Source organism: Streptosporangium sp. NPDC002524 (genome assembly GCF_040295985.1).
In the GTDB taxonomy this organism is placed as follows: domain Bacteria; phylum Actinomycetota; class Actinomycetes; order Streptosporangiales; family Streptosporangiaceae; genus Streptosporangium.
On record NZ_JBEOWK010000011.1, the window covers coordinates 230,687 to 323,021 of the forward strand.

Genomic DNA, 92,335 nt, shown 5'->3' on the forward strand with positions numbered 1-92,335 from the left:
CCAGGCCGCCGTGCCGAAGGGGGCGGTGGTCAGGCGCAGCAGGACACTCGCGGCGCGCGTGGCCTCCTCCAGCACCCGTTCGGGCACGGTGATCTGCCCGTCCAGCGCTACGTCAACGGCCAGCACAGGCCTGATACCAGGGGTGAGCCTGGTCATCTGCGCGGCGGCCGATGCCGGGATCCCCGCGCTCTGCGGGCTGGCGGTGGTGGGGTGGGCCAGATGTTCACTGAGCGCCTCCAGCTGGTCCAGCACCGCCGCGGTGTCGGGCAGGTCCTCGGCCCCGGCGGCGCGCAGCGCACCGATCACGTGAGCCAGGGGGTCGGCCGTCGTCGGCGGGCACAGACTCGTGATCAGAATGTGCTGGTCGACCAGGCTGTGCAGCAGGCCGCGAATCTGCTCCGGTGAAGCCGTCGAGAAAGAACCGGCCAGGGCCTCGGCCAGGGCGTCGAACCGTATCGGCGAGGCGGCCGCGCTCAGCGCGGCCTGCAGGGGCCGGGTGAGGGGTACGACGATCTCTCGCATCGGCCCAGGGGTTCGGGCGCCCACCCGCGCCCGCTCGGCCACGATGAAGCTGCCATCGCGCACGATTCCGCCGCTGTCGGCCACCACCGTCAGGTGCGGGCGCAACCCTGGATGCGATTCGAGCTGGTCGACCAGCATCTGCAGCCATTCGGCGTCGACACGGGCCAGCGCGCGGTGCCCGGCGCCGATCTTCGCCGCCGCGGGCCCGATGGCGGCGGCGGTGACGCCGGCGAACATCCCGAACGGTGTGGGCCGCCGCTGCCAGCGCAGCAGGTAGGAGGCTGTGCTCATGATGGCGCGGCGCAGATCCTTGATGGGGGCCGGTCTGGTGCCGGGGGTGAGGAACTGGTCGATGCGCGTGGCCAGGGTTGGGCTGGCCACCCGCAGTGCCTCGCGTACGTCGTCTCGGGACCAGATCATCGCCAGCCACGTGCGGCCTTCGGCTTGGACCGCGGCCGGGTCGCTGGCGTCCAGATGCGCCGGCACCACCAGGTCGCCGGGGTCTGTCGTGGCGCGCACCAGCACCAGGCCGGTGTGTCGGTAACGCGTGGGTACGGTCATCCCGCCTCCTTCGGCCGGTCATGAACCGCGCCACCGGCGCCCGAACCGCGGGCGCCGGTGGCAGAAGGGGTCAGGACGGGTCGTTGGAGCTGGTGGCGCACGCCGAGCCGCTGCAAGTGCTGCCGCACCCGTCGCCGGTGCTGCACGCCATGACCGCGAGCGGCGTGGTGGCTTCCACCACGCGCATGTCCAGCACGAACTCGTCATCGGACAGGGGCAGGGTCTCGTCGAGGGTCGGGGCCTCGGGGATCAGCAAGGACATCGGACACGTTCCTTAACTAGAGGGCTGGGTGTGGTGCATCCTGATCCGCGAGTCGCTCAACTCATCGCGGGCCAGGAGATCGTGACCAGACCGTGGGCCTTGGCGAGAACCGCCGCACGATCGGGTATCCGAGGGGCGGTGCCGGTCGGCCAGAAGGCGATCGTGGGAGCCGGGCCGCTCCGGGCGCTGTGGTCCCACGCCTGGATCTGCTCGACCATCGCGGTCGCGGCCTCCTGGCCGTGCGATCCGTAGGCGCGCGCCCCGAACTCGAACCCGGCACCCTCGGCGGCCGGGCGTATCGCCAGGTAGGCGAATGAGTCACCCCGTACGACTCCGAAGGGGAACCAGGTACCGCGCTCCCCGGCCAGGTCCGTTCCCTGCTCGGCGGCGACCCTGCAGAATCCGGGCAGAAAGGACACGAACCACAGGTGCAAGTCGGCGAACGACACTCCGTTCGCGATCGTGATGCCGGACCACGCCTCGGTGCGCCCGCTCGCCAGAACACCGTCGAGCAGACCCGGACTCTCTGGCGCCCCGTCGTCGAACTGGAGGTCGATGTGGTGGCCATGGGTGTCGGGGAGCCGGAATATCTGGTCGATGTGTTCCCCCTCGCCCTGCATCGCAACGAATCCGCACACTTCGGCGGAGTCGCTCACCAGGTGGCCGGCCTCGCGGTGGAACGCGATCGAGCGCGTGACGCCGTTCATCCGCAGCGGCACGACGAGCACGCCGTCCTCGGCCAGCTGCTCCAGCCAGGCCGGCGGGATGTCCCAAGCGCCGACCGTCACGATGATCGCGTCGAACACTCCCAGGTCGGGCACACCGCGCTCGGCGTCGGCCAGGATGACCCTGACCCGGTTGCCGTACCCGGTGGCCGCCAGGGCAGCAGAAGCCCGGTCGGTCACGTCCTGGTCGATGTCCACGCTGACCACACGCCCATCGGGGCCGACGATCTCGGCCAGGAGCGCGGCGTTGTAGCCGCCGCTCCCGTATTCGAGCACGTTCATGCCCGGCTGGATCCCAGCCTGTTCGATCATCCGCGCCTGGAGGAACGCTGCGCTGGTCGAGGAGACCAGCACTCCACGCCCGTCGGTCTTGATCGCCACTGACTCATCGGCGTTGTAGGCAACCTCCATCGGGGTGCCGTCCGGGACGAACGCGTGCCGGGGCACCGCGCGGAACGCGGCCTCAACCCGGGCTGATGTGATGTGCCCGGCGGAGACGAGCTCGTCGGCGAGCTTGTCGCGCAGCTCGGCGGCGCGGTCAGCAGTCGCATTTGTCAAGGTAATCCCTCTCTGGAGGTACGGAGCCGATCACTGAGGAAGCTCGATGGAGGCGCTGTCTTTCGCCACGGACGGCGATAGACAGACGGGGGTGGGGGCAGGCCGGCGCGACGCCGTCCGGGTGCGCGGGGCTGCCTGGCCACGAGACCACCTGCTCGGCGATCTCCTCCTGCCGGGCGGCCGCGGCCCTCAGGTCGTCGAAGGTGTCGGCGTCCAGGTCGGGTTTGGCTCCAGCGAGCAACCCCTCCTGGGGGAACGCCCTTTCGCGGAAGGCCCAGAAGCGGCCCCGGTCACTACGGATCAGTCGCCAGCCCGGAATCGTGTGGCTCGTGGACTCGGGCATCATGGCTCTACGCTTCTTCACGGGTCAGGACCTCGATTCCTGATCAAGGCCCCGGAACTCCCCTCGGTGTTCGTCGCGCCGGGGGCCGGGGCCGTTTTTTGTCGTGAGGGCGCTGGTAGAAGCAGCCCTTGGGGATAGCGTTGTCGGCACCACTACAGGGTCTAGGCGTGGACTGTCCGCAGGGTGTCCGCGAGTCTGCGGACACCACTGTGCGGACACGGCAAGGAGCACCACGTGGGCTTTGAAACGTTCGGTGAGGTGCTTCGACGTCTACGTGCCGGAATGTCACTCCGCGAGCTGGCTCGTATAGCCCACTGCAGCAAGAGCTACATCGCCGATCTCGAAAGCGGACGACGGTCACCGACCATGACGGTCGCCACGGCACTTGACAAGGCTCTCAGGGCGAACGGTCAACTCGTAACCCTGGCTGACCGCAGACAGTGCGCCGTTGTCTGGCCGGCGGCAAGCATGGAGGCACTACCACCTGCCGAGGAGGTCATGACGGATCCTCGTCGCTACGTGGGTGGGTCCGTGGTGAAGGAGCTACGCCTCCGGCTCGACGCAAGCAAGGCGGAGGATGGCACTCTCGGATCATCAGCGGCTCTGCCTGGAGTGCGGGCCGTGATCACGGTCGTGCAGCACTGCGTCCGCGAAGTTCGCCCTCAGATTCGGGGGCAACTGCTGACGGTGGGAGCGGAGGCCGCCGAATTCATCGGCTGGTTGTACCGCGATCTACGGGATTTGCCCACGGCAACGTACTGGTACGACCGGGCGGTCGAGTGGGCGCAGGAAGCCGACGACAGCCCCATGCAAGGCTATGTGTTGCTACGCAAATCTCAACTCGCCTATGACCGGCAGGACGCCTTGAAGGTGCTGACGCTGGCGGAAGCGGCGCAGCACAGCAGCACGCGGCTCCCGATCGGGGTGCGAGCAGAAGTGCTGCAGCAGCAGGCGTTGGGACTGGCCATGATGGGGGACCCGGTGCGCGAGGTCGAGATGAAGCTCGACGAAGCGCGCGGATTGCTGCCCGGCGTATCGGAGGAGCCGGGGACACTCGGCAGTTCCTTCACGGAGCACGTGCTGTTGCTGCGCAGCAGCGCGTGCTTCACCGAGGCGGGCAAGCCCGCCAGGGCGGCCGAGATCCTTGAGTCGATCATCGCCGGCGGCAGCCTGTCATATCGCGACGTCGGCTACTTCCAGGCCCGTCACGCGGCCGGTCTGGCCCTGATCGGCGAACCCGATCAGGCGGCCACCCTGGGGCTCGCAGCGGCGCGCGTTGCGCGGGCTACTCGTTCGTGGCGGACGATCACGGTCTTGGGCGATGTGGTGGAGTCGATGGACCGCTGGCGGCGTCGGCCGCAGGTGCGCGCCCTGCGAGACTTCTTAGCTGATCGTCCTGTCGCGTAGGCGTCCGTCCCGCAGCCACTCGGCGACCGTTCGGATCACCGCGGTCTGCCATGCCTGGCTTCGGGGGTTGTGATACTGCGGGTCATCGTGGACGGCGAAGGTGTGCTGTGAGCCTTCGACCTCGACCAGGTCGCACGGGGCGGTGAACCGGGGCACGGCCGCTCGAGAGGACTCGATCGGCACGAGAGTGTCCTTGGTGCCATGCACGATCAGGGTCGGGGCCCTGATGGAACCGAGGATGGTGTGCGGCTGCAGCCAGAAGACCTCGTTGAGGAGTGGTCGGCCGTGGCGCAGAGTGGGGGTGAAGGTGATGGATCCCTGCTCGGTGAGCTGGCGGGCGACGTCTTCATCTAGATAGTCGTCGTGCCAGTAGGGGCGGCTGTCGATGGTGCGCTTCTTGTAGTCGAGCTGGGGGTTGAGCAGTACCAGCCGGGACACTTCGTCGGGCCGGTGGGCGGCGTAATATCCGCAGATGCCGCCGCCGAAGCTCGTGCCGAGCAGGCTGAGTCTGGGGGCCTCGGTCGTCTCGCGGAGCTGTCGTAGCGCGGCGCGGATGTCGTTGAGGATGGTCGAGAGGGTCAGTTCTTCTTGTCTGCCTTCACTCTCGCCGTGGCCGCGCAGGTCGAAGCGGAGCGATGCCAAGCCGTGGTCGCTCAGTCCGCGGGCCATCCGGGTGAAGAAGCCGCTTTCGTGACGCGTCACCCCGCCGCCGTGAACCAGGACGACGGCGTGTTCTGGCGGTCCATCTGGTGTGACGAGCGTTCCAGCGAGCTGTTGGCCGTCGAGAGTCCGGAAGGTGATCTCATGCTCTGTGGACGTCACCTTCAGCAGCATAGGCACAGCCCTGGACCGGTGGAAGCATCCGCGGTGGTCCGGAGAAGGGGACGCAGTTCAGGGCGAGATGAGCGGCAGGCGTCGGTCTGCGACGTGGCCCACGTTGCAGCAGGGCATTGTCGCCCCGCCGAGCGAGATCAACACTCCCCAACAGAGCAGAACGGCCCGGCACCGATTTACGGTGCCGGGCCGTTCTGTTCCGGCCGACGTTGCTCAACAACGACAACTAACGACAAGCTTTTCCCAGCTCAGCGCCCATTTCCGGGAAGATCGCAGAGGCCGGAAAACCGGGCTGTCAGACGTCGTAGTAGAGCTCGAACTCGTGGGGGTGCGGGCGCAGGCGGATCGGGTCGATCTCGTTCTCGCGCTTGTAGGCGATCCAGGTCTCGATCAGGTCCGGCGTGAACACGCCGCCCTCCAGCAGGTACTCGTGGTCGGCCTCCAGGGCCGCGAGCACGGCGTCGAGCGAGCCCGGGACCTGCGGGATGTTGCGGGCCTCCTCCGGGGGAAGCTCATAGAGGTCCTTGTCGACCGGCTCGACCGGCTCGATCTTGTTGCGGATGCCGTCGATGCCCGCCATGAGCTGGGCGGCGAAGGCGAAGTACGGGTTGCAGGAGGGGTCGGGGACCCGGAACTCGATGCGCTTGGCCTTCGGGTTGGAGCCCGTGATCGGGATGCGGATGCACGCCGAGCGGTTGCGCTGGGAGTAGACCAGGTTCACCGGGGCCTCGTAGCCGGGCACCAGGCGGTGGTAGGAGTTGACCGTCGGGTTGGTGAACGCCAGCAGCGACGGGGCGTGCTTGAGCAGGCCGCCGATGTAGTAGCGGGCGGTGTCGGACAGGCCCGCGTAGCCGACCTCGTCGTAGAAGAGCGGCTCGCCGTCCTTCCAGAGCGACTGGTGGCAGTGCATGCCGGAGCCGTTGTCACCGAAGATCGGCTTGGGCATGAAGGTGACCGTGTGGCCGTGCTCCAGCGCCGTGCTCTTGACGATGTACTTGTACAGCATCAGGGTGTCGGCGGCCTTGAGCAGCGTGTTGAAGCGGAAGTCGATCTCCGCCTGCCCGGCCGTGCCCACCTCGTGGTGCTGCATCTCGACGTCGATCCCGGCGTCGATCAGCTTGCGGACCATCTCCGAGCGCAGGTCGGTGAAGTGGTCCATCGGCGGGACCGGGAAGTAGCCGCCCTTGAAGCGCGGCTTGTACCCGAGGTTGCCGCCGTCCTGGGCCTTGCCGCTGTTCCAGGCGCCCTCGATCGAGTCGATGTGGTAGTAGCTCGAGTGGGCGTTGGTCTCGAACCGCACGTCGTCGAAGATGTAGAACTCGGCCTCGGGGCCGAAGTAGACCGTGTCGGCGATGCCGGTGCCCTTGAGATACTCCTCCGCCTTGCGCGCGACGTTGCGCGGGTCACGGCTGTAGGCCTCGCCCGTCAGCGGGTCGTGCACGAAGAAGTTGATGTTGAGCGTCTTGTGCTGCCGGAACGGGTCGAGGACGGCCGTGGACGGGTCGGGCAGCAGCAGCATGTCCGACTCGTGGATGGCCTGGAACCCGCGGATCGACGAGCCGTCGAACATGAGGCCGTCGGTGAAGACGCCGGCCCCGAAGTTCTCCGAGGGGAACGTGAAATGGTGCGTCGTCCCCGGCAGGTCGGTGAACCTGACGTCAACGAACTGCACCCCTTCGTCCTTGATGAACTTCAGGACGTCGTCGGCGGAGTTGAACACGCGAACCTCCCATGGGACGGGCTAACAGCCCGAAAGTATGCCTGTGCCGTTACCGCCCCGTGTCTCGTTTGTTTCACCCGTGTTAAGCGAACGTCGCCTCCACGGTAGTCCTCAAGTCCGCTAAGGACGGGTATGGCGGGTCTTTCCTTTACCCGAGTTTCACGTCCCCGACGTCAGCTTCCGGCAGGCTCCCGGAGGCGTGTCGTCCTCGGCTCGGGAGTAGGGATCCACGGCGGGACCGGTCGTCTTCACGTCGTTCGACGAGTCCGGATAGAAGGGGTGGACGAAGCCGTCGTCTATGTCGCACCGCGAGGGGGCCACACCCCCGCCGTTCCACTCGTTCACCCAGAAGCGCAGCCGGTCACCGTCCCGCCACGCCTGCACGACGCCGACGTTGTGGGCGACGAGCCTCGTCACGGTGTCCGGACGGTCCGGCCGCCGGATCGCGTACACGAACAGGTAGTTGACCTTGACCCGGACGCCCCTGAGGCCGTTCTCCTCGAAGGCCGACAGCCGGGTCTCGCCGTCCACCTTGACGGTCCGGGTGACGAGCTCGGCGCTTCCCGGCGCCAGGCTCGTCGTCCACTGGCGGCTGTGATACCCCTTCTTCCTCTCCGGCTTCTTGAGCCCCTTGACGAACGGCGTGCGCTGCTCCGGGTCCAGCAGGCGGATCAGCTTCTCCGGCCTGCCGCCCATCAGCACCTTCTCGTCCAGGTGCGAGGCCGTGAGGAGGTTCCTCGCGTGCCGCAGAGCGGCGGACACCTCCGTGCGGCCCAGTCCGCCCACCGCCCTGGCGGGTGGCATGACCAGCCCCTCGGCGCCGTCGGCGTACCCCTGAGCGGGCGAGCCGTCGAAGGGTGAGGCCTTCCCCGATTCCGCTCGCGCCGTCTCGGCGGGCTCGTTCGTCCCGGCTGTCCCGGCTGTTTCGTCGGTCTCTCCTGCCGCAGGGCCCGGGGGCCGTCTGGAGACGGCGGTACGGATCTGGTCGACGACGTCCGGCCGGTAGGAGACGAGGATCCCGGCCGCCGCGACCAGGACCGCCACGGCGATCGCCGCGTTCCGCAGCCTCCGGCGCCGCCGGAGGCGGGGATGCCGCGCCCACTCCCGCCCGGCGGCCTTGTTGATCCGCCGCCGTTCCCGCTCGTCGATCTGGGCCGTGAGCGCTTTGAAACGCTCGTCGATGTCGTCGATGTCGGACACGGATTCTCCGGGGGTGATCGCGAGGGGGTCGGCACAACATGATCCATGGCTTTCACGTGACGCCGGTAGCCGATGACCGGTACGGGACGCGGGCGGATGCGAGGGCGGCGTCCCGGACGGCTACCGTTGGGGCATGAGCAGCAAGCAGCCGCGTTGGACCCAGACCTGGCTCGGCGGCGTCAGGTCCGCCGGAGTCGATCTCGGCTACCCGGGGGAGCGGCTCGGGCTGCCCCGGGAGGGCAGCGGCTCGGTGGCCGGGTTCGGCCGCAGGATCGGCGCCATCGTGATCGACTGGCTGATCTGCACCTGGGCCATCACCCAGGGGCTCCTGCGGATCGACCCCGCCAGGGCGCCCTGGGTGCCGGTCCTGATCCTCGCCGCCGAATACCTCCTGCTGGTGGGCACCATGGGGATGACCTTCGGGATGCGCCTGCTCGGCGTCCGGGTCGCCGCGCTCGGCGGTGGCGCCCCCGGGTTCGTCGCCGTGCTGGTGCGGACCTTCCTGCTCTGCCTGGCCGTGCCCGCCCTCGTCTGGGACCGCGACCAGCGCGGCCTGCACGACCGCGCGGCGAACACCGTGGTCGTACGCCTCTGAGCCGGCCTCGCGCCCCGCTTCCCGCTTCCCGTTCTCACCCGCCCGCCGGGGCCCGCTCCGCGCTCGCGATCGAGTCCGCTCTCGTCCGCCCGGTGCCCGTCCCGCGCTCGTGATCGCGCCCGCACTACCCTCGTCCCTGCCCGTTTCCGGAGTCCGGGGTCCGGGTGGGGAGAGGCGATGGCACCGATTCCTTTTCCGGCCGGTGGCCGTCATACCGGGGGCGGCCGCGCCGGGCGGGACGCCGTACGGGAGGTATCGGGAGGTATGAGGTCGTGACCAGGGACGAGACAGGCCGGGACGTGGCGGAGGACGGCGAGGTCCTGGCCGCGGCGCTGGCCGGTGACGAGCCGGCGTTCGGCGCGCTCGCGGAGCGGTACCGGCGGGAACTGCGGGTGCACTGCTACCGGATGCTCGGCTCGTTCGAGGAGTCGGAGGACATGGTGCAGGAGACGTTCCTGCGCGCCTGGCGCAAAAGGGGGAGTTTTCAGGGGCGCTCGACGTTCCGGGCCTGGCTGTACCGGATCGCGACCAACGCGTGCCTGGACTTCCTCGACCGCCACCCGCGTCGCCCGCGCCCGCGCGAGGCGCCGGTGCTGGCCACCGCAGGGGTGTCGTCGCCGTCGCCGACCGAGGTCTTCTGGCTGCGCCCCTACCCGGACCGGCTCCTGGAGCCCGCCGCGCCCGCGGGGGCCGAGCCGGACGCCGCCGTGGTCGCCAAGGAGACGATCGAGCTGGCGTTCATGGCCGCCATCCAGCACCTGCCTCCCCGGCAGCGGGTGGTGCTGATCCTGCGCGACGTGCTCGGCTGGTCGGCGCAGGAGGCCGCCGCGCTGCTGGAGGTGAGCGTCGTCTCGGTGAAGAGCACCCTGCAGCGGGCGCGGTCGACGATGCGGGAGAACCTGCCCGCGCGGCGGCTGGAGTGGGCGCCCTCCCAGGATCCGACCGGTGAGGAACGCGCGGTGCTGCAGCGCTACATCGACGCCGTCGAGCAGGCCGATCCCGCCGTCCTGGCCGGGGTGCTGCGCGCGGACGCGTGGCAGTCGATGCCTCCGGCGCCGATCTGGATCCTGGGAGGGCCGGCGATCGTCGACGCGTGGCGCCCGGCCATGGTCGGCCCCGAGGCGTGGGGGGACTGGCGCGTCCTGCCCACCCGCGCCAACCGGCAGCCCGCGGCGGCGGCGTACGTCAGGCGTGCCGGCGAGTCCGAGTACCAGGGCTCGTGGCTCGGTGTCCTGCGGGTCGAGGACGGGCTGGTCACCCAGATCACGACCTTCGGCGCCGAGATCTTCCCGGCCTTCGGCCTTCCCCAGACGTTGTGAGGGGCGCCGGTGAGGACCCGGGAGACGCTGTGAGGGGCGCCGGTGAGGACCCGGGAGACGCTGTGAGGGGCGCCGCTGAGAACCCGGGAGACGCTGTGAGGGGCGTCGCTGAGGATCCGGCGGACCTTGTGAGGGGTGCGGGTGAGGACCCGGCAGGCGCTGTTACAGGTGACGGTGAGGACCTGGCGGAGGCTGTGGTGGGCGCCGGGGAGGGCCCGGTCCCCTCACCTCCCGGGCGGGCAGGGCCGTCGTTCGACGTGCGCAGGATCGTCGTCGAGCCCGGCGGCTCGCGCGTCCACGACGAGGCCGAGTGGCGGGGGGCGATCGTCCTGCTGGAGCGCGGGCGGATCGAGCTGGTCCGCTCCGACGGCGATCACCGGGCCTTCCGGCGCGGCGACGTGCTGTGGCTGGACGGGCTGCCGGTGCGGGCCCTGCGCAATCCGGGGCGGGAGCCCGCCGTCCTGCTCGCGATCTCCCGGCGACCCTCGCGGCACTGATCTCCCGTCCCGGGAATCCGGGCCGATTCCCCGTCCCGGGCCGATTCCCCGTCCCGGGAATCCGGGCTGATTTCCCCTCTCCGGACCGATTCCTTTCCCGGCGCCTCACCGTCATACGGGCACACATCTCATCGCGGATCATTACGAAGGGGAAGATCGTGAACGACATGCAGAAGCGGGTCCAGGAGGCGGCCGACAAGCTCGTGGAGTCCGGTGCCGAGCGGGGCCTGCAGGTCGCCGCGTACCGGCACGGCGAGCTGGTGGTCGACGTCGTCGCGGGCGTCGCCGATCCGGCCACCGGGCGTCCCGTCACGCCGGACATGCCGTTCTGGAGCGCCTCGACCGGCAAGGGCGTCACCTCGACCGTGGCGCACGTGCTCGTGGAGCGGGGCCTGTTCGGCTACGACACGCCGATCGCCGAGCTGTGGCCGGAGTTCGGCGCGCACGGCAAGGAGCGCGCGACCGTGCGGCACGCCCTGACCCACTCGGCGGGCGTGCCGGGCGTACCGGTGGCCACCACCCCGGAGGACCTGTGCGACTGGGAGGGGATGTGCGCGGCGATCGCCGGAGCCACGCCCTGGTGGGAGCCGGGTACCAGGAGCGGCTACCACCCCCAGTCGTTCGGCTACATCGTCGGCGAGATCGTCCGCCGGGCCACCGGCACGCCGATCTCCCACGTCCTGCGGGAGGAGGTCGCCGGGCCGCTGGGGGTGGCGGAAGAGCTGTACTTCGCCGTCCCCGGGTCCGAGCTGGGCAGGCTGGCCCGCCTGGAGGACGCGCCGAACGACTTCGAGATGCCCGAGGGGATGTCCGCGGAGACGATGTTCGCGGACATCCCGTTCTTCAAGGTCGTGGACGGCTACACGGCGGCACCGATGGCCGCGATGCCCGACGCGGCCTTCGGCAACCGCGCCGACGTGCTGACCTCCGACATCCCGGCGGGCGGCACCATGTCCGCCCGCGCCGTGGCCCGCATGTACGCCGCCCTGCTGGGTGAGGTGGACGGCGTCCGGCTCGTCTCGCCGGAACGGCTCCGCGAGATCACCGCGGTGGAGTTCGCCGGCATGGACGAGGTCACCGCCTTCCCGGCCACCAGGTCCCTCGGGTACGCCCTCGGCGCCACCGAGCTCCTCGACAGCCCCACCCTGTTCGGCATGGCGGGCAGCGGCGGGTCGGCCGCGTACGCCGACACGGCCACCGGGATCGCGGTCGCCGTGACCAAGAACCTCGTCTCCGGCGGGGATTTCGGCACCTTCGAGACCCTCGGCGGGCTCGTCCTGAACGCCGGTGGCGACCGCTAGCCGGGTGCCGTTGGCCGGGTGCCGTCCGACGCGAGCGGTCCGCCCCGCCGGTCCACCCGGCGGGGCGGACCGCTCGTCCAACCGCACGCCTGCCCGTGCGCGGGGTGCCTGCTGTGCGTGGGACGTCTTGGCGTGCACGGGTCGTTCGCCGCGCGCCGGTCGTTCACCGTACGCGGAGTGCCCGCCGCGCGGGTCGTTCACCGTACGCGGAGTGCCCGCCGGGCGCCGGTCGTCTACCGCGCGCAGGTGAAGATCGCGGTGCCGGGCAGGTGGTGGCCGCGCAGCGGGCTCCAGCCGCCCCACTCGCGGTCGTGGCCCGGCGGCCACTCGGGCTCGGTCAGCCCCCGCAGCGTCAGCCCCGACGCCGTGATGAGCCCGACCCAGTCGGCCATCGTGCGGTGGTGCTCGACATAGGAAGGCCGCCCGTCCTCGCCGATCTCCACGTACGCGGAACGGTCGAAGTAGGAGCGGTCGGAGGTGAGCCCGGCGGGGCCCGGGTCGTCGGGGAAGGCCCAGCGGACCGGGTGGCTCACCGAGAAGACCAGCAGCCCCCCGGGGCGCAGCACCCGGTGGATCTCGGCCAGGACGGCCCCGGCGTCGGCCACGAACGGCAGCGCGCCGTAGGCCGAGCAGGCCAGGTCGAACGTCCCGTCGCCGAAGGGCAGCACCTCCGCGTCCGCCTGGACCACCGGCAGCGCGGACCCGGCCTCCAGGTCGATCCGGCCGGAGTGCTGGAGCTGCCGGAAGGACAGGTCGAAGGCGGCCACCCTGGCGCCCTGCCCGGCCAGCCAGCGCCCGCACTGCCCGGCGCCGCAGCCGATCTCCAGCACGTCCTTGCCCGCGACGTCGCCCAGCAGGCGGGCGTCGGCCTCGTCGAGGCCCTCGGGGCCCCAGACAAACCCGGCGTCGCGCAGGAACTCCCCGTGCTCCGATTGGTACTCGTCGGCGGCGCCGTCCCACCAGCCGCGGTTGGCCCGGGAGGTGGCCGCGGCGTCCACCCGGTGGCGGCCCACCCCGGCGAGGCTCATCAGCGCATCTTCGGGCGGGGCATCTTCGCGCCGCGCGGCAGCGGGCCCTTGGGCATCGGGAGCGTCTGGGGGAGCGCCTTCAGCCGGTTGTTGATCTCGTACAGGGCGGGCTTCTTGAGGTTGCGGGGCAGCTTCATCAGATGCCGCTGCAGCTTGGCGAGCGGGATCTGGCCGTCGCCGTCGCCGGACTGGACGTCGTAGACGGGGACGTCCAGCGCGACCCGCTGGACGCGCTTCTTCTCGGCGACGAGCATCTTCTGCACGCGGCTGCCCGGCCCCTCGGAGACCAGGATGATGCCGGGGTAGCCGACCACGCGGTGCACGATGTCCTGGTCGCGGGTGACGGCGACGGCGGGGGTGACCTCCCAGTTGCCGCGCATGCCCTGCAGGATCGCGGCGGCGGCGCCGACCTGCCCGTGCAACATGGAGTACTGGGCCCGCTGGGCGAGCTGGCCGAAAACCACCAGCCCGACGGTGAGGGCCAGCATGATCCCGATGAAGAGGAGATACCAGAACCAGCCCGTGACCAGGCCGATCACCACGCACAGCGCGAGCGTGCCCAGCGCCGAGGCGTAGACGATCGGCATCCCCTTGGGGTTTGCCTCCTTGATGATCTTCGCGATCATGCGGAGCTGCTTGATGCGCCCCGGGCGCTCTGAGTCTTCGGGCTTCTTGGCCATGTTCTGAAGGATACAAATCCAGGGCTCAAGAAGTGAAAACGTGACCTGCCGCGCTCCGGTCCCGGCACCGGGGGCGGGAGGGGGATCGTGACCGTACGTGTTCGCCGGGGCCGGGCGGCCCGTCGCGCGGGCCCGGCCACGGGGGCCGGGGGCGGAGAACCGGAAGGACCCCGCCCGGGAGCGGGGTCCTTCCGTTCGCCACGGATTTCCGGGAGGGGCTCAGATGTGCTTTTCCGGGAGGGTCTCAGGCGTGCTGGCGGGCCTCGACGGCCTGCTTGTACAGGCGGCCCGCCCGGTAGGAGGAGCGGACCAGCGGCCCGGAGAGGACCCCGGCGAACCCGATGGCCTCCGCCTCCTTCTGCAGCTCCACGAACTCCTCCGGCTTCACCCAGCGCTCGACGGGGTGGTGGCGCGGGGTGGGTCGCAGGTACTGGGTCACGGTGAGCAGGTCGCACCCGGCCTCGTGCAGGTCGCGCATGGCCTGGACGATCTCCTCGCGCTCCTCGCCCATGCCGAGGATGAGGTTGGACTTGGTCACCAGACCGGCCTGGCGGGCCTTGGTGATCACTCCCAGGGACCGGTCGTAGCGGAACGCGGGCCGGATGCGCTTGAAGATCCGCGGCACGGTCTCGATGTTGTGCGCGAACACCTCGGGCCTGGAGGAGAACACCTCCTCCAGCTGGGCCTGGTCGCCGTTGAAGTCGGGCACCAGCAGCTCGACGCCGCAGCCGGGCAGGAGCGCGTGGATCTGCCGGGCGGTCTCGGCGTACAGCCAGGCGCCGCCGTCGGGCAGGTCGTCGCGGGCGACACCGGTCACGGTCGCGTAGTTGAGCCCCATCTGCCGCACGGAGTCGGCCACGCGGCGCGGCTCGTCGGTGTCGTACTCCTTGGGCTTGCCGGTGTCGATCTGGCAGAAGTCGCACCGCCGCGTGCACTGGTCACCGCCGATGAGGAAGGTGGCCTCGCGGTCCTCCCAGCACTCGGAGATGTTGGGGCACCCGGCCTCCTGGCAGACCGTGTGCAGCCCCTCGCGTTTGACCAGCGCCCGGAGCTCTGTGTGGTTCGGACCCGCCCTGAACTTGGTCTTGATCCAGTCGGGCTTCTTCTCGATGGGGGTCTCGGCGTTGCGGACCTCGAGGCGGAGGAGCTTCCGCCCCTCGGGGGCGACGGTCATGCGAGCTCCTTCGTCGGTCGGGAGACCGAGGTGGTGCACGTCGAGGTGCGGTAGATGTCGTCACGCTCGCTCACCTCACCAGCTTATGTCCCGCCGCGGGTTGCGGCGGACCCGGGTCACGGCGGGGGTCACCGTGGGTGAGGAGACGCGGGAGAAGCAGGAGATACAGGGGACGCAGGAAACGCGGAGAACACGGAGAACACGGAGAACGCCGTCGCGACCGCTCCGGGCCCGGCTCCGAGCACGGCTCTGGGCCCGGCCCCCGCTCCGGGCACGACGCGCGCCGGAGCCGACGTCAGCGCCGGAACAGGTCCTCCTCGGGCAGCTCGAAGGCCTGCGCGCCGAGCGCCTCCGCCAGGTGCTTCTCGGCGTACGGCAGCACCTCGTCGACCACGATCCGGCGGCCGGTCTCGGCCGACAGCGAGGAGACCCCGGCGTCGCTGATGCCGCAGGGGACGATCCGGTTGTACCAGCTCGGGTCGTTGGAGCAGTTGAGCGCGAACCCGTGCATCGTGACGCCGCCGGAGACCCGGATGCCGATCGCCCCGACCTTCCTGTCCGGCAGGCCGTGCGAGGGGTCTCCGGCCACCCAGACGCCGCCGCGCCCCTCCACCCGGCCCGCCTGGACCCCGAAGTCGGCGCAGACGTGCACCAGGGTCTCCTCCAGGAGCCTCACGTAGGCGTTCACGTCCAGGGAGCCGCCGAGCCTCACGATCGGGTAGCCGACCAGCTGGCCGGGGCCGTGCCAGGTGATCCGCCCGCCCCGGTCGACCTCGACGACGGGGGTGCCGTCGGAGGGCCTCTCGTGCGGCGCGGTGCGTTTGCCCGCCGTGTAGACCGGCGCGTGTTCGAGCATCAGGCAGGTGTCGGGAATCTCCTCGGCCACCCGGCGCGCGTGGATGCGCCGCTGAAGATCCCATGCCTGCTCGTAGGGGAAGTCAACGCCAAGACGGACGATTGCCAGGTCACTCACGCCTCAAGAGTAGTTGACCCGTTCGTGGTTAAGACGTGAGAAGCCGAGGCTCGATGCGGAACTCCTTCGCTCCGCCCGCCCCGTCGTGCTCGACCTTGTAGGCGTAGGCGTCCGGATGCACGCTGACGGCCTGGATGAACTCGGTGCCCACGTAGTGCAGGGCGACGCCCTCGTCGGCGGCGTAGCCCTCCGGCAGCTCGCCCGAGGCCACCGCCTCGTGCAGCAGCCGGCGGCGCTGCGGCTCGGAGTTGTAGTGGACGCCGCAGGAGTAGGGGAGCATGCCCAGGCCGTCGGACCACACCCGCAGCGTCGGCCCGAAGGAGTCGGTGTTGCCGCCCACGTGCCAGCAGAGCGCCCCGGCGCTCTGGCCCGCCAGCACCACGCCCGCCCGCCACGCCTCCTCGAAGATCTCGTCGAGGCCGTGCAGCCGCCACAGGGCCGCCAGGTTGGCCACGCTGCCGCCGCTGACGTAGATGACGTCCTGGCTGAGCACCCACTCGCGCGGGTTCTCGACGTTGGTCATCGGGAACACGGTCAGGTGGCCGACCTCGACGTCCCACGCGCCGAAGGCGCCGTACATCTTCAGCAGCCACTCCGCGTCGTCGCCGGTGGCGGTGGCGAGCAGGCCCAGGCGGGGCCGGTCCTGGCCGGTGAGGTCGAGGGCGTATCTGAGCAGCGGGCTCGCCTCCATGGTCCCCTGGCGGCTGGAGGCGCGGAACGAGCCGCCCCCGATCGCGAGGATGTGCGACTGCCCGGGGCTGCCCATGTCTGTCTCCCAGTGGTTTCATCGGCCGGAACGCTGAAAACAGGGATCTTAGAGTACGGCGGCCAGTGCCTCGCCGAGGCGCGTATGCCGGAACGCGTGACCACTGTCGAGCAGGCGCCGCGGCAGCACCCGCTGGCCGGTCAGCACCCCCTCCTCGGCGAACTCCCCGATGGCCGTACGCAGCAGGAAGCCCGGCACGGCGAGCGGCATCGTGGGCCGGTGCAGGGCCGCCCCGAGCGCCTTGGTGAACTCGGCGTTGGTGACCGGCTCGGGCGCCGTCACGTTCACCGGCCCCGATATCTCAGGATTTTTCAGGATGTGCTGGACGGCGAGCACCCAGTCGTCGATGGAGATCCACGACCAGTACTGCCGCCCCGACCCCAGCGGGGCGCCCAGCCCCACCCTGAAGATCGGCAGGAGCTGCGACATCATGCCGCCCCCGCCGCTCAGCACCAGGCCGGTACGGAGCCTCACCACCCGGATGCCCGCCTCCTCCGCGGGCGCCGTCTCCGCCTCCCACGGCACCACGACCTCCTGGGCGAGGAACCCCTCGCCCGCGGGCGCCGTCTCGTCCACCGCCACGTTCCCGGTGTCGCCGTAGAAGCCGATCGCCGAGCCGGACAGCAGCACCGCGGGCTTCGCCGTCAGACCGGCGAGCGCGCCCGCCAGGGTCCTGGTCCCCTCGACCCGGCTGCGGACCACCTCGCGCTTGTAGTCCTCGCTCCAGCGCCGGTCGCCGATGCCCGCGCCCGCGAGGTGGACCACCGCCTGCGCGCCCTCCAGCGCCTCCCGCTCGACGACCCCCTTCGCCGGGTTCCAGAAGGCCTCGTCGCCGCCCTCCGGCAGCCGCCGGACCAAACGGACCACCCGGGCGCCGTCGTCCCGCAGAGCCTTGACCAGAGCCGATCCCAGCAGGCCCGAGGACCCGGTCACGATGATCGTCATGTCGTCCAATGTAATCGACCTCCCCCCGGATCTTCGGAAACCGGACGCCGGCCGGATTCGCGTCACCGCCGCGGGTTCACGAGGGCCGCCGCGGCACCGGTGAGAACGAGCCGGGCCGGCCCGCGACGTCGCGGACCGGCCCGGTGGGGGAGAACGGGTGACTAGCCGTGCAGGCCCAGCTGGTTCTCGAAACGGCCGTCCTCGAGACGACGCTTGATCGTCGTCAGGAAGCGGGCGGCGTCGGCGCCGTCCACCAGGCGGTGGTCGTAGCTGAGCGCCAGGTACATCATCGAGCGGACCGCGATGACCTCGCCGTCGGGGGTGTCAAGGACCACGGGACGCTTGACGACGGCACCGGTGCCCAGCATGCCGACCTGCGGCTGGTTGAGGATCGGCGTGTCGAACAGCGCGCCGCGGCTGCCGGTGTTGGTCAGCGTGAACGTGCCGCCGGTGATCTCGTCCGGGCTCACCTTGTTGGTGCGGGTGCGCTCGGCGAGGTCGGCGATCTTACGGGACAGCCCGGCGATGTTGAGGTCGCCCGCGTCCTTGATCACCGGGACGAGCAGGCCGCGCTCGGTGTCCGTCGCGAAACCGAGGTGCTCGGTGTCGAAGTACGTGACCTCGTTGGTCTCGCTGTTGATCGTGGCGTTCAGCTTCGGGTGCTGCTTGAGCGCCTCGATCGTGGCGAGGGCGAAGAACGGCGTGAACGTGAGCTTGACGCCCTCGCGCCGCTGGAACTCGGCCTTCGCCTGGTCGCGCAGCCGCGCGATCTTGGTGACGTCGACCTCGACCACGCTGGTGAGCTGGGCCGAGACCTGCAGCGACTCGACCATGCGCTTGGCGATGGTCTGGCGCAGCCGCGACATCTTCTCGGTGCGCCCGCGCAGCGTGGTGTCCACCACGACCGGCTCGGGAGCCTGCGGGGCGGACGCCTGGGCCGGGGCCTGGGCGGCGGCCTGCGGGGCCTGCGCCTGCGGCTGGGCCTGGGCCGCGCCGGCACGCTCGCGCTGGTCGCGGGCGGCCTCCAGCACGTCCTGCTTGCGGATGCGGCCGCCGACACCGGTGCCGGTCAGCGCGTCGAGGTCCACGCCGTGCTCACCGGCGAGCTTGCGCACCAGCGGGGTGACGTACGGGCTGTCGCCCGACGACGGCTGCGCGGCGGGCTCGGACGCCGCGATCGGCGACGGCGGCGCGGCCTGGGAGGGCTGGACGGTCTGCGGGGCCTGCGCCTGCGGCTGGGCCTGGGGGGCCTGCTGCTGCGGGGCGGGAGCCTGCTGCGCCTGCGCGGGGGCCTGCTGCTGAGGGGCGGGGGCCTGCTGCTGCGGGGCCTGCGCCTGCTGCGGGGCGGGCTGCGGGATCGAGGAGGCCGGCTGCGCCTGCTGCTGCGGGGCGGGCTCGGGCTCCGGCTCCGGCTCGGGGGCCTTCTCCTGCGCCGGGGCGGCGGCGCCCTCGGTGCCGTTCTCGTCGATGACGGCGAGCTCGGCGCCGACCTCGACGGTCTCGTCCTCGGCCACCACGATCTTCGTGAGGATGCCCGCCGCGGGGGAGGGGATCTCGGTGTCGACCTTGTCGGTGGAGACTTCGAGAAGCGGCTCGTCGGCCTCGACGCGCTCGCCCTCCTTCTTCAGCCAACGGGTGACGGTGCCCTCCGTGACGCTCTCACCGAGCTGGGGCATCTGTACGGACTTCGGCATGGGTTGTCTTCTCTCGCGTTCCGAGTGAGGGCTTGCGTTAGTTGTGGACGTGGAGCGGCTTGCCGGCCAGCGCCAGCATCGCCTCGCCGACGGCCTCGGACTGGGTGGGGTGCGCGTGGATGAGCTGCGCGACCTCGGAGGGCAGGGCCTCCCAGTTGTAGATCAGCTGACCCTCGGTCACCAGCTCGCCGATGCGGCGGCCGACCATGTGCACACCGAGCACCGGGCCGTCCTTCGCCGCGATGATCTTGACGGCGCCCTGCGTCTGCAGGATCTGGCTCTTGGGGTTGCCCGCGAGGTCGTAGGTGAGCTCGACGACCTCGTGGCCGCGCTCCCTGGCCTGGGCGGAGGTGATGCCCACCGAGGCGACCTCGGGGTCGGAGTAGGTGATCCTGGGCACGCCGTCGTAGTCGATCGGCACCGGGTTCAGGCCGGCGATGTGCTCGGCCACCAGGATGCCCTCGGCGAAGCCCGCGTGCGCGAGCTGCAGGGTCGGGATGAGGTCGCCGACCGCGTACACGCCCGGCACGCTGGTCTGGCAGAACTCGTTCACCGTGACGGTGCCGCGCTCGATCGCGATGCCCGCCTCCTCGAAGCCCATGCCCGCGGAGACCGCGCCGCGGCCGACCGCGACGAGCAGCAGCTCGGCGTCGAGGGTCTTGCCGTTGGCCAGGCTGACGACCACGCCGGTGTCGGTGGTCTTGACGCCCTCGAAGAAGACGCCCAGCTCCTGCTTGATGCCGCGGCGGCGGAAAGAGCGCTCCAGGAGCTTGGAGCTGGACTCCTCCTCCAGGGGCAGCAGGTGCGGCAGGCCCTCGACGATCGTCACCTCGGCGCCGAAGGAGCGCCAGACGCTGGCGAACTCCACGCCGATGACGCCGCCGCCCAGGACGACCACCGAGGTGGGCACCCGGTCGAGCCTGAGCGCGTGCTCGCTGGTGATGATCCGCTCGCCGTCGATCTCCAGGCCCGGGAGGGACCTGGGCGCGGAGCCGGTCGCCAGCACGATGTTGCGGCCCTCGTAGACCTCGGAGCCGACCGCCACCCGGTTCGGGCCCGCGAGATGGCCCTCACCCTCGATGATCGTGATGCCCTTGCTCTTGAGAAGGCCCTGCACGCCCTTCCAGGCGCGAGTGACGATCTTGTCCTTGAACGCGTGGACCGCGGGCACGTCGATGCCCTCGAAGCGGGCCTTGACGCCGTAGGTCGCGCTCTCCCGCGTCTCGTCGGCGACCTCCGCGGAGTGCAGAAGCGCCTTGGTGGGAATGCATCCCCGGTGCAGGCACGTACCGCCGATCTTGTCCTTCTCGATCAGCGCGACCGTCTTGCCCAGCTCGGCCGCCCGCAGAGCGCAGGCATACCCACCGCTACCGCCACCCAGGACGACGATGTCGTAGGGGCCGCTGCCATCAGCCACAGGAAAGCTCCTTGTCGGATCGGAATACCGTCTTCACGGTCGCGCCCCTCGTCGTGCCCTGGACGGCCGCGCGGATCCTCGATCGCATCCACGCCGCCGCCGGACCCGGCTCGGCGCCGTGCCGGTGCCCGCCCTCGGCCTGACCCCGGCAACCGCATCTTTTCATTTGTCTAGGTTGCTTGTGACCCGCTTGCGCGGCGTTACCGCGCGGGCTCGCCCGCGTGGCGCTCGGCCAGGCCGACGAGTGTCCGGGTGATCGCCCCGGTGCCGCCCTTCGGCGTGTAACCGTGGGGCTCACCCTTGTTGAAGGCGGGACCGGCCATGTCAATGTGTGCCCAACGGACCCCGTCCGGTACGAATTCCCGCAGGAAGATGGCGGCCGTCAGCATCCCGCCGAAACGCTCGGGGTGCAGGTTGGCGATGTCGGCCACCGGGGAGTCGAGACCCTTGCGGAGCTCGTCGGGCAGGGGCATCGGCCACGCGGCCTCGCCCTGCTCGCCCGCCGTCGCGACGATCTCCGCGCGGAGGTCGTCGTCGTTGCCCATGACGCCCGCCGTCCGCCAGCCCAGCGCGACGATCTGCGCGCCGGTGAGCGTGGCGACGTCGACGATCACGTCGGGGTCGTCCTGCCCGGCGCGGGCGATGCCGTCGATCAGGACCAGGCGGCCCTCGGCGTCGGTGTCGAGCACCTCGACGGTCTTGCCCGCGAAGCTGGTGAACACGTCGGAGGGGCGCTGCGCGGTGCCGCTCGGCATGTTCTCGGCCAGGCAGAGGTAGCCGACCGCGTTGACCTTCAGGCCCAGCCTGGCGATCGCCAGGAGCGCGCCGAAGACCGCCCCGGCGCCGCCCATGTCCGACTTCATCCAGTCCATCGAGGCCGTCGGCTTGAGCGACAGGCCTCCGGAGTCGAAGGTGATGCCCTTGCCGACGTACGCGAGCCTCTTGGTGGCCTCGGGGTGGCTGTAGGAGAGGCGGACCAGCCGGGGCGGGTTGGCCGACCCCTGGCCGACGGCGACGATGCCGCCGTAGCCGCCCTCCTTGAGCTCCTTCTCGTCCAGGACCTCCACCGACAGGCCGGCCTCGGTGCCCACCCGCTCGGCGATCTCGGCGAAGCGGGCCGGCCACAGGTCCGACGGCGGGGTGTTGACCAGGTCGCGGACGAGCGAGACCGACTCGGCCAGCGTGGTGGCGCGCTCGATCGCCGCCTGGGCGCCCTCGGCGTCGGTCAGCACGGTCAGCTCGGACACCGGGGAGCTCTGCTCTCCCACGGTGCGGTACCTGGTGAACGAGTAGGCGCCGAGAAGGCCGCCCAGCGCGGCGGCGCCGGCGTGCTCGGCGCTCGCGGAAGGCAGGGCGATCGCCACCCGGCCGGTGCCGGCCAGGGCGCGGACCGCGGTGCCCGCGGCGCGGCGCAGGACCTCGGCGTCGTAGCCGTCGGCGGGAGTGTCACCGAGGCCGACGACGACCAGCAGGGGCGCGGTCAGCGCGCCGAAGGTGGGGATCTTGGAGATCTCGCCCGGCTTACCCTTGGCGCCCACGCTCTCGAGCGTGGCGGCGAGCCTGCCGCCGAGCGCCTGGTCGAGGCCCTCGGCCCCGGGAGCGGGAAGCAGACCGTCCGGTCCGGTGTGGACGCCGACGACCAGCGCGTCGGTATCGAACGAGACAGCGTTGTCAGTTGGGGTAAGCCGCACAGTGGTCACGTAGGCCGATGCTAGTCGGGCTGGCGCAGTACGCATAAACGAGGGTTCGTCCTACGAATCGTGCTGCCCGATGGTGCTATTCGGGGTGGCACCATCCGGCGACTTGGTGCTAATGTCGCTAGCACTATGTTGCTTACCTTGGATCTGAACGATCCCCGGCCGCTGCACGAGCAGGTCGCCGAGGCGATCAGACGCGCCGTCGCCGAGGGTTCGTACGCTCCGGGAGACCGGCTCCCGCCGGCCCGCGACCTGGCCGCCGCGCTCGGCATCAACGCCAACACGGTGCTGCGCGCCCTGCGGGACCTGCGCGACGAGGGGGTGCTGGAGTTCCGCAGGGGCCGCGGCGTGAGCGTGCTCAGCCGTCCCAACCCGCGCAGCGTCATCGAGGAGAAACTGCGAGCCCTGCTCGACGAGGCGGTCCAGTACGGCTACCGCCACGACGACGTCATCGAGCTCATCAGGGAACTGTCGTGACCGGGCCGGGAGCCCGGTCCTTGGAAGGGGTGACCGACGTGGGGCTGCGAGCCCGATTCCTGTCCATCGCCGCCGGTTGGAGCGCGCTGGTGACCGCCGCGCTGATCGCCGCGCCGCTGGCGCTGCGAGACCGGCTGCCCGATCCGATCGCCACGCACTGGGGCGCGTCCGGCGCCCCAGACAACTCGATGCCGTTCGTCGCGTCGCTGCTGTTCCAGGCGGGCCTGTGGGCACTGCTCGCGGGCGTGGCCTGGGGGGTCGCGTTCGCCGGCACCGCGACGCTCAGGCGCAGGGCGAGCCGTATGGGGCTCGGCGCCCTGCTGGGCGGCGCCGGCCTGTTCTTCCTGGGGCTGCAGGCGGTCACGCTGACGGCCAACCTCGACGCCTCCGACTGGAGTCAGGCCGCCGACCTGGGGTGGGGCGCGCTGCTCGCGGTCGCGGGGCTGGTGCTGGGCGGCTGGCTCGGCGCCCTCGCCGCCCGCCCGGGGCCCGACGAGCGCCCCGAGCCGTCCGCCGTCCCCACCCGGCGGATCCCGCTCCGTCCCGGCCAGCGCGCGGTGTGGGTGTCCTCGGTGAGCAGTGGCCCGCTCGTCGCGCTCGGCGGCTCACTCCTGGCCGCGGGCCTGGGGCTCGCCGTGCTCGCCCTGATCGGCGGCGAGGGCGCGCTGTGGATCCCGGCGGTGATCCTGTCCCTCGTGGGCCTGCTGGGGGCGGTCTTCAGCTCGGTGCGGGTCCAGATCACCGAGGAGGGCGTCGTGCTCTTCTTCGGGCCGTTCCGCCTGCCCCGCAGGCACATCCCGATCGAGCGGGTGGAGCGGGCGTGGACGGAGGAGCGGTCCCCGACCGGCGTCGGGGGCTGGGGCGTCAGGGGGCTGCCGGGGGCGATGACGATCATGATCCGCGGCGGGGAGTGCCTCGTGGTGGGCTACGTCTCCGGTGGCCGCCTCGCCGTCTCGATCGACGACGCGGAGAGGGGCGCCGCCCTGCTGAACACCCTCGTGGACCGGGCGTCCACCGGCCCGTCCGCCCGCTGACCCCACCTCGCCGGCCTCCGTCCCCTGCCTCCCCTTCCTGCCCTTGCCCTTGTCCACGCTCCTGCCTCTGATTCGTCTGCAGCCCCTGTCCTCTCGGCCCTGTTCTCTCAGCGTTCTCTCGGCCTCCGTCCGCCGGGGTTCGATTGCCGGTTTTCGTTCCCTGATCCCTGTCCGTCGGCTTCCGCCCGCCGGCCCCGTTATGGCTTGCCCGTCCATCCCCGTTCTTCCTTCGGGCGTCCCCTTCCCTCGCTCTCAGCGGTGTTCCGGTTCTTCCTTGACCGTCTCCGCTGCCTTCCATTCCTTCCGCGTCCAAGCACCCGAAGGCGGTGTCATGCTTCGCCGATCCCCTGACCTGTGGTTGTTCCTGCTCGTCGCGTTCGGCCTGTCCTGGTTGTTCGCCCTTCCCCTCTGGCTGTCGGACGAGCCGACCGGCACGCTCATGTTCACGGTGATCGGGGTGGCGATGATGTTCACCCCGACGCTCGGGGTCCTCGCCGTCCGGCTGTACGACAGGCGGTTCGGGGATCCCGCCACCGGGCGCGAGTGGGCCGCGCGGACGGGCCTGTCGTCGGGCGGGAGCCGGGGCCGCGTGTTCGCGCTGGTCGCGCTGGCCTGGTTCGGCATCCCCGCGCTCGTCGTCGCCGCGATCGCGCTCAGTGCCGCTTTCGGCCTGCTCTCCGTCGACCTGCGGGAGTTCAGCCTGTTCCGCGCGAGTCTGGCGGCCGCGCCGGGCGGGCCGCCCCCGGTGGAGGCCGGAATCCTGGTGGTGACGCAGGCCATGTCGATGGTCCTGGTCGTCCCGCTGGTCAACTCGGTCGCGGCCTTCGGCGAGGAGTGGGGGTGGCGAGGCTGGCTGCTGCCGCGCCTGATGCCGCTCGGCACCTGGCGGGCGCTCCTGGCGTCCGGGGTGATCTGGGGGCTCTGGCACTTCCCGCTCACCCTGCGTGGATACAACTACCCCGAGCTCGGGGCGTGGGCGGCGCCGATGTTCGTCGTCTTCTGCGTAGCCTTCGGAGCCCTGCTCGGCTGGCTCCGCCTGTACTCGGGAAGCGTCTGGCCCGCGGTCGTCGGGCACGGATCACTGAACTCCTCGGCGGGCCTGGTGCTGCTCGTCGGTGACGCGGCCGACCCGCCGGTGTTCTTCGTCGCGGGGATCACGGGCCTGGTCGGCTCGGTGCTGCTGGCCGTGGTCTCCGCGCTGCTCTTCAAATACCGGCCGGTCGAGCGGCCGGTCCTGGTCGGGGCCGCGTGAGATCCCGAGTGGGGGCGGGTGAGGGGCGGCGCATGGGGGCCGAGCGATGTCCCGGGTGAGGCCGTGTGGGGGCGGAGTGAGGTCCCGGGTGGGAAGGCTCCTCGGGTCTCCCGAATCTCCTGAACCCGAATCTCCTGAATCTTCCGGGTCTCCCGAGCCTCTTGAGGCCGGGATCGGGGTCGGGATCGGGCTGAGGGGGAGGGGTCAGTTCACGAGGATCGTGCAGGCCAGCAGGGTCGTCGCGGTGGTGATCTCGACGAGGGCGCCGAGGACGTCGCCGGTGACGCCGCCGAGCCGTCGCACGGCCCTGCGCCGCACGGCCCAGGCCGCCAGCAACCCCACGAGCATGGCCAGGGGGAGACCGAAGGGGGCGAGGAAAGGCCCCAGGCCCGACATGAGACCCACACCGGGGGTGCCCGCCCCGAGGAAGTCTCCGGCTTCGGAACGGGTCGTGTCCACGTAGGCCATGTAGCCCCACCCGCCGGAGGACTCGGAGGACCACAGGTCGAAGACGCCGATGCCGTGGAGATAGGCCAGGGCCGCCGTTCCCGCGAGCACCGGCACGGTCACGGCCACCGCGACGCTCCGCCGTACGGTGCCCGCGACCATCGCGCCGAGCCCGTCGGGGCGTGCCGGGGGGATGCCAGCGCGGCAGGCCCAGGTGAGGGCGAGCCGTCCGGCCGCGCAGGCCGCGACCAGGGTGATCGCGCCCGCTCCCGCACCGGCATGGGTGACGGCCTCCTGCAGGGCCGCCACCTGGACCAGCAGGACGAGGACCAGTGTCACCACGCCGAAGGGGCCGATGTCCGACCGCTTCATGATCTCCAGCGCCCGCTCGGCGGGTTTCCCGCTGCCCAGCCCGTCGGCGAGGTCGGCCAGCCCGTCCAGGTGCAGCCCCCGGGTGAGCAGCGCCACGATCGCCACGGCCAGCACCGACGCCGGAAGCGGGGTCGTCCCCAGCCACAGCGAGATCGCCAGCACCAGCCCGCCGACGGCTCCGATCACCGCTCCCACCAGCGGGGCCACCGCCATCGCGATCCCTCCCGCGCGGCGGTCGACCACTCCGGGACGGACCGGGAACACGCTCAGCGTGCCGATCGCGAGACGCACCCCGTCGGCGAACGTGGACGGGCCGCCCTCGGCCGGGGGGGAGGGTTCGGACATGACCGATGATCGTAGCCGTCGGTCTCCCGGTGTTGTGACCGCGTACGCCATCGGATTCGGTGGCGTGCCATCTTGGGGACGATCTCGGCAGGGGCCTGTGCTGGGAGCCCGGTGAGGGCGTGCCGGTCACAGCATCAGAAAGGTTCGAGGAGGCGGCCGGCGACGACGAGGGTGACGTCCTCCGACTCCAGGGCGAGACGCTGGTTCAGCCGTCCGAGGGTGTCCCGGAACATCCGGCCACTGGCGGTGCCGGGCACCACGCCGAGGCCGACCTCGTCGGAGACCGCCACGACCCGGGTCCGGGTCTGCCGCCAGGCCGCCACCAGGTCGTCACACCGGGTCGCGACCGCGTCCCTGCCGTCCCTGCCGTCCCTGCTGTTTTCGCCGTCCTCGCGGGTGGAGCCGTCACCGCCCGGCCAGGCGTCGCACTCGTCGAAGACGGCGGCCACCCAGGTGCCGAGCCCGTCGATCAGCAGCGGGGTGTCGGCGGACCGCAGCAACGCGGCCAGGCCGGTGGTCTCGACGGTCTTCCAGTGGGCGGGCCTGCGGTCGCGGTGCGCCCGGACCCGGCGCAGCCACTCCGGGTCACCGTCGCCGGACGGGCCTGTCGCGACGTAGAGGACCTCGGGCTCCGCCGCCAGTCGCAGTTCGGCCTCCGCCGACTTGCCCGACCGGCTCCCTCCGAGCAGCAGGGTTCTCCTGGGCGGGGGGACCGGAGCGGGCGGGGGCTCGCCGAGGTCGACGATCGTGCCGTCCGGTACGACGCGCACCCCCCACAGCGCGGCACGCCGGACCAGTTCCGCCTCCGTGGGCACCCGGTGGTCGACGCCGACGGCCACCACGTGTGTCCGTTCGCCGACCAGACCTCGTCGGCGAAGGTCCCCCAGCCGTTCCGGCCGATCCAGCACGTCCAGCAGCACCAGGTCGAACGCCTTTCCCGCCCCACCGTCGGTGTCCTCCTCCCGTACGCCTCGCTCGTCACGCGAAGACCTGTCACGAGAGGATTCGTCACGCGGGGACTCGCCGCGTGGAGGCTCTTCGTACGGGGGAGGGGTGGCGTGCAGCACGCGCAGGCCGCCGGGGGTGGTGATGGTGAGGCCGTCCGGACCGGACGAGGCGTGGTAGCCGGGAGGAAGCGGACCGGACAACGGTAGCCGCGCCGGGCCGCCGGGCTCCACCGGACCGCCGAGGGCCTTCGAGCCGTCGAGTGCTCCCGAGCCACCGGCCGCCGTCGGACCGTTGGGCGTCACTGACTCGCTGAACGCCGTCGAGCCGTCGAGGGGTGACGAGCCGTCGAGTGCCACTGAGTCGCCGGAGTCGCCGGGGCCGCCGGGGCCGCCGGGCGGCGCTGAGGCGTCAGGTGTCAGGGAGCCGCCGGGTGTCACCTGGACGTCGAACATCACGGAGATGGGGCGGCGGCCCGGCGTGGCACGGGCGCAGGAGGCGCACCCGCAGTCCGGGGACGGCCATCCGCCCGCGCTCGCCGTACCGGAGATCAAGATCTTCACGCTCGCTCTCCTGCCTGGTCGAGAAGCCGGCCGGGAGGCCGGGCGCCTCCCTCTCCGGGCAGAGGCCGACGACCCCCGCGGCGTGCCGAGGGTGCCGGGAACGTCCCGGCGGCGGAGCACGAGGTCATGATCTCGCCTTCATGCCCGGGAGTGCCCGGGGGAGGTAGTGTTCGCTGAGCCGCCGAGGGGCACCGGCAGGATCCGCGAGAAGGGGCTATGGCATGACGTGGCGCTGGCGTTACGAAAACGCGAATGGTGGCGAGGTGGTCGAGGGTGTTTCGCCGTCCGACACGTTCCCGAGCCAGGCGGACGCCGAGTCGTGGCTCGGTGAAAGCTGGCGTGAGCTGCTGGATTCCGGAGTCGAGAAGGTCACCCTGCTCGAGGGCGAGCGTGTCGAGTACGAGGGCATGTCACTGCGCCCGGAGTGAAACTGGGTGAACGGTGAACCCGGGTGAACGGTGGACCCGGGTGAACAATGGACCCGGACGAACGGAGAACCCCTCGGACCCTCGCCGAAGACGAGGAACCGAGGGGTTCTTTCCCGTTCCGCGCACGAACGCGTGAGGCGTACGAACGCACGAACCGCTCGAACGCACGAACGCGAGAAGCCAGGTCAACGCCACCGGCGTTTACCACGACCGTTCACGGTGACCGTTCACCCAACCGGCACCTGACCGGCCACCGTCCTACGGACGTCGCTCGGGGCTCACGGTCTTGGCGGGGTCGCGCTCGACGATCGGGCCGAGGATGTCGTCGATCTTCCGCAGCACCTCGGACTCCAGCTTCACCCCGGAGGCCTTGACGTTGTCGCGGACCTGCTCGGGCCTGCTGGCCCCGACGATGGCGGAGGCCACGTTGGGGTTCTGCAGCACCCAGGCCACCGCGAGCTGGGCCATGGACAGGCCGAGGTCGGCGGCGACCGGCTCCAGCTGCTGGACGCGGGTGAGAACGTCGTCGATGAGCATCCGGGAGATGACGTTCTTCCCCCCGGTCTCGTCGGTGGCCCGGGAACCGGCGGGAGGCGGCTGCCCCGGCCGGTACTTGCCGCTGAGCACGCCCTGGGCGATGGGGGAGAAGACGACCTGGCCGACGCCCTCCTTCTCGCTCAGCGGCACGACCTCGGCCTCGATGACCCGCCACAGCATGGAGTACTGGGGCTGGTTGGAGACCAGGCGGTCGAAGCCCATCTCGTCGGCGATCTTCAGTGCCCGGCCGATCTGCTCGGCGGTCCACTCGCTGACGCCGACGTAGAGGACCTTGCCCTGGCGTACGAGATCGTCGAAGGTCTTGAGGGTCTCCTCAAGGGGCGTCTCGTTGTCGAAGCGGTGCGCCTGGTACAGGTCGACGTAGTCGGTCTGCAGGCGGCGCAGCGAGCCGTGCAGCGCCTCGGTGATGTGCTTGCGCGACAGCCCTCGGTCGTTGGGGCCCGATCCGGTCGGCCAGTAGACCTTGGTGAAGATCTCCAGGGACTCGCGGCGTACCCCCGCGAGAGCGCGGCCGAGGACCTCCTCCGCCTTGGTACCCGCGTACACGTCGGCGGTGTCGAAGGTGGTGATCCCCTCGTCGAGCGCCGCTTGCACGCATTGCCTGGCGGCGTCCTCCTCTACCTGGGAACCGTGTGTGATCCAGTTGCCGTAGCTGATCTCGCTGACCATGAGACCGCTGCGGCCAAGGTGGCGGAATTCCATGGTCCGAGGTTAGTAGGCGCCATATTTCATGGCGATTCGGGATAGCCTGCCGGGCGTGTTGCGGTTGATCACTTCTCGACGGGTACGGCTCGCGCTCGCCGCGGCGGCGCTGGTGGCGGGCGTCGTGGCGGTCGCCCGCCTGTGGCGCCGTGCGGATGAGCGCCGTGCGCATGAACGCCGTGCGGATGCGCACCGTGTGTATGAGCGCCGGGCGGGGAGGCGCCGGGCCGCCTTCCCGATCGAGACGATCGAGACGGTCGAGACGGTCGAGACGGTCGAGAGATCCGGGGTCGCCTCCCCGGCCGGCGGACCGGACTCCGGAGCCGGGCGCGCGCCGCGATGGCCCCCCGCGCCCGTCCTCGGCACCCCCACGGACGAGGATCTCAGGCGGTACGCCGCCGGACCCCCCTCCTCCGCCAGGACCGCCGTGGAGCGGATGTTCGAGCGGGAGCCGCGGACGCCGGCGGAGCCGCTGGACGAGGCCACCCGGGGCCGCCTGGTCCGCTGGGGCGCCATCGGGATCGGCCTGTGCCTGCTCGTCTTCGGCACGCAGGTCCTGGAGAGCGCGGTCTTCTCGAACGGAGGGGAGACCGTCGAGGCGACCGATTCCCGGAACGCGGACGAGCAGTGTGAAACAGACCCGGATGTCCAGTTGACGCCGGGATCGCACTACGTCTCCGACAGGGAAAGGCGGGTCTGGGGCTTCACATGTGTGGGCACGGATGAGTTCCGGCACGCCGAGCAGTTCTCCTCCGGCACGGAGCGATATCTCCATCCGGTGGGCCCCGTCCAGCCGCGGGAGATCCCGGTCCCTGAGGTGACCGCCAGGGCTCCCGTGGCTCCCGTGACGATTTCCGACACCGACTGCCGTCCGCGGGCGCGGACCCCGCGGGTACGGGCGATCGACCCGAGGGTGACCCGGGCGGTGAACCACCAGTGGCGCCGCGTCGAGAGGTGGCTGGAGGCCAACGCCCCCGCGACCCTCCGCACCCTGGGCAAGCCCGCCAGAGCCCGTACGATCGCCGTCGCCGAGGCGCAGATGGGCCTGCGCTTCCCCGCCGACCTGCGCGCCTCCCTGCTACGCCACGACGGGGCCTTCGTCGTGGACGACATCTGGCCGTTCGGGTTCCTCGGCAACCGGAACCACGGGGTCCGCGAGATCCGCGACACCTGGCGGCGGCTGTGCGGGATGGACGGAGAGGTCGAGGGTACGGACGACGACGCGCGGACGGAGTGGTGGGACGGGCGGATGATCCCGTTCGGCTCGGACGGGAGCGGCGACCACCTGGTGATCGACTCCGTGGTACGCGACGTCGGCGGCACCGATCACGAGGGCATGATGAGTTTCCTGCCCGGCGGCGTTTCGGTCGGTTCGTACTACCGCCTGCTGCGGGCGACGGCGGACGTCCTGGAGACCGGCGGCTCCATCGGTCACTGGAAACCGGTGGTCACCGGCGGTGAGCTGAACTGGAAGATCATCGGGGAGTGACCGTCGGCCGGGACGCCGCGAACTCAGGCCGTTCGGAAGTCAGGCCGTTCGGAAGTGAGGCCGGTTCGTAAGGGCCTCACCCGTGAGGGGCTCACAGATGAGGGGCTCACCGGTGAGAGGCGAAGCCGGTGGAAAACGGAGAACCCCGTCCGAGGCACGAAGAACCCCGCCCCCTCGTGGAGGGGACGGGGTCCGGGAAGTGTTCGGCCGCGACGTCTCGCGGGCGCCGCGGGCGCCGCGGGCTCTGCCGCCGCAGGTCAGTTCTTCGGCGGGACCGGCCTGCCGCCGGGCAGCACGGCCGGCGGCGGGAAGCGCAGCTTGCGGATCTGCAGCGCGCGCATGGCGGCGTAGAAGCCCACTCCCTTGAGGTTCTCGTTGGGGAACTTCTCGGCGGTCAGCTTCTTCACCTTCCAGGACACCCAGATCGAGGTGAGCAGCACGCCGACCATCATGAGCGGCCAGCCGACCGTGATCACCGCGACGTAGACGTAACCCCGGACGTCCGCCGGGAAGGGGATCCAGGTGAGCAGCAGGATGAGGAGGGAGAACGGCAGGAAGTACTGGCTGGCGAGACGGCGGGAGTCGACCCAGTCGCGCGCGAACTTCCTGGCGGGCCCCTTGTCACGTGCGGGGAAGTAACGCTCGTCGCCACGCAGCATGCCCTCGCGCGCCTTGACGCGCTCGCTGGCCTGGCGTTCGCGGAGGTTCTTGTAGGCCTCTTTGCGGTTCTGGGGGGCGTTCACCGGCTGCCGGCGACGGCCTTCGGCGTCCCGTCGCTTGGGTGTGGGACGCCCCTTGCCCGCAGGCTTAGGATCGTTAGCGGAGGCGGGGGAGTCGTCCGCGGTGGTCTGGGTACGTCGGAACACAACGCCAGCCTACCGGGACTGCAACTTAGTGACGCCCCCGCGCGTTATGCGTAGGGTGAACCCTATGGTGGCTCCGGTGCTTTTCGGGGGCTGGACTCACTTGGGGTGACCCGAAGCGCATTGAAGAAGGGGACGGCCGACGCGCATGAGCGTGATGAAGAGACTTTCGCTGATCTTCAGGTCCAAGGCGAACAACGCGTTGGACAAGATGGAAGATCCTCGCGAGACCCTGGACTACTCATATCAGCGCCAGCTGGAGTTGTTGCAGAAGGTGCGCCGGGGTGTGGCGGACGTCGCCACCTCGCGCAAGCGCGTGGAGCTTCAGATCAACCAGATCGAGGCGCAGTCGCGCAAGCTCGAGGAGCAGGGCCGCAAGGCGCTCGGAGTCGGCCGCGAGGATCTCGCTCGCGAGGCGCTGACCCGCCGTGGCAGCCTGCAGACCCAGATCGCCGACCTCCGCGTGCAGCACGACAACCTGCAGGCCGAGGAGGAGAAGCTCACCACGGCCTCCCACCGGCTGCAGGCCAAGGTCGACTCCTTCCGTACGAGGAAGGAGACGATCAAGGCGACCTACACCGCGGCCGAGGCGCAGACGCGGATCAACGAGGCCTTCTCCGGCATCTCCGAGGAGATGGGCGACGTCGGCCTGGCGATCCAGCGTGCCGAGGACAAGACGGCCTCCATGCAGGCCCGCGCGGGTGCCATCGACGAGCTGCTGGCCAGCGGCGCGCTCGACGACTTCAGCGGGCAGCGCGGCGACGACATCCAGGCCGAGCTCGACCGCATGGGCGGCGGGCACGACGTGGAGCTGGAGATCGCGCGGATGAAGGCCGAGCTCGGCCAGGGCCCCGCGCCGCAGGGCGCGATCACGCCCGGCCCCGCCCAGCCCCACCAGCAGCCCCAGCCCCAGCCGCCGCACCACGAGCAGCCGCCGTCCAACCAGACGCAGCAGCTCCGCCAGCCGGGGGAGGGCCTGTGATCGTCCGCATCATGGGGGAGGGGCAGATCGACATCGCCCCCGCAGACCTCGACGTGCTGAACACGCTGGACGCCGAGCTGGAGGCCGCCATCGAGGCCGGCGAGGAGGAGGCCTTCCGGGTGCGGCTGCACGCCCTGCTCGACAAGGTCCGCCACGTCGGCAAGGCGCTGCCCGACGACAGCCTGGAGTCCTCGGAGCTGATTTTGCCTCCGGCCGACGCATCCATGGACGAAGTGCGGGAGATGCTCGGCAACGAGGGGCTGATTCCCGGCTAGCTTGGGCATATGGCACAAACCCGGTTCGCCCCGGACCGGGGCCTGACCAGGCGCATGGTGCTCACCATGTTCCTGCTCGGACTGCTCTACGTGGTCTTCGTGGCCGTGTTGATCACGCTGGGCGTCCGGGCCGTCGTGGTGCTGCTCATCGCCGGTGGCATCCTGCTCGTGCAGTACTTCATGTCCGATCGCATCGCGCTGTTCGCGATGCACGGGCGTGTCGTCTCCCCGCAGGAGGCCCCGGAGCTGCACGGCATGATCGACAGATTGTGCGCGCTGGCCGACATGCCCAAGCCGCGGGTGGCGATCGCCGACTCGGACGTCCCGAACGCGTTCGCCACCGGCCGTAACCAGAAGAACTCCGTGGTCTGCGTGACCACGGGGTTGCTGCGCCGCGTCGACGGCGGCGAGCTGGAGGGCGTGCTGGCCCACGAGATGTCCCACGTGGCCCACCGCGACGTCGCGGTCATGACGATCGCGTCCTTCCTCGGCATCGTCGCCGGGCTGATGACCAGGGTCGCGCTCTACAGCGGCCTCGGCGGGCGCGGGCGCGACGACAGGGGCGGCCTGCCGATCGGCCTGATCATCCTGCTCGTCTCGGCCCTGGTGTACGCGGTCAGCTTCCTGCTCACCCGGGCCCTGTCGCGCTACCGCGAGCTCGCCGCGGACCGCGCGGGGGCACTGCTCACCCAGCGTCCCTCCGCCCTGGCCAGCGCCCTCGTCAAGATCAGCGGTGAGATGGCCCGCATCCCGACGAAGGACCTGCGCGAGGCCGAGCCGTTCAACGCCTTCTTCTTCGCGCCGGCCCTGTCCGGCAAGGCGGGCCTGTCCGCGCTCTTCGCGACCCACCCGCCGCTGGAGCGGCGCCTGGACCAGCTCGGCAGGATCTCCGCCCAGCTCGGCCAGGGCGGGTGACGGACCCGCGAACGGGGGCGCCGGGCCGCGAGGGGGCCTGAGGGGCCGAACGGGGAGCGGGCGAAGGGGATCGAGGGGGGAGTGATCCGATGCGCTGGTGGGACGCGCTGATGGGGCGCGGCGAACCGGCCAAGGCCGACCTGGACGCGCTGTTCGCGCTGCCCTCGGCCGCGGTGACCCTGCAGGCCGCCACCGACCTGGCGCCGACGGGGGTGGGGGCGGTCTGCTTCCGCTCGGCCGAGGGCGGGGCGTTCGCCGAGCTGGAACGCGACGTCACCCAGCTGCTGGACGCCGGAGGCGGTCCCCCGGTGGAGGTGTCGAAGGACTCCTTCGGCTACACGTGGCTGCTGGTGCGCCGTACCCCCGACCTGCTCGGTGACCTCGTGACGGACCTGCACGCGGTCAACTCCTCCCTGGAGGCGGCGGGTTTCGGCCCCTCCCTGCTCTGCTCGCTGGTCTCCTTCGCCGCCCCCGACGGTCGCGGGCTCGCCCTGGTCTACCTCTACAAACAGGGCACCTTCTACCCGTTCGCCCCGCTGCCCGCCGGACGCGGGGGAGGGCAGGCGCAGCGCAGGGACAACGCGCTGGAGTTGCAGGTGCGCGGCGCGATCGGCGGCGAGCTGGAGATCGAGCCGGACCTCGGCCGCTGGTTCCCCCTCTGGGGCGCGCCCGGCCTCTGAGGGATCTCCCGCGAAGCCCTTCCCACACGGCCTTTCCGCGCGATTCGCGGGTCCTCTGGAACGCGCCATCGTGGCCGTCCGGCTTGAGGTTTGATGTACGTCCTGTGACCCTTTGCCCCCACAATGGGACCGGAAAATCATCACAGGAGAAGGGTGTGACCATGGCGGACCTCGCGTCCCTGCGGCCCGGGGATCCCGAGCACGTGCGGGAGTACCGGCTCACCGCCAGGCTCGGCGAGGGAGGCCAGGGAACGGTCTACCTGGGCGTTTCCCCGACGGGGGCACGCGTCGCGGTCAAGTTGCTCCGCGCGGACCTCACGCAGGACGAGGAGGCGATGGAACGCTTCGTCCGCGAGGTCAGCACGACCCAGCGCGTCGCGCCCTTCTGCACCGCCGCGGTGATCGACACCGGGGTCGACCAGCATCGCCCGTACATCGTCAGCGAGTACATCGACGGCCCGACGCTCGACGCGGTCGTGACCGGCGAGGGCCCGCGCGAGGGGGCGGCCCTGCACCGCCTGGCGATCGGCACGGTCACCGCGCTCGTCGCGATCCACCAGGCGGGGATCGTGCACCGCGACTTCAAGCCTTCCAACGTGCTGCTGGCCTCCGACGGCCCCCGGGTGATCGACTTCGGCATCGCCAAGGCGCTCGACCGGACCTCCACGCTGACCGCGATGGCGATCGGCACCCCCTCGTACATGACCCCCGAGCAGCTGGCCGGGGAGAACGCGGGGTCGCCCGCCGACATGTTCGCGTGGGGCTGCACGATGGTCTTCGCGGCGACCGGGCAGCCGCCGTTCGGCACGGACAGCCTTCCGGCGATCTTCAACCGGATCATGAACATGGAGCCGGACCTGGGGGCGATCGCCGATCCGGCGCTGCGCGACCTGGTCGGGCAGTGCCTGTCCAAGGACGCCGCCCAGCGGCCCGCGGCGGGCGAGGCGCTGCTGCGGCTGCTCGGCCACGCCGGTGGCCCGGGTGGCACGGGCGGACCGGGGGGCGCGACCGGTGCCGCGTCGCCCACCGCGCCGCGCGGCATCCTCGCCGAGGGCTCGGCCGCCGCGGCGCAGCAGACCGGCCCCGGCGGGAACGACCCCGGGCACACCGTGTACGGGCAGCGGCGTCCGGGCGGCGACGACCACGGCCGGCAGGGCCAGTGGGACCAGCGGCAGCATTCCGGGCCGCAGCCGTTCGCCCAGCAGGGCGGGCCCGGCGGGGGATACCCGGCGCAGGGCGGTCCTTCCGGCTACGCCCAGCATCCGCAGCAGTCGAACCCCCGTGGTCACGCCCCGCACCTTCAGCAGTCGGATCCGCGCGGCCACGCCCAGAACCCCGAGCACGCCCAGTGGCAGGACCCGCGCGGTCACGCCCAGCAGGCCGGGCCCCACGGCTCCCCGCAGCAGGGATCGCCCACGCGGCCCCTCTCCGGCGGATACCCCGGCCCCGACGGCTACGCGGGCGGCTACCCCCAGCAGGGCCCCGGGCAGCAGGGCCCCGGGCACCCGCAGCCGGGATATCCGGGGCAGCCCGGGACCCAGCCCTACGGCGGCCCCGCGACCTACCCCTCCTCCGAGGGCGCCCAGTACCGGAACCCGGCGCCACCGGCGTATCCGGGACAGGCGCCACCCGCCCGGAGCGAGCGCCGGGCGTGGCCGGCGATCGTGGGAGGGGTGCTGGTCACCGTCCTCGTGGTCGGTGGCGTCGTGTGGGCGCTGAGTAGCGCCGGCACCGACACGCCGGAGACCACCCGGGCGGACACCACGAGGGCCGCGAGCACCCCCACCCCCACCGCGCCGACGGTGCCGGAGGCCGACAACACGATCAAGCTGCCCGGCAGCTCGCTCACGCTCCACGAGAGCGACCGGGACCCGATCAAACTGAGCTCCTACAGTCTCGACTGGGACAAGACCCTCTACGTCCGCGAGCAGGGCGGCGGGCGGTTCGTCAAGAACGGCAAGTACTTCCAGTACACGGTCAACGCCGACGGCACCAAGGCGCTGGGCACCGACCGGATGTACGACGCGCAGAGCTACGCGATTGTGTCGATCATCGATCATCGATCCGGCGCGGCGAGTAGGATCAGGATCACCAAGGCGCCGATCTACCCGACGCTGCCGCAGTGGTCCCCGGACGGCACGCGCGGCCTGGTCACCCTCTACGAGGCGGTCGGCGACATCAGCAAGGAGTACGGTTTCGCGATCATCGACGTCGCCACGAAGAAGGCGAAGGTCGTCCGCGTGAAGGAGAAGGACGCGGGCAAGTGGAGCTATTTCTGGCGGGGCGACGGCAGGGCCGTCGGCACCTGGGCGCTCACCGGCAAGACCCAGCGCATCCGCTTCTACGACACGCAGGGCACCGTGCTGCAGACCCTGCTGGACGTGGGCACCCCGATCACGGTCGAGGGCGACGACATCTCCCCGTCCGGCTCGTCCCTGCTGACGTACTGCAAGGAGAGCAAGAAGGAGATCTGCGTCTGGTCCACCGGCTCCGACGCCCCGGCGAAGGTCCGGATCCCGTTCGAGACGGAGCGGCTCATCGGCTGGTACGACGACGAGCACATCGCGGGCTGGCGGCGCAGGGGCTCCGGCTACGAGGCGGTGGTGTTCGACTTCAAGGGGAAGGTGCAGCGGTTGCTGGCCACCAGCACCGACGCCAAGGAGTACGAGAAGCAGTTCATGCGCTTCACGCGAGAGGGCTGACATGAGGGAGTGGACCCACGCCGAGCACACCGCGGCCGCCGCCACGGAGATCGCCCGGATGGCCGACGTCCTAAAGGGACGTGACATGTCCGTTTCCGTACGGACCTGTCCCGGCTGGGATCTGGCGAAGCTCGTCACCCACACCGGGGGCGTGCACCGATGGGTGGCCGCCATGGTGCGCGACCTGGCCGAGCGGCGTCACGACCGCGACGGCATGGCCATGGGCCTGCCCGCCGACCCGGACGGCTACGCCGCCTGGCTCGGCGAGGGCGCGACCTTCCTGCCCGAGGCGCTGCTGTCGCAGAATCCGGAGGCGCAGATGTGGGCCTGGGCCGGGGACAAGCGGGTGCGGTTCTGGTCGAGGCGGATGCTCCACGAGACCCTGGTGCACCGGGTGGACGCCGAGCTCGCGCTGGGCGTCCCCGTCGTGATCGACGAGCACGTGGCCGCCGACGGGGTCGAGGAGTTCCTCGACGTCCTGCCGTACGTGAGGTGGAACCCGGACGTGGCCGACATCAGGGGCGGGGGCGAGACGATCTCCCTGCAGGCCGACACCGGGGCCGGGTGGGTGATCACCCTCGACCCCGACCGCTTCCACCACCGGCGGTCCCTGCAACCGGGCACCGTCACCGTGCTCGCCGCCACGTCGGCCGACCTGCTCCAGGTCGTGTGGGGGCGGCGCAGCCCCGACGACTACGCCGTCGAGGGCGACGGCGGGCTGCTGGGCTGGTGGCGGGGTCTCACCCGCATCTGAACCACGCCCGCCCGGCCCGGACACGCCCGCCCGGCCTGAACCACGTCCGCCCACCTGGATCTGAACCACACTCGCCCGGCCCGGACACGTCCGCCCATCCAGATCTGAACCATGCCCACCCGGCCAGGACGCGCCCGCCCGCCCAGACCTGAACCACGTCCGCCCACCCGCATCCGGATCACGTCCGGATGCCGGGATCCGGACCGCTGCCGGAATCCGGAGCATTGCCAGGAATTGCCAGGAATTGCCAGGATCCCGGAGCGTTGCCGGGATTTCGGGCCGTCCCCGCTCGCTCAGGGCCGTGTCCGCCCGCTCCGGGCCGGCTCGTGCCGACCTGTCGTGACCCGGCCGGAATCCAACCCGGCGGGCGGCAAAATACCCGTCCGGGATTCGGCCAAGACACGACAGGGCCCGCGCGGAGCTCGCCGCCGCGACCGGCGTCCCGTGGTGCCATGACTTTATGATCAAGATGTCTCAGGCGGTCGCCTCGGCCGTGCTCGTCTCCACGGGACTGTTCTTCGCCGGTCTGTCCGGCGGCACCGCGCTCGCGGACTCCGAGCCCTCCGTGGTGACAGCGGAGGGGAGCCGCCCGCAGATCACGATCGTGGGCGAGGGCACGGTGTCCACCACCCCCGACATCATGCGGCTGGACACCGGCGTCGAGGTGCGCCGGCCCACCGCGGGGGCGGCGTTCACCGCCGCCCGTACCGCCGCCGCCGCCCTGACGCGGGCGCTGCTCGCGGCCGGGATCGCGGCGAGGGATCTGCGGACCGACGAGTTGACCCTCGGCCCCGAGTACAAGGAATACCCCACGATCTCCGGCTACCGGGCCACGCAGGGCGTCGAGGCCATCGTGCGCGACATCGACGACGCGGACGACGTGGTGGAGGCCGCGGCCGCCGTCGGCGAGGCGGTCAGGCTGAACGGCATCTCCTTCGAGGTGTCCGACAACCGCGCGCCGCTCAGGCTGGCGCGCGACATCGCCTTCAGGGACGCCCAGAGCCGCGCCACGCAGTACGCCAGGCTCGCGGGCCGCGGGCTCGGCCGCGTCATGGAGATAAACGAGCAGAACGTCACCCCGCCGACGCCGGTCCTCGGCTTCGCCGCGGCCGTCGACAGGGCCTCGATCAGCCCCGGCCGCCGGAACGTGTCGGTCAGCGTCAGGGTGGTCTACGAGCTCGAATAGGCCCCGCGCACGCGGTGCTCCCCCGACCCCGGGTACGCGACAGGTCCCCGGCACGCGACGGGCCCCGGCGGGTCACCACCCGCCGGGGCCCGTCCACGCTGAGGCCAGGGAGACCAGAGAGAACAAAAGAACATCAGGGGAGCCGTGGGACGCCGGGCCCGGCCGGGAGGCGGGCCGGGGGACCGCTGGACCTCGCCCGGGTCGCGGCCCCGCCCCGGGACCGGGCCGGGACCCCGCTCCGAGGCCATGAAGGCCGGGAAGGCCGGAAAAGCCGGGAAGGCCCGGAAGGCCTGGGAAGACCCGGGAAGGTCAGGGCAGGGCCAGCATCCGGTCCAGGGCGACCCCGGCCCAGTGGGCGGTGTCGTCGTCCACGGTGATCTGGTTGACGAGCTGACCGGCGGCGAGCGACTCCAGCGCCCACACCAGGTGCGGCAGGTCGATCCGGTTCATCGTCGAGCAGTAGCAGACCGTCCGGTCCAGGAACGTCACGTTCTTGTCGGGGAACATGGCGCCGAGCCGCTTGACCAGGTTCAGTTCGGTGCCCACCGCCCACGAGGACCCGGCAGGAGCCTCCTCCAGCTTCTTGATGATGTACTCGGTCGAACCGACGTGGTCGGCCTTGGTGACGACCTCGTGCCTGCACTCGGGGTGGACCAGCACGTTGACGCCGGGGATGCGGGCGCGGACGTCGTCCACGCACTCGGGGCTGAAACGGCCGTGCACCGAGCAGTGGCCCTTCCAGAGGATCACCTTGGCGTTCTCGAGCTGCTCGACGGTGAGGCCGCCGTTCGGCCGGTGCGGGTTGTAGACGACGCAGTCGTCCAGCGACAGGCCCATCTCCAGCACCGCGGTGTTGCGGCCCAGGTGCTGGTCGGGCAGGAAGAGCACCTTCTCGCCGCGCGAGAAGGCCCACTCCAGGGCGCGCCTGGCGTTGGAGGAGGTGCACACGGCACCGCCGTTGCGCCCGCAGAACGCCTTGATGTCGGCGCTGGAGTTCATGTAGGTGACGGGCACGGTGACCCCGGCGATCCCCGCGTCCTCCAGGGCCTCCCAGCACTCCTCGACCTGGTCGAAGGTGGCCATGTCGGCCATCGAGCACCCGGCCGCGAGGTCGGGCAGCACGACCTTCTGGGAGCTCGACGTGAGGATGTCGGCGGACTCGGCCATGAAGTGCACGCCGCAGAAGACGATGTACTCGGCGCCGGGGCGGGCCGCGGCCTCCTTCGCCAGCTTGAACGAGTCGCCGGTCACGTCGGCGAACTGGATGACCTCGTCGCGCTGGTAGTGGTGGCCCAGCACGAAGACCCGGTCGCCGAGCGCCGCCTTGGCCCTCCGGGCGCGCTCCACGAGCGCCGGGTCCGAAGCGGACGGCAGCTCGCCGGGACAGTCGACGCCGCGCTCGCTGTGCGGGTCGACACCTCTGCCGAGGACGAAGAGCGGAAGCCCGGTCTCGGTGGTCGTCATGGCCACACCCCCTTATCGTCGAAGTGACGACTAATGATGACACACAGGATTGGGGCTTTATTCCGGGGGAGGGGGTTTTGTCCGAGGACGGAGGTGTCTGTCGTCTCAGGAATGTGTACAGGGAGGCGGGTGTTGGTAGCGTCTGAGAAGGACGTCATAAACAGACGGCCGTTCCCGGGGAGCGGCTGACGAAGACGCGGGAGTCACCAACATGTCGGTTGAGAGCAGCGAGACCACGGCGCAGGGCCTGATCCTCAGTTCCGCGGCCGCGGCGAAGGTCAAGAGCCTGCTGGAGCAGCAGGGCGAGGAAGGTCTCCAGCTGCGCGTGGCCGTGCAGCCCGGCGGCTGTTCCGGTCTGCGTTACCAGCTCTTCTTCGACGACCGTTCGATGGACGGCGACGTCGTCTCCGACTTCGACGGCGTGAGCGTGGTCACCGACCGGATGAGCGCCCCCTACCTCGTGGGCGCCACCGTCGACTTCGTCGACACGATCGAGAAGCAGGGCTTCACGATCGACAACCCCAACGCCACCGGCTCGTGCGCCTGCGGCGACTCGTTCAACTAGGCGAGTTCCAGGCGGGTCTCGCCGGGCGGATCCCGCCCGGCGAGACGAACCGGCGATGAGCGCCCGGCCCCGCGGGGTGACATCGGTCACCCCGCGGGGCTTTCGCGTGCCCGATCGGGGTAGCCATTGGTGCACGAGCGGGACGCGAGGAAGGTCGCGTATTCTTGCGTGGCTCAGCTTCCCGTGCGGCTCAACCGCCCACGTTCCGAAGATGCAGACAACGAGGAGAAGAACCCCGTGCGCATCGCCGTCACCGGCTCAATCGCGACCGATCAACTGATGACCTTCCCCGGCCGCTTCAGCGACCAGCTCATCGCCGGTCAGCTCGACCGGGTTTCCCTGTCGTTCCTCGTGGACGACCTGCAGGTCCGCCGCGGCGGCTGCGCGGCCAACATCGCGTTCGGAATGGGCTGCCTGGGGCTTCGGCCCCTGCTGGTCGGCGCGGTCGGCGCCGACTTCGCCGACTACCGCTCCTGGCTGGAGCGCCACGGTGTCGACTGCGACTCCATCCACGTCTCCGAGACGCACCACACCGCCCGCTTCCTGTGTACGACCGACGACGACCACAACCAGATCGCGTCGTTCTACACCGGCGCGATGGCCGAGGCCCGCCTCATCGAGCTCGACCCGGTCGCCCGGCGGGTCGGCGGCCTCGACCTGGTGCTGATCAGCCCCAACGACCCCGAGGCGATGCTCAGGCACACCGCCGAGGCGCGCCAGCGCGCCATCCCGTTCGCGGCCGACCCCTCCCAGCAGCTCGCCCGCATGCCCGGGGAGCAGATCCGCGAGCTGGTCGACGGCGCCGCCTACCTGTTCGGCAACGACTACGAGAAGGGCATGATCGAGCAGAAGACCGGCTGGACCGACGAGGAGATCCTCGACCGGGTCGGCGTCCGCGTCACCACGCTCGGTCCCAAGGGCGTCGTCATCGACCGCAAGGGCGAGCCGTCCCTGCACGTCCCCCCGGCGCCCGAGCTCGGCAAGGCCGACCCCACCGGCGTGGGCGACGCCTTCCGCTCCGGCTTCCTGTCCGCCCTGGCCTGGGGCCTGTCCCTGGAGCGCTGCGGCCAGGTCGGCAACCTCACCGCCACCCACGTCCTGGAGCGTGTCGGCGGCCAGGAGTACGAGCTCGGCCAGAAGGTCTTCCTGGAGCGCCTCGCCGACGCCTACGGCGCCGACGCCGCCGCCGAGGTGGCCCCCTTCGTGAAGTGCCACCACGCCTGAGCCGTCACGCCTGAGCGACCATGCCTGGGCCGTCACGCCTCAGCCGTCACGCCTGAGCGACCATGCTCGGGCCGCCACGCCTCAGCCGTCACATTTGAGCGGCCATGCCTGGGCCGTCACTTCTGAACCGTGACGGCCGAGGCGACCCTCCTGGGCCGTCACTCACGGCTTGGAGGCATCTCTTCCGGGTCGCCGGGTCCTGGCGGCTCTCCGGGAGACCGTGCCCCAACCGGGGACCGCGACCACCGCCGTACCACTGCCGAGCCGATACCTGACCGGTGCAGGACCACCGCCGGGCCGTCGCCCGGCGGTGGTCCGGCCGGTGCCCCCGGTGCCCCCACCGCGCGGGTGCTCGCGCGGGCCGGGTGTCAGCCGCTCGCGTAGACGCGCTGCACGAACTCGGCCAGCTTGTCGTCGGGCAGCTTCCTGGCCAGGTCGGCCTCGCTGATCATGCCGACGATGCGGCCGTCCTCGATCACCGGCAGCCGCCGGATCTGGTTCTGCTCCATCTTGGCCAGCGCGTCCTCGACGCTCGCGTCCGAGGCCACCCAGACCAGGCCGGTCGCGAGGTCTCCCGCGGTCATCTTGGAGGGGTCCAGGCCGTGTGCCACGCACTTGACCACGATGTCGCGGTCGGTGATGATCCCCTTCAGCCGGTCGTCGCTGCCGCAGATGGGCAGCGCGCCCACGTTCATGTCCCGCATCATCTGCGACGCCCGGTCGAGTGTCTCGTGTGCCTCGACGCACCGGACCCCGGCGTTCATCAGATCTCTGGCCGTCTCACCGCTCATGACGTCCCCCCGAACCGTTTGGCGTGTTTTCGGGGGAGGTCATACCCAATTTCGGGACATGTCAGTAATTGCGGCGTACGTGGATGGCCCAGCCCCGCTCGGGGAGCTCGTGGCTGCCCACGTGGTGGTGCGACTTCAACCGGCACCAGGCGGGGATGTCGGTGACGGCGGCCGGGTCGTCGGCGAGGACCGCGACGATCCCGTTGCGCGGCACGTCGTTGATCTGCGCCGCCAGCATGATGATCGGGATCGGGCACTTCTTGCCCAGCGCGTCGATGGTCAGGGCGGGAGGCTGTGCCGCTCCCGCCGGAGTCGCCTGGCCGGACGTCATCGCGTCTTCACTCCCCGAGTGTTGATCAAAGTTTGACCCCCGCCTCCTCGCGGATTCTTCGTACCGCGTCCGGCAGGAAGGTGAGGAAACGGTCCACATCCGTCGCAGAGGTGCCCCGGGGGAGCGAAACGCGGACGTTCCCGTGGGTGAGGACGCCCATCGCCTCCAGAACATGCGACGGACGAAGCGTACTCGCCGTACAGGAGCTGCCGGACGATACCGAGAACCCGGCCTTGTCGAGTTCCGTCAGCAGCGCCTCGCCTTCCACGTAAAGACACGAAAAGGTGACAATGTGCGGCGCCCGTACGATCGGGTCGCCGATCACCTCGACGTCCGGGACGAGCCGGGGCACCTCGGTCCTGACACGGTCCACGAGCGCGGAGAGCCTGGCCGACTCCATGACCGACTCGGCCACCGTGGCGCGCAGCGCGGCGGCCGCCGCGACGATCTCCGGCACGTTCTCGAACCCGGGGACCCTGCGGCGCTCGCGGTCGTCCTCGGGCAGCGGGGTGCGCCACCGGGTGCCCTTGCGGACCACCAGCACGCCGACCCCCGCAGGCCCGCCCCACTTGTGCGCGCTGGCGGCCAGCACCGACCAGCCGGGGGGCAGCGGCATCCTGCCCGCCGTCTGGGCCGCGTCCACCAGCAGCGGCACCCCCGCCTCGGCGCACGCCGCCGCCACCTCGGCGACCGGCTGGAGCGTGCCGACCTCGTGGTTGGCGCTCTGCAGGCAGGCCAGGGCGGTGCCCTCGGCGCGGACCGCCTCGCCGAAGACCGCCGGATCGACCGCGCCGGTGATCCCGACGCCGACCGTCTCGACCGAGCCACCGTCGCGCTCGTGGATGCCCGCCGCGTGCAGCACGCAGGAGTGCTCCACGGCCGAGGTGACCAGGCGGCGGCCGGCCCGGTGGCGGCCGCGCAGGGTGCCGAGCACGCCCAGGTGCACCGCCTGGGTGCCGGAGGAGGTGAACGAGACCTCGTCGGCCCGTACGCCCAGGGCCTCGGCCACCTCGGTTCTCGCCTGTTCCAGTAACATCCTTGCCCGGCGGGCGGAGCCGTACAGTCTCGCGGGGTCGGCCCAGCCGACGTCGAGGGCCGCGATCAGAGCCTCGCGCGCCTGGGGGTGCAGCGGCTCCGTGGAGGCCGCGTCGAAGTACGCCACGCTCCCAATCGTCGCACCACGCGCGGTGCGGGCGGGGGCTGCGGGGGAGGGCGAGGGGGGTCCGCGCTAATGTGTCCCCCAGCGTGAAGCTGTTGACTACGAAATCTTGAACGTGAACAAACGACCGCCCAGGAGAGACTCCTGGGCTTCATCTGTGGGGTAGGCGATCCGTGAGTCCGACCCGCCGTTCTGCACGGCGTCCGTTGGCCCGCCGCCGGGTGCCACGCGCTGCCGCTCTGGCGCTGCTGCTGGTTTCCCTGACGGCGTGCAGTGCCGAAGACTGGTCCCGAGGGGGCCTGCCCGAGGGCGTCACCAAGCAGTCCGACGCCGTTCAGAATCTGTGGAACGGCTCCTGGATCGCCGCCCTCGCCACCGGTGTGGTCGTGTGGGGTCTGATCCTCTGGTCCGTCGCCTTCCACCGTAAGAAGAAGAACTCCAAGGAGGAGCTGCCGCCCCAGGTGCGGTACAACCTCCCGATCGAGATCCTCTACACGGTGGTGCCGATCATCATGGTCGGCGTGTTCTTCTTCTTCACCGCGCGGGACCAGAACTACATCAACGCGATGTCCGGCACGCCCGACGTGAAGGTCAAGGTCGAGGGCTTCCAGTGGAGCTGGCGCTTCACCTCGGAGACCGGCGGCAAGTCCGTCCAGGTCGTGGGCCGGCCCGCCGCCGACTACACCAAGGGCCCGCAGCTGGTGCTGCCGGTCGGCAAGAAGATCGAGTTCGATCTCCACTCGCCGGACGTCATCCACTCCTTCTGGGTCCCGGCGTTCCACTTCAAGCGCGACGTGATCCCGGGCGTGAACAACAAGTTCGAGGTCCAGACGCTGGACAAGCCCGGCGTCTACGCCGGCCGCTGCGCGGAACTCTGCGGCGTCGACCACAGCAGGATGCTCTTCTCGGTGAAACTCGTGCCTCAGAACGAGTTCGACCAGTACATCGCTAGCCAGGCGGGTGCCCAGTGACCGCACTTAACGAACCCCTCGTCCTCTCCCCGGTGCCGACCCGCAAGGGCTCGATCATCACGAAGTGGGCGTCGTCCACCGATCACAAGATCATCGGACATCTCTACCTGATCACCTCGTTCGTCTTCTTCCTGATCGGCGGCGTCATGGCGCTGATCATGAGGGCGGAGCTGGCGCAGCCGGCCCTGCAGTTCGTCAGCAACGAGCAGTTCAACCAGCTGTTCACCATGCACGGCACGATCATGCTGCTGATGTTCGCGACCCCGCTGTTCGCGGGCTTCGCCAACGAGCTCATGCCGCTGCAGATCGGCGCCCCCGACGTCGCCTTCCCGCGGCTGAACATGGTCAGCTACTGGCTCTTCACCTTCGGCAGCCTCATCGCCCTGTCGGGCTTCATCACCCCGGGCGGCGCGGCCAGCTTCGGCTGGTTCGCCTACACCCCGCTGTCGAACGCGATCAGCTCCCCGGGGATCGGCGGCGACCTGTGGATCGTCGGCCTGACCATCAGCGGTCTGGGCACGATCCTCGGCTCGGTGAACTTCATCACCACGATCGTCTGCATGCGCGCGCCCGGCATGACCATGTTCCGCCTGCCGATGTTCACCTGGAACGTCCTGCTCACCTCGATCCTGGTGCTGATGGCGTTCCCGGTGCTGGCCGCCGCGCTGCTGGCGCTGGAGGCCGACCGCAAGCTCGGCACGCACATCTTCGACTCCCAGACCGGGGGCGCGCTGCTCTGGCAGCACCTGTTCTGGTTCTTCGGCCATCCGGAGGTCTACATCATCGCGCTGCCGTTCTTCGGCATCGTGACCGAGGTGCTGCCGGTCTTCAGCCGCAAGCCGCTGTTCGGCTACATCGGCCTGGTCGGCGCGACGATCGCCATCGCGGGTCTGTCGATCACCGTGTGGGCGCACCACATGTTCCCCACGGGACAGGTGCTGCTGCCGTTCTTCTCCTTCATGACGTTCCTCATCGCGGTGCCCACCGGGGTGAAGTTCTTCAACTGGATCGGCACGATGTGGCGCGGCCACCTGTCGTTCGAGTCGCCGATGCTGTTCTCGATCGGCTTCCTGGTGACGTTCCTGTTCGGCGGCCTGACCGGCGTCATCCTGGCCTCCCCGCCGCTCGACTTCCAGGTCTCCGACTCCTACTTCGTGGTCGCGCACTTCCACTACGTGGTCTTCGGCACCGTGGTCTTCGCGATGTTCGCGGGCTTCTACTTCTGGTGGCCCAAGTTCACCGGCAAGATGCTGAACGACACGATGGGCAAGATCCACTTCTGGACGCTGTTCGTCGGTTTCCACACCACGTTCCTCGTCCAGCACTGGCTCGGCGCGCAGGGCTTCCCGCGCCGCTACGCCGACTACAGCCCGATCGACGGCTTCACCGACCTCAACATGGTCTCCTCGGTCGGCGCGTTCCTGCTGGGCGCCTCCACGCTGCCGTTCCTCTACAACGTGTGGAAGACCCACAAGACCGCGCCGAAGGTCACCGTGGACGACCCGTGGGGCTACGGCAACTCGCTCGAATGGGCGACGTCCTGCCCGCCGCCGAGGCACAACTTCACCTCGCTGCCCCGCATCCGGTCCGAGCGCCCGGCGTTCGACCTCAAGCACCCGCACATCCCGGCCCGTGAGCTGGAGGAGAACCGATGAAGGTCCAGGGCTGGTTGTTCATCCTCTGCGGCGTCTTCTTCGCCGCCGTGGACGTCGTCTACTGGTACTGGTCCAAGGAGCCGGTCGGCACGACGGCGATGGCCATCTCGGTGGGCTTCGCGTTCATGATCGGTTACTACCTCATGTACACGGCCCGCCGCATCGGCGAGCAGCCGGAGGACGACAAGCAGGGCGAGATCAGCCAGGGCGCCGGGGAGCTCGGCTTCTTCAGCCCGCACAGCTGGTGGCCGCTCTTCGTCTGCCTCGCCGTCGCGCTCAGCGCGGTCGGCCTGGTCATCGGCTGGTGGCTCTTCCTGATCGGCGTGTTCGCGATCGTGATGAGCATGATCGGCTTCGTTTTCGAGTACTACCGGGGCAACTTCTCGCACTGACCGCCGCGTCTCACCGCCCCCTGGGCGGGCCGACCTCGCGTCTCATCGCCGCCCGAGCGGGCTGATCTCGCGTTTTATGACCATCTGAGCGGGTCACGGGAAAACTTCCGTGGCCCGCTTTTTGGCGTTTATTTGGGGCTCAGGGTGGATGTCTTATGTGGTGAACCGCTTACTCCGGGTAATAACTAAATCAGTGGTTCAGTCCGGGACAGGGGAGTTCATGTGGGGCACGCGATCCGTGGTTCGAGCCAGGGAGCGGGGCTGCTGACTCTCGCGCTGGTGACGGCCTCCTGCTCGGGAAACACCGCCGTACAGGGCGGGCAGACGCCGCAGGCGTCACAGAACTCGCCGGCCGCCGCCGCGGCGGTCGTCACCGTGGCCCCTCTCGACAAAGCCAGGGGTGTGCCCACGGACACCCCCATCCTGGTCGCGGCGCAGGGCGGCACCCTGCGGCAGGTCGTCGTCAGGGCCGTGAAGGGCGCCAAGGGCTCCCTGCCGGGCGTTCTCAGCGCCGACGGTACCCAGTGGCGCAGCCGGGGCATGGCCGCCCCAGGGGCCTCCTACGAGGTCTCCGCGACGGCCGTCAACCCCTCGGGCGCCGTCACGACCACGACCTCCTCCTTCTCCACGGTGAAGGGGCGCGAGACCTTCGCGATCGAGAACTTCATGCCGGGCAGGGACTCGACCGGCCTGACCGTCGGCGTCGGCATGCCGGTGATGATCACCTTCGACCGCGACGTCACCGACCGGGTCTCCATCGAGCGCAACCTGTTCGTCCGCACCTCCAGGCCGGTCCTGGGGGCGTGGCACTGGTTCGACGCCCGGAACGTGCATTTCCGCCCGAAGAAATTCTGGCCCGCCGGTACGAAGGTCCGGGTCGAGGCCCGCCTGGCGGGGGTGCGCGGCGGCGAGGGCCTGTACGGAGCGGCGAGCAAGAGCGTCAACTTCAAGATCGGCCGTTCGCAGATCACCCGGGGCAGCGTCCAGTCGCACCACCTCACGGTGAAGCGCAACGGCAAGGTCGTCCGCGAGATGCCCATGAGCGCCGGGCAGGGCGGCAACTGGAAGTACCACACGACCAGCGGGGTGCACCTGGCCATGTCGCGGGAGGACGTCACCGTCATGACCTCCCCGGGCATCGGTCCCGGCTCGGCCGGCTACTACCAGCTGACCGTCTACGACACCGTCCGCATCTCCAACAGCGGCGAGTACATCCACAGCGCGCCGTGGTCGGTCGGCTCCCAGGGCAACTCCAACGTCAGCCACGGCTGCGTCAACGTCAGCCCGAGCAACGCCAAGTGGTTCCTCGACAACACCCTGATCGGGGACCCGATCATCATCACCGGCTCGCCCCGCCCCCTGGAGCCCATGAACGGGTGGGGCCACTGGCAGGAGAGCTGGCGGCAGTGGCTCAAGTGGAGCAGCCTCAAGCACTTCAACACCGACGACGTCTGACCGGGGCCGGCCGGGGGCGCCTGACGGCCCCTGGAGGCGCCTGGGGTGCGGGGTGAGCCCTCGGTGGCTCCGGCGCACGAAAGGCCCGCAGAGGCCTTTTGAAGGCTTCCTGGAGGCATCACGGCAGTTCAGGCGCGCCGTCGGTTATGAGTCGGTGATGTGCGCAGTCACCGTCCGGTGACGCGCAAAGCGGAGGGCCCGGACACCTTGCGGTGTCCGGGCCCTCCGGTGGCGTCAGCCGTGGCGGGTCAGCGGGTCAGGGACTTGTCGTCTCCGGCCTTGCCGACCGCCGCGTGCTCCTCGTGCTCGTCGTGACCCGTGCCGATGGCGGCGTGGTCGTCGCCGTGGGCGTGACCGTGGCCGTCGTCGAGCGGGATCTTCTCGCCGCCGTACGCCGCGCTCATCCTGGCGCGGAGCTTGCCGAGCGGGCCGCGCATCCCCTTGGAGGGGATGTCGTCGCGGCTCTTCGGGCCCGCGCCGCCGCCGGAGACGATCGGGATCGCCTCCTTGCCCCGCATGTGGGCCTCGATGGCCTCGTGCGGCGGGACGTGGACCTCGATGTACTCGCCGTGCGGCAGCCGCTTGATCACGCCGGACTCCACGCCGTGGCTGATGATCGCCGCGTCGCTGCGCTGCAGGCCCAGGCAGGTCCGGTAGGTGATGATGTACGCCAGCACGGGACCGGCGATGATCAGGAACCGGCCCGCGTAGGTCGTCCAGTTCAGCGAGATGTGGAAGAACGCGGAGATCTCGTCGTTGGCGCCCAGCAGCCACAGGACACCGTAGAACGTGACCGCCGCCATGCCGATCGAGGTGCGGTGCGGGTTGTTGCGGGGACGCTCGGCGACGTGGTGCTCGCGGCGGTCCCCGGTGACCCACTGCTCGATGAACGGATACAGCGCCAGGCCCGTCATGACGATGCCCATCGGCACCAGGGCCGGGATCAGCACGCTCATCGCGAGCGTGCCCCCCGCGCCGCCGAAGAGGTTGAGCTCCCAGGCGGGCATCAGGCGCAGCGAGCCTTCGAGGAAGCCCATGTAGAAGTCGGGCTGCGAGCCCGCCGAGATGTCGGCCGGGGTGTAGGGACCGAACAGCCAGATCGGGTTGATCTGGGCGAAGGTGCCCAGCAGCGCGATCACGCCGAACGTGAACATGAAGTAGGCGCCGGCCTTGATCATGAAGGCCGGGTAGAACGGCGCGCCCACCACGTTCTCGTTGGTGCGGCCCTTGCCCGGCATCTGCGTGTGCTTCTGGACCCACATCAGGATCATGTGAGCCGAGATGAGCGCGAGCAGGATGCCCGGGATGAGCAGGATGTGCAGCGAGTAGAAGCGCGAGATGACGTCCTCGCCCGGATACTCGCCGCCGAAGAGGAAGAAAGTGATCCAGGTGCCCACCAGCGGCAGCGAGATCGCCACGCCCTCGGTGATCCGCAGACCGGCGCCGGAGAGCAGGTCGTCGGGGAGGGAGTAACCGGTCAGGCCCTCGGCCAGCGCCAGCGTGAGCAGCAGGACGCCGATCAGCCAGTTGAGCTCGCGCGGCTTGCGGTAGGCGCCGGTGAAGAACACCCGCAGCGCGTGCACCATCATGCCGCCGATGAACAGCAGGGCCGCCCAGTGGTGCATCTGCCGCATCAGCAGGCCGCCGCGCACGTCGAAGCTGATGCTCAGCGACGAGGCGTACGCCTCGGACATCATGACGCCCTGCAGCGGGCCGTACGAGCCGGTGTACTCGACGTGGCCCATGCTGGGCTTGAAGAAGAACGTCAGGAACGTGCCGGTCAGCAGCAGGATGATGAACGAGTAGAGGGCGATCTCACCCAGCAGGAACGACCAGTGGTCGGGGAAGATCTTCCGCAGGTTGCGCCGGAGGAAGTTTCCCGCGCCGATGCGGTCGTCGACGAAGGCGCTCGCACCCTCGACGGGCTTGGGAACGGTCTCGATGCTCATTACTGTTGGGCTCCGTTCTCACGGACCTCGGCCTCGGCGTCGCCGCGCTCCCAGAAGCTGGGACCGACAGGGACCGCGAAATCCGCCGTTGCGACGAGATATCCCTCATTGTCGACGGCGATCGGCAGCTGAGGCAGGGGCCTGGCCGCCGGGCCGAAGATGACCTTGGCGCCGTCGGCGGCGTCGAAGGTCGACTGGTGACACGGGCACAGGATGTGGTGGGTGGTCTGCTCGTACAGGGCCGCAGGGCAGCCGACGTGCGTGCAGATCTTGGAGTACGCCACGATCCCGTCGTGCGTCCAGTTCAGGTTAGTCCCGGATTTGAGCTCCTCGGGACGGAACTTGATCAGGATCAGCGTGGCCTTGGCCAGCGCGTTCAGGTCGTGCTCGTAGCCCTCGGGCACCACGGAGAGGATGCCGCCGGGGGAGTTGAAGTCGGCGGCCCTGATCGGCGAGCCGCTTCCCTCGACGATGAGCTTGAGGGGCTTGCCGTCCTTGGTCTTCTCTCCCCAGACGGTGTGCCGGAGCTTGGCCGGGAAGTTCGTGTGGCTCGGGCCGAGGTCGCGCAGCAGGACCAGCGGGGCCAGGCCGAGCGGGGCGGCGGCGGCCAGCAGGGTGCGGCGCAGCAGCGGGCGCTTGGCGATGCCGCTCTCGTTCGCCCCCTGCAGGAAGGTCTCGGCCACGTAGGACCTGGTCTCCGGGTCGGAGGCCATCGGGTGGCGCTCCTGGACCAGGTTGTACTTCGGCATGACCAGGCGGACCCAGGTCGTCAGGCCCGCGGCCAGCCCGAGCAGGGCCAGCGTGAGCGTGCCGCCCAGCGCGAGGTTGGAGATCTGCGTCTTCTCGATGTCGCCGACCTGGAAGACGACGTAGGACACCACGAAGCCGATGCCGCCCAGGAAGGCGACGAGGAAGCAGAGGGCGGCGTACCGCTCGCCCTTCCTCGCGGTCGCCTCGTCCTGCGGGACCACTCCGGGGACCTGGACGACGTCCGTCTTCCTCGGCTCCTCGCGGCCCAGGAGCGAGGTGCTCGCCGCCGGGGAGGGGGTGCCGATCACGCGCTTCGGCGCGCGCTCCTCCGGCTGTTCGATGTCGTGATTGTTGTCAGTCATTTGGCCTGTCGCCTCTTCGCGGTGATCCAGATGGCGGCCAGGGAGAGGAGGCTGAGCCCGACGACCCAGGCCACCAGACCCTCCGTGACCGGGCCGATGCGGCCGAGACCGGCGCCGCCCGGGTTGGGCTCCTCGCGCACGCCCACGATGTAGGCGATCATGTCCCGCTTCTGCTCGGGGGTGATCATGCTGTCGTTGAACACCGGCATCGCCTGCGGGCCGGTGATCATCGCCTCGTAGATCTGCCTGTCGGTGGCCTCGTGGAGCGGCGGTGCGTACTTGCCCTGGGTGAGGGCGCCGCCGGAGCCGACGAAGTTGTGGCACTGGATGCAGTTGGCGCGGAAGAGCTCCCCGCCCTTGGACTTGTCGCCCTTGGAGGCGTCGACCTGCTCGGCGGACGGGACGGTCGGGCCGCCGCCGAGCGACTGGATGTAGGCGCCGAGCTGCCGGACGGTGTCCTCGTTGACCCAGGGCGCCGGAGGCTTGCGCGGTGCCTGCGCGCTGGGGTTGGCCAGGGGCATGCGGCCGCTGCCGACCTGGAAGTCCACGGAGGCCGCGCCGACGCCGATCAGGGTCGGGCCCTGGGCGGTGCCCTCGGCGTTGAGGCCGTGGCAGCTGGAGCAGCTCTGCTCGAAGAGTTTCTTGCCCTCCGCCACGTCGTCGGCCCTGCCGGACGCGATGGCGGCGTCGGCCTGCCGGCTGGGGGAGACCGCGAGCGCGACGGTGTAGACCCCGCCGATCAGGCCCAGGGCCAGGAGCAGGACGGCGTATCTCGCGAGGGGATGCCGCCGCCCAGCGGTGATCCTATTCACAGAGATCCCCGATTCCTTAGTGAATGCCATAGATGGTTACGAAAAGGCCAATCCAGACCACGTCCACGAAGTGCCAGTAGTAGGACACGACGATCGCGCTGGTCGCCTGCTCACGGGTGAAGCGCTTCGCGGCGTACGTGCGTCCCAGCATGAACAGGAACGCGATCAGTCCACCGGTCACGTGCAGGCCGTGAAAGCCCGTGGTCAGGTAGAACACGGAGTCGTACGCGGAGTGCGACAGCGTGTGCCCCTCGTGGACCAGCTCGCTGTACTCGAACAGCTGGCCGCCCACGAACACGGAGCCCATCAGGAAGCTGACGACGTACCAGAAGCGCAGCTTGGCGACCTGGCCCTTCTCAGCCGCCCACACGCCCAGCTGGCAGGTCACACTCGACAGGACCAGGATGATCGTGTTGGCCAGCGCGAACGGGATGTTCAGATGGGCCTCGGGCCAGGGCAGGCCCTGGCCGATGCTCACCGACCGGATGGTGAAGTACATCGCGAACAGCGCCGCGAAGAACATGAGCTCGGAGGACAGCCAGACAATCGTCCCCACGCTGACCAGGTCGGGTCTGCGGGACGAGTGCGCTGTCGTCGTCGTTGAAATTGCGGATGCTGTCGCCACGGGCAGCATTATTGCGGCTCTCCTGCTCGGGTCGCCGCACGACCCCCCGATAGCGGGTGCGCACGTCCCCTCAAAGTGGACGTATAGGGCAATTCGCTCGGGGCTGGCTCCGGCCTGGGTCTCCGGACCGGCTGACCGGTAGCATCCCAGGTGACCATACATCGACGAGGGATAGTGAGCGCGACCGTGAGCACCGACGACAAGATGAGGGTCCTCGTCTACAGCGACGACGCGAGCACCCGCGAGAAGGTGCGGCAGGCGATCGGCCGCCGCCCCGCCGGCGACGTGCCCCTCGTGGAGATCGTGGAGTGCGCCACCCACGCCAAGGTCGTCCAGCACTTCGACTCCGGCGAGATCGACGTCGCCGTGCTCGACGCCGAGGCCCAGCCGGCCGGTGGCATGGGCGTGGCCCGCCAGGCCAAGGACGAGGTCCACGACTGCCCGCCGATCTGCCTGCTGATCGCCCGCCGCGACGACCGCTGGCTGGCCGAGTGGTCGCGCGCCGAGGCCGTCGTGCCGCAGCCGATCGACCCGATCGTGCTCGCCGAGACCGTCGCCGACCTGATGCGCCGCCGCCTGTCCACCCGCCTGTCCGCCCGGTAGATCCCCCCGGAACCCCCCTGGAGACCTTCATGGACGCGCGCACCACCTGGCCCGCGCTGTTGTCCGCCCTGATCGCGGGCGAGCACCTGACGGCCGACGAGGCCGCCTGGGCGATGAACCAGATCATGTCCGGCTCCGCGACGTCCGCCCAGATCGCGGGCTTCGCGGTGGCGATGAGGGCGAAGGGCGAGACGGTCGCGGAGGTGACCGGCCTGGCGCGCACGATGCTGGAGCGGGCCACCCCGCTGTCGGTCGAGGGCCCCGTCGTCGACGTGGTCGGCACCGGCGGCGACCGGGCCCACACCGTCAACGTCTCCACCATGGCCGCGATCGTGGCGGCGGCGGCGGGGGCGAGGGTCGTCAAGCACGGCAACCGGGCCGCCTCCTCCTCCTGCGGCGCCGCCGACGTCCTGGAGCACCTCGGGATCACGCTCGACCTCGCCCCGGCCGACACCGCCAGGGTCGCCGCCGAGGCCGGGATCGCCTTCTGCTTCGCGCCGGTCTACCACCCGGCGCTGCGCTTCGTGGGCCCCACGCGCAAGGAGCTCGGCGTCCCCACGATCTTCAACTTCCTGGGCCCGCTGACCAACCCGGCCAGGCCCGCCGCCCAGGCGATCGGCATCTTCGACACGGGGATGCTCCCCACCGTCGCGGGCGTCTTCGCCGAGCGCGGGGTCTCCGCCCTGGTCTTCAGGGGCGACGACGGGCTGGACGAGCTCACCATCGCCACGACCTCCACGGTCTGGGTGGTGCGCCGGGGCGCCCTGGAGAAGGTCGTCTTCGACCCGGCCGCCCTCGGCATCCCCAGGGCGGCGCCCGACGCGCTGCGCGGCGGGGACGTGGAGTTCAACGCCCAGGCCGTCCGCGACCTGGTCGGCGGCAGGACGGGCCCGGTCCGCGACGCGGTGTTGCTGAACGCCGCCGCCGCGCTGGTCGCCCTCGACGGCGCGGGCGAGGGTGAGCGCGACGGTGCCGGTGCCGGTGACGATCTGAACGCCGCGATGGCCGCGGGCTACGAGCGCGCGACCAAGGCCGTCGACTCCGGCGCCGCCGCCGAGACCCTCGACCGCTGGATCGAGGTCAGCCGGGCCCTGAAGCCGTCCTGACCCGCGTCCGGGAGCCTCTCGGACCGCTGATCGAGGTCGGCGGGGCTCTCTGGACGCGCTGACCCTTGTCCGGGAGCCTCTCGGACCGCTGATCGAGGTCGGCGGGGCTCTCAGGACGCGCTGACCCTTGTCTGGGAGTCTCTCGGACCGCTGATCGAGGTCGGCGGGGCTCTCAGGACGTCCTGACCCTTGTCCGGGAGCCTCGGCCGCCGGGATCGAGGTCGGCCGGGCTCCCAGGGCGCCCTGTCCCTCGTCGGGGACCCCCCGGCCGCCGGGCTTCCGGCCGGGTGGCCGGGGTCGCCCCGGCGTGCCGGGCTGTTTCCCGGCTTCCCGGCTTCCCGGCTTCCCGGCTTCCCGGCGGCGGGAGCCCTCCGCTCGTGGGCGGATGCAAGATCAGCCCACGAGCGGATGTGTCACCCTCGGTAGCCGTTCTAGATTGCGGCCATGTGGCGTGCTGACCTCCTGACCGAGCAGATGTTCCCCATCCCGCTGTCGTGCGCGGCGCTCCTCCTGTGCGCGGCCGTGGCGAGCCTGGTGTGGGAGCGCAGGCTCCTGCTGCTGAGGCTCAGGTCCTGGGAGGCCAGGTTCGCCGACCAGGGCGAGGCGCTGGCCGGTGCCCAGCTCGCCGAGAGGCGGGCGCGCATCGCCCGCGAGCTGCACGACGTCGTCGCCCACGGGATCAGCATGATGACGCTCGGGGTGGGCGCCGGACGGATGATCATGGACAAGGACCCCGAGCGGGCCAGGGAGACCCTGAGGGTGGCCGAGGAGTCGGGGCGCCAGGCGCTCGTCGAGCTCCAGCGCACCCTGGCGCTGCTCGACCTCGACGGCCTCTCGGCGGGCAGGACGCCCCAGCCCAGGCTGTCCGACCTCCGCGACCTGCTCGCCGAGGTCAGGGGACGGGGCCTGCGGGTGGACGTGGTCGAGGACGGCAGGCCCGCCGAGGTGGGGCTCGCCCTCGAACTGGTGGCCTACCGCATCGTCCAGGAGGCGCTCGACAACACCGTGCGGCACGCCGGTGCCCGCTCGGCCCGCGTCACGCTGCGCTGGCGGCCGGGCTTCCTCGACGTTCTCGTACGGGACGACGGCAGGACCGTCCCCGCGGCGGTCGCCGGGCACGGCCTGCTCGGCATGCGCGAGCGGGCCACCCTCTTCGGCGGGACGCTGGCGGCCGGGACCCTGCCCGGAGGGGGTTTCGAGGTGCGGGCACGGCTGCCCACCACGGGCGAGACCGGCGGCCGTGGCGGCGAGGGCGACGTCACCGTCACCGCGTCTCTCGTGCCGCGTCCGGGTTCCGCCGACGTGGGTGGGGTGGGCTCTGCCCCTGCCGGAGCTACCGGGCCGCGTCCGGGGGCCGGTGCGGGTGAGGTCACCGTCGCCGCGTCCTTCGTGCCGCGTCCGGGTTCCGCCGACGTGGGTGGGGTGGGCTCTGCCCCTGCCGGAGCCGCCGGGCCGCGTCCGGGGGCCGGTGCGGGTGACGTCACCGTCTCCGCGTCCCTCGTGCCGCGCCCAGGCTCCGGGAGCGCGGGTGAGGGCGAGGCCGGCCCTCGCCGGACCCGCCGGGTCGCGCTCGGGCTCCGCCGGCGCTGGTGAGGCGGTTCCCTTCCGGCCCGCCGGGCCTCGCGCGGGCGGGTGAGAGGGGTGGGAACGGGCGGGAGATCAGTCGGACCCGCCGAGGCCGATCGAGAAGGCGGCCTCCAGGTCGTGCCGCGAGTAGGCCCGGAAGGCGACGTGGGTCTCGGTGTGCAGCACCCCGTCCACCTTGTTGATCCGGCCGGGGACGACCTCGGCGATCTCCTCGTAGGCGGGGACGCGGACCATGGCCATCAGGTCGTACTCCCCGGTTATGGAGTAGACCTCGCTCACGCCGTCGATCTCGGCGACCGTCTGGGCGACCTCGGGGATCCGGTCCACCTCGGCGTTGATGTGAACGATCGCGGTGACCACGAGTTTCCTCCTCGTTGAGTGCGGCATTCCGCCTCAGAAGCTATCAGCGCGGGCGTCAGCGCAGCGGGCGACCCTCGCGCGCGCGGCGCGGCTCGGCCGTCTGGTAGGCGCGGTCGATGCGGGCCTTGAGCCGCCCAGCGCCCGAGACGGGCAGGCTCCAGGTGCCCTCGACCTGCACCAGCCGCACCCCCGGGGACTCCAGCCAGCGCAGGACGCACTCGGTCTCCTCGGCGCTGGCCGCGTGGACCGGCCCCGGGCCCGGCGGCACCGTCTCCGCGGTGGCGGTCAGCGCCTCGACGAACGGGGTGGGGTGGGCGCCCTTCGGCATCACCCCGGCCGAGGCGAGCCGTCCGTATCGGATGACGTGGATCTCCCAGGCGCCGCCCGGCAGCGGGGCGGCGGCGACCATCTGGGAGATCGCGGTCAGCGACCGCAGCCGCTGCATGCGGGCCGAGGTGCGGACGTAGGAGGCGAGCCGGTCGCGGTCGGCCGCGGCCTCCTCGTAACGCTGGTCGAGGGCGAGCCGCTCCATCCTGGCCTCGATCGCGGAGAAGACCGGGGCCGCGTCCAGCTCCATCGCCCGGCGGGCCGCCACGACGTGCACGGCGTACTCGCCGGGGCTCTGGCGGCCCTCGCACGGGGCCCCGCACTTCCCGATCTCGGCGAGGGCGCAGGCGGAACGCCTGGTGCGCGGGGTGATCCGCTCGGTGCACTGCCGCAGCGGGACCGTCTCGTGCAGGGCCGTGCGGGCGTCCTCGGCGGCGCGGGTGCTGTTGAAAGGGCCCAGGTAGGAGGCGTCGTCGTCCTTGACCTCGCGGACGACCGACAGGCGGGGGAACGGCTCGTCGGTCAGCTTGAGCCAGAACATCTTCTCCGGGAAGCGCGACCTGCGGTTGTAGCGGGGCTTGGCCGAGCCGATCAGCCGCAGCTCCCGCACCTCGGCCTCCAGCGAGGTCGCGCAGGCGATCGACCTCACCCGCGCGGCGATGCCGATCATCTCGCGGACGCGCGGCCTGGTCTCGCTCGCGGTGAAGTAACTGCGCACGCGGTTGCGCAGGTTGGTGCTCTTGCCGACGTAGAGGGGGTCGCCGCCCTCGTCCTCGAACACGTAGACGCCGGGACCCGCGGGCACCGAGTCGGCCAGGTGGCGCTTGCGGCGCTGCTCGGGGGTGGGCGCGCGGACGAAGCCCTTGAGCTCCTCCAGCGTGTGCACCCCGAAGGAGCCCGCCCGCTCCAGCAGGGCGTGCAGCACGTCGACGGTGGCCCGCGCGTCGGCGAGCGCCCGGTGGCAGGGCTCGGTGTGGCTGAAGATCCTGGCGAGCGTGGACAGTTTGCAGTTGGGCGCCTCGTCGCGGGTCAGCAGCTTGCGGGCCAGGTCGACGGTGTCGACCACCTGGTGGGCCGGCGGGGGATACCCGTGCGCGGCGCAGGCCGCCCTGACGAACCCCAGGTCGAACCCCGCGTTGTGCGCCACCAGGGTGGACCCCGCCGCGAACTCCAAAAAGGACGGCAGCACCGCCTCGATCCTCGGCGCCGCCACCACCATGCTGTCGGTGATGCCGGTCAGCACCGAGATGAACGGCGGGATCGGCGAGCCGGGGTCGACCAGGGTGGCGAACTCGCCGAGCACCTCGCCGCCCCTGACCTTGACCGCCCCGATCTCGGTGATCGCGTGCTCGCCCGCCGAGACGCCGGTGGTCTCCAGGTCGAACACGACGAAGGTGATCCGGCTGAGCGGGGTGCCCAGCTCGTCGAGTGTTCCCTGCACGGCGTAGTCCACGATTCACGACCATAGAAGCCCCGACCGACATTTACCGCACCGGGCCGCCCCCGGGCCGGTGCGCGCCGTGCCGGGGGACCCGCGCCCTCCACGGGCCCGCGAGGGGCTCTGGATGGCCCCGTTTCCAGGGGGTTCGCGGGTTTCCACGCCTCGGTTCCGGAGGATTCGCGAGGGTCTCCGAGGCTTCGGGTTCGGTGGACCCGCGAGGGTCTCCGGGGGTTCGGGTTCGGTGGGCTCGCGAGGGTCTCCGGGGCTTCGGTTTTTGACGGGCTCGCGGAGGTCTCCGGGGACTCAGCTCCAGTGGCTTCCGTCCAGCATCCGTTCGAGGAGGGCCCGGTGCATCACCAGGTCGTCGGGGTCGTCGGGCATGGTCTTCTCGCCGAAGTGGATCTGGCGGTGCTCGACGCGGGCCATGATGATGCCGTGCCTGAGGGCGGCGTACGTCTCGTAGAACTCCATGTCCCGAGGCTTGTATCCCGTTATTTCGTGGTACGTCTGGCAGACGTCCTCGCGCCGCAGGAAGTCGGGCATCCCCGGGAACCCCATGAACTCGGTGATGTCCTGGAAGAAGGTGTGCAGGAAGATCATCCAGGAGATGTCCAGCTCGCGGGGGGCGATCGCGGCCATCTCCCAGTCGAGCACCGCCACCGGGGTGAAGTCGCGGTACATCACGTTCCCGATGCGGGCGTCGCCCCAGTTCAGCACGTCGGGCCCCGGGTCGGCCGGCCAGTGCTCCTCCAGCCAGCCGAACGCCCGTTCCAGCAGCGGGACGGGCGTCGCCGAGCCGTGCGCCCACTCGTAGTAGGCCCGCTGGTCCTCCACGTGCCTGCGCAGCGCCGTCCCGCCCGTCCCGGGAAGCTCCAGGGGGCGCAGCTCCTCGGCGGTGAACGGGGCGTCGTGCAGTCTGGCCAGGATCTCGACGCTGTTCCGCTGCAGCCGCCCGCGGTCGGCGGGGGAGGCGTCCAGCAGCCAGCTCCCGAAGGTGTAGGGCATCACGTCCGGCGGCACGTCGCCGGTGAGCCGCTCCATGACGAAGAACGGGGCGCCCAGGGGCCCGGGGTCGGGCTCGTACCACAGGGCCCGGGGCGCGAGCACGCCCGCGCGTTCCCTGACCATCCGCATGACCTCGTACTGCCTGCCGAGGTCGTAGCCGGGGAAGACCGGCACCGCCTCGCTCGCCGGGGCCATCCTGGCGACGCACGGGACCTCGTGCCCGCCGTCGGGGGAGGTCCAGGAGGCGTCGAAGAGCAGGGTCTCGCTGGACAGGCCGTTGCCCGAGGGGCGCGACAGCGGGGAGACCTCGACGGGGGACCCCACCCTCCCGGCGAGCCACGAGCGCATCCGCTCCCGTAACTCCCCGAGGTCGCGGGTCGAGGTCCGCATGGTCCTCCCGGCCTGCCGGCCGGGCTCGTTCGTCGGCTCGTCCATCGCGCTCTCCCGGGTGGCGTGCGTCACAAGGCGATCCGCACAGTCGTAACCCAGCAGCAAGCGCTTGTCCATAAAGCGTTCACGTCCCCCTCGGCCGCCGGTCGATCCTCGGTCAGGTCGGGGTCAGGGTGCGGTAGCCGTACCCTTGACGTGAAGACCGATCCGAGTAGGGGCCGTGATGAGTTCAGCCGGAGAGGGCCTGTCTCGTCCGTTACCCGAGCAGGTCCGCTTACATGTCGTGGAGCTGGCCTCCCAGATTCTCGGTTCGATGCCCGCGGCCTCGGTTCCGCTGCCCCTGAAGGGGATCGCCAGGTTCGACCCCCGCAAGCGGGCCAGGCTGGGCGGCGCGCCGATCGCCGCGCAGCTGGAGACCGACAAGAAGTTCCGCGAGCTCGTCGCGGAGACGCTGACCGAGGGCTGGCCCGAGCTGATCGCGAGCCTCGCCGAGGGCACGGTCCCGCCCGCGGCCGAGCCCGTGATGGTGGCCGCGGCCGCCTACCTGACCCGGCCGCCCGGCTGGGCGGAGATGGTCGAGACGGCCCGCGCCGACCTGGAGCGGTCGGCCGCCGCGGCCGAGGGCTCCGCGCAGGAGCAGACGGTCTCCCGGCTGCGCGAGCAGCTGGCCACCCAGAAGACCGCGGCCAAGGAGGAGTCCGAGCGGCTGCGCGAGCAGCTCAAGACCTCGCGCTCCGAGGTCTCCGACCTGCGCCGCAGGCTGCACGACGCCCGCGAGCGGACCAAGGCGGCCGAGGCGCGCGCCGCCGCCGCCCAGGAGGTGGCCGACGAGGCGCGCGCCGCCGCGCTCTCGGCCGGGAGCACGGTGGAGAGCGAGCTGCGCCGCCTGCGCGAGCGGCTGGCCGACGCCGAGCGGCAGCTGGAGTCGACGCGCAGGGCCGCCCGCGAGGGCCGCAGTGTGGAGGACACCAAGGTACGCATGCTGCTCGACGCCCTGCAGGACGCCGCCGCCGGGCTGCGCAGGGAGCTCGCCCTGCCCTCGGGCATCCACCGCCCCGCCGACTCGGTGGCCTCGGTGGCGCCCGGCAGGCAGGGGGTCCAGGCGGTCCCCGCGCGGGCGCTCGCCGACGACGACCCCGCCCTGCTCGACCAGTTGCTCGCGCTGCCGCAGATCCACCTGATCGTCGACGGTTACAACGTGACCAAGACCGGTTACGGCACGTTCACCCTGGCCGACCAGCGCAACCGTCTCCTCACCGGTCTCGGCGCGCTCTACGCGCAGACCCGCACCGAGCTGACCTGCGTCTTCGACGGCGCCGAGCTGAACGGCCCGGTCCCGGTGTCGGCGCCCAGGGGGGTGCGCGTGATGTTCAGCGCCCCTAACCAGATCGCCGACGACCTGATCCGCCAGCTGGTCCGCGCCGAGCCCGCGGGGCGTGCGGTCGCGGTGGTCTCCTCGGACCGCGAGGTCGCCGAGTCGGTCCGCAGGATGGGCGCGAGGCCGGTCCCGTCGGTGCTTCTTCTCAGACGTCTCGGGCGCGCGTAAACCTTTCGTGGTCGCCGGGCATCGGATCACCCAGGAGGATTGATTCGATGAAGAAGATCATAACGCTCGCCCTCACCCTCGCCGTCCTGGCCGCGGGGGCGACCGTCACCACCCCCGCGGCGGCCACGACGGCCGCCATCCCCAAGGGTTTCCTGCTGTACGAGAAGGACGCCGCCAAGAAGGACGACGACCCCGAGACCAACTGGAAGGTCGTCAACTCGGCGAAGGCCAGGCTGGCCGTGAACCCGTGCGACAGGAGCACGCTGGCCGCGACCGGCCGGACGGCCGCGCGGACGGTGACCTTCACCGGCGTGCCGGACTTCATGAAGGTCGAGCAGGTGATCCTGTACGGCTCGCGCGCCTCGGCCGTCTCGGCCGTCGCCCAGGTGCGCGCCGCCCTGGCCAGGTGCGGGGCGAGGACCGACTCGGGCTCCTCCTACCGCTACGCCTCCTCGCGCCTGACCGGCGTCGGCGACGAGGCGCTGCGGATCTCCGGCCAGGTCTACTACGGGAGGAAGGCCGGGGTGGGCGGCGACCGGAGCGTGCTGGTCAGGAAGGGCAACGCGGTCGTGGTCTACCTCTGGGCGGGCGAGTACGCCAAGCCCGCGAAGGGCGACTGGACCGTCCAGTTGCGCGACGCCAGGAAGATGACCGCCAAGGTCTGCGGCATCGCCGTCTGCGGGTAGCGCGACGAGGGCTTGATCCGGTTCGACCTGGTTCGGCCCGGTTCCGTCTGGTCCGGTCTGGTCCGGTCTGCTCCGCTTCCCGCGATCGGGGCTGGGGCTCGATCCGTTTCGGCCTGGTCCGCTTCCAGCGACCGCGACCGGAGCCGGGGCGCTGTGCGCGGCCGGGGGCCGGATTGGGCCGTTCCCTCACGAGCGGCGTTCGGGCCGGGCAGGGTCGGGCAGGGTCGGGCCGGTTTCCGCGACCGAGGTCCGGGGCCGGGTTCGGGCCGCTCGCGGCCGGGGCGTCGCCGCCCGTCAAGTGGCACCCCGGCGGCGGGTAAAGGGTTTCCACCTGCGATTAAGGAGCAAACCCGGCAAAAAGGTGAGTCAATCATTACTTCTTCTGTACTATTCGCCGCAGGTCTGGTGCAGTCGGGAGGCGTTGACGTGGCCGTGGCGGGTTTGCCGGTTGGACTGATTCGGATGCCGGTGGCGGCCGGGCTCGCGCTCGCGTTGCTGATGTTGCCGGTGAGCGGAGCGTTCGCCGAGCCGAAGCCGACACTCGCCCAGGCCAAGAAGAAGCTGGAGAAGCTCAACGAGCAGGCCGACCAGGTCGTCGAGAAGTACAACCAGGCCTCGGAGAAGTGGAAGCGGGCCAGGAAGAAGTACCGCACGCTCAACGAGGACCTGACCCGCCAGAACGACCAGGTCGCCGGGCTGCGCAAGGAGCTCGTCACGATGGCCGTCAGCACCTACCAGGTCGGCGTGGTCAACGGCTGGGAAGGCATGATCTACCAGACCGACCCCGGCGCCCTGCTGAGCGGCCTGGCCGCCGCCGACCAGATGTCCACCTCCCGGGCCCAGTCCCTGAGCGCCTTCGACGAGGCCACCAAGGCGCTGCGGACCAGCCGGGACGAGGCCAAGACGGCGCTCGCCGAGGCCGACGAGACGCGCGACGACCTGGCCAAGGAGAAGGCCAAGGCCGACAAGATGGTCAAGGCCCAGACGAAGATCCTGCGCGAGCTCAACGCCTTCAGGACGGGCAACCCCGAGAGCCCCGGGATCCAGTACAGCGGCTCCGCCTCGGGCAACGCCCGCGCCGCCCTGCAGTTCGCCTTCGCCCAGATCGGCAAGCCCTACCAGTACGGCGGCACGGGCCCCGGCGGCTGGGACTGCTCCGGCCTGGTCCAGGGCGCCTGGCGCAGCGGGGGAGTCAGCCTTCCCCGTACGACCTGGGAGCAGTGGAGCTGGGGCGCGAGCCGCAAGGTGTCGCTGAGCGAGCTCCAGCCGGGCGACCTCATCTTCAGCGAGGGCCTCGGTCACGTCAGCATGTACGCGGGCGACGGCCGGATCGTGCACGCCCCGCAGACCGGCGACGTCGTCAAGGTCGTCCCGCTGTCCTCCTACGGCCGCCGCATCGTCGGAGCCGTCCGCCCCTGAGCGGGGTCCCCTAGCGCTTCCCAGGGCCGTCCCGGGCCTGTCCCCTTGCATTGGATGATGCCCCGCCTCGCGTCGTAGGGAGCGCCGGGGGAAACCGGATGTGCCGGGCGCGGCGGTGATCTCAGCGTCGGGACATGATCAAACCATGGACGCCCGACGAGCTCGCGTACGCCGACGCCGTGTTCGGTCGCCTGCTCGGTCGTCGGCTCGGCGGTGCGGCGGACGACCCGGCGCTGGGCTACCCGCGCGACGACTACGCCGAGCATCTGCGCACCGAGTACAGCACCTTCGGGTGGCTGCCCGAACCGATGCCCGGACCGATGCTTGACGCCGCCGGATTCGGGATCGTCGAGGCGGAGTTCCGGCAGTCGATCTACGGCGCCCGCACGTGCGTCAGGCGATGAGAGTGCCTGGCCGGATCGGCCGGGAACGGTCCATCCGCGAGGCTCAAACCTCAATCAGCGAGATGTGATGAATATTACAGAAATGGCTATTTGACGGAGTGATGTCCGAATGTGTGACGAGAGTCATATCTCGATAGCATAAATAGCCATTAAGCAGGGGTAACAGGAAGATCAAGAGGACTATCCGGTCACCCGATTTGGCGAATGCTTTGCCGAAAGTTGGAGAACGGGGTAACTTCTGGCGTCGCGACGTGCAAGCCACGCCGTCGCGGCGAATGTCGGTCTTCGGGCCGGTGTCCCTTATAGAAATCCAACCGGCCGCCGTGCCCCCACCCGGGGGCAGGGCTCGTCACGGCGGCCCGCCGAATCCATGCAGCCAGGAGGCATGGAACCGGGGACCCAAAAGGCCCAGCACAGCGTGGCCAGGGGTGAATCGGCGCATTTGTGCCGTAGGGCATCTTCCAAGCCCGAACCCGTCAGCTAACCCGGTAGGCATCAGTGGAAGTCCCAAGGAGAAATCCTGTCTACCACCCCGTACAACCCCCGTCTGTCGCGCCTTTTCCGCCTTTCCCTCGGCGGTATCGCCCTCACCCTGACCGCCTCAGCCGGAGCGGTCACCCTGGGGCCCATGGCGGCGCAGGCGACGGTGGACGGCCCCTCGGAGATCCTGGTCAACAGCGCGGCCGGAGTCTCCGAGAAGGCCGAGAGCACCACGAAGACCGCCCCCCAGACCGCGTCCAAAGCCAAGGCCAAGGGCAAGGCCGGGAAGAGCAGGGCGGCGCTGCAGAAGATCCGGGCCGGAAAGGCGGTCTCGGCGGCCAAGAAGCAGATCGGCGATCCGTACCGGTGGGGAGCCTCCGGTCCCGGAGCGTTCGACTGCTCGGGGCTCGTCCGATACGCCTGGAAGAAGGCGGGCGTGTCCCTCCCCAGGATCACGCACAGCCAGTACAGATCGATCAGGAAGAAGGTCTCGTGGAGCAAGTTGCACCCCGGTGACCTGCTGTTCTTCAGCGGGAAGGGCCACGTCGGCATGTATGTCGGCAAGGGCAGGATGGTCCACTCGCCGAGCAGCGGCAAGACGGTCCGTATCGTGAGGCTGGCGGGCCACTACAGGTCCTCCTTCGCCGGAGCGGTACGGCCGGGGGCCTAGACCCCACCCGGATCCCGGGAGGCCAGGGGCCTGACCCCGCCCGGATCCCGGGACCCGCGCGTGAGCCGGAGCACCGGCCCGAGCACGGGAAAGCGGCCCCGGCCCTCCACCAGGAGGGCCGGGGCCGCTCCATGCCGGTCGAGTACCATCGGCTCGTATGTCCGTCCCGAAAGGGCGCCGCGCCGTGCTCGCCGGGATGCTGGCGCTGATGAGCGCCGGTCCGTTCGCCGGGACGGGACCCCTCCTGGCCGGAGCCGCACCCCTCCCGCCCAGGACGCCGTACGACGCCAGGACACCTCCGCGCGACCCCCGCCACCTCCGTGACCCCCGCGACCCCCGCGACCTCCGCGACCTGTGGCCGGGCGCCGCGGTCACCGTCAGGGGCGAGCACTCCCTCGTGGTCGGCCACCGCGTCCCCGCCGCCGTCCTGCGGGATCTGGCGGCGCGGGCCGACCGGGCCCGCGCGACGATCGCGGCGATCTGGGGGCCGGTCCCCGCGGTGATCCTCTTCCCCGCCACCGACGCCGAGGCCGCGGCGCTCGCCGGGGCCGGGAGCACCCGCGGCCTGGCCGCGATGGCGACCGCGGACCGGGTGATCGTCCTGCCGTCGGGATACGCCAGGCTCACCGGGACCGGCAGGGACGTGGTGATCACCCACGAGCTCGCCCACGTGGCCACCGGCGCGACCCGCGGCGGCCGGGTGCCGATGTGGCTGTCGGAGGGCTTCGCCGACTACGCGGGCTACCGCGACGCCGGGATCGCGGTGCGCACGGCCGCCGCCGAACTGGCCGCCGAGGTGCGCGCGGGCGTCCTGCCCGCCCGGCTCCCCGGCCCGGCCGACTTCGCCCCCGGCGCGCCGAGGCTCGCGCAGGCGTACGAGGAGGCGTGGCTCGCCTGCCGGTTCGTCGCGGAGCGCTTCGGGGAGAAGGCCCTGGTGAGGCTCTACGGTAGCGATGTCGGGAGCACGCTCGGGCTGCCGGCGGCCGAGTTCACCGGAGCCTGGCGCGACTACCTCAGGAAGGAACTCACGTGACGCTGAGCACGACGGACACGCCCTCGGGCGTGCGGTCGGCGGGGTGGGCGCTGGCCGTGCTGGGGGTGGTCACGCTGGCGGTCGTGGCGTTCACCACGCCCTGGAGGGCGCTGCCCGAGGGGGCTCCGGCCGTCGTTCCCGATCCGGCCCGCGACTTCACCGCCGAGCAGATCGCCAGGTCCGAGAGGTTCGACGCGCTGGTCAGCCTTCCCGGCTACCTGTCGCTCGGACTGACGCTGCTCGTGGCGGGGGTGCTGGTCGCCACCCCGCTGGGCGCGCGGCTCGCCGACCGGCTGCCGGGGCCGTGGTGGCTGCGGGCGCTCCTCGGCGTGCTGGCGCTGTCGGTGGCCGTGGCGATCCTGCGCTGGCCCCTGGGGATGTGGTCGGAGAGCTACCTGCGCGAGTTCGGGCTGTCCACCCAGGCCTGGCCCGCCTGGGCGGCCGACCGGGCCAAGAGCACCGGCATCGGCACCGCGCTGACCGCGATCATGGTGCTGGCGGTGATCGCCCTGGCGCGGCGCTACCGGCGCTGGTGGATCCCCGCGGCGGGCGGGGCGTTCGTCCTGACCGTGGCCGCCTCCTTCGCCTACCCGGTGCTCATCGAGCCGGTCTTCAACGACTTCAGGCCGCTGGAGGCCGGGCGGCTCCGCGACGACCTGCTCGCCATGGCCACCAGGGACGGCGTGCCGGTCGAGAACGTGCTCGTCGCCGACGCCTCCCGGCGGACCACCGCGCTCAACGCGTACGTCTCCGGATTCGGCGCGACCCGCAGGATCGTGGTCTACGACACGCTGCTCCGCGCGCCCGCGGACGAGGTGGAGCTGGTGGTCGCGCACGAGCTGGGCCACGCCAAGGCGGGCGACGTGCTCTCGGGCACGCTCGTCGGCGGCCTGGGCGCGGCGTTCGGGGCGTGCCTGCTCTACGCGGTGACCTCGGCGGGGGTCGTACGGCGTAGGACGGGGGTCGCCTCGCTCGGCGACCCGAGGGCGGTGGGCCTGGTCATGGGGCTGCTCAGCCTGGCCACGGTCCTGTCGGGACCCGCCCAGAATTTGGTGAGCAGGCAGATCGAGGCCCGCGCGGACGTGCACGCGCTGGACCTGACCAGGGACCCGGCGACGTTCGTCGCCATGCAGAAACGGCTGGCGGCTACCAACATTTCTGATTTGTCGCCAGATCTGGTCGAATATGTACTTTATGCATCGCATCCCACGACCCCGCAGCGCATCGCCCTGGCGCGCTCCTGGGCCGGGCTGAACGGCCTCCCCGAACCGTGAGCCGCACGCTGGTCGTCACGAACGACTTCCCGCCCCGCGCCGGGGGGATCCAGTCGTTCGTGTACGGCCTCATCGCCCGCCGTCCGCCCGGCTCGGTCGTCGTCTACGCCCCCCGATGGGCCGGGAGCGCGGCCTTCGACCTGCGCCAGCCGTACCCCGTCGTGCGGCACCCGACCTCGCTGATGCTGCCCACGCCCGCCGTCGCGCGCCGGGCCGCCGGGCTGGTCGCCGAGTTCGGGTGCGACACCGTGGTCTTCGGGGCTGCGGCGCCGCTCGGGCTGCTCGCGCCCCGGATGCGCGAGGCCGGGGCCCGTCGCGTCGTCATGGTCACCCACGGCCACGAGGCGGGCTGGGCCGGGATCCCGGCCGGCCGCCGGGTGCTCGCCAGGATCGGGGCGGACGCCGACGTGGTCACCTATCTGGGGGAGTACACCCGGCGGCGGCTGGCCCGGGTGATAGCCGCGGACAAGCTGGTGCGGCTCGCGCCCGGCGTCGACACCGAGGTGTTCCGCCCGGGGGCCGGAGGGGGACGGGTGCGCACGGAACTCGGCCTGGGGGAGCGGCCGGTGGTGGTCTGCCTGTCCAGGCTGGTCCCGCGCAAGGGCCAGGACACGCTCCTGCGGGCCTGGCCCGGTGTGACCGGGGACGTGCCCGGCGCGGTGCTCCTGATCGTCGGCGGGGGCCCGTACCGCAGGACCCTGGAGCGGCTGGCCCGGCCGATGGGCGGTTCGGTGAGGATCACCGGCCCGGTGCCGGAGGCGGAGCTGCCCGGCTACCTCGCCGCGGGCGACGTGTTCGCCATGCCGTGCCGCACCCGCCTGGGCGGTGTCGACGTGGAGGGGCTCGGCATCGTCTACCTGGAGGCCTCCGCCAGCGGCCTGCCCGTGGTGGCCGGGTCCTCGGGCGGCGCCCCCGACGCCGTGCTGAACGGGGAGACCGGCCTGGTCGTCGACGGCACCCGCCCCGACGAGGTCGCGGCGGCCCTGGTCGGCCTGCTCAAGGACCCGGCCGGGGCGCGCGCGATGGGGGAGCGCGGACGCGAGTGGGCGGCACGCGAGTGGAGCTGGGACCTCGTCTCCTCCCGCTTCGCCCGCCTCCTGGAGCCCGCGGAGACCCCTTGACCGGTGGGAACGCGCGGGAGGGTCGTACGGGCTCCAGGGTGGCGTGGTGGGGCCCGCGGAGATCCTTGACCGGGGGATGCGTGGACGTCCGTGCGGGCGTCGAGGTGCTGTGGAGCCCGCGGAGACCCCTTGACCGGTGGGGACGCGCGGAGGGTCGCACGGGCTCCAGGGTGCCTGGAGCCCGCGGATAACTCTCCGGCCGTGACTAGCTGTAGAGGTCCTCGACCTGCTTGGCGAAGTCGCGCATCACGATGTTGCGCTTGATCTTCAGGGTCGGGGTGAGGTGCCCGCTCTCCTCGCTGATGTCGATGTCGAGGACGGTGAACTTCTTGATCTGCTCGGCCTTGGAGACGAACCTGTTGGCGCCGTCCACCGCCTTCTGCACCTCGGCGACGATCGCCGGGTCGGAGCTGAGCTCGGTGAGGTTCGCCCCCGCCCTGCCGTTGGCGGCCTTCCACTGCTCCAGGGCCTCGACGTCGAGCGTGACGAGCGCCGCGACGAACGGCCTGTCGTCGCCGACCACCATCGCCTGGCTGATCAGCGGGTGGGCGCGGATGTGGTCCTCCATCGGGGCCGGGGCGACGTTCTTGCCCGCGGCGGTGACGATGATCTCCTTCTTGCGCCCGGTGATGCGGAGGTAGCCGTCGTTGTCGAGCTCGCCGATGTCGCCGGTGTGGAACCAGCCGTTCGCGTCGATCGCCTCGGCGGTGGCCTCGTCGTTGTTCCAGTAGCCCTTGAAGACGTGGCGGCCCTTGACGAGCACCTCGCCGTCCTCGCCGATGCCGATGGTGACGCCGGGGAACGGCTTGCCGACGGTGCCGACCTTGTTGGCCCCCGGCATGTTGACCGAGGACGGCGCGGAGGTCTCGGTGAGGCCCCAGCCCTCCAGGGTCTCGATGCCCACGCCGCGGAAGAAGTGGCCGAGCCGCTCGCCGAGGGCGGAGCCGCCGGACACCGCCGTCGTCAGCCTGCCCCCGGTCGCGGCGCGGATCTTGCCGTAGACGAGCTTGTCGAACAGGGCGTGCTTGAGCTTGAGGCCCAGCCCCGCGCCGCCCGCCGCCTGCGCCCTGCTCCAGGCGACGGCGGTGTCGGCCGCGGCGTGGAAGATCTTCCCCTTGCCCTCGGCGGTCGCCTTCTGCTCGGCGCCGTTGTAGACCTTCTCGAACACGCGGGGCACGCCCAGCAGGAACGTGGGCTTGAAAGCCTGCAGGTCGGGGGCGACGTTCTTCATGTTGGGGGTGTGCGCGAGGACCGTGCCGGTCTCGATCAGCACGATCTCGACGATGCGGGCGAAGACGTGCGCGAGCGGCAGGAAGAGCAGCGCCGCCCTCTCGTCCGAGACGAACATGCGCTCCAGCGGCCCGTGAGCGACGTTCTTCGCGGTGAACAGCAGGTTGTCGTGGGTCAGGCTGCAACCCTTGGGCCTGCCGGTGGTGCCCGAGGTGTAGACGATGGTCGCCAGGTCGGCGATGCCGCGCCCGGCCCTGCGCTCGGTGAGCGTGTCGTCGGAGACCCCGGCGCCGAGCGCGGTGAGCTCGTCCAGGGCGCCGCCCTCGATGCGCCAGACGTTCTTGAGGCCCGGCAGGCCGGACGCGTCCTCGCGGATGGTCTCCTCGTGCGAGTCCAGCTCGGCGAACACGGCCTTCGCGCCGCTGTCGGAGATGATCCAGGCGGCCTGGTCGGCGGAGGAGGACTCGTAGATCGGCACGCCGACCGCCCCGGCGGCCCAGATCGCGTAGTCGATCACGGTCCACTCGTAGCGGGTGCGCGACATCAGGGCCACCCGGTCGCCGGGCTCCACCCCCGCCGCGATCAGGCCCTTGGCCACCCCGGCGACCTGGTCGCGGAACTCCCCGGCGGTGACCGCCGTCCAGTCGTCGCCGACCTTGCGCCGCAGGGCGACGACGTCTGGCTCCTCCACGGCACGCCGGAACACCGTGTCGGTGAGGTTGGCGGAGGCGGGGACATCCACCAGCACGGGGACGCTGTACTCGCGCACGGGTCACTCCTGGAGACGCACGATCGATGGGCTGCCTGGAAGTTATCGCGATAAGTTACGCATGGGTAAATTCGTCACCCAGGCGTTATGAAGAGGGATTTCACCGTAGCAACTACCGTCGCGTCGAACCGTCGGCCGCGCCGTGCGCCCGCCTTGTCAGGTTCATCACGTATGGCCGTATTTATTGGTAGTTAGGATGTCTGGCATGCGGGTTCATGTCGTCAGCGATGTGCACGGAAGAGCCGACGCGCTGGCCCGCGCGGGAGACGGCGCCGACGCGCTGATCTGCCTGGGCGACCTGATCCTGTTCGTCGACTACGCGGACCACTCCCAGGGCATCTTCGCCGAGCTCTTCGGGGCCGAGCGGGCGGGGGAGTTCATCGCGCTGCGGACGGCCAAGCGGTTCGAGGAGGCGCGGGCGATGTCCTCCGCGCTGTGGGCCTCGCTGGAGGGCGACCCCCGCGACCACATCGAGCGCTCCGTCCGGCGGCAGTACGGCGAGATCTTCGGCGCGATGCCGACCCCCGCGTACATCACCTACGGCAACGTGGACCTGCCGCGCTACTGGCCCGAGTACGTCCGGGAGGGCCATCACGTGCTCGACGGCGAGACCGTGGAGATCGGCGGCCTGCGCTTCGGCTTCGTCGGGGGCGGGCTGCGCACCCAGTACCGGACGCCGTACGAGATCGACGACGAGGAGTTCGCCCGCAAGGTCGAGGCCGTCGGCGAGGTCGACGTGCTCTGCTGCCACATCCCTCCCGCGATCCCCGAGCTGCTCTACGACGTGGTCGCCCGGCGCTTCGAACGGGGCAGCGAGGCCACCCTGGAGGCGATCAGGCGGACCCAGCCGCGCTACGCCCTGTTCGGCCACGTGCACCAGCCCCTCGCCGCCCGCACCCGGGTCGGCAGGACCGAATGCCTCAACGTGGGGCACTTCCGCAACAGAGGCGTCCCCTACGTCCTGGAGTGGTAGCCGCCACGCTCCGAAGCGGGCGCGCGGGGTGTCCGCTTCGTGGTGCCGCTTCCTGCCACCGTCGCTGCCACTGCCCCTGTCAGCGCCCCTGTCAGCGCCCCTGCCACCGCTCCTGTCGCCGCGCCGGCCGTGCCCGGCCCCGCCGGGCGTACGCGGACGATCGTGAAGCAGTACGGTTGCCCCATGGCTGATCGCACCACCTCCAGCATCAAGATCGGCGCGGACCGGTCGACCATCATGACGGTCATCGCCGACTTCCCCTCCTACCCGGAGTGGGCCGGGCAGGTGAAGGCCGCTCGCGTCCTCTCCACGGGGGAGGACGGCCGGCCGGCCACGGTCCGGTTCGTTCTCGACGCGGGCGTGATCAGCGACGAATACACCCTCCGCTACACCTGGCACGGTGACGAGTCCGTCGACTGGAGCATCGCCGAGGCGGGAAAGATGGTCTCCGGGCTCACGGGGAGTTATCGTCTTGCCGATGCGGGCAACGGCACCGAGGTGACGTACGAGCTCGCCGTCGATCTCAAGGTGCCGATGATCGGCATGATCAAGCGGAAGGCGGAGAAGGTCATCATCGACACCGCCCTGAAGGGGCTGAAGAAGCGCGTCGAGACCCCATGAGGGAGCGGGGCGCGCGGCACGGCGCGGTCGCGGAGCGGAGCCCCGCGTCCTCCCGCCGGGAGACGGCGTGAGCAGGGTCCTGCTCTTCACCGGCAAGGGCGGCGTCGGCAAGACGACCGTCGCCGCCGCCACGGCCACCCTCGCCGCCCGGTCCGGGCTGAAGACCCTGGTGGTCTCCACCGACACCGCCCACTCGCTGGCCGACGCCCTCGGCGTGCGGGCCGGCGGGGAGCCCACGGAGATCGCACCCGGTCTCTCCCTCCACCAGGTCGACACCCAGAGGGCGCTGGAACGCCAGTGGGGCGAGCTGCGCGACTACGCCAGGGGCGTCTTCGCCGAGCTCGGCCTCGACGAGGTGACCGCCGAGGAGATCACGGTGCTGCCCGGCGCCGAGGAGGTCATCGCGCTGCTGGAGCTGCGCGAGCAGGCGCGCTCCGGGCTGTGGGACGTCATCGTCATCGACTGCGCCCCGACCGCCGAGACGCTCCGGCTGCTCGCCCTGCCCGAGGCCCTCGACTGGCACGTGAACCGGCTGCTGCCCATCGGCAGGCGGCTGCTGAGCACCCTCTCCCCGCTGGTACGCCGCCTGGCGCAGGTCAGCATGCCCGAAGACCACGTGATCGGCGCGGGCGAGCGGCTCCACCGGGGGCTGATGGAGGTGCGCGAGCTGCTCACCGGCCCCGGCGCGAGCGTCCGGCTGGTGCTCACCCCCGAGGCCGTCGTGCTCGCCGAGGCCCGGCGCACGCTCACCTCCCTCAGCCTGTACGGCTACCGGGTGGACGCGGTGATCGCCAACCGTGTCTTCCCCTCCGAGGGCGCCGACCCGTGGCGGCAGAGATGGGTGCGGGCCCAGGCCCGGCACCTGGCCGAGGTCGAGGAGTCCTTCGCGCCGCTGCCCGTGCACATCGTGCCGTACCTGGAGGCCGAGCCCGTCGGCCTCGACGCCCTCGCCGCCGTCGCCGAGGCCATGTACGGCGAGGGCGACCCCTTCGCCCCGCCCTCCGTCGACCCGCCGCTGCGGATCACCGCCGAGGGCGAGCTGATCCTGGCCCTGCCGCTCGCGGACAAGGACGAGGTGGACCTGGCGCGCAAGGGCGACGAGCTGATCGTCAACGCCGGTTCCTACCGCCGGGTCCTCGCCCTGCCCGCGGCACTGGCCCGCAGGTCGGTGCGTGAGGCCGCGCTCCGAGACGGGTTTCTCCGGGTACGGTTCGAATCGGGAGGGCCTGATGACCGATAACACGAACGACGCAGAGAAGACCCCGAAGCCGCGCGCGCCGAGGAAGCCACGGAAGGCCGCCGGCGCCGCGACGCCGCCGTCCGAGGCCGGGACCGGGACCGGGACTGGAGGCGTCGAGAGCGCCGAGAACACCAGGGTCGCCGGAAGCACCGGGGGCACCGGGGGCACCGGGGGCACCGAGGGCACCGAAGGCGCGGCCAAGGCTCCGAAGGGCCGCCGCACCGGGAAGACGCCCCCGAAGGGGCGGAGCACGGATCCGGCCGGGAAGTCCCCGAAGGGCGGGCGCACCGGATCGTCCCAGTCCGTCGAGTCCGTCGAGTCCGTTGTGCGGGTTGAGCGGGTCGAAGCCGTCGAAGCCGTCGGGGGTGTCGAGCGACCGGAGGACACCGGGGAGCCCGCGCGGGCCGAGCGTGTCGAGAAGGTCGCGCGCCTGGAGGTGGTCGAGGTGGAGGCCGTGGCCGAGCCCGCGCCCTCCAAGCGGGCCCCGAGGGCCAGGAAGGCCCCGGGTTCCGGGCAGGCCGCGCGTACCGGACAGGCCGCGCGTACCGGACAGGCCGCGAGCCCCGAACAGGGCGCAGACTCCGGGCAGGTCCCGGATGCCGGGCAGGCCGCGAGTATCGGGCAGACCTCGGATTCCGCACAGGCCGCTCGTGACGCGCAGGCTGCTCGTGACGCGCGGGCCGAGTGGTTCGAGCGCGCCAGCCGGGCCAGGCAGGAGGAGCGGACCGGATGGACCCCGTGGGCCAGGCCGGGCGACCGCGCCGAGTCCGCGGAGCGCGAGAAGGAAACCGCGGCCGGGAAGCAGGAACGGGCACGGGAAGAGCGGGCGCGTGACGAGCGGTCCCAGAGCGGCACCCAAAGTGGCTCCCAGAGCGGCACCCGGGGCGGATCCCAGGGCGGCAAGGACCCGCTGGGCACCGCGGCCGAGGAGGCGTTCAAGCTCTTCGACACGCTGCAGCAGAAGGCGACCAGGGAACTGCGCAAGAACCTGATCAAGGGCACGATGACCGGGGTCGGCAGCGCGTTCTCCGGTGGTGGCCGGGGAAGAAGAGAGCGGGACGTGTGGGAGGAGGCGGTCTCGGAGCATGAGGAGTACATCTGCCGGGCCTGCCCCGTCTGCCGTGCGATAGCCGCGCAGCGCGAGTCGGGCGGTGGCGGTGCCGTCACCGACCATCTCATGCAGGCGGGCACCGAGCTGTTCGCCGCCTTCAAGTCGGCCGTCGACGGACTCGGCAAGCCCGCTCCCGCGCAGCGGGAACGCGAGCGCGAGCGAGGAGACACCCCCGTGGAGCACATCGACCTGGGGTGAGCCCAGGGGGAGAGGAAGAATGGACAATGGCGCTGACCATCGGTGTGGACATTGGCGGTACGAAGGTCGCGGCGGGAGTCGTGGACGAGGACGGCCAGATCGTCGAGCATCTCTTGCGGCCCACCCCGGCGGAGAATCCGGACCAGGTCGCCCACACGATCGGTGACGCGATCCTGGAGCTCTCCAAGGGCCGGGAGATCGAGGCCGTCGGCCTGGGCGCGGCCGGGTTCGTCGACGAGACCAGGTCCATTGTCCGGTTCGCCCCCAACCTCGCCTGGCGTGAGGAGCCCCTGCAGAGGAAGGTCTCCGACATGGTCGGCCTTCCCGTCGTGGTGGAGAACGACGCCAACGCGATGGCGTGGGGCGAGGCCAGGTTCGGTGCCGGTCGCGGTGAGACCCACCTGGTGTGCGTGACCGTCGGTACGGGCATCGGCGGCGGCATCGTGCTCGACGGCTCCCTCTACCGGGGCCGCTGGGGCATGGGCGCCGAGCTCGGCCACATGCAGGCGGTCCCCGACGGGCGTCTGTGCGGGTGCGGCAACCTCGGCTGCTGGGAGCAGTACGCCAGCGGGAACGCCCTGGTCAGCGAGGCCAGGAGGATCGCCGAGGCCGAGCCGGACAAGGCTGTCAAGCTCCTGGAGATCGCCGGCGGGACGCCCGACCAGATCGAGGGCCAGGAGGTCACCGAGGCCGCCAGGCAGGGGGACCCGGCCGCGCTGGCCGCGTTCTCCTCGATGGCCCGCTGGATCGGCCAGGGCCTGGCCGACCTCGCCGCCGTCCTCGACCCGGGTTGCTTCGTCCTCGGCGGCGGCGTCTCGCGTGCCGCCGACCTGTGGATCGACGAGACCCGGGAGTTCTACACCACCCACCTGAGCGGCCGGGGCCACCGTCCGCTGGCCGACATCCGCTGCGCCGAACTCGGCGCCTCGGCGGGCCTGGTGGGCGCCGCGGACCTCGCCCGCAGGCGCTGACCGCCACTCCCGGCGCGTACGGCCGCCCGCCCGCCGATTCGGCACGGGCGGCCGGTACGCCCGGCGGTGAGCATGCCGGTCAACGCGGATGATCGGAACGTCTGGCGGTGAGCATGCGGATCGGTGCGGGCGGCTGGTATCTCCAACGGTGAACATGCCGATCAGGGTGGGCGGCCGGTGCGTCTGGCGGTGAGCGTGTCGATCGGTTCGGGCGGCTGGTGTGCCCGGCGGTGAATATGCCGATCAGGGCGGGTGGCCGGTACGTCCGGCGGTGAGCATGTCGATCGCTTCGGGCGGCTGGTATCCCCGGCGGTGAACATGCCGATCAGGGCAGGCGGCTGGTATGTCCGGTGGTGCGCGGCTATCCTCGCGGCACGCGTCGCGAAGTGAGGTGGCCGTGGTGCTCAGGATCGCCAGCTACAACGTGCGCTCCATGAAGGACGACGTCCCGGCGCTGGGGCGGGTGGTCGCCGCGCTCCGCGCCGACGTGCTCTGTGTGCAGGAGGCGCCCCGCTTCCTGTGCTGGCGCCGCAGGCGAAGGCGGCTGGCCGCCTTCGGCGGGCTGGCCGTGGCCGCGGGCCGCCGAAGGGGCGGGGTCGCCGTGCTGACCGGTCCCGGGGTGCGGCTGCTGCACGGGGAGGGCCGTCTCCTGGAGTCCTTCTTCCCCCTGGAGCGGCGCGCCATCGCGATCGCCGTGGTGGAGGCGGACGGGCGGCGGGTCGCCGTCGGTTCCATCCACCTGGACCTCGACGAGACCGCCCGGCGCCGCCACGCGGACGAGGCGGTGAGGCTCCTGCGGGAGGTGGCCGACCGGTTCGGCGCGCTGCCGGTGCTCGCCGGAGACATCAACGAGCAGTCGGGCCAGCCGAGCTGGCAACACCTCGCCGAGCGGCTGACCGACTGCTATCCGGTCTCGCCGCGCGGCGACGGCTTCACCTTCCCCGCGAGGGGCCCGCACAAGCGGATCGACGCGATCTTCGCGGTCGAGGGTTTCGCCGTGGTCTCCTGCGGCGGGATCGACGCCGACCCCGCCGACCTGGTGGCCGCCACCGACCACCTGCCGGTGATCGCCGAACTGGACCACCCGCGCCCCGAGGCCGAGGCTCCCTCGGGCCCCGCCGTGGACGCCGCCCCCGCCGTGGACGCCGATCCCGCCGTGGACACCCGTCCCGCCACCGATGCCGGTCCCGCCAAGGACATCGGTCCCGTCGCCGATGCTGCTCCCGCCAGCGATCTCGGTCCCGCCAAGGGCATCGGCTCCGCCGTGGACGCCGGTCCCGCCACCGATGCCGGTCCCGCCCAGGGCGCCGGGTCGGCCGTGGACGCCGGTCCTGGTACGGACGCCGGTCTCGGTACGGCCCCGGCGGGAGCCTCCGGCACCGGCGATCACGCGGGCCCCGCGCGGGGGGAGCCCGGTCCGGGCCTTCCGGGGGAGGCGGGGGAGGCGGATAAGCCGGGAGGACCGGTGTTTCCGTGACGGAGACAGGCGTTTCCGTCACGGAGACGAGAAGATCTTCCCCGCCCGTGACAGGGCGTCTTTCCAGATCGCGCCGGTCAAGTGGGGAGACCGGCACACGGGGAGCGCATGAGCCCCGTACCATTTGAAACATGACCCGTCGCCTTCCGCGGCGTGCGCTGGTTCTCTGCGCGGGAGGCCTGCTCCTGCTGTCTCCGCAAACGTTCCCAGCCCACGCCGATCCCGTCAGCCCGCCCGCGGCCGAGGCATGGCAGGCTCCGGTCAGCGCGGGCCTGAGCAGTGACGGATCGCTGTCCGACGTGGCGGGGGTCTCGGCCACGAGCGTGTGGGCGGTCGGCCAGCAGAGCGTCTGGGACGTCTGGCAGAGCCGCGGCGCGATCACCCACTGGGACGGCACCTCCTGGAACGAGGTCGGCATCCGCAACGACCCGACCGGCGCCGGGCCCCTGCGTTCCGTCGCGGCCGCCTCGGCGACCGAGCTGTGGGCCGTCGGCGAGGGGCACGACGGCCTCCCCTACCTGGCGAGGGGAGACGGGGCGTCCTTCGACAGGGTCATCGTCGACAAGCTGCACTCGGGCGACTGGCTGGGCGGGGTGGCGGCCGTTCCCGGCCGGGTGGTCGCGGTCGGCCGCCGCGACAAGCTGCCCATGCTCGTCACCGGCACGGGCTCGAAGTGGAAGCTCACCCACCTGCCCGACCGGGGCACGCTGTACGGGGTGGCGCTGTCGGGCAAGAGCGACGGCTGGGCGGTGGGCGACACCGGCGGCAAACCGTTGATCATGAGGCAGTCCGGCGGGCGCTGGAAGACCTTCAAGGCCCCCGAGATCGCCGGCGGCTACCTGCGTGACGTTCACCTCGACGGCCCCAAGCGGGCCCTCGCCGTCGGCGGCGTCTACCGGGAGTCCGGCGGGATCGTCCCGCTGGCCCTGTCGTGGAACGGCAAGAAGTGGTCCCGGGTGTCCCTCCCCGCCGGTGACGTCCGCCTGTACGGGGTGACGGGTGACCGCAAGGGCCACTTCTGGATCTCCGGGGTCGACCTGGAGCGGCCCGGCGAGGCGTTCCTGCTCCGGTACGACGGGCACGCGGTCAAGGCGCTGCGCGGTCCGGAGACCGCCGCCCCCCGGACGGTACGTCTCCAGTCGGCGGCCTACCTGCCGGGCACCGGCACCGTGTGGACCGTCGGCCACGTGGTCGACGCCTCCGGCAAGTACACCGACGTGATCGAGCGCTTCGGCACCTCGGAGCGCGCCAAGCCGTAGTCCGGGCGGGGGCGGTCGTGCCCGGCCGATCATGGACGACCCGCTCTGGCGAGCGTGGCCGAGGGTCGAGCGTGGCCGATGGCGCGTTCGACCGGCCGCGACGGGATGACCCGCACGGAGAAGGGACGACCCGCACGGAGACCGGACGCTCCGCACGGATGAGGCGGCCGTGGCCGGACACCCGACCAGATCGGGCTACCCGTTCAGGTTGGACACCCGTTCAGGCTGGACACCCGCGCAGAGCGGACGACCCGCTCAGGTTGGGTGAGCCGTTCAGATGACGGCGCCGTCGTCCCAGCCGGAGTCGTTGGGCGGGCCGTCGCCCATGCGGACCACCAGTGCCACGAAACCGCCGATGAACGCGGCGACCGCGGTGAAGAGCATCCACCCCTGCAGGTTCCAGTTGAGCGCGGCGCTCAGCAGCAGGTAGGCGGGGCCGCCGAACAGCGCCAGCCATGCGATCTTGGTGGTGGCGTCGGTCTTGGGGAGCGGGGGTGGGGGCGGGGGCACGTAGTGCCCCTCTTCGTCCTCGGTCTCGGACTGTTCCGTGGCGGATTCGGTGTCGTCCGCGGGATCGTCCTCCCGCAGGAGGTCCTCCTCGTCCGACTGTTTGATCACCCGTCGCGGAGGCTCGGCCGGAAGGTTCTCGCTGTCCGGCCACGGCTGATTCGCCGAGTCGCGCTCGGCGGTGTCGTTGAAGGACGCGACGATCTGACGCCAGACCTCGTCCTCATCGCTTTGAGGTGTCACCTAGCTGGGCCCGTTGTTCATCGGCCGATCACTTTCTCCCGGAGACCGCGCATCCCCCGCTCGCGATCAGTCTCTCTGCAAGGGTACAGACGCGTTCGAGGTGATGAACTCCAGGCTCCCCGCAAAGATCCGATCAGCATCGTTGTCAAGCGTCGCGACGTGATAGCTGTCGGCGAGCTCCACCACATTCAGATTCCCCCCGGTCAGCCTCTCACGCAGAATACGCACACTCCCAGGTTTCACAACATGATCCTGCGGACTATGGAAAACCAGGACGGGCTGGGTGATCTTATATAGCTCCGACCGCGTCAACGTCCACAGCCGCAGAAGGGTCGCCGCGGCCTTGACCGGCGTACGCGTGTAGCCGAGTTCGGTCGCCCCCTCCTTCTTGATGTCCCCGGCGACGCCGGGCACCGACGCGACCACGTACTTGAGCAGGGGAGCCAGCCTGAGCAGCGGCACGTCGTTGACGATCGACGGGTTGACGACCACCAGCCCCTTGATGCCGTCGCCGTGCACCTCGGCCAGCCGCAGCGCCATGCACCCGCCGAGCGACAGTCCCATGACGAAGACCTCGGCGCAGCTGCCGCGCAGGTCCGCCAGGGCCTTGTCGAGCTCGGCGTACCAGTCCTCCCAGCCGGTGCGGGCCATCTCCCGCCAGGTGGTGCCGTGGCCGGGGAGCCTCGGCAGCGCCACCGTCATGCCCGCCGCCGCCAGGTATTCGCCCCAGGGGCGCAACGACTGCGGCGACCCGGTGAATCCGTGGCAGAGCAGGACGCCGATCCGTCCCCCCGCATGGTGGTACGCCTCCGCACCGGGCATGACTGGCATCGCGGCTCCTAGTAAGAGTTCGCCCGATCGTCGCACGAGTGGGACGTGTTTTGCGAGAGGTCGATTTGGGTGGTTCGGTAGGGTAGGTGACCGGGATCGGAAGTGGGAGGATAACTCCAGGTCCACGCCTGCAACCGAAGGAGCATCGAGTGTTCTACTGGGTGGTGAAGGCCATCCTCTCGCCCTTCCTCCATCTGATTTTCCGTCCCTGGGTGGAGGGCGTGGGGAACGTGCCGAAGCAAGGACCGGTGATCCTGGCCGGAAACCACCTGTCGTTCGCCGACCACTTCTTCGGCGCGCTGTTCCTGCGGCGCAAGGTGATCTCCCTCGGCAAGTCCGACTACTTCACCGGCCGCGGTCTCAAGGGGATGATGAGCAAGGCCTTCTTCAGCGGGGTCGGCACCGTCCCCATCGACCGCTCCGGAGGCAAGGCGAGCGAGGCGGCGCTGCGCACCGGCAGGCGCATCCTCGACGAGGGCCATGTGCTCGCCATCTACCCGGAGGGGACCCGCTCCCACGACGGCCGCCTCTACAAGGGCAAGACCGGTGTGGCCCGCCTGGCGCTGGAGTCGCGCGTGCCGGTCATCCCGTGGGCGATGGTCAACACGTTCGAGATGATGCCCCCGGGCAGCGTCCTTCCCAAGCTGGGCATCCGGCCGGGGGTGAAGTTCGGCAAGCCGCTCGACTTCACCCGCTACTACGGGATGGAGGAGGACCGCCTCGTCCTGCGCGCCGTCACCGACGAGATCATGTACGCGCTGATGGAGCTCTCCGGCCAGGAGTACGTCGACAAGTACGCCGCGAGCGCCAAGGTCGAGGCCGCCCGCGCCGCCAAGGAGGCGAAGGAGGCGGCGAGGCAGGCCGCCAAGGAGGCGCGCAAGCGTCCCCGTTCGGGCGAAGCGGGATCGGACGAGTAAGACCGCCGGGCCGGGCGGGTGAACGCGGTCGGAGGACGAGCGGGACCGCCGGGTGGAGCGGGACCGGAGGACGAGCGAGGTCAGAGAGTCGACTCGCGCAAGCGACCGGGTGGAGCGGGACCGGAGGATGCGCAGGGTCAGAGGGTCGACTCGCGGATGACCAGCTCGGGCTGGAACATGATCTGCTGATGGGCGTGTGAGTCGGGGTTGTCGCACTCGTCCAGCAGCAGCTCCGTGGCGACCCGGCCGAGCCGGTGGGTCGGCTGCCGGATGGAGCTGAGCGAGACCGTCGACGCCGAGGCGAAGTCGATGTCGTCGTAGCCGATGAGGGAGACGTCCCGGGGGACCCGTACGCCCGCCTGGAGCAGGCCGCGCAGCATGCCCAGGGCGAGCAGGTCGTTCGCGCAGAACACGGCGTCGGGCAGCCGCCCCCCGGCGATCATCTTCTCCGCCGCCTGCTGCCCCGACCTGGCGTTCATCGCGCTCATCGCGATCTCCTCCAGCGCCTCCCCGGGGTCGCGGCCCGCCGCGGCCAGTGCCCGCTCGGCGCCGATCAGGCGGTCGGCGCACTGGCGGATGGTGAGGGGGCCGGTGACGTAGGCGATCCGCTCGGCGCCGGTGGACAGCAGGTGGGAGACCGCGAGCGAGCCGCCGGTGATGTCGTTGACCGCCACCGAGCACTGGTCGGCGCGTTCGGCGGGGTGGTCCACCAGCACCACGCTGATGCCGCGCTCCTTGAGCTGGTCGAGCTTGGCCAGGTTCGCCCCGGCGGGCGTGATGAGCACCCCGCGGACCCGCTGCTCGGCGAAGACGAGCAGGTTGCGCTCCTCCTTGAGCCGGTCGCCGGAGGAGTTGCCCAGGATCACGGCGTACCCGCGCTCGCTGGCCACCTCCTCGACCCCCGCCGCCACGTCGGTGAAGAAGGGGTTGCCGATGTCGATCACCGAGAGGCCGACGGTGCGGCTGTGCCCGGCCCGCAGGCTGGAGGCGGAGCCGTGCCGGACGAACCCGAGGTCGCGGATGGCCTCCTCGACCCGGGAGCGGGTGGACTCGGCGACCTTCTCCGGGCGGTTGAGCACGTTGGACACCGTGCCGGGGGACACCCCGGCCCGTGCCGCGACTTCCTTTATGCTCACCGAACTCATGTGCATTGATTAAAACGTAACAACAAGTGTTCCGCCAGTCAGGGGCGGTACTTTCGGCCCGCCTGACGGCTTTCGGCCCGCGATCTCGCGCGACGGCGTTGACAGTGTCGTACGTGTCACATAGCTTTTTCATCGTCGTTAAAACGTTTTTAAGAAGATCTCACCCCGCCGCGCCCCCGGGACCCACGAAGGCCCCGCCGGGCGCCCGCGGGAGGTAACGGGTGAACGAGTGAGCGGAGAGGTGTCATGACGTCGCCGGTTGAGGAACTGCTGCAGCGGTCGCACGCGCTGGGGGCCGATCCGCGGAACACGAACTTCGCCGGGGGCAACACCTCGGCCAAGGGGACGGCGGCCGACCCCGTGACCGGGACTCCCGCCGAGGTGATGTGGGTGAAGGGGTCCGGGGGAGACCTGGGCACCCTGGCCGAGCGCGGCCTCGCGGTGCTGCGGCTGGACCGGCTCCGGGCGCTGGCCGGGGTGTACCCCGGGGTCGAACGCGAGGACGAGATGGTCGCGGCGTTCGACTTCTGCGCCTTCGGCACCGGCGGCGCCGCGCCGTCCATCGACACCGCGATGCACGGCCTGGTGGACGCCGCGCACGTCGACCACCTGCACCCCGACGCGGGGATCGCGATCGCCACCGCCGCCGACGGGGAGGCGCTGACGGCGCGGATCTTCGGCGAACGGGTGGTCTGGGTGCCCTGGCGGCGGCCCGGCTTCCAGCTGGGGCTGGACATCGCGGCGATCAAGAAGGACAACCCGCTCGCGATCGGATGCGTCCTGGGCGGGCACGGCATCACCGCCTGGGGTGACACCTCGGCCGCCTGCGAGGCCAACTCACTGGAGATCATCCGCACCGCGGAGGCGTACATCGCCGGGCACGGCCGCGCGGAGCCGTTCGGGCCGGTGCTCGCCGGGTACGAGCCGCCGGACGACGAGGCGCGGGCCGTGCGGGCGGCGGCGCTGTTCCCCGTGGTGCGCGGGCTCGCCTCCACCGACGCCCCGCAGGTCGGCCACTACACCGCCACCGGCGAGGTGCTGGACTTCCTGTCGCGCGAGCGCCACCCCGAGCTCGCGGCGCTGGGCACCTCGTGCCCCGACCACTTCCTGCGGACCAAGGTGGCCCCGCTGGTGGTGGACCTGCCCGCCGACGCCCCGATCGAGGACGTGGTCGCCCGGCTGCGGGAACTGCACGCCGCCTACCGCGAGGAGTACGCGGCCTACTACCGGCGGCACGCCGTGGAGGGCTCGCCCGCGATGCGCGGGGCCGACCCGGCGATCGTGCTGGTGCCGGGGGTGGGCATGTTCTCCTTCGGCAGGGACAAGCAGACCGCGCGGGTGGCCGGGGAGTTCTACGTCAACGCGATCAACGTGATGCGCGGGGCCGAGGCGCTCTCCTCGTACGCGCCGATCGAGGAGGGCGAGAAGTTCCGGATCGAGTACTGGGAGCTGGAGGAGGCCAAGCTGCGCCGGATGCCGGCCGCGCGCCCGCTGGCGACGCGGGTGGCCGTGGTGACCGGCGGCGGCTCCGGCATCGGGGCGGCGACCGCGCGCAGGCTCGCCGCCGAGGGCGCGTGCGTGGTGGTGGCCGACCGCGACCTCGGCGCCGCGGGCAAGGTGGCCGCCGAGCTGGGCGCGAAGGCGTACCGGCCGGAGGACGTCGCGGTCGCGGTGGAGGTGGACGTCACCGACGAGGCACAGGTGGCCGCCGCGCTCCGGGCGGCGGTGCTGGCGTTCGGCGGGGTGGACCTGATCGTCAACAACGCGGGCCTGTCGCTGTCGCGCTCGCTGCTGGAGACCAGCGTCGCCGACTGGGACCTGCAGCACGACGTGATGGCCCGCGGGTCGTTCCTGGTCTCGCGGGAGAGCGCCCGGGTGATGATCCCCCAGGGGATGGGCGGGGAGATCGTGTACATCTCCTCCAAGAACGCGGTGTTCGCCGGGCCGAACAACGTGGCCTACGGGGCCGCCAAGGCCGACCAGGCGCACCAGGTACGGCTGCTCGCGGCCGAGCTCGGCGCGTACGGGATCCGGGTCAACGGCGTCAACCCCGACGGGGTGGTGCGCGGGTCCGGCATCTTCGCCTCGGGGTGGGGGGCCAACCGGGCCGCGGTGTACGGGGTGGAGGAGGAGAAGCTGGGCGAGTACTACGCGCAGCGCACCCTGCTCAAGCGCGAGGTGCTGCCCGAGCACGTCGCGGGGGCGGTCTTCCAGCTGACCCAGCTCACCCAGACCACGGGGCTGCACGTCCCGGTCGACGCGGGTGTCGCGGCGGCCTTCCTGCGCTGACCCCGTCACCCGTCCCCGGTCCCCCTCGTGCGGCTCCTGCCCCGCCGGAGTGGGGGCCGGGGACGTCCCTGATCCTCAACTCCTGAAAGGGGCTCGCATGCAGTCGGCACCGGGGACCGCCCAGCCCGTTCAACCCGTTCAGCCCGAGCGGACCGTTCAGCCCGAGCGGACCGGGCGGACCGGGCGGTACGCCGCGGTCGACCTCGGAGCGTCGAGCGGCCGGGTGGTCGTCGCCGAGATCGGGCCGGACACCCTGGACCTGCGCGAGGTGCACCGTTTCGCGAACGTGCCCGTCCGGGCCGGCGGCACGCTGTACTGGGACATCCTGCGGATCTACCGGGGGGTGCTGGACGGCCTGCGCGCGGCGGGTCCCGTCGACGGCATCGGGATCGACTCCTGGGCCGTCGACTACGGGCTCCTGGACGGCGACGGCGCGCTGCTCGGCAACCCCGTCCACTACCGCGACGCCCGCACCGAGAGGACGGCCAGCCGGGTCCCCTTCGAGGAGTTGTACGCCCGCACGGGTATCGCCCGCCAGCCGTTCAACACCATCCACCAGCTCGCCGCCGAGCCCCGGCTGGCCTCGGCCGCGACGCTGCTGCTCATTCCCGACCTGATCGCGTACTGGCTGACCGGGCGGGTCGGCGCGGAGCTGACCAACGCCTCCACCACCCAGCTGCTCGACGCCAGGACCCGCGAGTGGGACACCGTGCTGACGGGCGGGCTCGGGCCCGCGGCCGGGATCCTGCCGCCCATCCGGCGTCCCGGCGAGGTGGTCGGCCCGCTGGCGCCGGAGGTCGCGAGCGAGCTCGGGCTCTCCCCGGACACCCGGGTCATCGCGGTCGGTTCCCACGACACCGCCTCCGCGGTGGCGGGGGTCCCCGCGGAGAGCGAGCGGTTCGCCTACATCTCCTGCGGCACCTGGTCGCTGGTCGGCGTCGAGCTGGACCAGCCCATGATCAGCGAGGCGGGGCGGCGGGCCAACTTCACCAACGAGGCGGGCATCGACGGCACCGTACGCTACCTCCGCAACGTCACCGGGCTGTGGCTGCTGCAGGAGTGCGTCCGCACCTGGGAGTCGGAGAAGCCCCCACCCGGCGCGGAGGTGCCGGGAGGGCGGGTCGACCTGGAGGAGCTGCTCCGGCAGGCCGCCCTGGAGGAGCCGTTCCGGTCGGTCGTGGACGCCGACGACCCGGTCTTCCACCCGCCCGGCGACATGCCCGGACGCATCGCCGGCTTCTGCCGCCGTGCCGGACGGCCCGTGCCGGAGACCCGTGCCCAGATCGTCCGCTGCGTGATCGACTCCCTGGCGCTGGCCCACCGGGCGGCGGTCGAGGACGCCCGGCGGCTCACCGGGCGGGCGGTGGACACGATCCACATCGTCGGAGGAGGCTCGCGCAACGCGCTGCTCTGCCGGCTCACCGCCGACGCCTGCGGCCTCCCCGTGGTCGCGGGACCCGTCGAGGCCACCTCGATCGGCAACGTCCTGGTCCAGGCCAGAGCCGACGGGGTCGTCTCCGGAACCCTCGCCGATCTGCGCGCCCTGATCCGGCGCACCCAGCACCTGGAGCGCTACGAACCTCGCTCCGGCTCCGGGACTTCGCCCGCCGCGCCCGGCGCTCGAACGTCGCCCGCTCCTGACCGGTCAGCGTCGCCCCGGCCTTCGGCCGCCCCGTCCGCGCCGTGACAGCGGTCCAGGCTCGGACGACAGATCTCCGAAGCGGCTACACCGGCGAGACGGTCCCGGCCCTGTCGGCGGAAGACCGGAGGATCTACTCCCTCTCCGTGTCGTTCGAAGCGTACTGGTCGGACAGGAGAAGGCTCAGACGACGTAGCACGTCCATCTGGGCGGGATTGCAGAGCTCTTGCAAGGCGTCGATGACAGCTTGTTCGACAAAGCGCGCACTGTACGGCGTGCCGGAGTTCGTGATGCCGAGTCCGGGGTGCGCCGCGTACAGCGCGTGCACATGGGGGACCATGCGCTCGGCCACGCCGGCGCGGGTCTGCTCGTCGGCGTCGGCGGGGAGGTCGGTGAACTGCGCGGTGACGGGGTTGACGACGGGTTCCTGCAGCATGTCCGCCCAAGCCCGCAGGGTTTGCGGTCCGAGGACCCGGGTCAGGACGATGACGAACGAGCGATCGGCGTGTGGCAGGTTCCCCACGGCGTTGGCCGCGGTGAAATCGGTCGGCAGATCGGTCGGCGTGGACTGGCGCAGGATCAGTCCGAGTTCGACGCGGGTGCGCCGGAGCCGTTCGATGGTGGCCGCGAGTTCGGCGTCGAGAGTGCGCAGGGCGTCCTCGGGGTGATCGTCGGCGTCACCCATGGCGGCGATCTGGGACAACGAGAACCCCAGGTCCGCCAAGCGCTTGATACGCAGCACCCGGACGAGATGGGCGACTCCGTACTGCTTGTAGCCGTTGTCACGCCGTTGCGGTTGTTCCAGCAGTCCGACCTCATGGTAATGGCGTACCGCACGCAGACTCGTACCGGCGAGCTGGGCGATCTCGCGGGTGCTCCAGGCCACGTCCTTCTCCTCCGTCAGGTAGCGGTCCCGGCCGACGCCGTCGCGCCGGTGGGACACCGGTAAAGCCATGCCGTGACGGCATGCCCAATCCAGACCGTTGTGCACCTTGACCTGTGAGGTGGATCACGCTCGTACGGTCTTGAGTGTGCCGCTGCGGCCGGGTGTCTCCTTGGCGTGATGTATCCCCGCCCACCCGGAGCCGAACGGCTCCCACCGACAGGAGAACCGGTGTCCTTCTCGACCCGCCCATCGCGGATGGCGGTAGGAGTTCTTCTGCTACTGACCACGCTGAGCGCGTGCTCTCCGCCAGCCGAACAACAAAAAACGCGACCGGCGCAGCCGTCGGCGGAACTCGCCTCCTTCTACGGCCAGAAGCTGGCCTTCGGCCCGTGCAAGGACTACGCCACCACCCCGGCCGACACCAAGATCTTCGCCGCCGGCAAAACCGCCGAATGCGCCCGCCTGCGGGTGCCCTTGGACTACGACGACCCTGACGGCGAGACCGCCCAGATCGCGCTGCTGCGGGTTCCCGCGCGGGGAACCTCGATGGGGTCCCTGCTGCTCAACTCCGGCGGGCCCGGAGGGCCCGGCATGCAGTTCGCCGTTCTCACCGCCGCGGCGCTGGCGCGGAACCCGATCACCGAGCGGTTCGACCTGATCGGGTTCGATCCGCGCGGGGTGGCCGCGAGCGAGCCGGCCGTGGACTGTTTCACCGACGAGGAAATGCGCGGTGGTGAACTGCCGTACGAGTTCATCGTCTCGGCGGGCAGCTACACGGAGGCCGACACCCGCCGGCTGGCCGAGCAATGCGCGAAACGCTCGGGCGGCGAACAGGCGCTGGCCGCCATCTCCTCGCGTGACACGGTCCGCGACATGGACGTCCTGCGTGCGGCACTCGGTGACAAGCAGCTGAACTTCCTCGGCCAGAGCTACGGAACCCGCATCGGGACGTTGTACGCGGAGGCGTTCCCGCGCAACGTCCGCGCCATGATCCTCGACGGCGCCGTCGAGCCCGGTCTCGGGCTCGTCGACCGGCGGCTGTACCAGTACACCGGTTTTCAGCGATCTTTCGAGCAGATGGCGGCTGACTGCGCGAAGCGCCCGGACTGCCCGTTGGGCGCCGAACCATCCAAAGCCACGAAAATCTTCCAGGAAAGCGTGCGTCCTCTGCTCAAGCGGCCGGTTCCGGCCGGCGACGGACGACGGCTCTCCTACGACGACGCGATCAACGCCGTCGTCAGCGGGCTCTACTCCCGGGAGGCGTGGCCAGTGATCATCGCGGGGCTCGCCGAGGTCCGGGCCGGACGAGGTGACAAGCTGCTGCGGCTGCGTGAGGCGTTCAGTCCCACGGACGGCAGTGGAGGCAACTTCGCCGAGGCCAACTACGCCATCGCGTGCATGGACGAGGAGCGCCTGACACCTCAGCAGGCCGGTGAGTTCAAGGACCGGATCCATCAGGTGGCGCCGTTCATGGATTCCGGCAGCGGCGTTGACGGAGCGCGGGACGGGTGTGAGTTCTGGCCCGCCGAGCCGAAGCCCGCCTACCCCCTCCCCGACCGGGTCGAGGGTGTCGCGCCAACGTTGACGATCTCCATCACCGGTGACCCGAGCACGCCCTACGACGCGGGCGTCAAGCTCGCCGACGTCCTGGGCGGCAAGATGCTCACCGTCGACGGCGAGCAGCACACGATCTTGTCATCCGGCAAGAACGCCTGCGTCAACGACATCGCCGCCACGTATCTGACCACCCTGCGGATGCCGGCCGATGATTCCCGCTGCGCCCTGTGACCTGCCCGGTCACCGCCCGCGCGGAGGGCGGCGACCGGGCGTCACCGTGACCGTCGCGGACGGCGTGACGAACGATACGAGGAGTATCACGAGATGAAAACCGCTTTGTACGACAACGCGATGCAAGTGGTTCCCGTCCTGCTGATCGCATTGTTTCTCGACACTCGCGGTGTTGACCGGCAGACCGGCCATCCACCACGCCGGTGGGAAAACGCGCAGGACAGGCTGTTCGCCGTACTCGGCGTTGTCGCGTTCACGGTGTCGATGTTCGTCGTCGCCGGTGTCGCCGATGGCGGACGTCTCACCGAGGCGATCGTCATCGCCGCGCTCAGTGGCTGTATCGGCCTGCTGTTCGCGAGGATCTGGTTTCGTCTGACCCGTAACAGTGGCCAGGCTCGTGAATAGCGCCGGACCCCCGTTCCGTCTTGAGAACAAACGGTGACCATTACCTGGGGACGACCGCGGCGTTCCAACGGTCACAGCGGATTCGGAGCTGGAAGTCTGTGGTCGCCGTGTGGCGGTGTGTCGTGATCTACGAGCGGTGAGGTCTCCGGTGCGCCGGATTCCCCGGAGTGTGTGGCGGGGAATCCGGCGTACACCGGGGGGACGTGTGGTGGCCGGTCAGGGGGCGTCCGACCCCGTGAGGTGGGCGCGGATCTGGCGGATGTGCTCCGGGGTGGTGCGGCAGCAGCCGCCGACGAAGGCGGAGCCCGCGGCGGTCCACCCGGCCGCGGCCTCCCCGAACTCCACCGGGTCGGCCAGCCCGAGCCAGCGCCGGTTCGCGGAGTCCCAGACCTCGCCGGAGTTGGGGTAGACCATGGTGGGCTTGCCCTTGATCTGCGAGATCAGGCTCATCACGTGGCGCGGGGCCGTGCAGTTGACGCCGATCGCGATCACCTGCGGGTTCCCGGCGAACAGGCCGGCCGCCATCCTGAGCGGGGTGCCGTCGTTGATGTGCTCGCCGTCGCGGCAGGAGAAGCTCACCCACGCCCGCATCCCCGGCGTCTCGGCGAGCAGCCGCCGCAGCGCCCTGGCCTCGGTGTAGGACGGGATGGTCTCGCAGGCCATCAGGTCGGCCTCGCTGTCGGCCAGGATGTGCCAGCGGTCGCGGTGCCAGTCGGTCAGGCCGTCCTCGTCGAGGTCGTAGTCGCCGGTGTACTCGGCGCCGTTGGACAGGTAGGCGCCGTACGGGCCGACGCTGGCGGCCACGGTGCCCGAGCCGTGGGCGTCCCTGGCCTGGGCGGCCAGGTGCACGGAGAGGAGGATGAGGTCCTCGGCCTCGGCGGCGCTCAGGCCGCGCCGTACGAACGCGGGGATGCTCGCCTGGTAACTCGCCGTTATCGCCACCTCGGCGCCCGCGGCGAAGTAGTCGAGATGCGCCTGCCGGATCACGGAGGGGTTCTCCAGCAGGAGTTTCGCCGACCAGAGGTCGTCTCGCAGGTCCGCGCCCAGCTCCTCCAAATGGGTGGCCAGGCCGCCGTCCAGAATCACCATCCCGCTACTTTATGTGGAGCGGCCGGGGTTGGAACCCCGCTCCGCCCGCCCTTGGTCCCGCTCTGTCCCATATCGGCCTCACGGCGTCTCCACCGCTGTCATCCGAACCGGCCCGCCGCCGAGTAGATGTCTACGAGGCTTCAGGACGGAGATCGTGAATGGACGACGGGTTCGACGCGTACGTGGCGACGCGTTACGAGCGGCTCCGACATACGGCGTACCTGCTCACGGGGAACAGGGCGACCGCCGAGGATCTCGTGCAGACGGCGCTGGCCAAGGCATGGGTGGCGTGGCGGCGGATCGAGGGCGACCCCGACCCGTACGTGCACCGGATCATCGTCAACACCCACGCCTCCTGGTGGCGCAGGAAGTGGCGCGACGAGGTACCCGCCGAGCACCTTCCCGAACGCGCCGACCCGCGGGACTTCACCGCCGAGGTCGGCAGCCGCCAGGTGCTCCGGGAGGCGATCGGCGGCCTGTCGAGGCGGCAGCGCGCGGTCGTCGTCCTGCACTACTTCGAGGAGCTCACCCTCGCGCAGTGCGCCGACGTGCTCGGCTGCTCCCTCGGCACGGTGAAGACCCAGCTCGGCCGGGCGCTGAAACGCCTTCGCGTCCATTCGGAGATCCAGACGACGGGAGCGAGACGATGATCCACACCGAGGACGAGCTGCGCGCGGCGCTGGCCGAGGACGTCTCCCGGGGCACTCCCGACGTGCGGGAGATCGTACGGCGTGGCCGTCGCATCAGGCGGCGCAGGACCGTGGCGGGCGTAACGGGGGTGGCGCTGGCGGTGGCCGCCGTGGCCGCGGTGGCCTTCCCGGTCCAGTGGCTCTGGAGGGACGCGGAACCGGCGAGGAAGGAGCCGCCGACGGCGGCGAGGATCTCACCGCCGTCCGCTCTGCCCCCCAAGAACGTCCTGGACGCCCCCCTGATCAGGTCGTACGGTTTCACGACCGTGCCCGAGGGAGCGAAGGTCACCTTCCGGCCGTTGAGCGTCCACACCTCGTACCGGGTCGTGTGCGCCGATCCGGAGGCGATGGTGGTGATCCGGGAGGCCGACGGGGGCGGTTCGGCCGGCAGATGCGGAGGGAGGAACGTGGACCACTTCTACGACAGGAGTTCGGTGACCTCCGGCTGGCTGGAGCGGCCTCAGTCTCTCAAGATCTGGATCCTGCCCGGTGACATGCCGATCCATTCTTTCGACGACGACCCGGACTCGTACGACGACTGCGAGGTGGTCAGGAAGGAGGTGGGCCTGTGTGACGGCAAGTACAGGATGTCGCAGTTGCTCTGGCCCGGGGTCGTCGAACGGGTGGCCGCCGAACTCGAACGGCGGCCGGGGCGGTGGGAGGTCGGGTTCTACGATCGAGCGGGCACGAGCGTACGGCCGGAGCCGACGAGGACCGTCACCCTCGCGCCGGACGATCTAGGGGACACGACCACGCCGCCGGAGCCGGGGCCGACGAGGACCGTCACCATCGGGCCGTGAAGGTGGTGGTGGGAAGGTTCGGCGGCGGGTTCGGAAAGCCGGGCCGGTGGTGGTGGGACGGGGGGGGAGATAGCGGCCCACGCACACCCCACGCGGGCGGGGCGCAGCAGGCCG

Annotated in this window: 86 protein-coding genes and 1 riboswitch (1 of these 87 only partly in view); of the genes, 49 read left to right on the forward strand and 37 right to left on the reverse strand. The window is 70.9% G+C overall.

The annotated features are described in order from the left end of the window. The 4 genes from ABT053_RS20915 to ABT053_RS20930 form a co-directional block, all read right to left on the reverse strand. Nucleotides 1-1,083, reverse strand: partial view of a lantibiotic dehydratase gene (locus tag ABT053_RS20915; RefSeq protein WP_350970761.1) — the beginning only. Its footprint begins 1,986 nt before the window's first position; the window shows 1,083 of its 3,069 coding nt (coding positions 1-1,083); the start codon lies at nucleotides 1,081-1,083; the stop codon falls past the left edge of the window. Nucleotides 1,084-1,153: 70 nt separating this feature from the next. Next, a complete protein-coding gene (locus tag ABT053_RS20920; protein ID WP_344916650.1) occupies nucleotides 1,154-1,345 on the reverse strand; it encodes an FxLD family lanthipeptide in 192 nt (63 codons plus the stop codon). Nucleotides 1,346-1,401: 56 nt separating this feature from the next. Next, nucleotides 1,402-2,628 carry a methyltransferase, FxLD system gene (gene fxlM, locus ABT053_RS20925; RefSeq protein ID WP_350970762.1) on the reverse strand — a complete coding sequence of 409 codons (1,227 nt, stop codon included), beginning with the start codon at nucleotides 2,626-2,628 and terminating at the stop codon, nucleotides 1,402-1,404. Further along, nucleotides 2,609-2,992: a hypothetical protein gene (locus ABT053_RS20930; protein WP_350970763.1), complete on the reverse strand. Its 384-nt coding sequence runs from the start codon at nucleotides 2,990-2,992 to the stop codon at nucleotides 2,609-2,611. The genes fxlM and ABT053_RS20930 overlap by 20 nt, the downstream gene beginning before the upstream one ends. Before the next feature lie 237 nt (nucleotides 2,993-3,229). Between ABT053_RS20930 and ABT053_RS20940 the strand changes: the two genes are divergently transcribed. Further along, on the forward strand, nucleotides 3,230-4,378 hold the full coding sequence (locus ABT053_RS20940; protein ID WP_502991823.1) for a helix-turn-helix domain-containing protein: 1,149 nt from the start codon (nucleotides 3,230-3,232) through the stop codon (nucleotides 4,376-4,378). On the opposite strand, the gene ABT053_RS20945 is transcribed toward ABT053_RS20940, so the two are convergent. The 3 genes from ABT053_RS20945 to ABT053_RS20955 form a co-directional block, all read right to left on the reverse strand. After that, a complete protein-coding gene (locus ABT053_RS20945) occupies nucleotides 4,355-5,212 on the reverse strand; it encodes an alpha/beta hydrolase (protein ID WP_350970764.1) in 858 nt (285 codons plus the stop codon). The genes ABT053_RS20940 and ABT053_RS20945 overlap by 24 nt on opposite strands. Nucleotides 5,213-5,507: 295 nt before the next feature. Then, nucleotides 5,508-6,932 carry a type I glutamate--ammonia ligase gene (gene glnA, locus ABT053_RS20950; RefSeq protein WP_329092704.1) on the reverse strand — a complete coding sequence of 475 codons (1,425 nt, stop codon included), beginning with the start codon at nucleotides 6,930-6,932 and terminating at the stop codon, nucleotides 5,508-5,510. Nucleotides 6,933-7,091: 159 nt separating this feature from the next. Further along, nucleotides 7,092-8,132, reverse strand: coding sequence for a hypothetical protein (locus tag ABT053_RS20955; protein WP_350970765.1), 1,041 nt, complete (start codon nucleotides 8,130-8,132; stop codon nucleotides 7,092-7,094). Nucleotides 8,133-8,265: 133 nt separating this feature from the next. Between ABT053_RS20955 and ABT053_RS20960 the strand changes: the two genes are divergently transcribed. The 4 genes from ABT053_RS20960 to ABT053_RS20975 all read left to right on the forward strand — a co-directional run bounded on the left by ABT053_RS20960 (nucleotide 8,266) and on the right by ABT053_RS20975 (nucleotide 11,844). Beyond that, nucleotides 8,266-8,727 carry an RDD family protein gene (locus ABT053_RS20960; protein WP_350970766.1) on the forward strand — a complete coding sequence of 154 codons (462 nt, stop codon included), beginning with the start codon at nucleotides 8,266-8,268 and terminating at the stop codon, nucleotides 8,725-8,727. A gap of 272 nt (nucleotides 8,728-8,999) precedes the next feature. After that, entirely contained in the window at nucleotides 9,000-10,046 is a 1,047-nt protein-coding gene (locus tag ABT053_RS20965) for an RNA polymerase subunit sigma-70 (protein ID WP_350970767.1), read from the forward strand. A 197-nt stretch (nucleotides 10,047-10,243) separates the two neighbouring features. Beyond that, nucleotides 10,244-10,543, forward strand: coding sequence for a hypothetical protein (locus ABT053_RS20970; RefSeq protein WP_350970768.1), 300 nt, complete (start codon nucleotides 10,244-10,246; stop codon nucleotides 10,541-10,543). Nucleotides 10,544-10,710: 167 nt separating this feature from the next. Beyond that, complete coding sequence (locus ABT053_RS20975; protein WP_350970843.1) at nucleotides 10,711-11,844, forward strand: serine hydrolase domain-containing protein; 1,134 nt, start codon at nucleotides 10,711-10,713, stop codon at nucleotides 11,842-11,844. Between the two features lie 233 nt (nucleotides 11,845-12,077). Here the strand turns inward: ABT053_RS20975 and ABT053_RS20980 are convergent, their stop codons facing one another. From ABT053_RS20980 to lpdA, 8 genes are all read right to left on the reverse strand, one after another. Beyond that, complete coding sequence (locus ABT053_RS20980; protein WP_350970769.1) at nucleotides 12,078-12,872, reverse strand: class I SAM-dependent methyltransferase; 795 nt, start codon at nucleotides 12,870-12,872, stop codon at nucleotides 12,078-12,080. Beyond that, on the reverse strand, nucleotides 12,872-13,552 hold the full coding sequence (locus tag ABT053_RS20985; RefSeq protein ID WP_329092721.1) for a DUF4191 domain-containing protein: 681 nt from the start codon (nucleotides 13,550-13,552) through the stop codon (nucleotides 12,872-12,874). Before ABT053_RS20985 ends, ABT053_RS20980 begins: the two co-directional genes overlap by 1 nt. 244 nt (nucleotides 13,553-13,796) lie before the next feature. After that, a complete protein-coding gene (lipA, locus tag ABT053_RS20990) occupies nucleotides 13,797-14,726 on the reverse strand; it encodes a lipoyl synthase (RefSeq protein WP_350970770.1) in 930 nt (309 codons plus the stop codon). Between the two features lie 295 nt (nucleotides 14,727-15,021). Then, the gene (lipB, locus tag ABT053_RS20995) at nucleotides 15,022-15,699 is read right to left on the reverse strand and encodes a lipoyl(octanoyl) transferase LipB (RefSeq protein ID WP_350970771.1); all 678 of its coding nucleotides are present in this window, start codon (nucleotides 15,697-15,699) and stop codon (nucleotides 15,022-15,024) included. A gap of 28 nt (nucleotides 15,700-15,727) precedes the next feature. Beyond that, nucleotides 15,728-16,465, reverse strand: a complete 738-nt coding sequence (locus tag ABT053_RS21000) for a Type 1 glutamine amidotransferase-like domain-containing protein (protein ID WP_350970772.1) — start codon at nucleotides 16,463-16,465, stop codon at nucleotides 15,728-15,730. Between the two features lie 48 nt (nucleotides 16,466-16,513). Then, nucleotides 16,514-17,410 (reverse strand): TIGR01777 family oxidoreductase, encoded by an 897-nt coding sequence (locus tag ABT053_RS21005; protein ID WP_350970773.1) that lies wholly within the window; start codon nucleotides 17,408-17,410, stop codon nucleotides 16,514-16,516. Nucleotides 17,411-17,571: 161 nt separating this feature from the next. Further along, a complete protein-coding gene (sucB, locus tag ABT053_RS21010; protein WP_350970774.1) occupies nucleotides 17,572-19,104 on the reverse strand; it encodes a 2-oxoglutarate dehydrogenase, E2 component, dihydrolipoamide succinyltransferase in 1,533 nt (510 codons plus the stop codon). A gap of 37 nt (nucleotides 19,105-19,141) precedes the next feature. Next, nucleotides 19,142-20,521, reverse strand: coding sequence for a dihydrolipoyl dehydrogenase (gene lpdA / locus ABT053_RS21015; RefSeq protein ID WP_350970775.1), 1,380 nt, complete (start codon nucleotides 20,519-20,521; stop codon nucleotides 19,142-19,144). An 11-nt stretch (nucleotides 20,522-20,532) separates the two neighbouring features. On the opposite strand from lpdA, the gene ABT053_RS21020 reads away from it, so the two are divergent. Continuing rightward, the gene (locus tag ABT053_RS21020) at nucleotides 20,533-20,664 is read left to right on the forward strand and encodes a hypothetical protein (protein WP_350970776.1); all 132 of its coding nucleotides are present in this window, start codon (nucleotides 20,533-20,535) and stop codon (nucleotides 20,662-20,664) included. Nucleotides 20,665-20,721: 57 nt separating this feature from the next. Here ABT053_RS21020 and ABT053_RS21025 read toward each other — a convergent pair whose 3' ends face one another. Continuing rightward, on the reverse strand, nucleotides 20,722-22,221 hold the full coding sequence (locus tag ABT053_RS21025; protein WP_502991815.1) for a leucyl aminopeptidase: 1,500 nt from the start codon (nucleotides 22,219-22,221) through the stop codon (nucleotides 20,722-20,724). 138 nt (nucleotides 22,222-22,359) lie between these two features. On the opposite strand from ABT053_RS21025, the gene ABT053_RS21030 reads away from it, so the two are divergent. The 3 genes from ABT053_RS21030 to ABT053_RS21040 all read left to right on the forward strand — a co-directional run bounded on the left by ABT053_RS21030 (nucleotide 22,360) and on the right by ABT053_RS21040 (nucleotide 24,981). Continuing rightward, entirely contained in the window at nucleotides 22,360-22,695 is a 336-nt protein-coding gene (locus ABT053_RS21030) for a GntR family transcriptional regulator (protein ID WP_329092738.1), read from the forward strand. A 29-nt stretch (nucleotides 22,696-22,724) separates the two neighbouring features. Then, entirely contained in the window at nucleotides 22,725-23,729 is a 1,005-nt protein-coding gene (locus ABT053_RS21035; RefSeq protein WP_350970844.1) for a DUF1648 domain-containing protein, read from the forward strand. A 331-nt stretch (nucleotides 23,730-24,060) separates the two neighbouring features. Beyond that, nucleotides 24,061-24,981, forward strand: coding sequence for a CPBP family intramembrane glutamic endopeptidase (locus ABT053_RS21040; protein ID WP_350970778.1), 921 nt, complete (start codon nucleotides 24,061-24,063; stop codon nucleotides 24,979-24,981). A gap of 204 nt (nucleotides 24,982-25,185) precedes the next feature. Here the strand turns inward: ABT053_RS21040 and ABT053_RS21045 are convergent, their stop codons facing one another. Beyond that, nucleotides 25,186-26,145 (reverse strand): adenosylcobinamide-GDP ribazoletransferase, encoded by a 960-nt coding sequence (locus ABT053_RS21045; protein WP_350970779.1) that lies wholly within the window; start codon nucleotides 26,143-26,145, stop codon nucleotides 25,186-25,188. A gap of 134 nt (nucleotides 26,146-26,279) precedes the next feature. Next, entirely contained in the window at nucleotides 26,280-27,653 is a 1,374-nt protein-coding gene (locus ABT053_RS21050) for a bifunctional adenosylcobinamide kinase/adenosylcobinamide-phosphate guanylyltransferase (RefSeq protein WP_350970780.1), read from the reverse strand. Nucleotides 27,654-27,874: 221 nt separating this feature from the next. Here ABT053_RS21050 and ABT053_RS21055 point away from each other — a divergent pair, with 221 nt between their 5' ends. After that, the gene (locus ABT053_RS21055) at nucleotides 27,875-28,081 is read left to right on the forward strand and encodes a hypothetical protein (protein ID WP_350970781.1); all 207 of its coding nucleotides are present in this window, start codon (nucleotides 27,875-27,877) and stop codon (nucleotides 28,079-28,081) included. Nucleotides 28,082-28,339: 258 nt separating this feature from the next. Here ABT053_RS21055 and ABT053_RS21060 read toward each other — a convergent pair whose 3' ends face one another. Continuing rightward, nucleotides 28,340-29,341 (reverse strand): aldo/keto reductase family protein, encoded by a 1,002-nt coding sequence (locus ABT053_RS21060; RefSeq protein WP_350970782.1) that lies wholly within the window; start codon nucleotides 29,339-29,341, stop codon nucleotides 28,340-28,342. Between the two features lie 55 nt (nucleotides 29,342-29,396). On the opposite strand from ABT053_RS21060, the gene ABT053_RS21065 reads away from it, so the two are divergent. Continuing rightward, complete coding sequence (locus tag ABT053_RS21065) at nucleotides 29,397-30,830, forward strand: SMI1/KNR4 family protein (RefSeq protein WP_350970783.1); 1,434 nt, start codon at nucleotides 29,397-29,399, stop codon at nucleotides 30,828-30,830. Between the two features lie 257 nt (nucleotides 30,831-31,087). Here ABT053_RS21065 and ABT053_RS21070 read toward each other — a convergent pair whose 3' ends face one another. Continuing rightward, complete coding sequence (locus ABT053_RS21070) at nucleotides 31,088-31,696, reverse strand: DUF3043 domain-containing protein (RefSeq protein ID WP_344746179.1); 609 nt, start codon at nucleotides 31,694-31,696, stop codon at nucleotides 31,088-31,090. Nucleotides 31,697-31,841: 145 nt separating this feature from the next. Here ABT053_RS21070 and ABT053_RS21075 point away from each other — a divergent pair, with 145 nt between their 5' ends. The 7 genes from ABT053_RS21075 to ABT053_RS21105 all read left to right on the forward strand — a co-directional run bounded on the left by ABT053_RS21075 (nucleotide 31,842) and on the right by ABT053_RS21105 (nucleotide 39,187). Continuing rightward, on the forward strand, nucleotides 31,842-32,675 hold the full coding sequence (locus tag ABT053_RS21075) for a PspA/IM30 family protein (protein WP_350970784.1): 834 nt from the start codon (nucleotides 31,842-31,844) through the stop codon (nucleotides 32,673-32,675). Further along, nucleotides 32,672-32,950, forward strand: a complete 279-nt coding sequence (gene pspAA / locus ABT053_RS21080; protein ID WP_344746177.1) for a PspA-associated protein PspAA — start codon at nucleotides 32,672-32,674, stop codon at nucleotides 32,948-32,950. The genes ABT053_RS21075 and pspAA overlap by 4 nt, the downstream gene beginning before the upstream one ends. A 9-nt stretch (nucleotides 32,951-32,959) precedes the next feature. Then, nucleotides 32,960-33,865, forward strand: a complete 906-nt coding sequence (htpX, locus tag ABT053_RS21085) for a zinc metalloprotease HtpX (RefSeq protein WP_350970785.1) — start codon at nucleotides 32,960-32,962, stop codon at nucleotides 33,863-33,865. 89 nt (nucleotides 33,866-33,954) lie between these two features. After that, complete coding sequence (gene pspAB, locus ABT053_RS21090; protein ID WP_350970786.1) at nucleotides 33,955-34,545, forward strand: PspA-associated protein PspAB; 591 nt, start codon at nucleotides 33,955-33,957, stop codon at nucleotides 34,543-34,545. Between the two features lie 161 nt (nucleotides 34,546-34,706). Next, nucleotides 34,707-37,247, forward strand: coding sequence for a serine/threonine protein kinase (locus tag ABT053_RS21095; protein WP_350970845.1), 2,541 nt, complete (start codon nucleotides 34,707-34,709; stop codon nucleotides 37,245-37,247). A 1-nt stretch (nucleotide 37,248) separates the two neighbouring features. After that, nucleotides 37,249-38,001 (forward strand): maleylpyruvate isomerase family mycothiol-dependent enzyme, encoded by a 753-nt coding sequence (locus tag ABT053_RS21100; RefSeq protein ID WP_350970787.1) that lies wholly within the window; start codon nucleotides 37,249-37,251, stop codon nucleotides 37,999-38,001. Between the two features lie 460 nt (nucleotides 38,002-38,461). Beyond that, nucleotides 38,462-39,187, forward strand: a complete 726-nt coding sequence (locus ABT053_RS21105; RefSeq protein ID WP_350970788.1) for an SIMPL domain-containing protein — start codon at nucleotides 38,462-38,464, stop codon at nucleotides 39,185-39,187. 309 nt (nucleotides 39,188-39,496) lie between these two features. Here the strand turns inward: ABT053_RS21105 and nadA are convergent, their stop codons facing one another. Continuing rightward, entirely contained in the window at nucleotides 39,497-40,651 is a 1,155-nt protein-coding gene (gene nadA, locus ABT053_RS21110; RefSeq protein ID WP_350970789.1) for a quinolinate synthase NadA, read from the reverse strand. A gap of 211 nt (nucleotides 40,652-40,862) precedes the next feature. On the opposite strand from nadA, the gene ABT053_RS21115 reads away from it, so the two are divergent. Both ABT053_RS21115 and ABT053_RS21120 read left to right on the forward strand, forming a co-directional pair. Further along, nucleotides 40,863-41,216: a HesB/IscA family protein gene (locus ABT053_RS21115; RefSeq protein ID WP_030910261.1), complete on the forward strand. Its 354-nt coding sequence runs from the start codon at nucleotides 40,863-40,865 to the stop codon at nucleotides 41,214-41,216. Nucleotides 41,217-41,453: 237 nt separating this feature from the next. Then, nucleotides 41,454-42,440 carry a carbohydrate kinase family protein gene (locus tag ABT053_RS21120; RefSeq protein ID WP_350970790.1) on the forward strand — a complete coding sequence of 329 codons (987 nt, stop codon included), beginning with the start codon at nucleotides 41,454-41,456 and terminating at the stop codon, nucleotides 42,438-42,440. Nucleotides 42,441-42,808: 368 nt separating this feature from the next. On the opposite strand, the gene ABT053_RS21125 is transcribed toward ABT053_RS21120, so the two are convergent. From ABT053_RS21125 to ABT053_RS21135, 3 genes are all read right to left on the reverse strand, one after another. Beyond that, the gene (locus tag ABT053_RS21125; protein WP_350970791.1) at nucleotides 42,809-43,231 is read right to left on the reverse strand and encodes a CBS domain-containing protein; all 423 of its coding nucleotides are present in this window, start codon (nucleotides 43,229-43,231) and stop codon (nucleotides 42,809-42,811) included. 61 nt (nucleotides 43,232-43,292) lie between these two features. Further along, complete coding sequence (locus ABT053_RS21130; RefSeq protein ID WP_350970792.1) at nucleotides 43,293-43,562, reverse strand: sulfurtransferase TusA family protein; 270 nt, start codon at nucleotides 43,560-43,562, stop codon at nucleotides 43,293-43,295. Between the two features lie 25 nt (nucleotides 43,563-43,587). Then, nucleotides 43,588-44,724: a cysteine desulfurase family protein gene (locus ABT053_RS21135; protein WP_350970793.1), complete on the reverse strand. Its 1,137-nt coding sequence runs from the start codon at nucleotides 44,722-44,724 to the stop codon at nucleotides 43,588-43,590. 218 nt (nucleotides 44,725-44,942) lie between these two features. Between ABT053_RS21135 and ctaC the strand changes: the two genes are divergently transcribed. From ctaC to ABT053_RS21155, 4 genes are all read left to right on the forward strand, one after another. Next, entirely contained in the window at nucleotides 44,943-45,692 is a 750-nt protein-coding gene (gene ctaC, locus ABT053_RS21140; RefSeq protein ID WP_350970794.1) for an aa3-type cytochrome oxidase subunit II, read from the forward strand. Next, nucleotides 45,689-47,347, forward strand: coding sequence for an aa3-type cytochrome oxidase subunit I (gene ctaD / locus ABT053_RS21145; protein ID WP_350970795.1), 1,659 nt, complete (start codon nucleotides 45,689-45,691; stop codon nucleotides 47,345-47,347). The genes ctaC and ctaD overlap by 4 nt, the downstream gene beginning before the upstream one ends. Continuing rightward, on the forward strand, nucleotides 47,344-47,739 hold the full coding sequence (locus ABT053_RS21150) for a cytochrome c oxidase subunit 4 (protein ID WP_350970796.1): 396 nt from the start codon (nucleotides 47,344-47,346) through the stop codon (nucleotides 47,737-47,739). The genes ctaD and ABT053_RS21150 overlap by 4 nt, the downstream gene beginning before the upstream one ends. Before the next feature lie 222 nt (nucleotides 47,740-47,961). Continuing rightward, complete coding sequence (locus tag ABT053_RS21155) at nucleotides 47,962-49,194, forward strand: L,D-transpeptidase (RefSeq protein ID WP_350970797.1); 1,233 nt, start codon at nucleotides 47,962-47,964, stop codon at nucleotides 49,192-49,194. Nucleotides 49,195-49,442: 248 nt separating this feature from the next. On the opposite strand, the gene qcrB is transcribed toward ABT053_RS21155, so the two are convergent. Genes qcrB through ctaE form a run of 4 tightly spaced genes read right to left on the reverse strand, consistent with a single transcriptional unit; the run spans nucleotide 49,443 to nucleotide 53,701 of the window. After that, nucleotides 49,443-51,143 carry a cytochrome bc1 complex cytochrome b subunit gene (qcrB, locus tag ABT053_RS21160; RefSeq protein ID WP_350970798.1) on the reverse strand — a complete coding sequence of 567 codons (1,701 nt, stop codon included), beginning with the start codon at nucleotides 51,141-51,143 and terminating at the stop codon, nucleotides 49,443-49,445. Beyond that, nucleotides 51,143-52,255, reverse strand: coding sequence for a cytochrome bc1 complex Rieske iron-sulfur subunit (gene qcrA / locus ABT053_RS21165; protein WP_350970799.1), 1,113 nt, complete (start codon nucleotides 52,253-52,255; stop codon nucleotides 51,143-51,145). The genes qcrB and qcrA overlap by 1 nt, the downstream gene beginning before the upstream one ends. Then, nucleotides 52,252-53,067 carry a cytochrome bc1 complex diheme cytochrome c subunit gene (gene qcrC / locus ABT053_RS21170; protein ID WP_350970800.1) on the reverse strand — a complete coding sequence of 272 codons (816 nt, stop codon included), beginning with the start codon at nucleotides 53,065-53,067 and terminating at the stop codon, nucleotides 52,252-52,254. Before qcrC ends, qcrA begins: the two co-directional genes overlap by 4 nt. Nucleotides 53,068-53,083: 16 nt before the next feature. Further along, nucleotides 53,084-53,701: an aa3-type cytochrome oxidase subunit III gene (ctaE, locus tag ABT053_RS21175; protein WP_350970801.1), complete on the reverse strand. Its 618-nt coding sequence runs from the start codon at nucleotides 53,699-53,701 to the stop codon at nucleotides 53,084-53,086. Nucleotides 53,702-53,896: 195 nt separating this feature from the next. On the opposite strand from ctaE, the gene ABT053_RS21180 reads away from it, so the two are divergent. From ABT053_RS21180 to ABT053_RS21190, 3 genes are all read left to right on the forward strand, one after another. Further along, nucleotides 53,897-54,295, forward strand: coding sequence for a DNA-binding transcriptional response regulator (locus ABT053_RS21180; protein WP_350970846.1), 399 nt, complete (start codon nucleotides 53,897-53,899; stop codon nucleotides 54,293-54,295). A gap of 29 nt (nucleotides 54,296-54,324) precedes the next feature. Further along, entirely contained in the window at nucleotides 54,325-55,401 is a 1,077-nt protein-coding gene (gene trpD, locus ABT053_RS21185) for an anthranilate phosphoribosyltransferase (protein WP_350970802.1), read from the forward strand. Between the two features lie 444 nt (nucleotides 55,402-55,845). Further along, nucleotides 55,846-56,994 (forward strand): sensor histidine kinase, encoded by a 1,149-nt coding sequence (locus ABT053_RS21190; RefSeq protein ID WP_350970803.1) that lies wholly within the window; start codon nucleotides 55,846-55,848, stop codon nucleotides 56,992-56,994. 66 nt (nucleotides 56,995-57,060) lie between these two features. Here the strand turns inward: ABT053_RS21190 and ABT053_RS21195 are convergent, their stop codons facing one another. From ABT053_RS21195 to ABT053_RS21205, 3 genes are all read right to left on the reverse strand, one after another. After that, nucleotides 57,061-57,348, reverse strand: a complete 288-nt coding sequence (locus tag ABT053_RS21195) for an Lrp/AsnC family transcriptional regulator (protein ID WP_350970804.1) — start codon at nucleotides 57,346-57,348, stop codon at nucleotides 57,061-57,063. A 55-nt stretch (nucleotides 57,349-57,403) separates the two neighbouring features. Further along, nucleotides 57,404-59,128 (reverse strand): DEDD exonuclease domain-containing protein, encoded by a 1,725-nt coding sequence (locus ABT053_RS21200; protein ID WP_350970805.1) that lies wholly within the window; start codon nucleotides 59,126-59,128, stop codon nucleotides 57,404-57,406. A 291-nt stretch (nucleotides 59,129-59,419) separates the two neighbouring features. Next, a complete protein-coding gene (locus ABT053_RS21205; RefSeq protein WP_350970806.1) occupies nucleotides 59,420-60,556 on the reverse strand; it encodes a phosphotransferase family protein in 1,137 nt (378 codons plus the stop codon). 268 nt (nucleotides 60,557-60,824) lie between these two features. Here ABT053_RS21205 and ABT053_RS21210 point away from each other — a divergent pair, with 268 nt between their 5' ends. The 8 genes from ABT053_RS21210 to ABT053_RS21245 all read left to right on the forward strand — a co-directional run bounded on the left by ABT053_RS21210 (nucleotide 60,825) and on the right by ABT053_RS21245 (nucleotide 69,144). Continuing rightward, nucleotides 60,825-62,057 carry an NYN domain-containing protein gene (locus ABT053_RS21210; RefSeq protein ID WP_350970807.1) on the forward strand — a complete coding sequence of 411 codons (1,233 nt, stop codon included), beginning with the start codon at nucleotides 60,825-60,827 and terminating at the stop codon, nucleotides 62,055-62,057. Nucleotides 62,058-62,104: 47 nt separating this feature from the next. After that, the gene (locus ABT053_RS21215) at nucleotides 62,105-62,743 is read left to right on the forward strand and encodes a hypothetical protein (protein WP_350970808.1); all 639 of its coding nucleotides are present in this window, start codon (nucleotides 62,105-62,107) and stop codon (nucleotides 62,741-62,743) included. A 462-nt stretch (nucleotides 62,744-63,205) separates the two neighbouring features. Further along, nucleotides 63,206-64,162, forward strand: coding sequence for a C40 family peptidase (locus tag ABT053_RS21220; protein WP_350970809.1), 957 nt, complete (start codon nucleotides 63,206-63,208; stop codon nucleotides 64,160-64,162). A 134-nt stretch (nucleotides 64,163-64,296) separates the two neighbouring features. Next, nucleotides 64,297-64,566, forward strand: coding sequence for a hypothetical protein (locus ABT053_RS21225; RefSeq protein ID WP_350970810.1), 270 nt, complete (start codon nucleotides 64,297-64,299; stop codon nucleotides 64,564-64,566). A gap of 350 nt (nucleotides 64,567-64,916) precedes the next feature. Beyond that, a riboswitch (cyclic di-AMP (ydaO/yuaA leader) is annotated at nucleotides 64,917-65,076 on the forward strand. Nucleotides 65,077-65,194: 118 nt separating this feature from the next. Next, nucleotides 65,195-65,716 carry a C40 family peptidase gene (locus tag ABT053_RS21230; RefSeq protein ID WP_350970811.1) on the forward strand — a complete coding sequence of 174 codons (522 nt, stop codon included), beginning with the start codon at nucleotides 65,195-65,197 and terminating at the stop codon, nucleotides 65,714-65,716. Between the two features lie 157 nt (nucleotides 65,717-65,873). Beyond that, nucleotides 65,874-66,749: a hypothetical protein gene (locus ABT053_RS21235; protein WP_350970812.1), complete on the forward strand. Its 876-nt coding sequence runs from the start codon at nucleotides 65,874-65,876 to the stop codon at nucleotides 66,747-66,749. Then, the gene (locus ABT053_RS21240; protein WP_350970813.1) at nucleotides 66,746-68,023 is read left to right on the forward strand and encodes a M48 family metallopeptidase; all 1,278 of its coding nucleotides are present in this window, start codon (nucleotides 66,746-66,748) and stop codon (nucleotides 68,021-68,023) included. Before ABT053_RS21235 ends, ABT053_RS21240 begins: the two co-directional genes overlap by 4 nt. Further along, entirely contained in the window at nucleotides 68,020-69,144 is a 1,125-nt protein-coding gene (locus tag ABT053_RS21245) for a glycosyltransferase family 4 protein (protein WP_350970814.1), read from the forward strand. Before ABT053_RS21240 ends, ABT053_RS21245 begins: the two co-directional genes overlap by 4 nt. Before the next feature lie 205 nt (nucleotides 69,145-69,349). Here the strand turns inward: ABT053_RS21245 and ABT053_RS21250 are convergent, their stop codons facing one another. Then, nucleotides 69,350-71,143: an AMP-dependent synthetase/ligase gene (locus ABT053_RS21250; protein ID WP_350970815.1), complete on the reverse strand. Its 1,794-nt coding sequence runs from the start codon at nucleotides 71,141-71,143 to the stop codon at nucleotides 69,350-69,352. A 205-nt stretch (nucleotides 71,144-71,348) separates the two neighbouring features. Here ABT053_RS21250 and ABT053_RS21255 point away from each other — a divergent pair, with 205 nt between their 5' ends. The 7 genes from ABT053_RS21255 (at nucleotide 71,349) to ABT053_RS21285 (ending at nucleotide 78,993) form a co-directional block, all read left to right on the forward strand. Next, nucleotides 71,349-72,116: a metallophosphoesterase family protein gene (locus ABT053_RS21255; RefSeq protein WP_350970816.1), complete on the forward strand. Its 768-nt coding sequence runs from the start codon at nucleotides 71,349-71,351 to the stop codon at nucleotides 72,114-72,116. A 183-nt stretch (nucleotides 72,117-72,299) separates the two neighbouring features. After that, nucleotides 72,300-72,737 (forward strand): SRPBCC family protein, encoded by a 438-nt coding sequence (locus tag ABT053_RS21260; RefSeq protein WP_350970817.1) that lies wholly within the window; start codon nucleotides 72,300-72,302, stop codon nucleotides 72,735-72,737. A gap of 67 nt (nucleotides 72,738-72,804) precedes the next feature. Further along, nucleotides 72,805-73,977 (forward strand): ArsA family ATPase, encoded by a 1,173-nt coding sequence (locus ABT053_RS21265; protein WP_350970818.1) that lies wholly within the window; start codon nucleotides 72,805-72,807, stop codon nucleotides 73,975-73,977. Further along, complete coding sequence (locus ABT053_RS21270; RefSeq protein ID WP_350970819.1) at nucleotides 73,967-75,286, forward strand: hypothetical protein; 1,320 nt, start codon at nucleotides 73,967-73,969, stop codon at nucleotides 75,284-75,286. The genes ABT053_RS21265 and ABT053_RS21270 overlap by 11 nt, the downstream gene beginning before the upstream one ends. A gap of 26 nt (nucleotides 75,287-75,312) precedes the next feature. Further along, nucleotides 75,313-76,257 (forward strand): ROK family glucokinase, encoded by a 945-nt coding sequence (locus ABT053_RS21275; RefSeq protein WP_344749464.1) that lies wholly within the window; start codon nucleotides 75,313-75,315, stop codon nucleotides 76,255-76,257. Between the two features lie 400 nt (nucleotides 76,258-76,657). Further along, nucleotides 76,658-77,734, forward strand: a complete 1,077-nt coding sequence (locus ABT053_RS21280; RefSeq protein ID WP_350970820.1) for an endonuclease/exonuclease/phosphatase family protein — start codon at nucleotides 76,658-76,660, stop codon at nucleotides 77,732-77,734. Nucleotides 77,735-77,865: 131 nt separating this feature from the next. Further along, nucleotides 77,866-78,993 carry a beta propeller repeat protein gene (locus tag ABT053_RS21285; RefSeq protein ID WP_350970821.1) on the forward strand — a complete coding sequence of 376 codons (1,128 nt, stop codon included), beginning with the start codon at nucleotides 77,866-77,868 and terminating at the stop codon, nucleotides 78,991-78,993. Between the two features lie 273 nt (nucleotides 78,994-79,266). On the opposite strand, the gene ABT053_RS21290 is transcribed toward ABT053_RS21285, so the two are convergent. Together ABT053_RS21290 and ABT053_RS21295 are read right to left on the reverse strand one after the other, a co-directional pair. Further along, complete coding sequence (locus tag ABT053_RS21290; protein WP_350970822.1) at nucleotides 79,267-79,743, reverse strand: hypothetical protein; 477 nt, start codon at nucleotides 79,741-79,743, stop codon at nucleotides 79,267-79,269. Between the two features lie 66 nt (nucleotides 79,744-79,809). Next, complete coding sequence (locus tag ABT053_RS21295) at nucleotides 79,810-80,574, reverse strand: alpha/beta hydrolase (RefSeq protein WP_350970823.1); 765 nt, start codon at nucleotides 80,572-80,574, stop codon at nucleotides 79,810-79,812. 149 nt (nucleotides 80,575-80,723) lie between these two features. Between ABT053_RS21295 and ABT053_RS21300 the strand changes: the two genes are divergently transcribed. Then, the gene (locus tag ABT053_RS21300; RefSeq protein WP_350970824.1) at nucleotides 80,724-81,491 is read left to right on the forward strand and encodes a lysophospholipid acyltransferase family protein; all 768 of its coding nucleotides are present in this window, start codon (nucleotides 80,724-80,726) and stop codon (nucleotides 81,489-81,491) included. Nucleotides 81,492-81,628: 137 nt separating this feature from the next. On the opposite strand, the gene ABT053_RS21305 is transcribed toward ABT053_RS21300, so the two are convergent. Beyond that, complete coding sequence (locus ABT053_RS21305; protein WP_350970825.1) at nucleotides 81,629-82,636, reverse strand: LacI family DNA-binding transcriptional regulator; 1,008 nt, start codon at nucleotides 82,634-82,636, stop codon at nucleotides 81,629-81,631. A gap of 246 nt (nucleotides 82,637-82,882) precedes the next feature. Between ABT053_RS21305 and ABT053_RS21310 the strand changes: the two genes are divergently transcribed. After that, nucleotides 82,883-84,925 carry a bifunctional aldolase/short-chain dehydrogenase gene (locus ABT053_RS21310; RefSeq protein WP_350970826.1) on the forward strand — a complete coding sequence of 681 codons (2,043 nt, stop codon included), beginning with the start codon at nucleotides 82,883-82,885 and terminating at the stop codon, nucleotides 84,923-84,925. Between the two features lie 97 nt (nucleotides 84,926-85,022). Then, nucleotides 85,023-86,612, forward strand: a complete 1,590-nt coding sequence (locus ABT053_RS21315; RefSeq protein ID WP_350970827.1) for a rhamnulokinase — start codon at nucleotides 85,023-85,025, stop codon at nucleotides 86,610-86,612. A gap of 85 nt (nucleotides 86,613-86,697) precedes the next feature. Here ABT053_RS21315 and ABT053_RS21320 read toward each other — a convergent pair whose 3' ends face one another. Next, a complete protein-coding gene (locus ABT053_RS21320; protein ID WP_350970828.1) occupies nucleotides 86,698-87,519 on the reverse strand; it encodes a helix-turn-helix domain-containing protein in 822 nt (273 codons plus the stop codon). Nucleotides 87,520-87,678: 159 nt separating this feature from the next. On the opposite strand from ABT053_RS21320, the gene ABT053_RS21325 reads away from it, so the two are divergent. Both ABT053_RS21325 and ABT053_RS21330 read left to right on the forward strand, forming a co-directional pair. After that, nucleotides 87,679-89,238 carry an alpha/beta hydrolase gene (locus ABT053_RS21325; protein WP_350970829.1) on the forward strand — a complete coding sequence of 520 codons (1,560 nt, stop codon included), beginning with the start codon at nucleotides 87,679-87,681 and terminating at the stop codon, nucleotides 89,236-89,238. Between the two features lie 93 nt (nucleotides 89,239-89,331). Further along, nucleotides 89,332-89,643 (forward strand): hypothetical protein, encoded by a 312-nt coding sequence (locus ABT053_RS21330; protein ID WP_350970830.1) that lies wholly within the window; start codon nucleotides 89,332-89,334, stop codon nucleotides 89,641-89,643. A 216-nt stretch (nucleotides 89,644-89,859) separates the two neighbouring features. Here the strand turns inward: ABT053_RS21330 and mmuM are convergent, their stop codons facing one another. Further along, nucleotides 89,860-90,732, reverse strand: coding sequence for a homocysteine S-methyltransferase (gene mmuM, locus ABT053_RS21335; protein ID WP_350970831.1), 873 nt, complete (start codon nucleotides 90,730-90,732; stop codon nucleotides 89,860-89,862). Between the two features lie 158 nt (nucleotides 90,733-90,890). Here mmuM and ABT053_RS21340 point away from each other — a divergent pair, with 158 nt between their 5' ends. Next, nucleotides 90,891-91,382 (forward strand): SigE family RNA polymerase sigma factor, encoded by a 492-nt coding sequence (locus tag ABT053_RS21340; protein ID WP_350970832.1) that lies wholly within the window; start codon nucleotides 90,891-90,893, stop codon nucleotides 91,380-91,382. Next, nucleotides 91,379-92,221 (forward strand): hypothetical protein, encoded by an 843-nt coding sequence (locus ABT053_RS21345; RefSeq protein WP_350970833.1) that lies wholly within the window; start codon nucleotides 91,379-91,381, stop codon nucleotides 92,219-92,221. The genes ABT053_RS21340 and ABT053_RS21345 overlap by 4 nt, the downstream gene beginning before the upstream one ends. Nucleotides 92,222-92,335 lie beyond the last annotated feature (114 nt).

Bases quoted from the DNA above. Each gene is read 5' to 3' on its own strand.
- ABT053_RS20975 (WP_350970843.1), top strand. From the start codon at position 10,711: ATGCAGAAGCGGGTCCAGGAGGCGGCCGACAAGCTCGTGGAGTCCGGT.
- ABT053_RS21315 (WP_350970827.1), top strand. From the start codon at position 85,023: ATGCAGTCGGCACCGGGGACCGCCCAGCCCGTTCAACCCGTTCAGCCC.
- ABT053_RS21260 (WP_350970817.1), top strand. From the start codon at position 72,300: ATGGCTGATCGCACCACCTCCAGCATCAAGATCGGCGCGGACCGGTCG.
- ABT053_RS21190 (WP_350970803.1), top strand. From the start codon at position 55,846: ATGTGGCGTGCTGACCTCCTGACCGAGCAGATGTTCCCCATCCCGCTG.
- ABT053_RS21215 (WP_350970808.1), top strand. From the start codon at position 62,105: ATGAAGAAGATCATAACGCTCGCCCTCACCCTCGCCGTCCTGGCCGCG.
- ABT053_RS21255 (WP_350970816.1), top strand. From the start codon at position 71,349: ATGCGGGTTCATGTCGTCAGCGATGTGCACGGAAGAGCCGACGCGCTG.
- ABT053_RS21295 (WP_350970823.1), bottom strand. From the start codon at position 80,574: ATGCCAGTCATGCCCGGTGCGGAGGCGTACCACCATGCGGGGGGACGG.
- ABT053_RS21150 (WP_350970796.1), top strand. From the start codon at position 47,344: ATGAAGGTCCAGGGCTGGTTGTTCATCCTCTGCGGCGTCTTCTTCGCC.
- ABT053_RS21305 (WP_350970825.1), bottom strand. From the start codon at position 82,636: ATGAGTTCGGTGAGCATAAAGGAAGTCGCGGCACGGGCCGGGGTGTCC.
- ABT053_RS21045 (WP_350970779.1), bottom strand. From the start codon at position 26,145: ATGTCCGAACCCTCCCCCCCGGCCGAGGGCGGCCCGTCCACGTTCGCC.
- pspAB (WP_350970786.1), top strand. From the start codon at position 33,955: ATGCGCTGGTGGGACGCGCTGATGGGGCGCGGCGAACCGGCCAAGGCC.
- lipA (WP_350970770.1), bottom strand. From the start codon at position 14,726: ATGACCGTCGCCCCCGAGGGGCGGAAGCTCCTCCGCCTCGAGGTCCGC.
- ABT053_RS21180 (WP_350970846.1), top strand. From the start codon at position 53,897: ATGAGGGTCCTCGTCTACAGCGACGACGCGAGCACCCGCGAGAAGGTG.
- ABT053_RS21055 (WP_350970781.1), top strand. From the start codon at position 27,875: ATGACGTGGCGCTGGCGTTACGAAAACGCGAATGGTGGCGAGGTGGTC.
- nadA (WP_350970789.1), bottom strand. From the start codon at position 40,651: ATGACGACCACCGAGACCGGGCTTCCGCTCTTCGTCCTCGGCAGAGGT.
- htpX (WP_350970785.1), top strand. From the start codon at position 32,960: ATGGCACAAACCCGGTTCGCCCCGGACCGGGGCCTGACCAGGCGCATG.
- ABT053_RS21060 (WP_350970782.1), bottom strand. From the start codon at position 29,341: ATGGAATTCCGCCACCTTGGCCGCAGCGGTCTCATGGTCAGCGAGATC.
- ABT053_RS21130 (WP_350970792.1), bottom strand. From the start codon at position 43,562: ATGACGTCCGGCCAGGCGACTCCGGCGGGAGCGGCACAGCCTCCCGCC.
- ABT053_RS21210 (WP_350970807.1), top strand. From the start codon at position 60,825: ATGCCCGCGGCCTCGGTTCCGCTGCCCCTGAAGGGGATCGCCAGGTTC.
- ABT053_RS21095 (WP_350970845.1), top strand. From the start codon at position 34,707: ATGGCGGACCTCGCGTCCCTGCGGCCCGGGGATCCCGAGCACGTGCGG.
- ABT053_RS20980 (WP_350970769.1), bottom strand. From the start codon at position 12,872: ATGAGCCTCGCCGGGGTGGGCCGCCACCGGGTGGACGCCGCGGCCACC.
- ABT053_RS20920 (WP_344916650.1), bottom strand. From the start codon at position 1,345: ATGTCCTTGCTGATCCCCGAGGCCCCGACCCTCGACGAGACCCTGCCC.
- sucB (WP_350970774.1), bottom strand. From the start codon at position 19,104: ATGCCGAAGTCCGTACAGATGCCCCAGCTCGGTGAGAGCGTCACGGAG.
- ABT053_RS21205 (WP_350970806.1), bottom strand. From the start codon at position 60,556: ATGGACGAGCCGACGAACGAGCCCGGCCGGCAGGCCGGGAGGACCATG.
- ABT053_RS21040 (WP_350970778.1), top strand. From the start codon at position 24,061: ATGCTTCGCCGATCCCCTGACCTGTGGTTGTTCCTGCTCGTCGCGTTC.
- ABT053_RS21285 (WP_350970821.1), top strand. From the start codon at position 77,866: ATGACCCGTCGCCTTCCGCGGCGTGCGCTGGTTCTCTGCGCGGGAGGC.
- ABT053_RS21005 (WP_350970773.1), bottom strand. From the start codon at position 17,410: ATGACGATCATCGTGACCGGGTCCTCGGGCCTGCTGGGATCGGCTCTG.
- ABT053_RS21105 (WP_350970788.1), top strand. From the start codon at position 38,462: ATGATCAAGATGTCTCAGGCGGTCGCCTCGGCCGTGCTCGTCTCCACG.
- ABT053_RS21345 (WP_350970833.1), top strand. From the start codon at position 91,379: ATGATCCACACCGAGGACGAGCTGCGCGCGGCGCTGGCCGAGGACGTC.
- ABT053_RS21330 (WP_350970830.1), top strand. From the start codon at position 89,332: ATGAAAACCGCTTTGTACGACAACGCGATGCAAGTGGTTCCCGTCCTG.
- mmuM (WP_350970831.1), bottom strand. From the start codon at position 90,732: ATGGTGATTCTGGACGGCGGCCTGGCCACCCATTTGGAGGAGCTGGGC.
- ABT053_RS20945 (WP_350970764.1), bottom strand. From the start codon at position 5,212: ATGCTGCTGAAGGTGACGTCCACAGAGCATGAGATCACCTTCCGGACT.
- ABT053_RS21115 (WP_030910261.1), top strand. From the start codon at position 40,863: ATGTCGGTTGAGAGCAGCGAGACCACGGCGCAGGGCCTGATCCTCAGT.
- ABT053_RS21275 (WP_344749464.1), top strand. From the start codon at position 75,313: ATGGCGCTGACCATCGGTGTGGACATTGGCGGTACGAAGGTCGCGGCG.
- ABT053_RS21235 (WP_350970812.1), top strand. From the start codon at position 65,874: ATGTCCGTCCCGAAAGGGCGCCGCGCCGTGCTCGCCGGGATGCTGGCG.
- ABT053_RS21075 (WP_350970784.1), top strand. From the start codon at position 31,842: ATGAGCGTGATGAAGAGACTTTCGCTGATCTTCAGGTCCAAGGCGAAC.
- ABT053_RS21310 (WP_350970826.1), top strand. From the start codon at position 82,883: ATGACGTCGCCGGTTGAGGAACTGCTGCAGCGGTCGCACGCGCTGGGG.
- ABT053_RS21320 (WP_350970828.1), bottom strand. From the start codon at position 87,519: ATGGCTTTACCGGTGTCCCACCGGCGCGACGGCGTCGGCCGGGACCGC.
- ABT053_RS20985 (WP_329092721.1), bottom strand. From the start codon at position 13,552: ATGGCCAAGAAGCCCGAAGACTCAGAGCGCCCGGGGCGCATCAAGCAG.
- trpD (WP_350970802.1), top strand. From the start codon at position 54,325: ATGGACGCGCGCACCACCTGGCCCGCGCTGTTGTCCGCCCTGATCGCG.
- ABT053_RS21340 (WP_350970832.1), top strand. From the start codon at position 90,891: ATGGACGACGGGTTCGACGCGTACGTGGCGACGCGTTACGAGCGGCTC.
- ABT053_RS21230 (WP_350970811.1), top strand. From the start codon at position 65,195: ATGGCGGCGCAGGCGACGGTGGACGGCCCCTCGGAGATCCTGGTCAAC.
- ABT053_RS21270 (WP_350970819.1), top strand. From the start codon at position 73,967: ATGACCGATAACACGAACGACGCAGAGAAGACCCCGAAGCCGCGCGCG.
- ABT053_RS20960 (WP_350970766.1), top strand. From the start codon at position 8,266: ATGAGCAGCAAGCAGCCGCGTTGGACCCAGACCTGGCTCGGCGGCGTC.
- ABT053_RS21000 (WP_350970772.1), bottom strand. From the start codon at position 16,465: ATGGGCAGCCCCGGGCAGTCGCACATCCTCGCGATCGGGGGCGGCTCG.
- qcrB (WP_350970798.1), bottom strand. From the start codon at position 51,143: ATGAGCATCGAGACCGTTCCCAAGCCCGTCGAGGGTGCGAGCGCCTTC.
- ABT053_RS21225 (WP_350970810.1), top strand. From the start codon at position 64,297: ATGATCAAACCATGGACGCCCGACGAGCTCGCGTACGCCGACGCCGTG.
- ABT053_RS21125 (WP_350970791.1), bottom strand. From the start codon at position 43,231: ATGAGCGGTGAGACGGCCAGAGATCTGATGAACGCCGGGGTCCGGTGC.
- ctaE (WP_350970801.1), bottom strand. From the start codon at position 53,701: ATGCTGCCCGTGGCGACAGCATCCGCAATTTCAACGACGACGACAGCG.
- ABT053_RS21220 (WP_350970809.1), top strand. From the start codon at position 63,206: ATGCCGGTGGCGGCCGGGCTCGCGCTCGCGTTGCTGATGTTGCCGGTG.
- ABT053_RS21100 (WP_350970787.1), top strand. From the start codon at position 37,249: ATGAGGGAGTGGACCCACGCCGAGCACACCGCGGCCGCCGCCACGGAG.
- qcrA (WP_350970799.1), bottom strand. From the start codon at position 52,255: ATGACTGACAACAATCACGACATCGAACAGCCGGAGGAGCGCGCGCCG.